The 115,343-nt window shown below is 57.5% G+C and carries 96 protein-coding genes and 1 pseudogene (2 of these 97 only partly in view); 29 read left to right on the forward strand and 68 right to left on the reverse strand.

Annotated elements, in window-relative coordinates; all coding sequences use genetic code 11:
* A protein-coding gene (gene gltA / locus MTP43_RS08165; protein WP_097783643.1) for an NADPH-dependent glutamate synthase crosses the window boundary here: on the forward strand, nt 1-248 show its 3' portion. It extends 1,147 nt beyond the left edge of the window; only the last 248 of its 1,395 coding nucleotides appear in the window; its start codon lies beyond the left edge, outside the window; its stop codon occupies nt 246-248.
* A gap of 59 nt (nt 249-307) precedes the next feature.
* Here the strand turns inward: gltA and MTP43_RS08170 are convergent, their stop codons facing one another.
* Nucleotides 308-763 (reverse strand): CBS domain-containing protein, encoded by a 456-nt coding sequence (locus MTP43_RS08170; protein ID WP_097783642.1) that lies wholly within the window; start codon nt 761-763, stop codon nt 308-310.
* 511 nt (nt 764-1,274) lie between these two features.
* Here MTP43_RS08170 and MTP43_RS08175 point away from each other — a divergent pair.
* Together MTP43_RS08175 and MTP43_RS08180 are read left to right on the forward strand one after the other, a co-directional pair.
* On the forward strand, nt 1,275-1,625 hold the full coding sequence (locus MTP43_RS08175; protein ID WP_005923940.1) for an Asp23/Gls24 family envelope stress response protein: 351 nt from the start codon (nt 1,275-1,277) through the stop codon (nt 1,623-1,625).
* Nucleotides 1,626-1,680: 55 nt separating this feature from the next.
* Entirely contained in the window at nt 1,681-3,375 is a 1,695-nt protein-coding gene (locus MTP43_RS08180; RefSeq protein ID WP_015538104.1) for a DAK2 domain-containing protein, read from the forward strand.
* 241 nt (nt 3,376-3,616) lie between these two features.
* Here MTP43_RS08180 and MTP43_RS08185 read toward each other — a convergent pair whose 3' ends face one another.
* From MTP43_RS08185 to MTP43_RS08235, 11 genes are all read right to left on the reverse strand, one after another.
* A complete protein-coding gene (locus MTP43_RS08185; protein WP_113621667.1) occupies nt 3,617-7,870 on the reverse strand; it encodes a PolC-type DNA polymerase III in 4,254 nt (1,417 codons plus the stop codon).
* Between the two features lie 120 nt (nt 7,871-7,990).
* On the reverse strand, nt 7,991-9,037 hold the full coding sequence (gene ispG, locus MTP43_RS08190; protein WP_005923929.1) for a flavodoxin-dependent (E)-4-hydroxy-3-methylbut-2-enyl-diphosphate synthase: 1,047 nt from the start codon (nt 9,035-9,037) through the stop codon (nt 7,991-7,993).
* 15 nt (nt 9,038-9,052) lie between these two features.
* Nucleotides 9,053-10,165: a M50 family metallopeptidase gene (locus tag MTP43_RS08195; protein WP_015538103.1), complete on the reverse strand. Its 1,113-nt coding sequence runs from the start codon at nt 10,163-10,165 to the stop codon at nt 9,053-9,055.
* Between the two features lie 67 nt (nt 10,166-10,232).
* Complete coding sequence (gene dxr, locus MTP43_RS08200) at nt 10,233-11,384, reverse strand: 1-deoxy-D-xylulose-5-phosphate reductoisomerase (RefSeq protein WP_015538102.1); 1,152 nt, start codon at nt 11,382-11,384, stop codon at nt 10,233-10,235.
* Nucleotides 11,385-11,403: 19 nt separating this feature from the next.
* Nucleotides 11,404-12,264, reverse strand: coding sequence for a phosphatidate cytidylyltransferase (locus MTP43_RS08205; protein WP_005923921.1), 861 nt, complete (start codon nt 12,262-12,264; stop codon nt 11,404-11,406).
* 128 nt (nt 12,265-12,392) lie between these two features.
* Nucleotides 12,393-13,106: a polyprenyl diphosphate synthase gene (gene uppS, locus MTP43_RS08210; RefSeq protein WP_015538101.1), complete on the reverse strand. Its 714-nt coding sequence runs from the start codon at nt 13,104-13,106 to the stop codon at nt 12,393-12,395.
* A 93-nt stretch (nt 13,107-13,199) separates the two neighbouring features.
* On the reverse strand, nt 13,200-13,754 hold the full coding sequence (frr, locus tag MTP43_RS08215; protein ID WP_005923915.1) for a ribosome recycling factor: 555 nt from the start codon (nt 13,752-13,754) through the stop codon (nt 13,200-13,202).
* 103 nt (nt 13,755-13,857) lie between these two features.
* Entirely contained in the window at nt 13,858-14,568 is a 711-nt protein-coding gene (pyrH, locus tag MTP43_RS08220) for a UMP kinase (RefSeq protein WP_005923912.1), read from the reverse strand.
* Between the two features lie 92 nt (nt 14,569-14,660).
* On the reverse strand, nt 14,661-15,380 hold the full coding sequence (locus MTP43_RS08225) for a DNA alkylation repair protein (RefSeq protein WP_113621111.1): 720 nt from the start codon (nt 15,378-15,380) through the stop codon (nt 14,661-14,663).
* Between the two features lie 113 nt (nt 15,381-15,493).
* On the reverse strand, nt 15,494-16,312 hold the full coding sequence (locus MTP43_RS08230; protein WP_238057107.1) for an Ltp family lipoprotein: 819 nt from the start codon (nt 16,310-16,312) through the stop codon (nt 15,494-15,496).
* A 27-nt stretch (nt 16,313-16,339) separates the two neighbouring features.
* A complete protein-coding gene (locus MTP43_RS08235; RefSeq protein ID WP_117526266.1) occupies nt 16,340-16,612 on the reverse strand; it encodes a hypothetical protein in 273 nt (90 codons plus the stop codon).
* Between the two features lie 122 nt (nt 16,613-16,734).
* On the opposite strand from MTP43_RS08235, the gene MTP43_RS08240 reads away from it, so the two are divergent.
* Nucleotides 16,735-16,908, forward strand: a complete 174-nt coding sequence (locus tag MTP43_RS08240; protein WP_097777894.1) for a ribbon-helix-helix domain-containing protein — start codon at nt 16,735-16,737, stop codon at nt 16,906-16,908.
* Between the two features lie 130 nt (nt 16,909-17,038).
* Here MTP43_RS08240 and spo0A read toward each other — a convergent pair whose 3' ends face one another.
* The 3 genes from spo0A to prfB all read right to left on the reverse strand — a co-directional run bounded on the left by spo0A (nt 17,039) and on the right by prfB (nt 20,378).
* Nucleotides 17,039-17,797 carry a sporulation transcription factor Spo0A gene (gene spo0A / locus MTP43_RS08245; RefSeq protein WP_015538099.1) on the reverse strand — a complete coding sequence of 253 codons (759 nt, stop codon included), beginning with the start codon at nt 17,795-17,797 and terminating at the stop codon, nt 17,039-17,041.
* A gap of 119 nt (nt 17,798-17,916) precedes the next feature.
* Nucleotides 17,917-19,140, reverse strand: coding sequence for a SpoIVB peptidase (gene spoIVB, locus MTP43_RS08250; protein WP_117526267.1), 1,224 nt, complete (start codon nt 19,138-19,140; stop codon nt 17,917-17,919).
* A 116-nt stretch (nt 19,141-19,256) separates the two neighbouring features.
* Entirely contained in the window at nt 19,257-20,378 is a 1,122-nt protein-coding gene (prfB, locus tag MTP43_RS08255; RefSeq protein ID WP_117526268.1) for a peptide chain release factor 2, read from the reverse strand.
* A gap of 258 nt (nt 20,379-20,636) precedes the next feature.
* Here prfB and MTP43_RS08260 point away from each other — a divergent pair, with 258 nt between their 5' ends.
* Together MTP43_RS08260 and MTP43_RS08265 are read left to right on the forward strand one after the other, a co-directional pair.
* Nucleotides 20,637-21,626 carry an RING finger protein gene (locus MTP43_RS08260; RefSeq protein ID WP_117526269.1) on the forward strand — a complete coding sequence of 330 codons (990 nt, stop codon included), beginning with the start codon at nt 20,637-20,639 and terminating at the stop codon, nt 21,624-21,626.
* A gap of 78 nt (nt 21,627-21,704) precedes the next feature.
* The gene (locus MTP43_RS08265) at nt 21,705-22,580 is read left to right on the forward strand and encodes a UTP--glucose-1-phosphate uridylyltransferase (protein ID WP_005923887.1); all 876 of its coding nucleotides are present in this window, start codon (nt 21,705-21,707) and stop codon (nt 22,578-22,580) included.
* Nucleotides 22,581-22,728: 148 nt separating this feature from the next.
* On the opposite strand, the gene MTP43_RS08270 is transcribed toward MTP43_RS08265, so the two are convergent.
* Nucleotides 22,729-23,922: a cation:proton antiporter gene (locus tag MTP43_RS08270; RefSeq protein WP_249234729.1), complete on the reverse strand. Its 1,194-nt coding sequence runs from the start codon at nt 23,920-23,922 to the stop codon at nt 22,729-22,731.
* A gap of 281 nt (nt 23,923-24,203) precedes the next feature.
* Between MTP43_RS08270 and rpsF the strand changes: the two genes are divergently transcribed.
* The 3 genes from rpsF to rpsR are packed head-to-tail and all read left to right on the forward strand — an operon-like array spanning nt 24,204 to nt 25,302.
* Nucleotides 24,204-24,488, forward strand: a complete 285-nt coding sequence (gene rpsF, locus MTP43_RS08275; protein ID WP_005923879.1) for a 30S ribosomal protein S6 — start codon at nt 24,204-24,206, stop codon at nt 24,486-24,488.
* A gap of 30 nt (nt 24,489-24,518) precedes the next feature.
* Entirely contained in the window at nt 24,519-24,998 is a 480-nt protein-coding gene (locus MTP43_RS08280; protein ID WP_005923877.1) for a single-stranded DNA-binding protein, read from the forward strand.
* A 46-nt stretch (nt 24,999-25,044) separates the two neighbouring features.
* On the forward strand, nt 25,045-25,302 hold the full coding sequence (gene rpsR / locus MTP43_RS08285; protein WP_015538096.1) for a 30S ribosomal protein S18: 258 nt from the start codon (nt 25,045-25,047) through the stop codon (nt 25,300-25,302).
* Between the two features lie 87 nt (nt 25,303-25,389).
* On the opposite strand, the gene MTP43_RS08290 is transcribed toward rpsR, so the two are convergent.
* Nucleotides 25,390-25,983, reverse strand: a complete 594-nt coding sequence (locus MTP43_RS08290; RefSeq protein ID WP_005923871.1) for a hypothetical protein — start codon at nt 25,981-25,983, stop codon at nt 25,390-25,392.
* A 318-nt stretch (nt 25,984-26,301) separates the two neighbouring features.
* Here MTP43_RS08290 and MTP43_RS08295 point away from each other — a divergent pair, with 318 nt between their 5' ends.
* From MTP43_RS08295 to MTP43_RS08325, 7 genes are all read left to right on the forward strand, one after another.
* The gene (locus MTP43_RS08295; RefSeq protein ID WP_015538095.1) at nt 26,302-27,309 is read left to right on the forward strand and encodes a LacI family DNA-binding transcriptional regulator; all 1,008 of its coding nucleotides are present in this window, start codon (nt 26,302-26,304) and stop codon (nt 27,307-27,309) included.
* A 74-nt stretch (nt 27,310-27,383) separates the two neighbouring features.
* Nucleotides 27,384-28,724 (forward strand): ABC transporter substrate-binding protein, encoded by a 1,341-nt coding sequence (locus MTP43_RS08300; protein ID WP_005923867.1) that lies wholly within the window; start codon nt 27,384-27,386, stop codon nt 28,722-28,724.
* 103 nt (nt 28,725-28,827) lie between these two features.
* Nucleotides 28,828-29,679, forward strand: coding sequence for a carbohydrate ABC transporter permease (locus MTP43_RS08305; protein ID WP_055185145.1), 852 nt, complete (start codon nt 28,828-28,830; stop codon nt 29,677-29,679).
* On the forward strand, nt 29,679-30,521 hold the full coding sequence (locus MTP43_RS08310; RefSeq protein ID WP_005923863.1) for a carbohydrate ABC transporter permease: 843 nt from the start codon (nt 29,679-29,681) through the stop codon (nt 30,519-30,521). The genes MTP43_RS08305 and MTP43_RS08310 overlap by 1 nt, the downstream gene beginning before the upstream one ends.
* A 13-nt stretch (nt 30,522-30,534) precedes the next feature.
* Entirely contained in the window at nt 30,535-32,007 is a 1,473-nt protein-coding gene (malQ, locus tag MTP43_RS08315) for a 4-alpha-glucanotransferase (protein WP_005923861.1), read from the forward strand.
* 339 nt (nt 32,008-32,346) lie between these two features.
* Nucleotides 32,347-32,817, forward strand: a complete 471-nt coding sequence (locus tag MTP43_RS08320) for a hypothetical protein (RefSeq protein ID WP_044960295.1) — start codon at nt 32,347-32,349, stop codon at nt 32,815-32,817.
* A 34-nt stretch (nt 32,818-32,851) separates the two neighbouring features.
* Nucleotides 32,852-33,211: a hypothetical protein gene (locus tag MTP43_RS08325; protein ID WP_005923851.1), complete on the forward strand. Its 360-nt coding sequence runs from the start codon at nt 32,852-32,854 to the stop codon at nt 33,209-33,211.
* A gap of 61 nt (nt 33,212-33,272) precedes the next feature.
* Here MTP43_RS08325 and MTP43_RS08330 read toward each other — a convergent pair whose 3' ends face one another.
* Nucleotides 33,273-34,565 carry a galactokinase gene (locus MTP43_RS08330; RefSeq protein WP_015538091.1) on the reverse strand — a complete coding sequence of 431 codons (1,293 nt, stop codon included), beginning with the start codon at nt 34,563-34,565 and terminating at the stop codon, nt 33,273-33,275.
* Between the two features lie 200 nt (nt 34,566-34,765).
* Here MTP43_RS08330 and MTP43_RS08335 point away from each other — a divergent pair, with 200 nt between their 5' ends.
* Nucleotides 34,766-35,626, forward strand: coding sequence for an AraC family transcriptional regulator (locus tag MTP43_RS08335; RefSeq protein ID WP_005923845.1), 861 nt, complete (start codon nt 34,766-34,768; stop codon nt 35,624-35,626).
* Between the two features lie 27 nt (nt 35,627-35,653).
* Nucleotides 35,654-37,027, forward strand: a complete 1,374-nt coding sequence (gene rlmD, locus MTP43_RS08340) for a 23S rRNA (uracil(1939)-C(5))-methyltransferase RlmD (RefSeq protein ID WP_097783635.1) — start codon at nt 35,654-35,656, stop codon at nt 37,025-37,027.
* 411 nt (nt 37,028-37,438) lie between these two features.
* Here rlmD and MTP43_RS08345 read toward each other — a convergent pair whose 3' ends face one another.
* The 4 genes from MTP43_RS08345 to MTP43_RS08360 are packed head-to-tail and all read right to left on the reverse strand — an operon-like array spanning nt 37,439 to nt 43,359.
* Nucleotides 37,439-39,049, reverse strand: a complete 1,611-nt coding sequence (locus tag MTP43_RS08345) for a glycoside hydrolase family 36 protein (RefSeq protein ID WP_005923618.1) — start codon at nt 39,047-39,049, stop codon at nt 37,439-37,441.
* Complete coding sequence (locus tag MTP43_RS08350; RefSeq protein WP_097783634.1) at nt 39,042-40,427, reverse strand: glycoside-pentoside-hexuronide (GPH):cation symporter; 1,386 nt, start codon at nt 40,425-40,427, stop codon at nt 39,042-39,044. Before MTP43_RS08350 ends, MTP43_RS08345 begins: the two co-directional genes overlap by 8 nt.
* Nucleotides 40,418-42,799 carry a glycoside hydrolase family 2 protein gene (locus MTP43_RS08355; RefSeq protein WP_113621117.1) on the reverse strand — a complete coding sequence of 794 codons (2,382 nt, stop codon included), beginning with the start codon at nt 42,797-42,799 and terminating at the stop codon, nt 40,418-40,420. Before MTP43_RS08355 ends, MTP43_RS08350 begins: the two co-directional genes overlap by 10 nt.
* The gene (locus MTP43_RS08360; protein ID WP_015538072.1) at nt 42,796-43,359 is read right to left on the reverse strand and encodes a TetR/AcrR family transcriptional regulator; all 564 of its coding nucleotides are present in this window, start codon (nt 43,357-43,359) and stop codon (nt 42,796-42,798) included. Before MTP43_RS08360 ends, MTP43_RS08355 begins: the two co-directional genes overlap by 4 nt.
* Nucleotides 43,360-43,631: 272 nt before the next feature.
* Here MTP43_RS08360 and MTP43_RS08365 point away from each other — a divergent pair, with 272 nt between their 5' ends.
* On the forward strand, nt 43,632-43,790 hold the full coding sequence (locus MTP43_RS08365) for an N-6 DNA methylase (RefSeq protein ID WP_015538071.1): 159 nt from the start codon (nt 43,632-43,634) through the stop codon (nt 43,788-43,790).
* Nucleotides 43,791-43,907: 117 nt separating this feature from the next.
* Here MTP43_RS08365 and rnr read toward each other — a convergent pair whose 3' ends face one another.
* The 8 genes and pseudogenes from rnr to MTP43_RS08405 form a co-directional block, all read right to left on the reverse strand.
* Nucleotides 43,908-46,031, reverse strand: a complete 2,124-nt coding sequence (gene rnr, locus MTP43_RS08370; RefSeq protein WP_117529455.1) for a ribonuclease R — start codon at nt 46,029-46,031, stop codon at nt 43,908-43,910.
* A 172-nt stretch (nt 46,032-46,203) separates the two neighbouring features.
* Nucleotides 46,204-46,455, reverse strand: a complete 252-nt coding sequence (gene secG / locus MTP43_RS08375; RefSeq protein WP_005923602.1) for a preprotein translocase subunit SecG — start codon at nt 46,453-46,455, stop codon at nt 46,204-46,206.
* A 101-nt stretch (nt 46,456-46,556) separates the two neighbouring features.
* On the reverse strand, nt 46,557-48,152 hold the full coding sequence (locus MTP43_RS08380; protein WP_005923599.1) for a peptidoglycan D,D-transpeptidase FtsI family protein: 1,596 nt from the start codon (nt 48,150-48,152) through the stop codon (nt 46,557-46,559).
* Between the two features lie 352 nt (nt 48,153-48,504).
* The gene (locus tag MTP43_RS08385; RefSeq protein ID WP_097783630.1) at nt 48,505-49,659 is read right to left on the reverse strand and encodes a site-specific integrase; all 1,155 of its coding nucleotides are present in this window, start codon (nt 49,657-49,659) and stop codon (nt 48,505-48,507) included.
* A 127-nt stretch (nt 49,660-49,786) separates the two neighbouring features.
* A complete protein-coding gene (locus MTP43_RS08390; protein ID WP_015538067.1) occupies nt 49,787-50,074 on the reverse strand; it encodes an excisionase in 288 nt (95 codons plus the stop codon).
* Between the two features lie 212 nt (nt 50,075-50,286).
* Nucleotides 50,287-51,650, reverse strand: a pseudogene (locus MTP43_RS08395) (VapE domain-containing protein).
* Nucleotides 51,651-51,729: 79 nt separating this feature from the next.
* Nucleotides 51,730-53,073, reverse strand: a complete 1,344-nt coding sequence (locus MTP43_RS08400; protein WP_015538066.1) for a hypothetical protein — start codon at nt 53,071-53,073, stop codon at nt 51,730-51,732.
* A 446-nt stretch (nt 53,074-53,519) separates the two neighbouring features.
* Nucleotides 53,520-53,855, reverse strand: coding sequence for a CGNR zinc finger (locus MTP43_RS08405; protein WP_015538065.1), 336 nt, complete (start codon nt 53,853-53,855; stop codon nt 53,520-53,522).
* Between the two features lie 1,389 nt (nt 53,856-55,244).
* Between MTP43_RS08405 and MTP43_RS08410 the strand changes: the two genes are divergently transcribed.
* Nucleotides 55,245-57,101, forward strand: coding sequence for a DUF262 domain-containing protein (locus tag MTP43_RS08410; protein WP_097783629.1), 1,857 nt, complete (start codon nt 55,245-55,247; stop codon nt 57,099-57,101).
* 75 nt (nt 57,102-57,176) lie between these two features.
* On the opposite strand, the gene MTP43_RS08415 is transcribed toward MTP43_RS08410, so the two are convergent.
* From MTP43_RS08415 to MTP43_RS08440, 6 genes are all read right to left on the reverse strand, one after another.
* On the reverse strand, nt 57,177-60,485 hold the full coding sequence (locus MTP43_RS08415; protein WP_113621121.1) for a DEAD/DEAH box helicase family protein: 3,309 nt from the start codon (nt 60,483-60,485) through the stop codon (nt 57,177-57,179).
* The gene (locus MTP43_RS08420; protein ID WP_249234730.1) at nt 60,485-61,084 is read right to left on the reverse strand and encodes a hypothetical protein; all 600 of its coding nucleotides are present in this window, start codon (nt 61,082-61,084) and stop codon (nt 60,485-60,487) included. The genes MTP43_RS08415 and MTP43_RS08420 overlap by 1 nt, the downstream gene beginning before the upstream one ends.
* Complete coding sequence (locus MTP43_RS08425) at nt 61,077-62,435, reverse strand: P-loop NTPase fold protein (RefSeq protein ID WP_249234731.1); 1,359 nt, start codon at nt 62,433-62,435, stop codon at nt 61,077-61,079. Before MTP43_RS08425 ends, MTP43_RS08420 begins: the two co-directional genes overlap by 8 nt.
* A 67-nt stretch (nt 62,436-62,502) precedes the next feature.
* Nucleotides 62,503-62,718 carry a hypothetical protein gene (locus MTP43_RS08430; protein ID WP_192918718.1) on the reverse strand — a complete coding sequence of 72 codons (216 nt, stop codon included), beginning with the start codon at nt 62,716-62,718 and terminating at the stop codon, nt 62,503-62,505.
* A gap of 288 nt (nt 62,719-63,006) precedes the next feature.
* Nucleotides 63,007-64,641, reverse strand: a complete 1,635-nt coding sequence (gene groL / locus MTP43_RS08435; protein ID WP_005923596.1) for a chaperonin GroEL — start codon at nt 64,639-64,641, stop codon at nt 63,007-63,009.
* A 52-nt stretch (nt 64,642-64,693) separates the two neighbouring features.
* Complete coding sequence (locus MTP43_RS08440) at nt 64,694-64,981, reverse strand: co-chaperone GroES (RefSeq protein WP_005923585.1); 288 nt, start codon at nt 64,979-64,981, stop codon at nt 64,694-64,696.
* Nucleotides 64,982-65,285: 304 nt separating this feature from the next.
* On the opposite strand from MTP43_RS08440, the gene MTP43_RS08445 reads away from it, so the two are divergent.
* Nucleotides 65,286-66,362, forward strand: coding sequence for an acyltransferase family protein (locus MTP43_RS08445; RefSeq protein ID WP_181967312.1), 1,077 nt, complete (start codon nt 65,286-65,288; stop codon nt 66,360-66,362).
* A gap of 67 nt (nt 66,363-66,429) precedes the next feature.
* On the opposite strand, the gene MTP43_RS08450 is transcribed toward MTP43_RS08445, so the two are convergent.
* The 9 genes from MTP43_RS08450 to MTP43_RS08490 form a co-directional block, all read right to left on the reverse strand.
* Nucleotides 66,430-67,413 carry a diacylglycerol/lipid kinase family protein gene (locus MTP43_RS08450; RefSeq protein WP_112121160.1) on the reverse strand — a complete coding sequence of 328 codons (984 nt, stop codon included), beginning with the start codon at nt 67,411-67,413 and terminating at the stop codon, nt 66,430-66,432.
* A gap of 87 nt (nt 67,414-67,500) precedes the next feature.
* Nucleotides 67,501-69,798 carry an ATP-dependent Clp protease ATP-binding subunit gene (locus MTP43_RS08455; RefSeq protein WP_249234732.1) on the reverse strand — a complete coding sequence of 766 codons (2,298 nt, stop codon included), beginning with the start codon at nt 69,796-69,798 and terminating at the stop codon, nt 67,501-67,503.
* Between the two features lie 185 nt (nt 69,799-69,983).
* Nucleotides 69,984-70,829 carry a TPM domain-containing protein gene (locus MTP43_RS08460; RefSeq protein WP_249234733.1) on the reverse strand — a complete coding sequence of 282 codons (846 nt, stop codon included), beginning with the start codon at nt 70,827-70,829 and terminating at the stop codon, nt 69,984-69,986.
* Between the two features lie 14 nt (nt 70,830-70,843).
* On the reverse strand, nt 70,844-71,935 hold the full coding sequence (locus tag MTP43_RS08465; protein ID WP_249234734.1) for a hypothetical protein: 1,092 nt from the start codon (nt 71,933-71,935) through the stop codon (nt 70,844-70,846).
* A gap of 79 nt (nt 71,936-72,014) precedes the next feature.
* Nucleotides 72,015-73,415 carry an SPFH domain-containing protein gene (locus MTP43_RS08470; RefSeq protein WP_249234735.1) on the reverse strand — a complete coding sequence of 467 codons (1,401 nt, stop codon included), beginning with the start codon at nt 73,413-73,415 and terminating at the stop codon, nt 72,015-72,017.
* 270 nt (nt 73,416-73,685) lie between these two features.
* Nucleotides 73,686-75,128 carry a TrkH family potassium uptake protein gene (locus MTP43_RS08475; RefSeq protein ID WP_249234736.1) on the reverse strand — a complete coding sequence of 481 codons (1,443 nt, stop codon included), beginning with the start codon at nt 75,126-75,128 and terminating at the stop codon, nt 73,686-73,688.
* 12 nt (nt 75,129-75,140) lie between these two features.
* On the reverse strand, nt 75,141-76,493 hold the full coding sequence (gene trkA, locus MTP43_RS08480; RefSeq protein WP_044960269.1) for a Trk system potassium transporter TrkA: 1,353 nt from the start codon (nt 76,491-76,493) through the stop codon (nt 75,141-75,143).
* A 354-nt stretch (nt 76,494-76,847) separates the two neighbouring features.
* Nucleotides 76,848-78,167, reverse strand: coding sequence for a thymidine phosphorylase (locus MTP43_RS08485; RefSeq protein ID WP_005923565.1), 1,320 nt, complete (start codon nt 78,165-78,167; stop codon nt 76,848-76,850).
* A gap of 37 nt (nt 78,168-78,204) precedes the next feature.
* Nucleotides 78,205-79,383, reverse strand: a complete 1,179-nt coding sequence (locus MTP43_RS08490; RefSeq protein WP_005923562.1) for a phosphopentomutase — start codon at nt 79,381-79,383, stop codon at nt 78,205-78,207.
* Nucleotides 79,384-79,804: 421 nt separating this feature from the next.
* On the opposite strand from MTP43_RS08490, the gene pyk reads away from it, so the two are divergent.
* A complete protein-coding gene (gene pyk / locus MTP43_RS08495) occupies nt 79,805-81,556 on the forward strand; it encodes a pyruvate kinase (protein WP_113621131.1) in 1,752 nt (583 codons plus the stop codon).
* Nucleotides 81,557-81,573: 17 nt separating this feature from the next.
* Nucleotides 81,574-82,026, forward strand: coding sequence for an S-ribosylhomocysteine lyase (locus MTP43_RS08500; RefSeq protein ID WP_112121164.1), 453 nt, complete (start codon nt 81,574-81,576; stop codon nt 82,024-82,026).
* Nucleotides 82,027-82,167: 141 nt separating this feature from the next.
* Here MTP43_RS08500 and MTP43_RS08505 read toward each other — a convergent pair whose 3' ends face one another.
* The 12 genes from MTP43_RS08505 to MTP43_RS08560 form a co-directional block, all read right to left on the reverse strand.
* Nucleotides 82,168-83,010, reverse strand: a complete 843-nt coding sequence (locus tag MTP43_RS08505) for an HAD family hydrolase (protein WP_113621132.1) — start codon at nt 83,008-83,010, stop codon at nt 82,168-82,170.
* A gap of 14 nt (nt 83,011-83,024) precedes the next feature.
* On the reverse strand, nt 83,025-84,017 hold the full coding sequence (locus MTP43_RS08510; protein ID WP_113621133.1) for a LacI family DNA-binding transcriptional regulator: 993 nt from the start codon (nt 84,015-84,017) through the stop codon (nt 83,025-83,027).
* Between the two features lie 197 nt (nt 84,018-84,214).
* Nucleotides 84,215-84,994, reverse strand: a complete 780-nt coding sequence (locus MTP43_RS08515; RefSeq protein WP_113621134.1) for a hypothetical protein — start codon at nt 84,992-84,994, stop codon at nt 84,215-84,217.
* Nucleotides 84,995-85,072: 78 nt separating this feature from the next.
* Nucleotides 85,073-86,116 (reverse strand): hypothetical protein, encoded by a 1,044-nt coding sequence (locus tag MTP43_RS08520; protein WP_113621135.1) that lies wholly within the window; start codon nt 86,114-86,116, stop codon nt 85,073-85,075.
* Between the two features lie 27 nt (nt 86,117-86,143).
* A complete protein-coding gene (gene ftsH, locus MTP43_RS08525; RefSeq protein ID WP_249234737.1) occupies nt 86,144-88,288 on the reverse strand; it encodes an ATP-dependent zinc metalloprotease FtsH in 2,145 nt (714 codons plus the stop codon).
* 30 nt (nt 88,289-88,318) lie between these two features.
* A complete protein-coding gene (gene hpt, locus MTP43_RS08530) occupies nt 88,319-88,867 on the reverse strand; it encodes a hypoxanthine phosphoribosyltransferase (protein ID WP_015537883.1) in 549 nt (182 codons plus the stop codon).
* Nucleotides 88,851-90,287 carry a tRNA lysidine(34) synthetase TilS gene (gene tilS, locus MTP43_RS08535; protein ID WP_249234738.1) on the reverse strand — a complete coding sequence of 479 codons (1,437 nt, stop codon included), beginning with the start codon at nt 90,285-90,287 and terminating at the stop codon, nt 88,851-88,853. Before tilS ends, hpt begins: the two co-directional genes overlap by 17 nt.
* Nucleotides 90,287-91,687 carry a replicative DNA helicase gene (gene dnaB, locus MTP43_RS08540; RefSeq protein WP_055185048.1) on the reverse strand — a complete coding sequence of 467 codons (1,401 nt, stop codon included), beginning with the start codon at nt 91,685-91,687 and terminating at the stop codon, nt 90,287-90,289. Before dnaB ends, tilS begins: the two co-directional genes overlap by 1 nt.
* A gap of 86 nt (nt 91,688-91,773) precedes the next feature.
* Complete coding sequence (gene rplI, locus MTP43_RS08545) at nt 91,774-92,229, reverse strand: 50S ribosomal protein L9 (RefSeq protein ID WP_005923531.1); 456 nt, start codon at nt 92,227-92,229, stop codon at nt 91,774-91,776.
* A 94-nt stretch (nt 92,230-92,323) separates the two neighbouring features.
* On the reverse strand, nt 92,324-93,427 hold the full coding sequence (glf, locus tag MTP43_RS08550; RefSeq protein WP_249234739.1) for a UDP-galactopyranose mutase: 1,104 nt from the start codon (nt 93,425-93,427) through the stop codon (nt 92,324-92,326).
* 3 nt (nt 93,428-93,430) lie between these two features.
* Nucleotides 93,431-95,428 carry a DHH family phosphoesterase gene (locus tag MTP43_RS08555; RefSeq protein ID WP_215676034.1) on the reverse strand — a complete coding sequence of 666 codons (1,998 nt, stop codon included), beginning with the start codon at nt 95,426-95,428 and terminating at the stop codon, nt 93,431-93,433.
* Between the two features lie 48 nt (nt 95,429-95,476).
* On the reverse strand, nt 95,477-97,306 hold the full coding sequence (locus MTP43_RS08560) for a ribonuclease J (protein WP_005923523.1): 1,830 nt from the start codon (nt 97,304-97,306) through the stop codon (nt 95,477-95,479).
* A 403-nt stretch (nt 97,307-97,709) separates the two neighbouring features.
* On the opposite strand from MTP43_RS08560, the gene rnhA reads away from it, so the two are divergent.
* Both rnhA and MTP43_RS08570 read left to right on the forward strand, forming a co-directional pair.
* Nucleotides 97,710-98,174 carry a ribonuclease HI gene (gene rnhA / locus MTP43_RS08565; RefSeq protein WP_249234740.1) on the forward strand — a complete coding sequence of 155 codons (465 nt, stop codon included), beginning with the start codon at nt 97,710-97,712 and terminating at the stop codon, nt 98,172-98,174.
* Nucleotides 98,171-98,713 (forward strand): hypothetical protein, encoded by a 543-nt coding sequence (locus MTP43_RS08570; protein ID WP_005923513.1) that lies wholly within the window; start codon nt 98,171-98,173, stop codon nt 98,711-98,713. The genes rnhA and MTP43_RS08570 overlap by 4 nt, the downstream gene beginning before the upstream one ends.
* A gap of 67 nt (nt 98,714-98,780) precedes the next feature.
* On the opposite strand, the gene mgsA is transcribed toward MTP43_RS08570, so the two are convergent.
* The 9 genes from mgsA to MTP43_RS08615 all read right to left on the reverse strand — a co-directional run bounded on the left by mgsA (nt 98,781) and on the right by MTP43_RS08615 (nt 108,116).
* Nucleotides 98,781-99,185, reverse strand: a complete 405-nt coding sequence (gene mgsA, locus MTP43_RS08575) for a methylglyoxal synthase (RefSeq protein WP_005923510.1) — start codon at nt 99,183-99,185, stop codon at nt 98,781-98,783.
* A gap of 157 nt (nt 99,186-99,342) precedes the next feature.
* Nucleotides 99,343-101,580, reverse strand: a complete 2,238-nt coding sequence (locus MTP43_RS08580; RefSeq protein WP_005923507.1) for a peptidoglycan D,D-transpeptidase FtsI family protein — start codon at nt 101,578-101,580, stop codon at nt 99,343-99,345.
* A gap of 19 nt (nt 101,581-101,599) precedes the next feature.
* Entirely contained in the window at nt 101,600-102,133 is a 534-nt protein-coding gene (gene mreD, locus MTP43_RS08585) for a rod shape-determining protein MreD (protein ID WP_005923504.1), read from the reverse strand.
* A 15-nt stretch (nt 102,134-102,148) separates the two neighbouring features.
* The gene (gene mreC / locus MTP43_RS08590; protein WP_005923501.1) at nt 102,149-102,979 is read right to left on the reverse strand and encodes a rod shape-determining protein MreC; all 831 of its coding nucleotides are present in this window, start codon (nt 102,977-102,979) and stop codon (nt 102,149-102,151) included.
* Nucleotides 102,980-103,153: 174 nt separating this feature from the next.
* A complete protein-coding gene (locus MTP43_RS08595; protein WP_005923497.1) occupies nt 103,154-104,176 on the reverse strand; it encodes a rod shape-determining protein in 1,023 nt (340 codons plus the stop codon).
* Between the two features lie 162 nt (nt 104,177-104,338).
* Nucleotides 104,339-104,896: a Maf family protein gene (locus tag MTP43_RS08600; RefSeq protein WP_117526294.1), complete on the reverse strand. Its 558-nt coding sequence runs from the start codon at nt 104,894-104,896 to the stop codon at nt 104,339-104,341.
* 121 nt (nt 104,897-105,017) lie between these two features.
* Nucleotides 105,018-105,464, reverse strand: a complete 447-nt coding sequence (gene dut / locus MTP43_RS08605; RefSeq protein ID WP_005923491.1) for a dUTP diphosphatase — start codon at nt 105,462-105,464, stop codon at nt 105,018-105,020.
* Nucleotides 105,465-105,527: 63 nt separating this feature from the next.
* On the reverse strand, nt 105,528-107,597 hold the full coding sequence (locus MTP43_RS08610; RefSeq protein ID WP_117526295.1) for a U32 family peptidase: 2,070 nt from the start codon (nt 107,595-107,597) through the stop codon (nt 105,528-105,530).
* A 54-nt stretch (nt 107,598-107,651) separates the two neighbouring features.
* Nucleotides 107,652-108,116 carry a cell division protein ZapA gene (locus MTP43_RS08615; protein ID WP_097783605.1) on the reverse strand — a complete coding sequence of 155 codons (465 nt, stop codon included), beginning with the start codon at nt 108,114-108,116 and terminating at the stop codon, nt 107,652-107,654.
* A 424-nt stretch (nt 108,117-108,540) separates the two neighbouring features.
* On the opposite strand from MTP43_RS08615, the gene MTP43_RS08620 reads away from it, so the two are divergent.
* The 4 genes from MTP43_RS08620 (at nt 108,541) to MTP43_RS08635 (ending at nt 114,521) form a co-directional block, all read left to right on the forward strand.
* Entirely contained in the window at nt 108,541-110,946 is a 2,406-nt protein-coding gene (locus MTP43_RS08620; protein WP_015537872.1) for a glycogen/starch/alpha-glucan phosphorylase, read from the forward strand.
* Nucleotides 110,947-111,020: 74 nt separating this feature from the next.
* Nucleotides 111,021-112,877: a glycoside hydrolase family 13 protein gene (locus MTP43_RS08625; protein ID WP_249234741.1), complete on the forward strand. Its 1,857-nt coding sequence runs from the start codon at nt 111,021-111,023 to the stop codon at nt 112,875-112,877.
* 261 nt (nt 112,878-113,138) lie between these two features.
* Nucleotides 113,139-113,600: an NfeD family protein gene (locus MTP43_RS08630; RefSeq protein ID WP_005923474.1), complete on the forward strand. Its 462-nt coding sequence runs from the start codon at nt 113,139-113,141 to the stop codon at nt 113,598-113,600.
* Nucleotides 113,601-113,615: 15 nt separating this feature from the next.
* The gene (locus tag MTP43_RS08635) at nt 113,616-114,521 is read left to right on the forward strand and encodes an SPFH domain-containing protein (protein ID WP_005923470.1); all 906 of its coding nucleotides are present in this window, start codon (nt 113,616-113,618) and stop codon (nt 114,519-114,521) included.
* A 98-nt stretch (nt 114,522-114,619) separates the two neighbouring features.
* Here the strand turns inward: MTP43_RS08635 and MTP43_RS08640 are convergent, their stop codons facing one another.
* Entirely contained in the window at nt 114,620-115,018 is a 399-nt protein-coding gene (locus MTP43_RS08640) for a hypothetical protein (RefSeq protein WP_005923466.1), read from the reverse strand.
* Nucleotides 115,019-115,057: 39 nt separating this feature from the next.
* A protein-coding gene (locus MTP43_RS08645) for a diaminopimelate decarboxylase (RefSeq protein WP_005923463.1) crosses the window boundary here: on the reverse strand, nt 115,058-115,343 show its 3' portion. It continues 1,001 nt past the right edge of the window; 286 of the gene's 1,287 nt are visible here — the last part of the coding sequence; the start codon falls outside the window, past its right edge; its stop codon occupies nt 115,058-115,060.

A 115,343-nucleotide genomic window follows, 5' to 3' on the forward strand; every position in this document is an offset into this window, starting at 1 on the left:
AGCTGGAAGTGGATACCGTGATCATGAGCCTAGGCACCAGCCCCAACCCGCTGATCCGCTCTACCACTCCGGGTTTGGAGACCAATAAGCACGGCTGCATCGTGACCGAGGGCGACGAGGGCAAGACCAGCCGTGACGGCGTGTACGCCGGTGGTGACGCTGTGACCGGCGCTGCTACCGTCATCAAGGCCATGGGTGCCGGTAAGGCAGCTGCAAAGGCCATGGACGAGTACATCCGTAATAAGTAATAATAAATACAAAATGAGGGCGCTGCACTTTTACTGTGCAGCGCCCTCGTTTTGTATTTTTAATGTACGCCAGCCAGCTCCTTTATAGGGCGGCCGGTGCGGGTCATTTCAATCTTGCGGGATTTATCGTAGCAGTAACGGATGATGGCCTGCCGCCGCACAATGCCGATGAAAATGCCCCGGTCATCCACCACCGGGACGAAGTTCTGGCTCATGGCAGCTTCTACCAGTTCATCCATGCTGGTGGTCACCGTGACGGCCTTGTAGTCCCGCTTATGCGCAAACTCTGAGATGGGAATGTCCTCGGCGGCTTCCAGATCCAGACCATGGTATTTTTTCAGTCCCCACAGGATATCGCCTTCGGTCAACGTGCCCACATATTCGCCCTTGCGGTTCAGCACCGGAATGGAGGCGTAGCGGTTGTTTTCCCACTTTTCCAGTGTCTGCCGGAGGGTGAAGTCATCGTAAACGTACATCAGATCCTGCTTTGGGGAAAGAAAAAAGAGAATGTTCATGCCAACAGCTCCTATCGCATTTTTTGCAGGCAATGCCCGTTGGAACGGTCTGCCTGCGCTATGTAATGTGCCGTGCGTCCGGCGTATTCCGGGAAGTATCATGGAAAAAGGGGGCTGACCGCCCCTTTTCCTTTTCATTTATATTTTAGCACTTTTCCATAGGCAAAGAAAGCCAGACAAGGAAGCTTTTATAATTTATTCACAGATTGTTTTTCTTTATTTGTCATACTTTCCGTTTTGATGGGTTCCGCACAGCCTGCCTTCAGCATACCACGCCCGCTGCGCAAAGCGGCGCGAGGGCTGTCGAAGGAATTTGCTCTTTTTTCTTTACAAAAACCATGCAAAAAGAGCGCAAAAAGCAGTAAATCCAACAATTTGAACTGTACAACCACGGTGCAAAGTTGTATAATAGGGTGGGTGTTTATCTGAGGCAAGTTTCGTTTTGCACAGCCAATGCCCCCGACCCTTGCGTGTATTTTTATAAAAAATAACATAAAGGAGCAGAGCGACTATGATCACTTCCCGTTTCCCGCTTGGGAATGTCAGCTTTACTGATGGGTATTTTTCCACCCTGGTGGGTGAAGCCACCAAACAGTGCTACGGCGTTGCTGCCATGGCTCCCCGTGATATGACTGACGCTGTGAAAAGCATGGTATACGGTTCCGATTACCCGGAAAAGGGTGTGCGCGTGACCCAGCAGAATGGGCGTCTGGTGATCGAGCTGCACATTGCCGTCAGCTACGGTCTGAACATTTCCACCGCCGCCCGCAGCATCTCCCACCGTGTCAAGGACGAGGTAGAACAGGCCACCGGGCTGAAGGTCGCCCGCGTGGTGGTGTCCGTGGATGACGTCATCGCCTGATTTGTCTGCAAACCCGAGCCGGGATTTTCCGGCCAGCTACTAAGGAGTAAGAACAATGATTTCTGGTAAGATCCTGCGCGACGCCATCATTTCCGGCGCCAACAACATCAACAACCAGCGTTCCCGCGTGGACGAGCTGAACGTTTTCCCTGTGCCGGATGGCGACACCGGCACCAACATGGGCATGACCGTGGGCGCTGCCGTGCGTGAGCTGGAGGCTCTGGACGACAGCTGCACCGTGGGCGAGTCCGCCAAAACTGCTGCTTCCGCCATGCTGCGCGGTGCGCGCGGCAACTCCGGCGTTATCACCAGCCTGCTGTTCCGCGGCTTCTCCAAGGCTTTGGAGGGCAAAAAAGAGGCTGACGTTGCCGATATCGTGGCTGCCCTGCAGAAGGGTGTCGAGGGCGCTTACAAGGCCGTGATGAAGCCCACCGAGGGCACCATTCTGACCGTTGCCCGCGTTGCTTCTGAGGAAGCCGCTGCCAGTGATGCCGCCGATGTTCCCGCCCTGTGGGACGTGGTGCTGACTGCCGGCCAGAAGGCACTGGAGGACACCCCCAACCTGCTGCCCGTGCTGAAGAAAGCCGGTGTTGTGGACGCAGGCGGTCAGGGCATCATGGTCATCTTTGAGGGCATGGGCAAGGTGTTCCACGGCGAGGGCATTATTGCTGGTGGTGAGGCTGCCCCCAACAAGGCAAAGCTGTCCACTGAAAATGCCGGTAAGGGCGTGTTCACCGACGACCTGATGAAGGTGGAAGACATTACCAACGGCTACTGCACCCAGTTCCTCATCAATAAGTACGAGGGTGCCAGCGCCGCCAAGATGCGTGCCTTTGCAGAGTCCAACGGCGACAGCGTGGTCTGCATTGAGGATGACGATGTCATCAACCTGCACGTTCACACTGCCGACCCCGGCAAGATCCTGAGCGAGGCCATCAAGTACGGCTACCTGACCAACTTCAAGATCGAGAATATGCACGAGCAGTTCCTCGCCCGCCAGAAGCAGGGCAAGAGCCTTGAAAAGCAGGCTTCTGCCGAGAAGGCTCCCTCTCAGGCCAGTGAGTTCATCTATGCTGCCGTGGACCCCAGCCGTGACTACGGCTTTGTGGCCGTTGCCGCCGGTGAGGGTCTGAAGGCTGTGTTCACCGATCTGGCAGCAGACGCTGTGGTGTCCGGCGGCCAGACCATGAACCCCTCCACCGAGGACATTCTGGCAGCCATCCAGAGTGTTCCCGCCAAGACCGTGTTCGTGCTGCCCAACAACAAGAACATCATCATGGCTGCCGAGCAGGCACAGAAGCTGGCGGACCGTCAGGTGGTGGTGCTGCCCACCCGCACCGTGCCCATGGGCATTACCGCACTGCTGAACTTTGACCCCTCTGTGAATGCCGAGACCAACACCATCAACATGATGGCTGCTGCCGACAAGGTGTCCACCGGTCTGATTACCTACGCCGCCCGCGACAGCGAGTACGATGGCAAGCGCATCCGCAAGGGCGAGATCATGGCACTGGAGAACGGCAAGATCGTTTCCACCTCCACCGATATCACCAAGGCCACCTACCGTCTGGCACGCAATATGTGCAAGAAGGATTCCAGCTTTGTCACCATCATTTCCGGTTGTGACGTGAGCGACGAGGACGCCGAAAAGGTTACCGAGATCGTAAAGGCAAAGTGCCCCAACCATGTGGAAGTAAGCCACATCCGCGGCGGCCAGCCCGTTTACTACTATATGATCAGCGTGGAGTAAGCACTTCCCTGCTCTGATCTGATATTATCGCAAAATATAAAGAGGCTGTTGCATGGTATTCCGTGCGGCAGCCTCTTTTTCTGGTGAAAAAGCAAGTCTGGAAGTTCCGCAGAACTTCCAGACTTGGAAATTATAAAAACCTTTCCGCTGAAAATGCCCAAAGCACACGCGGCGGGTATTCAAAATCGTCCAGACCTGATAAAAGGCCGCTGCACAAAATCTGTGCAACGGCCTTTGTTTCTCAGAAAAAGCTTACCTGACTGCTCTCGGGCAGGTCGCCCAGTGCGCCCACCTGACGCAGACGGTCCAGAATGCTGCTGCCCACACCGGAGGCCTGCTGCAGCTCCTCCACCGAGATATATTCCTCTCCGTGGATAGTCACCCGCTCCAGTGCCTCGGCGGCGGCACCGCCCAATCCTTTCAGGGCGCTGAAGGGCAGACGCACCTTGTCGTCCTCTACCACATACTTGGAACCGCGGCTCTTGCCCAGCTCGATGGGCAAAAACTCGTACCCACGGCTCAGCATCTCGTTGACCAGCTGCAAGCTGACCAGCACGTCCTCATCCTTGGCGTTCTTTTCCTCCTTCAGACGGCGCTTGACCGCCTCCATGTGGGCACGCGCCACGGCAGCACCGCCGATGGCGGCTTCGTAGTCGATATCGTCGCCGCGCACGGTAAAGTACACCGCATAGAAGGCCTGCGGCTTGTAGATCTTGTACCACATCAGCCGGATGGCGCTCATCAAATAGGCCACAGCATGGGCCTTGGGGAACATATACTTGATTTTGCGGCAGCTCTCGATGTACCAGTCCGGTACCTCGTGCTCCCGCATGGCTTCCTCCCAGCCCGGCTGGAAGCCGCCCTTAGCCACCTTGCCCTTACGCACGGCCTCCATGATATCAAAGGCCATCTTGGGTTCCAGCCCCTTGCGCAGCAGGTACAGCATGATACTGTCACGGCAGCCGATGACCTCTGCAATGGTGCAGGTGCCGCTGCGGATCAGCTCGTCCGCGTTGCCCGTCCACACGTCCGTGCCGTGGGACAGACCGGAGATCTGGATCAGCTCGGAGAAATTCTTAGGCCGTGCCTCCACCAACATTCCGCGCACGAAGTTCGTGCCCATCTCCGGGATGCCGAAGGTGCCGGTCTGGCTGTCGATCTGTTCCGGGGTCACACCAAGCGCTTCCGGACTGGTCAGCAGACTGTACACCTTGGGGTCGTTCATGGGGATGCTGTCCACCGGGATGCCGGTGTATTCCTCAAAATACTTGTAGAAAGTGGGCATATCGTGGCCCAGTTCGTCCAGCTTGAGCAGGGTGTCGTGTAGGTACTTAAACTCGAAGTGGGTGGTCAACAGACCGCCCGCCACGTCATCCGCCGGGTGCTGGATGGGACAAAAATCGTAGATCTCGTAGGTGTCCGGCACGACCACCATGCCGCCGGGGTGCTGGCCGGTGGTGCGCTTGACACCGGTGCAGCCCAGCGTCAGGCGGTTTTCCTCGGCGTGGTTCACGGTGCGCTGCCGCTCGTCCAGATATTTTTTAACGTAGCCGTAGGCCGTTTTATCCTGAATACCGGACACCGTGCCGGCCTTGAACACGTTGGCCTTGCCGAACAGCTCCTCGGTATAGCGGTGCACGTTGGACTGGTACTCGCCGGAGAAGTTCAGGTCGATATCCGGTTCCTTATCGCCGTAGAAGCCCAGGAAGGTCTCGAAGGGGATGTCGTGTCCATCCACCAGCATCCGGGTGCCGCACTGGGGGCAGTTTTTGTCCGGCAGGTCAAAGCCATCATCCACGCTGCCGTCGGTGATAAACTCGCTGTGCTTGCACTTGGGGCAGCGGTAGTGGGGCGGCAGGCTGTTTACCTCCGAAATGCCGGAGAAGTGCGCCACAGCGGAGGAGCCGACAGAGCCACGGCTGCCCACTTGATAGCCGCCCGCATTGGAGTAGGCCACCAGCTTGACCGCAATGACGTACAGAACCGCGTAGCCGTGGCCGCAGATGGAGTCCAGTTCCTTTTGCAGCCGCTTTTCCACGATCTCGGGCAAGGGGTCTCCGTAATCCCGCTTGGCGTGCTCCCACGTGGCATCGCGGAGCTGCTGCTCTGCGCCCTCGATGCTGGGCGGGTAGGTGCCCCGGGGGATGGCGCGCACGTTGTTGTCGATCATGGCGGCGATCTTGCGGGGGTTCTTTACTACCACCTCGTAGGCCTTTTCCTTGGGCAGATAGTAGAACTGCGCCAGCATATCCTGCGTGGTGCGGAAGAACAGCGGCGGCTGATTGTCGGCATCCTTAAAGCCGTTGCCCGCCTGTAATACAGCGCGATAGATCGCATCCTCCGGCTCGGTAAAGTGCACGTCGCCGGTGGCAATGACCGGTTTGTGCAGATCATCACCCAGCTTGATAACGGTGCGGTTGAACTCCTTGATCCGTTCCTCGCTGTCCACCTTGCCGTCCCGCACCATATAGGCGTTGTTGCCCAGCGGCTGGATCTCAAGAATATCGTAGTAGGCGGCGATTTTTTTCAGTTCCTCGTAGCTGGTGCCGTCCACGATGGCGCGGTACAGCTCGCCTGCCTCACAGGCACTGGTGAGCAGCAGGCCGTCCCGGTACTTGTTCAGCAGACTGCGGGGCACGCGGGGCTTTTTGAAGAAGTAGTTGACGTGTGCCTCGCTGACGATTTTGTACAGGTTCTTCAGACCCATCTGGTTTTTGACCAGAATGATCAGGTGGTAGTATTTCTTTTTCAGCACCTCACGGTTGCCGCCAAGACCGGTGTTGATTTCGCTGACCTTCGTTACCTCTTTTTCCGCTAAGTCGTTCAGCATCACGCAGAAGATGCGTCCCAGTGCAGCGGAGTCCTCGCAGGCGCGGTGCGCTTCGTAGGCAGGCAGTTCCAGATGCTTATTGATAGTTCCCTGTTTATAGTTGTGCAGACCCGGGTACATGGTCTGTGCCATGGTCAGAGTGTCGATATAGGTAGGCTCCAGCTTGATGCCGCTGCGCTTGGCAGCTGCCCGCAGAAAGCGCATATCAAAGGCGTGGACGTTGTGTCCCACCAGAATGCGGTCGCCCGCAAAGGCAAGAAAAGCTTCCAGCGCTTCCTTTTCGCTGGGGGCGTCCGCTACCATCTCGTTGGTGATGCCGGTCAGCTCGGTGATCTTGGGGGTGATGGGCTTGCCGGGCTTGACGAAGGTATCGAACTCCTCCACCACCTCGCCGTTGCGGATGATGACCGCGCCAATCTCGGTAAGGTACTCTACCCCGGGGTCAAGACCGGTGGTCTCGGTGTCAAACACGCAGAACTCGCCGTCCAGCGGCTGATCCTTTACGCCGTAAACGCAGGGCACCATGTCGTCCACAAAATAGGCCTCGCAGCCGTAGATGAGCTTGAAATCCGGGTCTTTTTTGTGGATGTCATCGGCTGCCAGCATGGCTTCCGGATAGCCCTGACACACGCCGTGGTCGGTGATGGCAATGGCGGGGTGTCCCATGCGGTGCGCCAGCTTGACGATGCCGCCGGGGTCGCAGAAGCCGTCCATGCTGGAAAGCTTGGTGTGCAGATGCAGCTCCACCCGCTTTTCCGGGGCAGTATCCTCCCGCTTTTTGCGCTCCACGATCAGCACATCGTAGGGGTACACGATGTAGTCGTGCTCGTATTTATCGTAGGAGCAGTCGCCCCGCACAATGACCGTGCTGCCCTTGCCAATGCCCTCCCACTTGGAGCAGTCCTCCCCTTCCTGTGCACGGACTTTCAGGTTGATCGAGCCGGTATAGTCGGTGATAGACACGGTGTAGATCTTGCGGTAGTTGCCCTTGACCTCGGTAAAGAACACATCGCCCCAGATCATGCACTTGCCGCCCTCGCCGCCCAGATCCTTGAGGGGAGTAAGGTTTTTGGGGGTAAACATTTTGCCGTGGAAGATGGTAACCGGCTTGTCGGTAAGGTTGAGCCCCTCCACCTTGATAGACGGTGCGGTGTTCTTTTTCTCGAATTTGACCACCGGCGGTGCGATCTTGCGCTCCAGCTTTTCCTCCATCTGCTGCTGCTCCGCCGCAGTCACTGCGCTTTGCAGCGTCACCTTGGGGGTAACGCCGGTATGCTCGGCAACGCGCTTTGCAAGCAGTTCTTCAAAGCCCATCTCCTGCAAAAACTTTGTACCGTGGCACACCCCCACCGTGATGTTCTGCCCGGTGATGGTAATGCTGCTCCTGTCCAGAAAGCCGTTGATGGGCACACCGTCCCGCTTCATGTCCTCCAGCAGGATGCGCAAAGCGTGCTCGTCCAGCATGGCATAGCCGAACAGGTTCTTGATCTTCAGTTCAAAGCCCTCGTAGTCCGGCTGCAGGGAAGCCAGTAGCCGGGCGCAGAGGTTCTGATCCAGCGGGGCGGCGCTGCGCAGAGTAAACTCGACCTGCCGGTCCTGCCGCAGCATCCGGGCGTGCTCCACGATCACCTGCCCGAAGCAGGCCGCAAAATCCGGGTCCGCCATAAACTGCGGCCACAGCTGGGAAACAAGTGGTTTCACAAATGGTACTCCTTTTTGGTGGGTTCTTTACAGCACAAACTGCCGCACCCGTTTTTGCGGGTGTGGCAGTAGCGAAAAGAATGCTTACAATTTATAGATCTCGTCCATGAACTGATCCAGAATGTTATCGCCGGTCAGCTTTTTGATGGGCTTGCCATGGATGAACAGCACAGCCTCGCCCTTGCCGCCCGCAATGCCGATATCAGCTTCGCGGGCTTCGCCGGGGCCATTGACAACGCAGCCCATCACGGCCACCTTGATGGACTTTTTGTAGCCCTGCAGCCGCTTTTCCACCTCGTTGGCGATCTCGGTGCAGGGGTACTGGGTGCGTCCGCAGGTGGGGCAGGTGATGACCTCCGGTCCGGTGACCGGGAAGCCCACGGCGCGCAGGATGTTGAAGCCTGCCTCCACCTCTTTTTCCGGCTCGGCAGCCAGCGACACGCGGATGGTATCGCCGATGCCCTCCAGCAGCATCCCGCCGATGCCCATGCCGCTTTTCAGCAGACCCATCTGGTAGGTACCGGCCTCGGTGACGCCCACATGGAGCGGGTAGTCGGTGACGGCGCTGAGCTGGCGGTAGGCTTCCATCATGCGGGGCACGTTGGAGTTTTTGATGGAGATAACGATGTTGTTAAAATCGAACTTTTCCAGCAGCCGCACATGGTACAAAGCGCTTTCCACCATAGCTTCCGGGGTGGGTGCGCCGTAGCGGGCCAGAATGTGCTTTTCCAGACTGCCGCCGTTGACGCCGATGCGGATGGGGATATTCTTCTGCTGGCAGGCATCCACCACTGCCTTTACCCGGTCATCATCGCCGATATTGCCCGGGTTGATGCGGATCTTATCTACGCCTACGTCCGCGCAGGCCAGCGCAGCCTTATAGTCAAAGTGGATATCTGCCACGATGGGGATGTTCACTGCGTTTTTGACGGCCTCGATGCACTTTGCATCTGCCGGGCTGGGACAGGTCACCCGCAAAATCTGACAGCCAGCGGCTTCGCACCGCTTAGCCTGTGCCACATTGCCCTCGATGTCCTCCACCGGCACATTGAGCATGGTCTGCACCGCAATAGGGTTGCTGCCGCCAATGGTCACATTGCCGATCTTCACTTCACGTTTTTTCTGCCGCATAAGGGTTCCCCTTTCTTATACTGTCCCGGTAATAAGCCGGAGAATATCGTTGTAGGTTGCAAAGATCATCAGCCCGAACAGCAGCCCGAAGGTTGCAAGGGTGAGCACGCTTTGCAGCTTTTCCGGCACTGCATGGCCGGTAACGCCTTCAATGATCAAAAATACTACCTTGCCGCCGTCCAGCGCCGGGAAGGGCAGCAGGTTGAGGATGCCAAGGTTGACGGTAATCAGTGCCAGCAGTTCCAGCAAGTCCTGCCAGCCATAGCTGGCGGCCTGCCCGATGGCCGACACGATGCCCACCGGGCCGGAGAGGTTGTTGATGCTCTCCCGCCCGCGCAGCAGGTCAATAAGAGAGGTGAACACGATGCGGCCGTAATACAGCACGCTGTTGCTCGCCTCCCGCAGCACGTTACCAAGGGTCTTTTCCAGCCCGTAGACGGAAAAACCGATGCTCATGTGGGTCTCGCCCTGTTCGTCCTGCCATGTGTCGAACTGCACCCCCGGCAGCTGCACCTTTTGGCCATCCCGCAGTACGGTGAAATCCGCACTGTAAGACTGGGTGCGCACCAGCTCGTACAGGATATCATTGGCCACAAAGCAGCGGCGGCCGTTCACCGCCAGAACCTTGTCCCCCGCCTGCAGGCCGGTCTGCCCGCAGAGGGCACCGTCCTGAATGGCGTAGATGGTCTTGCTGGTGATGGGCTCATTCTGGGCGGCGATCAAAACCACCAGCACCACAAAGCCCAGCACAAAATTCATGACCGCACCGGCTACCATGACCAGTGCCCGCTGCCAAACCGGCGCCTCGTTCAAGGGGACGCCGGTGGGCTGCACAGACGCTTCCGTCTCCGGGGCGGGCTGCTCCTGCACAGTATGGGCAGCTTCTGCCTGCTGGCTTTCGGGGCTTTCCTCCCCTTCCAGCGCTACAAAGCCACCCACAGGCAGGGCGCGCAGACTGTACTGGGTGCCTTTATGATTCTTTTTCCAGAGCACCGGCCCCATGCCGATGGAAAACTCATTGACCTGAATGCCGCAGAGCTTTGCCACAGTAAAATGCCCGAACTCGTGGATGGCGATCACCGCACTGAACACGAGCAGCGCGGCAAGGATGGTGATAATAAATGACATTCGTTCTCCTATACCGCCCCGGAACCGTTACAAAAACAGCGCCGGGGCGTATATTTCTGATAAAGCGTTACAGGTGTGCCTGCACGAATGCGCGCGCCATGCGGTCGCACTCGTACACGTCTGCCAGCGTATAGTCGCCGCCAAAGCTGTCGCTGTCCACAACAGCCTCCACCAAGCGGCCGATATCCAAAAAGCCGATCTTGTCCTCAAGGAACAGCTTAACGGCTTCCTCGTTGGCACCGTTGGCGGCGCAGGGGCCAAGACCGCCCTTGCGAATGGCCTTTTTGCAGGCGGCAAGGCAACGGAAGGTCTCTTCGTCGGCCACATCGAAGGTGAGCAGCTTCAGGGTGGTAAAGTCCAACTCCGGCACTACGCCCGGCACACGCTTGGGGTAGGTCAAGGCGTACTGGATGGGGATACGCATATCCGGCACACCCAGCTGCGCGATGATCGAATTATCGCTGAACTGCACCGCAGAGTGGACGATACTCTGGCGCTGCACCACGATTTGGATTTTTTCCGGGGGCAGACCGAAGAGCCATACAGCCTCGATCAGTTCCAGACCCTTGTTCATCAGGGTGGCGGAGTCGATGGTGATCTTTGCGCCCATATTCCAGTTTGGGTGCTTGAGGGCGTCTGCACGGGTCTTGCCGCGCAGCTGCTCGGTGGTCATGCCGAAAAAGGGGCCGCCGGAGGCCGTGAGCAGAATTTTGGTCAGACTGGGGGCGCTTTCCTTATCCTGCAGACACTGGAAGATGGCGGAGTGCTCGCTGTCTACTGGAAGCAGCTGTACGCCGTGCTTTTCCACAGCTTGCGTGACCAGATGACCGCCGGTGACAAGGCTCTCCTTGTTGGCCAGTGCCAGGTCATGGCCGCTTTCGATGGCGCACAGGCTGGCACCAAGGCCGGCAATGCCCACCACACTGTTCAGCACCACATCCGGGCCGTCCAGCGCAGCCAGCTCTTTCAGCCCCTCCGGGCCGGTGAGCAGCTTGGGCGCATTTGCCCGGCCTGCCAGCGCAGCGTCCAGCTTTGCGGCGGCGTCCGGGTCGGTCATGCAGACGTATTTCGGGTGGAACTCTTCGATCTGCTGCAAAATTTTTTCTACATGGCTGTGGGCAGAAAGGCCGTAGACCTCGTACCCTTGAGCGCGGATGACATCCAGACTCTGGGTGCCGATGGAGCCGGTAGAACCCAGCAGCGTAATTTTTTTAGACATAATAGTTTCCTCCCCTGTATCAGGCGTAGAACACGGCGGTAATGACCATGGTCACGAAGGGCGCGATGAACATCACGCTGTCAAAGCGGTCCAGAATGCCGCCGTGCCCCGGGAAGATGGTGCCGTAGTCCTTGATGCCGCACTGGCGCTTGACCACGCTGGCAAACAGGTCGCCGTAGATGCCCAGCACAGCGGCGATACAGCCCAGCAGCGCAATGATAACATACATGGAAACGCCGATATTAGAGCGGGTAAAGGCCTCCATGCGGTTTGCCGCTATGGAGTAGATGAGGGTGGCGACCACGCCGAACACCATGGTGCCCAGCACGCCGCCGATGGCACCCTCCACCGTCTTTTTGGGGCTGACCACCGGGCACAGCTTATGCTTGCCGAAGGCGCGGCCTGCAAAATAGGCACAGGTATCGCCGCCCCATGCAAAGCAGAGGATGAGCAGGATGAAGAAAACCGCGTCATAGCCGAATTTTTCCACTGGCAGACGCTCCTTGAGCAGAACGAAGGAGTAGAAGCAGAAGATCACGATGCCCGAAAACACCAAAAGACCGCTGGCCTTCTGGTAGCTGATGGTGCCGTTGCGCACCACCAGATAGATGGCAAAAAAGGTGACCAGCACAAAGGACATCGGCATGACCAGCTTGCGCATGGCGCTATAGCTGGAAAGCATGACCAGCAATGTATAGGGTACCAGCACTGCGTACATGAGCCAGTCTTTTTTTTCAAAGCCGAGGGCGCTGTAAATCTCGTGGATGGCGATCAGGGTAATGGCTGCGATCACCAGATTGAACACCATGGTGTTGAAGGTAAACATCACGCCGATGAGTACCAGAATGCCCACGATCGCAGTAATAATGCGTGTTTTCATAGGTTTCGATCTCCTTTGTTCTTCCGGCAGCAGCCCCTTGCAGGGCAACGCATTCCGACCCGAGGAAGTACCGGGTCTGTCGGGTCTGCACCATAGGTGCAGGGTTTGCAATACGGACAGATTGCCGCTCAGATGCCGCCGAACCGGCGGCTGCGGTGGTTGAACTCCTCAATGGCGGTATCCAGATCGGCGCGGGTAAAGTCCGGCCAGAGCACATCCATCTCCACCAGTTCCGAATAGGCGGCCTGCCAGAGCATAAAGTTGGACAGCCGCTTTTCGCCGCTGGGACGCAGGATAAAGTCCGGGTCCTTCTGTCCGGCGGTGTACATGGCATCGCTCATCATCTGCTCGTTGATGTCCTCGGGGCGGATCTCGCCTGCCACAGCCTTTGCGGCCAGCTGCTGCGCCGCCCGCACGATCTCCGGGCGGCCGCCGTAGTTGATGGCGATGTTCAGGGTCATGCCGGTCTTGCAGGCAGAGTCCCCTTCCAGTTCATTCATCATCTTTTGCAGCTTGGGGTCCAGCGCGGTGCGGTCGCCCAAGAACTTGATGCGGATATTGCGGTTCTTGTAATCAAAGCCCTCGATGAGGTACTGGGCGAACAGCTTCATGATGGCACCCACCTCTTCCAGCGGGCGCTTCCAGTTCTCGGTAGAGAAAGCATAGAAATACACCGATGCTACGCCAAGTTCATCGCAGTAGTTGGCAATATCCTTGAACACCGCCGCACCTTTTTTGTGTCCTGCGGTGCGGGGCAGGCCGCGGTTTTTCGCCCAGCGGCCATTGCCGTCCATGATGATGCCGATGGAAAGCCCCTCGGCAAATTCTTTGGGGTGTGCCATTTATACCTCCCGGCAGCAGGGCTGCCCTGCAAAAAGTGCCGCGCACCTTTCACCAGCGCACGGCACCTCCCAGTTGTTATTGTGTGCTGCGGATCAGACGGCCATGATCTCCTTCTGCTTTTCTTCCACGGCAGCATCAATGTTCTTGATATACTTATCGGTCAGCTTCTGGACATCCTCTTCCATGGTCTTCTGGGTGTCCTCGGTCAGCTCGCCGGCCTTCTTCATGGCCTTAGCCTTATCCATAGCGTCGCGGCGCACGTTACGCACGGCAACCTTGGCGTCCTCACCCAGCTTGGAGACCTCCTTGGCCAGCTGCTTGCGGCGCTCCTCGTTGGGTGCGGGGAAGTTCAGGCGGATGGTAACGCCGTCATCAATGGGGGTGATGCCCACATCGCTGGCCATGATTGCCTTGCTGATGGGGCGCAGCAGGGTGCGGTCCCAAGGGGTGATGGTGAGGGTGCGTGCCTCAGAGACGGCCACAGCGGCCAACTGCTGGATGGGGGTGGGAGCACCGTAGTAGTCCACGACCACCTTATCCAGCACGGCGGGGTTCGCACGGCCTGCGCGCACAGCGGCCAGCTCGCGGCTGAGGTGCTCCACAGAGCTCTTCATCTTATCTTCGTAAACCTTGGTGTTGCTGCTCATTGTCGTTGTTCTCCTGTTTCTTTATTCTATTGATCCATGCAGGCAGCGCACTGCGCCGCTGCTGCTCTATCCAATCGTATGCAGTTGCACCGGGGCGCTATGCTCAGCCCTCGTAGACCAGCGTGCCCACGTTCTCGCCCTGCACAGCCCGTGCGATGTTGTCCGGGTCGGCCAGATCAAACACCAGAATGGGCAGCTTGTTGTCGCGGCACAGGGTAGCTGCGGTACCGTCCATAACGGCCAGCTGATCCTCCAGCACCTTGGTAAAGGTAAGGGTATCGTACTTTTTGGCATCCGGGTACTTGTGGGGATCCTTATCGTAAACGCCGTCCACCATGGTCGCCTTGAACATCACGTCGGCGCTCACCTCCACGGCGCGCAGGGCAGTAGCCGTATCGGTAGAGAAGAAGGGGTTGCCAGTGCCGCCGCCGAACACAGCGATCTTGCCCTCATCCATGGCGCGCAGAGCGTCCTTGCGGGTAAAGGCAGGGGCCACCTGCGGCATGGTGATCGAGGTAAACACCTCGGTGGGCACACCCAGCTGCTCCAGCTTATCGGAGACAGCCAGTGCGTTCATCACCGTAGCCAGCATACCGATCTTATCGGCCAGCGTGCGCTCCATCTTACCGCTGGAGCGGCCGCGCCAGAAGTTGCCGCCGCCTACCACGATGCCGATCTGCACGCCCAGCTCATGAGCTTTCTTCACGCCGCCGCAAATGGCGTCCATGGTGGGCTCGTCAAAGCCCATGCCCTTTTCGCCGCCCAGCGCCTCGCCGCTGATCTTCAGAAGGATACGCTTATATTTCAATGCCATAATCCAAACACCACCTATTTTATCTTTCGCCGGATAGACCCGGCATTTTTGCTATATTCTATTTTACAATAAATTCGCCACATTGTAAACAGTCAAACGCGTCGTTCTTCGCAAAGCTTTTGTGAACGAATGCGCAGCGCCCGCAAAGCCTGCTTTTGCTCCGGGGGGATGCGGCGGCTTTCTACTGCTTTCTGGATGGTCTTGTTGTGCGTCCACACGTCCAGCCGCTTTTCGGTCAGCCACGGCAGTGCCGCTGCGGGCTGCTTTGCCAGTGCAGTGGCAAAATACCACGCCCGCATCATATTGACATAGTATTCCTCGCTGTGCACCGCCGCCACCCAAGCCAGATATTCCGGCCGGAAGGCATCGTCCAGATAATACCGCATCAGCATCCCGATCCCGTAGCGCACGGTATACACTTGGTCAGAGCCCAGCCAGCGCCGGATAGCACACAGCAGTTCCGGCTTATGCTGCGCAAAGACCTTGGGGCTGAAGCTATCGCAGACTGCCCAATTATCCACATAGGGCAAAAAGCGCTCCGTTGCCGCCAGCGCTGTGCCGTAATCCCGGACAGACTCCAGCAGAAAGGCGTGGAGGGCGTTTTCTTCATAATAAAAATGCGGCAGGCACTGCAGAAACGCCTCCGCTTCCGGGGTATCCGCCAGCTGTTTTGCCAGCCTGCGCAGCAGCGGCACCCGCACCCCGATCACCGTTTCCGGTGGTAAGGTGGGCATCAGGCGGCTGTAAAAGACCTGATATTCTTTATCTTGCAGCGCAAACAGCTGCGCACGGATCACATCCACTTCCGGCATGTTGTCACTTCCCTTCTGCACCATTGTACCAGATGGGAAGGAAAATGCAAAGAGAAAGACCGCAAACGGCTTTTGTTCCGTCTGCGGTCTTTCTCTTATTCGGCTATTGTATCTCAATCCAGATGGTCAATTGCATACTGTGCCTGAGACGCAGTAAACTGTTCACCATATTCCGAAGTAAGCTGGTCATAAACTGCGCTTTTGGACATCGACATATTATAATAATATTGCTTTGCCTTTTCGAGGGCATTCGCATTCCAGTCTACGCCCGTCATATTATCAATAGCATATTGTGCAGCATCCGCCGGGAAGCCTTCTCCATAAGAAGATGTCAGTTGGTCATATACTGCTTTCTTTGACATATGAAGCTGGTTTGCGTATTGTAAGCCTTTCGTTAAAGCATTTTGATATTCTTGATTAGAAGATTTACCAGAGACCTTTCCCGTAGAGCCAGCACCGGGACCGCCTGTAATCCAACCGGGTCTCGAACTGTATGTCAAACTATTTTCATCGTTTGAACTGTTATACGATGAAGTTGAAGTTTTCTTAGCCTTGCTTTTGACGTTTACAGTCATAGACGCGCTTATATTACCATCAATCGTTGCAGTTATTTGCGCCGTTCCCTCTTTTCCAGCATATAACATTCCATTTTCAACTTTCGCAACAGATTCATCCGTTGTTGTCCATACAATCTTATCTGCATTGATGTTTGTAGGGTATACGGTGTATTCTGGACAATTATAGATTGTATCTGTTCTTTTCGTGGTTTCTGTTTCTTCAAACTCAATTCGAGGTTCGTTATCCACGCTGCCTTTTTGCGACGAAGTAATTTCACTATCGGCTGTTTTTTCGCTGTCGGCTAATTCTCTACTATTATTCGCATACCAACCGAGGCCACCACCGCATACCAGCAAAAAGATCACTGCCGTCATGCCTATAATTTTCCAATTTAGTAAATATTATCCTTTTCGTTTCTTTATGTAGCATGCCTCAATATCAGCTACTGCTTTTTTAAGGCTTTCCTCGTCCTTTGGGGCAACAGAATAGCAGTATTCAACTTTTGTATCATTCTCTTCTGCTGTAATCATCAATACCGATTCATTTCCTTTTCGCTTTACCTTTATGCTCTTAATTGCTGGATAAGGAATAACCTTTCCGCTTCCATCAATGATGCCGTCTGCAATAAAGGTAACGTCCAGTGAATCACCTGTCCCTGTAAAATGATACTCCATTGTACAATCCTCCTTGTTTTGGCTTCTTTATTCCATTATATCATTTTATGTTTAATTGTAAACATAATTGCAACATTTCTTTCTATCGTTCTGTGCATCATAATAGAATCAGGGTGATAATTATGGACGAACTCAAGATAACAAAGCGCACAGAACCTGTTATGTTCACGATTCGGGTAGACAAATCCATTGTTGACTTTTACGACGATTTAGCGCAAAAGACGAACCGTTCTCGAAACGAGCTTATTGGCCTTGCGTTGGAATATGCCAAAGATAAAATCAAAATCGAGCCGTAATACGTTTATTCATATCAAAAGAGCCGCAGCTGGGAAGAAAATCCCCAACTGCGGCTCTTCTGTTAATTTAGTTTTTATCACGCTTTTCAAAAGCAGCGCTCAAATCAGCCGTATTTTCAATTTGCAGATGTTACCCCACCCTCTGCCGCTTATCCAGCCGCATCTTATCAGCTATCATCGCGATGAACTCGCTGTTCGTAGGCTTGCCGCGCAGGTTATGGATGGTATAGCCAAAGTAGCTGTTGAGGGTATCCACGTCTCCCCGGTCCCATGCAACCTCGATGGCGTGGCGGATGGCGCGCTCCACGCGGCTGGCGGTGGTACCGTTTTTCTTGGCGATTTCCGGGTACAGGCGCTTGGTCACGGCGTTGATGTACTCCGGTTCGTTCATGGTGAGCAGGATGGCATCCCGCAGGAACTGGTAGCCCTTGATGTGCGCAGGCACGCCAATTTGGTGCAATATTTCGGTGACGGTCAGCTCATCACTGTCCACGCTGGTGTGGAGCAGGTGCTTTTCCTGTCCGCTGGCTGCTTTGAGCACCCGGGCGGCAAGGACACTTTCATCAAAGGGCTTGACGAAATAGTAGGCAAAGCCTTCGTCCAGCAGCTCCTGCACCATCTCCTCGCTCTGGAACGCGCCGGTGACGAAAAACGAGGTGTGGCGCTCGCCTGCGGCGTTGTAGCGCTGCTTGACCGCCAGCGCGTCCAGCCCAGGCATAAAGGCGTCCAACAGCACTACCTGCGGGCGAACGGCCAGCATCTTCTGTAAAACCTTGTTTCCATCCTTTTCCACAACGGTCACTTCCACGCCCTTTTGCTCCAGCGCCTCACGACAGGCTTCTGTGATCTGAGCACCGGTATCCGACATCAAGAATCTCACTTTATCCATGGTTGTTTCCTCCAATGTGTGCAGTTCCCTTAACACCATGGATTTTACCATAATTTTCCAGATAGTTCAACGGTTTATTTTGGGAAATTATGGAAATTCTGCTCGAATGTCATACTTTTTTATGCTGCTGCGTCCGTTCCGGGCACGGAATGCGCCTGTTCCAGCATGGTTTGTGCAAAAATACCGTAGCCTCGTGTCGGGTCATTGACCAGCACATGGGTCACTGCACCCACCAGCCGTCCGTTTTGCAGGATGGGACTGCCGCTCATCCCCTGCACGATGCCGCCGGTCTGCGCCAGCAGTGCCGGGTCGGTGACGCGCAGCACCATGTTGCGGCGCGGGTCGGCGTCGTTCACCTTTTCAATATAGACACGGTAGCTGCGGGGCTTTTCGCCGCTGGTGGTGGTCAGGATCTCTGCCGCGCCGGGCAGCACCTCCTGCGCAAAGGCAAGCTCTGTCTGCTGCCCGGCAATGGCGGTGCTTACCGTGCCGTAAACACCATTTTCGCCGTTGATGCAGATCCTTCCAAGGGCGTGGTCGCTGAGGAATTTGCCTTTCAGCTCTCCGGGGCTGCCGGCGGTACCGCCGGTGCAGCCCACGATCTGGCAGGCCACGATCTCGCCGCTGCGCAGGGCAACCCGCTCGCCGGTGTCGCTGTCGCTGATAGGGTGCCCCAACCCGGCAAACACCCCGGCCTGCGCATCTACAAAGGTCAGAGTGCCCACCCCGGCGGAGGAATCCCGCACCCACATCCCTGCCCGCCACTGGGCGTTCTGCGTATCCCACACCGGCAAAAGGATGGTCTGCCGCTGCTCCCCCTTGCGGACGTAGACCACCTCCACCGCCGCACCGGCGGCGGCTTCCAGTGCAGCATGGACCTGCTCGTTGGTCTCGGTGACCGTGTTTCCCATGCGGATGACCCGGTCGCCCAGCCGCAGCCCCGCCTGCTTTGCGGGGTTCACTGTACCGGCGGCGGTGTGCACCTCGGAAAAGCCCACCACAAGCGCTCCCTCTGAAAACATCTTCACCCCAAAGGGCGTGCCGCACACCGTGACCGTGGGGCGCTGCATCACGGTGGCACGGATGGTCTTGACCGGCAGCCAGCCGCCCAGCGCCAGCGTGGTCTGATAGCTGCCCGCTGCCCGGGTGCTGGCCACGTTGCGGCTGCCGTGTCCGCGCAGCGGTTCCACCCAGCCAAAGCGGGGCAGCGCAAGGGGCTGCTCCGGTTCCAGATAGACTTCCTCCGGCAGGACGCACCACAGCCAGCCCAGCGCCGCCACGGCGGCCACCAGCAGATAAACCCCTATCATCTTTATCCACCTGACGATGCTGTGCTTGGACATTTTACGGCCTCCCTGCGCATTTTTCGGGGTTAGTATGCGCAGACAAGCACGAAAAAACCGCACCTGCATCCAAAAAGGGACACAGGTGCGGTTATGATTTTTACAGAGACAGGCGCTTATGCGTCCTGCAGCTCGCCGCGGCTGGCGGCCTTGAGGTAGGCAAAGATGAACTCATCGATATCGCCATCCATCACGGCATCCACATTGCCGGTCTCGTAGTTGGTGCGGTGATCCTTGACCATGGTGTAGGGCATGAACACATAGCTGCGGATCTGGTGACCCCATGCGATCTCGTTCTGTACGCCCTTGATGTCGTCGATCTTATCCATATGCTGCTGCTTGGCGATCTGGTAGAGCTTCGCCTTCAGCATTTCCATAGCGTAGTCGCGGTTCTGGAACTGGCTGCGCTGGGTCTGGCAGTTGACCACGATGCCGGTGGGCTTGTGGATCAGACGGACAGCAGAGGAGGTCTTATTGATGTGCTGGCCGCCGGCACCGGAGGAGCGGTACACCTGCATCTCGATATCCTCGGGGCGGATGTCCACCTGAATGGTGTTGTCCAGTTCCGGCATGACCTCCAGAGAGGCAAAGCTGGTCTGGCGGCGGGCGTTGGCGTCAAAGGGAGAGACACGCACCAGACGGTGCACGCCGTTCTCGCTCTTGAGCAGACCGTAGGCGTTGGCCCCCTTGACCATCATGGAAGCGCTCTTCAGACCGGCTTCGTCGCCGTCCTGATAATCCAGCACCTCCACGGTCATGCCGTGTGCCTGTGCCCACTTGTTATACATACGATACAGCATCTCGGCCCAGTCCTGTGCCTCGGTGCCGCCGGTGCCTGCGTGGAAGGTAAGGATGGCGTTGCTGTGGTCGTACTCGCCGTTCAGCATAGTCATCAGCTGCAGTTCCTCCACAGCCTTGCCCACGGTGTTCACGGCCTCCTCGGCCTCGGGGATCATGGCGGGGTCGTACTCCTCGTCCAGCATCTCCAGCATGGTCTCAGCGTCATCGTACAGACCCTGCAGCTTTTCAAAGCGGTTCAGCTTACCCTTCAGGTCGCCGACTTCGTCAAAGACCTTCTTGCTCAGTTCTGTATCATCATAAAAGCCGGGGCGGGACATGGTGTGCTCCAGCTCCTGCACGCGCTTGCGGCTTGCTTCAATGGCCAGTGCTTCCTCCAGGTCCTTAACGGCCTTGGCGTGCTCGGCCAACTGCACTTTCAGTTCATCAGTCGTGATCATTTTCTAAGTTCCTCTCGTTCAAGGGTTTACATCATAACAATAATGTCCCCGGCAGGGTGCAAAACGCACGCGCAGCGCGCATTTTCTGCTCCGCCAAAAGACACAGTTTATACACAGATACTTCATTAGTATACCGAGAATCTGTGATAAAGTAAAGAGGAAAAATACTATCTTGCCGGATTTTTAAAGATTTTCACCTTTTCTTTTCATACCCGGGGGAGTATAATACCAGTATAATCGATTTCACAGGAGGATATCATGCCGAAATATTATGGCTGTCCCTGTGAGGGCTGCGGCAAGCCGCTGACCCTTCAGGACGACATCGTGGTCTGCCCGGACTGCGGTGCACCCTATCACCGCACCTGTTACGAGAAAATGGGTCTGTGCATCCACGCCCCTGCCCATGGCGCAGGCTATGAATGGAAGTTTCCTTATCAGGATGCGCAGCTGCGCACCTGTCCCACCTGCGGGGAGCGCACCCTGCGCAGCGAGAATGTCTGCCGCTGCTGCGGCGCTGCCCTGCCCCCTGAGAGCGCAGAACAGCCCAACGACCGTGCTGCCGCCAGCGCCGAGCAGAACCGGGATTTTGATTACAGCAGGATGTACCGGGACGAAATGTACCGTAATTTTACCGAGAAGGTCGTTGACCCGGTGCACCGCAATGTGCGCGCCGCCTTTGGCAAGGATGAACTGATCGACGGCGTCCCCTATCAGGACTGGGTGGATTTTATCGGCACAGCCGCGCCGGTCTACCTGAACGATTACAGCCAGATGCAGCTGCGTCACTCCAAGATCTCCATGAGTTTTTCAGCGCTGCTGTTCGGCCCGTTCTACTTTTTCTACCGCAAGGCGTGGAAGCCTGCCTTCGGCTTTCTGGCCGCAGAACTGCTGCTGTTCATTCCCACCTTAATCAGTATGATGCAGACCACCGGCAGCCCCCTGACCGCCGGGATCAGCGCCTCTATGCTGGTAGTGTTGAGCCGCGTCATGTCCCTTCTCAGTTTTGCACTGATGCTGGTGCGGGGGCTGTATGGCAAGTGGCTCTACCGCCGCAGCGCAGCGGCACGCATCCGCCGCATCCGTGCCGAGTTCCCGGACCCGGAGCAGCGCCGCGCCGTGCTGAACGCACAGGGCGGTGTCAGCTTTGCAGCCTGCATCGGAGCGTTCATCCTGCTGATGCTAGTAGGCAGCCTTTGCTCCATGCTGCTGGGGCCGGACCTGAACGCACTGGTAGGCACCTTTATCTGATAACGGTTCATGCAGGATGGGGATCCTGCTGAAAAGCGCGGTTCACCGTGCATAAAATGAGAACATGGGAGAATCATTATGAAAAAAGTCACCAAAGCCGTTATTCCGGCTGCGGGTCTTGGCACCCGCGTACTGCCCGCTACCAAGGCAATGCCCAAGGGAATGCTGCCCATCGTGGATAAGCCCGCCATCCAGTATCTGGTGGAGGAGGCCGTCCGCTCCGGCATTACCGATATCCTGATCATTCTGGGCCGCAACCAGAGCATTATTGAGGATCATTTTGACCGCAGCCCCGAGCTGGAGGAAAAGCTGGCAAAGCCCGGCAAGGAAAAGATGCTGGAGGAGTGTCTGGGCATCGCCAATATGGCCAACATCCTGTTTGTGCGCCAGAAGGAGACGCTGGGTCTGGGCCACGCAGTCAACACCGCCAAGGCCTTTACCGGCGATGATCCCTTTGTGGTCATTTATGGCGATGACGTGATCTGGGGCGAGGATCCGGTCTGCGCCCAGCTGATCCGCGCCTACGAGGAGTTCGGCCGTCCGGTTGCCGGCGTGTCCGCTGTGCCTTGGGAGGACGTGAGCCGCTATTGCAGCTTAAAGACCACCCCTATCCACGACAACTACTTCTTTGTGGACGATATGATCGAGAAGCCCAAGAAGGGGCAGGAGTTCAGCAACTATTCCATTCTGGGTCGTGTGCTGCTGACCCCGGAGATCTACGAGATCCTTGCCCACACCAAGCCCGGTGCCGGTGGCGAGATCCAGCTGACCGATGCCATGGCAGAGTATGCCCGTACCCGCGGCGGCATGACCGCCGTGGAATTCACCGGCAAGCACTACGATATGGGCAACAAGCTCAAGGTCGTGGAGGCTCAGGTGGAACTGGCCTTGCAGCACCCTGAGATCGGCGAGGAGTTCCGCGCCTACCTGAAGGAGTTCTGCAAGACGCTGTAAATTATATACTGCGTAAACAATAAAAACGGGGCTGTTGCACGAAACTATGTGCAGCGGCCCCGTTTTTTTGCCTATATTCAGATAAAAAGGGGTTCAGAAACGCCCGCAGGCCTTTCTGAACCCTAAACATGAAAATTAAATTCCTGATTTAGTTTGCCTGACTGGGATGCGGCACGGGCGGGCGCTTGGTGAACATGGCCTTGAGTGCCAGCGGGGTAGCCACGCTGGACACCACGATCAGCAGGATCACAGCGGTAAAGTAGACCGGGTCTACCACACCGATGGCCAAGCCCTTCTGTGCCACGATCAGTGCCACCTCGCCGCGGGTCATCATACCGACGCCGACCTTCAGGGAATCGTCCCAGTTGAAGCGGCAGATCTTTGCTGCCAGACCGCAGCCGATGATCTTGGTGATCAGTGCCACAACCACGAAGCAGACGCAGAAGAGTAAAATCTCCGGGGTCAGGCCGCTGATATCGGTCTTGAGGCCGATGGAGGCAAAGAAGATCGGCGCAAAGATAACGTAGTTGCTGATATCCACCCGGCGCTCTACATAGGGTGCGTCATCCATGGTGCACAGCACGATACCTGCAATGTAAGCGCCGGTGATATCGGCGATGCCGAAGTATTCCTCTGCGATGTAGGCCATGGCAAAGCAGAAGGCCATGCTCACGATGGTGATACGCTGGGTATGGGGGTTGCGCTGATCCAGCCATTTCATGGCGTAGTGTACCACAAGGCCAACGCCCAGTGCGGTGGCAAAGAACAGCAGAGTGTTGAACAGCACCTTGCCCAGACCCGTACCGGTGCCGCTGCTGGCGCCCAGCACACAGGTGAGCACCACGATGCCGATGACATCATCAATGACAGCGGCACTGACGATAGTCGTGCCCAAAAAACTCTTCAGGTGCCCAAGCTCCTGCAAGGACGCCACCGTGATGGACACACTGGTAGCGGTCATAATGGTGCCGATGAACAGCGCCCGGTAGAACTCCGGGCTGCCAACTGCGGCAAAGCCGTAGAACGCACCATATAATAAGGTGCCGCCCACCAGAGGCACAGCCACGCCAACGGTAGCGATCAGGGTGGCGATGGGGCCTGCCTTGATCAGCTCTTTCAGGTTGGTGCCGAGGCCGGTGGTGAACATGAGCATCACAACGCCGATCTCTGCAAAGATGGAGATGGAGTCGCTGATCTGCACCAGGTTCAGCACACAGGGGCCGATGAGCAGGCCGGCGATGATCTCACCCACCACCTGCGGAGCCTTGCACTTGCGCGCCACCAGTCCGAAGAATTTCGCGCTCAGGATTATGATTGCCAGATCTCGAAACAACGAATACATGGATTATCCTCCTTTAATTTTTCCCGCTTCCCTGCCACTGCCGGAGCCCCGGCCCTGCCATATTGCAGGGAAAGCGTTTACATTATAGTCCTTTTTACCAAAAAATGCAAAACATTTTTTATCGTTCTTTTTGTCAAAAAAGCTTGACAGAAGTAAAGAAGCTTGCTATAATAAATTGCTGTCTGAACAGACACACCACACAGGCCGCGATACCGCAGCCTGTGTACCCTTGGCCTTGCAGATCCGCAGGGCCCTCAAGTCCAAAAGGAGGTGCTACAAAAATGGCAAAGTACGAAACCATGCTGATTACCAGCGCCGCTCTCGATGAGGAGGCTTCCGCCGCTCTGGTGGGTAAGTTCAAGTCCCTGATCGAGGCTAACGGTACGATCGATTCTATCGACGAGTGGGGCAAGCGCCGTCTGGCCTACCCCATCAACGACGAGGAAGAGGGCGTCTACACCGTGATCAACTTCACCAGCGAGCCCAGCTTCCCCGCTGAGCTGGACCGTGTGTACAAGATCACTGAAGGCGTTATGCGCAGCCTGATCATTGCTCACGAGGAGTAATTCTTCTGTGACAGAAAGGGAAACCGTACTATGTTGAATGTTGTTGCTATCATGGGTCGCCTTGCGCGTGACCCTGAAATGCGTCAGACCACTACCGGCAAGAATGTCGCTTCGTTCCGCATTGCCTGCGACCGCGGGCGCCGCGATGCCAATGGGCAGAGCGTGGCGGACTGGATCGATGTGGTTGCATGGGATCGGCAGGCCGAATTCGTCTGCCGCTATTTCCAGAAAGGTTCCCTGATCGTTGTGGACGGCCGTTTGCAGTCCCGTCAGTATCAGGATAAGACCGGCGCAAACCGCACTGCCGTTGAAGTGGTTGCCAACAACATCAACTTTGCAGGCCCCAAGAGCAGCAATGCAGGTGACGGAAACGGCTATCAGAATGCCGCTCCGTCCTACCAGAACGCAGCGCCTGCCCGTCCGGCTGCTGTGGAGGCAGCTCCCAGCTACTCTGCCGGCAATGCCGACGACTTCGCCGTCATTGATGACAGCGATGACCTGCCGTTCTGACACGAAACGGTCTATCCGTTAAAAATCCAATAGGAGGTAATAAGCAATGGCTTTTGAAAGAACCGAAGGCTCTCGCCCCGCACGCCCCATGCGTCGCGGCCGCAAGAAGGTTTGCAGCTTCTGTGTCGATCGCATCGACACCATCGATTACAAGGACGTGCCCCGTCTGCGTAAGTACGTCTCTGAGCGTGCTAAGATCATTCCCCGCCGTGTGACCGGCACCTGCGCTTACCATCAGCGCGCACTGACCATCGCCATCAAGCGTGCTCGTCACGTTGCTCTGATGCCCTACGTCAGCGACTAATCTTTAAAAAACCAACCCGATCAAAATAATCAGCAATCAGCAAAGCGCTCTCACCGATGACAAGGTGAGAGCGCTTTTTTGCTTGCGTTAGATATACTGTTCACACCAATGTTTTACCTTCTCCCCCACCTGCCGAGCGGTCAGCCCGTCGGTAGAAAGAAATGTTACGTTTTTCTTTTCCCGGAACCATTCCCGTTTCAGCGGCAGAAGGTGGTTCAGGTAATACGCAAAGAATTCCCGGGAACGGGTGGTATCTCCCGCTTTACGGGCACGCAGGACGGCTTCGGAAGCGTCCAGAAACAGAATGTGCTCCGGCATACAAGCCTGCACCGCTGCAAGCTCCGGGGCCAAAGCCTGCCGGATCGCTTCGATCTTCCACTCCAGCCCCCTGCTTTTGGGGTAGTTCAAGGTGTAGAACTCAATCTCCTCCGCGCCGAAATCCATCACGGCGTGGGGGTATTTTTTTGCTTTCTGCCCGCGGCGCAGCTCATTGCGCAAAAAAAGCCGTTGGATCTCCAGATAGTCCGCATAGCTGTTCTTATTCAACCCACGCTGCTTTATCTCTGCAAGGACGGCAGCGTTGTCCTCAAAACAAACCTGTACCTGTTGGCAGTGCTGTTCCAGATAGCGGGCTGCCGTGGTCTTTCCCACTGCCATGCAACCCTGTAAGGATAAGATCATAACATTTTGCCCCCTCTCCTTTTTTCACATAGTATAGCACATTCAGCTGTGTACCGGGAAGCGTTTTTCGCGCAAAAAGTTACAAACCGGTACGATTGTCCCGGTTGTTTATGACTTGTACCGGGAATTATCGGTATTTTCAGATTTGCTGCTTTGCGCGCAAATCAAACTGCACAAATGCGAGGGTCGGCATTGCACACCTTGTACAAAGTTGTATCACACTTATTGATTTTTTATACAGAATGTGCCATACTAATGTCGCTGGGAACGTTCCCGACAACGTTCCCGAAACACTTTCAGAAAGTGAGGCCCGCCGACATGGCAAACCTGACCATCAAGGACATCGCACGGATCAGCGGTTGCTCTGTCAGCACCATCTCCCGTGTGATCAACGACAGGCCGGATGTCCGCCCGGAGACCAAGGAGCACGTTCTGAAGGTGATGCGGGAGGCCGGGTTTGTGCCCAACACCAACGCCCGACAGCTGAAGATTCAGCAGTCCCGCAGCCTTGTGTTTGTGGTAAAGGGCACCCGGAACATCTTCTTTTCTGATTTTCTGGTGCAGCTCCAGCGCGCCGCCACCCTGTACGGATACAACGGCATCGTCTCTTACTTGGACGAGAACGCCAACGAGATCGACGCCGCCGAAAAGATCCTGCGGGAGATCAAGCCCAAAGGCATCATCTTCTTGGGCGGCAGCGTAGCCAACTTCCAGCGGGGCTTTGACCGTATCAATGTTCCCTCGGTGCTCACCACGCTGGTCACGGACGAGCTGGACTTCCCCAACCTTTCCATGGTGGGCGTAGATGACCGGGCAGCGGCCTATACCGCTGTGGACTACCTGATCCGGCAGGGGCACCGCAAGATCGCCGTTTTAGGCGGTCCGGTGACCAGCTACCCCAGTCTGATGCGCCGTCAGGGCGCACAGCAGGCCATGGAGGATGCGGGCATTGTGTTCAACGACAAGCTGTACGGCCTGTCCAACTACGATTTCGAATCCGCCTACCACGCCATGAACAGTCTGCTGGCCCGACGGGCAGAGTTCACCGCCCTCTTCGCCATGAGCGATGTCATCGCCTTTGGCGCCATCCGGGCGCTGGTAAGCGCCGGGTTGCGGGTACCGGAGGATGTTTCGGTGATCGGCTTTGACGGTATCACGATGTCCCGCTACTGTGTACCGGTGATGACCACCATCGTCCAGCCCAGCGAGCAGATCGCACTGCAAAGCATCGAGCTGCTGGTGCGGCAGATCGAGCATGGCTCCCCCGCCCAGACCGTGACCCTGCAGCCGGAGTTGCAGCAGGGCGAAAGCGTAAGGGCAATTTAAATTTTGTATTCCCTCCGTCGAAGGACGGAGAGTATATAGTTGATCTGTAATTTTAATAAGAAGGAGAACTTATTATGAAAAAGATGATCACTCGTCGTAACTTCCTGAAGGCCGCTGGCGTTTCTGCCGCTGCTCTGGGTCTGGCTGCCTGCGGCGGCTCTTCCAGCAGCACCGCTTCCTCTGCTGCCAGTTCTACCGCTGCTTCCAGCACCGCTGCAAAGGCAGACGGCAAGGTCTACTACCTGAACTTCAAGCCCGAGCAGGATCAGGATTGGCAGGATCTGGCCGCTGAGTACACCAAGGAGACCGGCGTGCCTGTGACCGTTGTCACCGCTGCTTCCGGCCAGTACGAGACCACCCTGATGAGCGAGATGGAGAAGAGCGAGGCTCCCACCCTGTTCCAGGTGAACGGCCCTGTTGGTCTGGCAAACTGGAAGGATTACTGCTACGACCTGTCCGGCAGCCAGCTGTACGGCGAGCTGACCAGCGATTCCTTTGCACTGAAGGACGGCGATGCTGTTACCAGCATTGCATACGTCATTGAGACCTACGGCATCATCTACAACAAGGAACTGCTGACCGCTGCCGGTTACAAGCAGGAGGACATCAAGGGCTTTGCCGACCTGAAGAAGGTCGCTGATGACATTCAGGCTCGTAAGGCTGAGCTGGGCGTGGACGGTGCTTTCACCTCCGCTGGCATGGACGGTTCTTCTGACTGGCGCTTCAAGACCCATCTGGCAAACCTGCCCATCTACTACGAGTACAAGGCAGACGGCATCGGCTCTACCGACGCCATCAAGGGCACCTATCTGGATAACTACAAGCAGATCTGGGATCTGTACATCACCGATTCCACCTGCGATCCCAAGCTGCTGGCTTCCAAGACCGGCAACGATGCTGTTGCTGAGTTTGTGGGCAAGAAGGCTGTGTTCTACCAGAACGGCACTTGGGCTTACAATGACGTGAAGGATCTGGGCGACGACAATCTGGGTATGCTGCCCATCTACATCGGCGTGGACGGCGAGGAGAATCAGGGCCTGTGCACCGGTTCCGAGAACTTCTGGTGTGTCAATAACACCGCTTCCGAGGCCGACATTCAGGCTACTCTGGACTTCCTGTACTGGTGTGTCACCTCTGAGACCGGCACCAGCGCAATGGCTGACAAGATGGGCTTCGTCATCCCCTTCAAGAAGGCTAAGGACTCCACCAACCCCCTGATCACCATTGCAAACCAGTATGTGGCCGACGGCAAGACCAGTGTTGACTGGTGCTTCTCCACCATGCCTTCCGAGGAGTGGAAGAACGGCGTGGGCAGCGCTCTGACTGCATACGCAGCAGGCACCGGCAAGTGGGACGACGTTGTCACCGCATTTGTGGATGGCTGGGCCAAGGAGTACAAGCTGGCCAACGGCTAAGCCTTTGACTGGAGATCTCCCTAGGAATTAAAAAGGGAGGCGGGCGAAAAGTTCGCCCGCCTCCTTTCCTTTTTTATCAGACAGCTCCCTCAGGAGGTATATCATGCAAAAAGCCATTAGTAAATACTGGCCGATATTTGTGCTGCCTACTCTGGTCGCCTTTATTATCGGCTTCATCTGGCCCTTTATCTGGGGCGTTTATCTGTCCTTCCAGCGGTTCACCACCGTGTCCAAGACTACATTTGTGGGCATCCAGAACTACCTCTCGGTATTTCAGGATTCCACCTTCCTGCACGCTTTCGGCTTTACGGCAGCCTTTACCGTGGTGAGCACTGTGCTCATCAACGTGTGCGCCTTTGCCATTGCGCTGGTGCTGACCCGCGGCATCAAAGGCACCAACATCTTCCGTACCGTGTTCTTTATGCCCAACCTGATCGGCGGCATTCTGCTGGGCTATATCTGGCAGATCCTGCTCAACGGCGTGCTGGCGAACCTGCAGAAGCCTCTGCTGGCTCTGGATGCCAAGGCCGGTTTTGTCGGTCTGGTCATCCTGATGTGCTGGCAGCAGATCGGCTACATGATGATCATCTATGTGGCTGGCCTGCAGAGCGTGCCCGGCGACCTGATCGAGGCCGCTAAGATCGACGGTGCCAACGACCGCGAGATTCTGTTCAAGATCAAGATTCCCATGGTCATGCCCAGCGTGACCATCTGCACCTTCCTGACCCTGACCAACAGCTTCAAGCTGTTCGACCAGAACGTGGCTCTGACCGCAGGCGAACCCGCCAACGCCAGTGAAATGCTGGCACTGAACATCTACAACACCTTCTACGGCCGCTCCGGTGCGCAGTGGAAGGGCATTGGTCAGGCAAAGGCTGTTGTGTTCTTCCTGATCGTGGTGGTCATCTCGCTGATCCAGCTCCACTTTACCCGCTCTAAGGAGGTGCAGCAGTAATGTCGAAACAGAAAAGAACCTGGGATGTCATCCTTGTTGTTGTAATGGTTCTCCTCTGCCTGCTGTGGATCTACCCCATCGTGCTGATCCTGCTGAACAGCTTGAAAACCGAGGGCAGCTTTACCACCTCTACGGTGTTCCGTCTGCCCACCGCCGAAACCTTTGCCGGACTGCGCAACTACGTTTACGGCGTGACCAAGATGGACTTTCTCTCCAGCATGGGCTACAGCCTTCTGATTACTATCACCAGCGTGGTGCTGATCCTGCTGTGCTGCTCCATGACTGGTTGGTACCTGACCCGCGTAAACAACAAGCTGAGCAAGTTCATGAACCTGCTGATCGTGTTCTCCATGGTCGTTCCCTTCCAGATGGTCATGTTCACCCTGTCCAAAACTGCTGACCGTCTGAACCTGAACAACCCTTGGAACATCTGCATCATCTATCTGGGCTTCGGCGCCGGTCTGGCCGTGTTCATGTTTACCGGCTTTATGAAGAGCGTGCCCATGGAGATCGAGGAAGCAGCCATGATCGACGGCTGCAACCCCATCCAGATCTTCTTCAAGGTCGTGTTCCCCATCCTGAAGCCTACCATGATCTCCACTGCTATTCTGGAGACCATGTGGGTGTGGAACGACTACCTGCTGCCCACGCTGGTGCTGGATATCAAGAAGTACCGCACCATCCCCATGGCGATCCAGTATTTCCGCGGCGGCTACGGCCGTGTGGAGCTGGCTCCCATGATGGCCTGCATCATCATTGCTATCATCCCCATTATTATCCTCTACATGACCTGCCAGAAGTACATCATCGAGGGTGTCGTGGCCGGTGCTGTAAAGGGCTAAGGAGGTGCACGTTATGCGTGCAAGCGGCATTTTGATGCCGGTGTTCAGCCTGCCGGGGCCTTTTGGTATCGGTACGCTGGGCAGTGAAGCGACCGCATTCGTTGATTTTCTGGCCGAGGCAAAGCAGACTTATTGGCAGATCCTGCCCATCGGCCCTACCGGCTATGGCGACAGTCCCTACCAGAGCTTTTCCGCCTTTGCCGGAAACCCCTACTTTATCGATTTCCGTCTGCTGGCGGCAGATGGCTATCTGACTGCCGAAGAGATTCCCGCCGCGCAGCCGGTAAGCACCGTTGACTACGGTGCGCTGTACAACCAGCGCCCGGTGCTGCTGAAAAAGGCTGCTGACCGGCTGCTGGCAGCCCCCTCCCCTGCTTACGAGGCCTTCTGCACCGCGCAGAGCTTCTGGCTGGAGGACTACGCCCTGTTCATGGCCGTAAAGGCAGAGCAGGGGCAGGCAGGCCTTGCCGACTGGCCGGACGCCCTGCGCTGCCGGGAGCCGGAGGTCATTGCCGCCGCAAAGGTACGGTTGGCAGACCAGATTAGCTACCACAAGGCGGTGCAGTTCTTCTTCTACACCCAGTGGAACGCGCTGAAGGCCTATGCCAACCGCAAAGGTGTCCTGCTGGTGGGCGATATCCCCATCTACGTCAGCCCGGATTCCAGTGACCTGTGGACCCAACCGGAGCTGTTCCAGACTGATGGACAGATGCACCTGACCCATGTAGCCGGCTGCCCGCCGGATTCCTTTGCGGCAGACGGACAGCTGTGGGGCAACCCGCTGTACGATTGGCCTACCCACAAGGCCACCGGCTTTGGCTGGTGGAAGCGGCGCATGAAGCACGCCACCTCTATCTACGATGTGGTGCGCATTGACCACTTCCGCGGTTTCGAGAGTTACTACTCTATCCCTGCCGAAAACACAACGGCTGCAGGCGGTCACTGGGAAAAAGGCCCCGACCGGGACTTTATCCACGCCATGCAGCAGGCGCTGGGCGGCGGCAATATCATCGCCGAGGATCTGGGCTACTTGACCCCGGAGGTGAAGGCGATGCTGGCCGAAAGCGGCTACCCGGGCATGAAGATCATGCAGTTTGCCTTCGACAGCCGGGAGTCGGGCAACTACCTGCCCCACACCTATCCCCGCAACAGTGTGGTGTATACAGGCACCCACGATAACGTGACCACCGAGGGTTGGCGCAGCAACGCCAGCGCCGAGGACGTAGCCTACGCCTGCCGGTATCTGCGCTGCACACCGGAGACCCTGACTGAAGGCATGATCTGCGCATGCCTTGCCAGTGTTTCGGACACCGCCATCATCCCGCTGGCAGACTGGCTGCATCTGGGCAGCGAGGCCCGCATCAACACCCCCAGCACACAGGGCGCAAACTGGCGCTGGCGGCTGGCACAGCCCCTGCCCGCTGCATTGGCCGGGCACATCGCCGCGCTGACCACGCTGTATGAGCGCGTGCCGAAAGCACTTTGACCTCGTTTTCCTTTCGTTTGGCAACCTGTAAAACACACAAGGCATCTGCTTTGCCCGCTGCTGCGTTCTGCGCAGCGGGTACGGGCAGATGCCTTTGTTGTTGATCGGCTTTTTCAGCACATTTTTGCTACAACATTTTTTCGCCGTAAAAAAGCAGGAGTTTTGCGCGTTTATGGCGTATTCAGGTCAGTTTTACAACGCATCGTCACAATATATTCACAAATGTATCATGATTTTCAAACCCGCGCTCTCTTGTCATTTTTGTGCAGATATGCTACAATTCAGTTACTAGATGAACTGCCCCTTGGGGAGTTCTGTGTGCGAAAGGAGTTTTCCATCATGGATCATACATATCAGCGCCCGCTGCAGCTGCCCGCCTGCTGCTCTGTGCTCTCTGCCGAGGAGATGACCTATACCGAGGGCGGTGCCCTTTCTATCAACATCACTCCGGAGCAGGTGATGGCCTTTGGCATCAATGCCACGGTAAACCTGCTGGGCATGATGGGCCGCTATGCGTTCCAGGCTGCAGTTTCCGGTATGCAGAATGCCCTGAACGATGGTTTGGGTGTTGGTGATGCAATTGGGCACTACTGGGGCAAGCTGAACACATGGAGCAAGGTTGCCACGATCGGTATGGCTGGTCTGGGCGGTTATTATGCCTATTGTCAGGCACGCAGCATCTATCTCTCCATCAAAAATCTTGTGGACGCCTTTAAGAATACGTACAACGAAATTCAGGCCAAAAAGAAGGCAGAACAGGAGGCCGCCGAGCAGCAGAATTGTCTGCCTACTCTGGTAGCTCTGTGCTGATCTTTCATCGACCCGGAAAGGAGTGTTTTTATTTATGAAAAAGCTTCAGCTGCCCTCTTCCTACGCAGCCCTCTCCCCCGAGGAGCAGTGCGCTGCCTTTGGCGGCAGCGAATTCGGCGATGCTGTCGGCAGCTTTTTTGACAATCTGCACTTCAATGATTTCTTCTGGAACGGTGGGCTGATCTCGTTTTCCTTCACCTTTGTGCCCATGCTACTTTTCCGCGTGATCAAGACAGGTGTGCAGACCGGGATCAAGCTCTCTCAGCAGATCGGCCGCCTGCTTGGCATCACCCGCGAGGCTACCGTCACTGCCGTCCAGTACTTGGATAATACGCAGCAGCGAAATGACCAGCCGGTCGAAAATTCTCTCCCCCAGCTTTTTTCTCTTCAGTAATAAGCTATAAGAAAGCCGTGCATCCCGGAGCATTCCGGCTATGCACGGCTTTTTGTTTTGTTCAGATCACCCGGACTGCACCCTGCTCCCGCAGGCGCAGCACATAGCAGCTGCCCTGCCCGAATACCTGCTCGATGGCTGTATGGTACCGCTCCAGCAGCTGCCCGGGCACATAAGCCTGAATGGTGCCTGCAAAGCCGCCGCCCTGCATCCGCCATGCGCCCTCACTGCCCTGCAGAATGCTCTGGCTCAGAGCCAGCGCTATGGACAGTCCCTGATGCCGCACATCCGCTGTGCAGTACACATTCTGACACAGCGCAAAGGAAGCCTGTCCGCTCTGCTTCACCAGACCTGCAAACACCGGGAACTGCTTTGCATAAAGCGCATCCCGCTGCGCCAGCGTGCGGGCATTCTCCTCAAAATAATGGATCGCCCGCAGCACTGCACGGTCTCCGCAGCAGCTGCGCAGGACAGGCAGTGCCATCCAGAACGCGTTCTCTTCCACCTGACCCAGCAGCGGCTTTCCGAAGCAGGCGGCCACCTGCTCCATCTCCTGCCGAATCGCCGCAAACTCGCTCGTCAGTTCGCTGTGGCTGCCCCGGGTATCGGTGACGCAGAGGAACATTCCTTCCGGCAGCAGACCGTCTGCATGGAGCTTTTCGATCTTTGGGGTGCGCGGATCGGCAAAATCCGCAAAGATAATGCCGCCCACCGCACTGGTCAGCTGATCCAAAAGACCGCTGGGCTTGCCGAAATAGGTGTTTTCCGCATACTGGCAGATGCCCGCCAGCTCTGCCAGGGTCAGCCCGGTGCTGTATTCCTCGTTCCAGATAGAGGCCATGCCCATCTCAAAGGCCGCCGAGCTGGACAGACCGGAGCCCCGCAGCACATCGCTGGCGGTGTAGGCATCAAAGCCTCCGATCTGCTTGCCCACCGCGCGGAAACCCTCAGCAATGCCGCGGATCAGGCTGGCCGAATGGGTGCTCTCCCCTGCCTGCGGCTCTGCGGTGGCCAGATCAATGACATCCAGCTTGTTGAACCCCCGGGACTTGACCCGCACATAGCCATCCGTATTGCGGGCCGCCACTGCCACCATATCCAGCGTGACCGCCGCCGCAAGGCCGTAGCCCCCCTGATGATCCGTGTGGTTGCCGCCCAGCTCTGCGCGCCCGGGTGCAGAGTACACCTGCACCTGCCGCCCAGGGCCGAAATACAGCTCGAACTGCTCCAGCGCAGCCGCATAGCGCCCGCGCTGCCGTTGTAGCACCGCCGGATTCGCCCCATAAAGTGCAGCAAGTACGGCGTCCCAGCTGCCCTGCAGGATCTGTTTTCTGAGTTGTGCACTGGTGGCCATGACAGCTCCTCCCCTCCGGAATAAACGATTCTGCTCTTTTTGCCTATTGTAAAGCATTTCGGGCGTTTTTTCAATTTATTTGACCTAAAAATCCAAAATTTGGCGTCAGGTGCAAAGAATAAGATGTACTTTTGTTGAATTTGCAGGGCATTCTATGGTATACTGGGTGCAGAATGTGACAGGACGGAGGTAAAGCTGCCATGCCAGACGTTTATAAGCAATCCTTTAAGCAGAATTACACCAACAACATCGAATTGTCCATCTTCAACTGCGGCTTGGAGCGGTGCGCTCCGGGCCAGACATGGGGACCCGGCATCCGTGACCACTACCTGATCCATCTGGTGGTATCCGGCAAGGGCATCTTCGAGGTGGGCGGCCGCACTTGGGAGGTAAGCGAGGGCGACCTGTTCTTTGCCCGCCCCAGCCAGCTGATCCGCTACACCGCCGACGAGCAGCAGCCGTGGGAGTACAGCTGGGTGGGCTTTAACGGTGCCTGTGCCCACAAGCTGGCCGCGCAGCTGCCCTTTACGGACGATGCCCCCGTGCACCACACCAGCGACCCGGACGGGATGCGGGCAGCGCTGACCAACATTTATTCCTCCCGCGGGCTGCAGCCACAGGACGAGGCAGCCATGGTGGGGTATCTGTACCTGTTTATCGCTGCCTTGATGCGGGAGACCAGCGCAGGCAAGCCCCACACGGCCTCCTCCTCCAGCCAGTATGTGCTGAACGCCATCAAGTACATCCAGTTCAACTACTCCCACGACATCTCCATTGACGATGTAGCCAAGAGCGTGGGGGTTTCCCGCAGCCATCTGTACCGGGTGTTCATGTTGAACGTGGGCAAGAGCCCCATCGACTACCTGACCGAGTACCGCATCAACGAGGCCTGCAAGCTGCTGCGCGCCGGCAACCTTTCCATTGCGGAGGTTGCGGTGTCGGTAGGCTTCTTTGACCAGTTCTACTTCTCACGGGTGTTCAAGCGCGCCAAGGGCGTGCCGCCCAGCAAGTATTTTGCCGCCCAGCAGGACGCCGACCCGGCAAGCCCTGCCCAACTGTAACCTGAGCCCATCACACAAGGAGAAACCATGCCTTTACAGAAAAACCAGATCCTGACCCTGCGCATCGAACGTCTTTCCAGCGACGGCAGCGGTGTGGCCCACAGTGCCGATGGCGAGGCCGTATTTGTCCCCGGCACCGCCCCCGGGGACGAAGCACGGGTGCGCATCGTGAAGGACTGCGGCCGGTACGCCTTTGGCATTTTGGACGAGCTGCTCACCCCCTCGCCGGACCGCATTCCGGTGGACTGCCCGGTGGCAGGCCCCTGCGGCGGGTGCAGCCTGCGGCATCTGGATTATGCCGCAGAGCTGCGCGCCAAGCAGGAAAGCGTGCTGGATGCCTTCCGCCGCATCGGCGGGCTGGAGGTGCCGGTGCTGGATATTCTGCCTTCTCCAGACGTAGACCGCTACCGCAACAAGGTGCAGTTCCCTGTGGGCATAGACAAGAACGGCGTGCCCTGCATCGGCTTTTACGCAGGGCGCACCCACCGCATCGTCCCCTGCCCGGACTGCAAGCTGCAGCCCAGCGTGCTGAACGAGATTGGCAACGCGCTGTGCGCCTTTTTTGCACAGCAGGTCATCCGCCCCTACGATGAGCAGAGCGGCAAGGGGCTGGTGCGACATATCTTCCTGCGGCGCGGCGCGCACAGCGGGCAGATCATGGTGTGTCTGGTATGCACCCGGGCAAAGCTGCCCCACGCAGAGCAGCTTTGCACCGCACTGCGGGGGCAGTTCCCGGCCATCAGCACCATTCTGCTCAACGTCAACGCCAAAAACACCAACGTCATTTTGGGCAGTGAAAATCACATCCTGTACGGCCCGGGCTACATTGAGGACACGCTTTGCGGCGTGCCGGTGCGGTTGGGACCACTGTCCTTCTATCAGGTCAACACGCTTGCCGCCGAGCGGCTGTACGGCGTTGCTGCGCAGTACGCGCAGCTGACCCCGGACGACACGCTGCTGGATCTCTACTGCGGCATGGGCACCATTGGTCTTTCCATGGCAGGTCAATGCCGGGAGCTGATCGGCGTAGAGATCGTGCCGGAGGCCATCGAGAGCGCCAAGGCCAACGCTGCCCGCATGGGCGAAGCCGTGGCTGCCAAGAGCCGCTTTTTCTGTGCCGATGCCGGACAGGCTGCCACCCAGCTGGCTGCCGAGGGTCTGCACCCGGACATCGTAATGCTGGACCCGCCCCGCAAGGGCTGCGATGAGGCCACCCTCTCCGCAGTGGTGCGCATGGCACCCCGCCGGGTGGTGTATGTCAGCTGCAACCCCGCCACCGCCGCCCGAGATGCCGCATGGCTGGAGCAGAATGGGTATCACGCAGAAAAGGTGCAGCCGGTGGATCTGTTCCCGAGGACGAAACATTGCGAATGCGTGCTCTTGATGTCAAAAGTCCAGTAATATAGTGCGGTGATTCGTTTAATATCGTTTGGACATCATTTCACAGTCTGAGCCGTTCTTGTCCTTGGAAACAGGTCGAGGGCGGTTTTCGAGAATTTGAGCAATATCTAAATCGTAGCCACAGGGGTAGTGGATAATTGAGTTTCTGGATTAGATGTTTGGGCTAACAGCGAATCCACTAACTCAGGTATCTGGGGGTATCCAGTGTAGGATTTAGATGTCATCCCCCTATAACGCAAAAACGCCGCCAGCGTAGCATGTGAAATCATCACACGGTACGCTGGCGGCTATGCTTTTATTGTTTATACAGCTTTCGGCGTGAGCCACTTTTCTGAGGAAGACGTCCGTTGCGTTTCACATAAAGAAACATCTGGCTAACAAAAAAGAATAAAGCTGATTTTTATGCCCTCATTATTCTCTATAAATAGCACTGCACCGCAGCTCTTGACGTTTCTCATCCAGAGAATACCGGATCGTAATCACACCATTTTCTGTCTCTACTTCTACCTGTTTTGCATGTTCAAACAACCTGCGCAGGCGGCGGTACTCGTCCCGCTGCGCATCCGTGTAGTGAGACGGCATATCCGAGGTAAGGAACACATTGCCCAGCAGTGCGTTGACTGTGGCAAGGGTGCGTTTTTGCTCTGCCGTCAGCTTGCAGTTTTCCTCCCGGAGGAAGAACACATCCGGGTCGCTGCCATAGGCACGGCCATTGAGCTGCCGCCGGAACACTGTGTTGTTCAGCGCCTGCTTTGTGGACACCCGCTCCCGGTGGAACAGGCGCATATACCACACATCGTCCCAGTCCAGCCCTACGTCACAGCTGACACGGCAGTAGTCCACCAGCCCGAAGGCAGGCATCACCGGCACGCCGCAGCCGAGGATGGCTTTTTGTCCGCACCAACTACGCAGCAGCTCCATGGCACGGCGCATCCGGGCGGCACGACTCTCGCGAGCATTGCCAAAGGGAGCAGCGCCGTACAGAAAATCCAGCTTGACAAGGTCGAAACCCCAATCGTTCAGCACCCGGTCAAATACCCGGCGCAGATAGTCCAACACGGCCGGGTTGTCGATATCCAGTGCATAAAAGCTGCTCCAGTTGCTGCCGCAGCACCACGGTTTGCCGTCCACTTTCAGCAGCCAGTCCGGGTGCTGCCGGAAAAGGGCAGAGTCCTTTTCGCACACAAAGGGTGCAAGCCAGAGCCCGGCCTGAAAGCCAGAGGCGTGGATTTCCTGCACCATGCCTTTCAGCCCGTGGGGGAATTTCTGTGCATCCGTTTCCAGCCAGTCGCCCACCTTCGGCTCCCAGCCATCATCGATCTGGAACAGGTCTCCCGGGCAAAGCAGGCTGCGGCAGCCGGTCAGGTCCTCCCGGATGGTGTCCTCGGTGATTTCCTGATAGCGGTTGTACCAGCTGGAATAGCCTGCCAGCTTCTTCTCTGTCCGGGGCTTGATGCCCATAGCCTGAAACCAGCCGTCGAACACCTCGGCCTCGCTGCCCTCGGCAAAAAACAGGTCGAACAGGGCAAAGCTGCCGCCGGGATGCTCCACCCCGGCGCAGTCCCGCTCCAGTGTCAGCAGGGCTTTGCCACTGTCGTAGCGGAGGATGGTGTAGCCCGGGGTCTCGTCCAGCGATGCCACCAGCTGGAACTGCCCGCCCTTGCGGAAATAGCAGTAGGAAAAGCCGTGGCTCTGACCGTTATGATGTCCGTAGGGCACAAAATGATAATCGCCGTAGCGGTCAAAGGCATATTTCTTCAGTAGAAATCCCGGAATGTGATCGGTGCCGCGCAGCTTGCCGTTCCGGCTTAGCTCCGGGCTGTATGTCCATGTCTGGTAGCCGTTCATGAACAGGCGCTCGTCTGCTTCCATCGTCCACGGCAGCTCGGCACGCACGGCTTTCAGCGTCCCGGCAGGCAGGTCAGCGGAAAGATGCACCGCACCGCAGCCCGAGTGCACCGGGGCATCGCCCTGCCGCACACCGCCGGAAGTTTCCGCGTACCAGTGCAGCGTTTCAGTCATGGTGCGTTTCCTCCCCGTGAAGCTGTGCGCTGATCTCGACAGCGCGGGCGTCGGTCAGAACAAATTTGCGGCGGAACAGCACCAGCGCACCTGCCAGCACCAGCATGGGCAGGACCGTCATCATCAGGCGCAGACCCAGCAGCGTTCCGGCGCTCTGTACTGCTACGGGGCCGGTCTCCTCCGTGTTGCCCACAAGACCGATGAGATCCAGCCCGATGCCGGTGAGGAACACCGCCACACCGGAGGCTGCCTTGACCACAAAGGTCTGCATGGAAAAGATGACGCTCTCCTCCCGGCGGCCGGTCTTGAGCTGGCCGTAGTCTACACTGTTGGAAAGGAACAGGGTGGTCAGCACGGTCAGCATCCCGTTGCAGGCAAACACTACCACGCCCGGGATGCACAGCAGGGCAAGGCTATGGGAAAGCCCGGTCAGGCAGAACACCAGCAGCGTGCCGTAGCCGCACAGTGCCAGCACAAGGCTCAGGTGAAATACCTGCGTGCTGCTGAACTTTTTGCGCAGCAAGGGGTAAAGCACCATCATGCCAAGGATCTGCGCCGCACCGCCCACGGTGGAAAACAGGGTGTAGGTGGCTTTCCAGCCTGCACCGCCAAGGTCGTACTTGAAAAAATAGATGATGAAGTTGGAGGTAAGGTACAGCGCCGAGTTGATCAGCACGATGCTGCCTACCACCACCATAGCCTGATCGTTGCGGAACAGGGCGGAGAACATCTCCTTTACGGTGGCGGTCTTCATCTCACTGGGGGTGGTCTCCCGCATGGCGGCGCAGCAGACCAATTCCGTCACCACAAAGAGCACCGATACGATCAGCGCCACCCAGCGGAAGCCAGCGCGCTCGCTGTCGCCGCCAAGGGCTCCCACCAGCAGCATGGTGAACATGGCAATGAGTGCCGAACCAACGCCTGCACAGGTACGTCCCACCATGGAAAGATTCTCCCGGTCTTTGGGCGTGCGGGTCACGGCGGGGATCATGGACCAGTAAGGAATATCCATCATGGTGTAGGTGACACCCCACAGGATGTACACCACGCTGAAGTAGACCATCAATGCCGCTTCGTCCAGCACCGGGGCGGCAAACAGGGCGTAGAGCACCAACGCATTGAGCAGCGTGCCGGAAAAGATCCACGGACGGAAACGTCCCCAGCGGGTGCGGGTCTTTGCCACCAGAACCCCCATAAAGGGGTCGTTGAAGGCATCGAAGAACCGGGCTGCCATGAGCACCAGCCCCACAAAGCTTGCCGAAAGTCCCAGCACATCCTGATAATAATACATGACGTAGGAAGCCGACAAGGCATACACCATATCCTTGCCCACGGCACCAATGCCGAACGCAGTTTTCTGTTTCAGGGTCAGTTCCATACAGCATCCTCCTTTTCAATGGTGAACCGCAGCACAACGGGCTGGGTCTGCGGTGCAGAAACGGTCAACACGGCTTCTCCGGCAGTGCCCACAGTGCGCAGATAGGTGCCGGTCATGCCGCCTTCTGCCACGGCGGTCTGCGGGCCCACAAGGGCGGCGCTGCCATCTACCGTAAACTGCACCGGGAACTGTGCGTAGGGGGCAGGAGCGCCGTTCTCGTCCAGAATGCGCACCCGGACAGCCGCCATATCGTAGGTGTCCTGCTCCCGCAGGGTCGTCCGGCTGACTTTGACTTCCAAGTGCAGCTTTGCACTGGGGCAGAGGGTCACGCTGCGCACCACGTTGCCGTCCTGTACGGCATCGAACCGCCAGCGGGTGGCTTCGCCGCCCCAGTTGCCCACATATTTGCCGTAAAGGGCCACGCCGTCCTTAAAGGCCATTTTGTAGCGCAGCATACACCAGCCGAATTTGACCTTGTAGGCCAGCGGCAGCCCTGCCAAGCCATATTTCCCGGCAGCCAGCAGGCAGTCCCGCACAGCGGCTGCCTTGGAGGGAGAAAAGTGTTCCTGCGTTTCCAGCAGCTCGCCGATGGTATCGTCCATCACAAAGGGCGGGTGGGGCAGCGCCGTCCACTCGCTGCGGCGCAGGGCGGTGACGAACACATCGTTTTTGTAAAGCTTTACTTGCTGGGCATTGCTGAAAACATAGGCTGTGCCCAGCTGCCCGGCGGGGTTATCTCCGATGTCCATGGAGGAGCTGACTGCCAGCACCGGGTCAGTATCGCCCTGACTGGCATAGACCGCAGCCGCCAGCTTCGGGTTGCGGAAGCTGTCCAGAACGCCGTGGTAGCAGATGCGGTCGCCGGAGCCGAAGTCCTTGTGGGTCTGGTAGTCGAACATACACCAGCCAAAGCACCCGGCGTGCTCCTTGCTGGCATAGGCGGCGTTCTGCACCCGGACGTGCCGCAAGGCGTGCTCCTGCCGGTGCGGGCCATCGTCAAAGGGCTTGGTGGGGTACATGTGGCCGTTGCACTCCGAGATGAGCAGCGCCTTGCCCATATCGGGGGTCACGTTCTTTTTAGGCTTAGCACCGGGCGTTACGCCGTTGTGAGAAAAATCGTTGTAGGCATAGACATCCTCCAGCAGATGGCTTTTTTCCAGATAGCGCACGCCGGAGGTAGCACGGCTGGGGTCCAGCTGATGGGCGATTTTGTTGGTGCGGGTATAGAAGGCATCGTCGTCCACGCTCTCGTTGATGCGCACACCCCACAGGATGATGCTGGGGTGATTGCGGTTCTGCAAGAGCATCTCCTGCAGCATCTCGCAGGCGGCGTCCTTCCAGTTGTCGTCCCCGATGTGCTGCCAGCCCGGCAATTCAGTGAACACCAGCAGACCCCGCCGGTCGCACTCGTCCAGAAAATACTGGCTTTGGGGGTAGTGGCTGGTGCGCACGGCGGTGCAATGCAGCTCCTCCTGCAAAATGCGGGCATCCTCCCGCTGCAGGCTTTCCGGTGCGGCGTAACCGATGTAAGGGTAGCTCTGGTGTCGGTTCAGACCCCGCAGAAAGGTCTTTTTGCCGTTGAGGTAGAAACCATCCGCCCGGAACTCTGCGGTGCGGAAGCCAAACGTCACCTGTTTGCGGTCGATGGGCTGTCCGGCTGCGTTCAAAAGCTCTGCCACGGCATGATGCAGCACCGGGTGCTCTGTATCCCACGGCTGTGCATCCGGCACAGAAAGCTGCATCTTCCCGGTTTCTGCCGCCTGTGCGGTCTGCTCGGCCAGCAGGGTGCCGTCTGCGGTCTCCAGCCGGATGCGAACCGCCGCGGCTGCGGGCGTAAGCTCTGCCGTCCACTGCACCACAGCCTCCTGCAGGGTGGGCGTGTAGACGAACAGATCGGTCAGGCGGCTTTCTGCCGTAGCTTCCAGCCAGACCTCCCGGTACAACCCGCCGTAGGTCAGGTAATCAATGACAAAACCAAAGGGTGGAATCGTTGGGTCTTCCCGGGTGTCCAGCTGCACGGTCAGCAGGTTTTCACCCTCCCGGTCCACAAGGTCGGTGATCTCCACCGCAAAGCCGGTATAGCCACCCCGGTGCTGCCCGGCAACCCTGCCGTTGACCCGCACCACCGCCTGATGGGCAGCGCCGTCAAAGCGGACAAACAGTCGGGGCGCAGCCTGCACCGGTGGCACTCGGAACCGCTTCCGGTAGCCGCAGACCATCTCGTAATCAGCGGGGGTGGCATAGTGCAGCGGCACCTCCCGGCAGGTATGGGGCAAGCGGACGGCTTGTTGTTTTGGCACCGGCAGCCCCTTGCCAAAGGCCTCTGTCCAGTGTCGTGTGAACTCCCAGTCCTCACAAAAACTGTGTTTCATCGCGGCAGCACTCCTTCCAGTAAAATCGAGATCATTTCTTCCAGCACAGCCACATACTGCACCCCGCTTTCTGCCAGACTGCGGTCTGCCAGAAAGCTTTCGATGGATGCGGTGATCATCTGCCGCAGCACCGGCAGGGATACCGGACGCATGACCCCTTCTGCCACCGCCTGCTCCAGCAGCGCCATGGTGGGCTCCCACCCGTTTTCCAACTGGCTGCGCACCCGCGCCGCCACCACCGGGTATTTTTCGTCCAGCTCCTTCATCTGCCGCAGGTCCAGCGCAGCATATTCTGCCGGCATGGCAATAATGACCGCCCGCAGCCTTTCCTGCAAAGTACCACCGCCCGCCAGAATTTCCTGCTTGCAGCGGTGGATCTCTGCAAAGGCGTGGTCTACCATATCCAGCAAAAGCGCCTCCTTGGAGGGGTAAACGGTGTAGATGGTCTTTTTGCTGATGTGCAGCGGCTCTGCCACCTGCTGCATGGTGAAATGCAGCCCCTGTTGACGGAATAGCTGCATCGCCTGCGTGCGCATCAGCGCATCGAGCTTTTCCTGCATGAGCGTCCTCCTTGTGGAAACTGTATTTGCCTTTCCAGTTTCCATTCTAGTACGGAAACCAAGTTAAATCAAGCAGTTTCCGCATTTTCTGCGTTCTGACGAAGAACCCGAGAAGAATCACAGCAGAATGCCATATCTCAAAACGCAGCAGCCGGAATGGTATCCGTAAAGTTGCGCATAGTACTGTTTATGATCCGATAACAAAATTGATATTTCTACCTGCCAATGATAAGATCGCGACAAGACCATATTTCACTCGGAGGAACTTTACAATGGCAAAAAAGAAAGCTGCTGCCTACCGCCTTGCAAAACTGAGCCTTACACTGCGCGGCATCAGCCATAATCTTGGCGAGACCAACGATTCCCGCTTTGCCCACGCTCTGCACAAGGGACTGTATTTCGACTACATGATGGCAAACCCGCCTGTCTGATTTTCAGGTGGGCATTTTACTTTGCCAGGATTTTGAGAACTACGATAAACTGCCCCCGAAACAGCACGGTCTAACGCGCTGCTTCGGGGGCAGTCTGTTGTTTATTCAATTATAAAGTTACTGCTTTGCACTTTCCGGGGCGACCTCAAAGTCGATCTTGCCCAGATTGACGTCCGCACGCACGATGGTGATCATCATGGTATCGCCCAGATTCCAGTTCTTGCCGGAAACGGGATCAGAAAGGCGCACGCCCTCGGTGAGCATGGTACCGGTAGCGGTCAGGCTGGAAGCAGGTACAAAGCCTTCCACGCCGTTTTCCAACTCGATGAACAGGCCGCGCTGGGTCACGCCGGAGATGCGGCCCTCATAGCACTCGCCCAGATGGCGGCGGGCATACTCTGCCTTGTAGCAGTCCTCGGCCTTGCGCTCGATCTGCATGGCGATAACTTCGCGCTCGCTGGCCTGCTTGCTGACGTCCTCGGCAAACTCGCTGTAACGCAGGATCATGGTGTCCTTGTCCGTGCCCTTGAGCTGAGCCGTCATGATACGGTGGATAGCCAAGTCCGGGTAGCGGCGGATGGGGCTGGTGAAGTGGGCATAGTCCTGCAGCACCAGACCGTAGTGTCCCTTGGGTTTTTCCTCGTACACAGCCTTGGACATGCAGCGCAGCATACCAACATTGATGATCTGCTCGTAGGCAGTGCCGCGCACACCTTCCAGAATGGCGCTCAGCTCCTTGGGGGTGGGCACGTCCTTGGCAAAGTGGTCGTTGACGCCGCAGGCCTGCAGCAGGCCGTGCAGACGCTCCAGCTTTTCGGCGTTGGGCTCCTCGTGCACGCGGTACACAAAGGGGATCTGCTTCACCCGGGCAAAGTGGGCGGCGCACTGGTTGGCCAGCAGCATGAACTCCTCGATCATGGCCTCGCTCTCGCCGGAGGTGCGCTTTTTCACGTCGATGCAGTGGCCATCCTCGTCCAGGATCAGCTTCACCTCGCCGCTCTCGATATCCATGCAGCCGCGCTCCTTGCGCAGGCGGGCACGGTGGCCATACAGCTCCTTCATAGCAGGCAGCTGCGCCAGTACTTCATGGTACTTGCCGGTCAGTTCGTCATCGGTGCTGCCGGCCAGCAGGGCGTTGATCTCGGAGTACACGCCCTTGACCCGGCTGCGGATGACGGACTTGACAAAGCGGTAGTCGGTCAGATTGCCGTCTTTATCCAGCCGCATCAGGCAGGAGAAAGCCAGCCGCAGCACGCCCTCGTTCAGGCTGCAGATGCCGTTGGACAGCTGCTTGGGCAGCATGGGCACCACCTGATCGGCGTAGTAGACGCTGGTAGCGCGGTTAAAGGCCTCGTTGTCCAGCTCGGAGCCGGGCTTGACGTAGTTAGAAACATCCGCAATGTGCACGCCCAGCTCAAAGCCTCCGTCCGGAGTCTTGGTCAGGCTGATGGCATCGTCGATATCCTTGGTCTCGGCGCTGTCGATGGTAAAGATGGGCAGGGCGCGCAGATCCATGCGGCCCTCGCAGTCCGCAGCAGACACCTCGGCGTTGTCCAGCTTTTTGGCCTCGTCCCGCACCTTGTCCGGGAAGCGGTTGCGGATATCCTGCGCGTAGAGCAGTGCCTTTGCGCAGCGCTTGGCCTCATCGCAGCTGCCAAAGCGCATGGCAACGCCTACACGGTGATCCTCCTGACGGTTGCCGCGCAGCAGGATCTCCACTGCCACCTTGTCGCCGTCCTTGGCGCTGCCTTCGCAGTCCCGCATGACCTGCATGGAGATGGCGGGGCAATCGTCCGGCACGAACTTCAGGCGGCCCTCCACGCGGTGCATGGTGCCCACCAGAGAATTTTTCTCTTCCAGAACAGCAAGGATCTCGCCCTCATCGCTGCCCTCTACCCGGGGGTGTGCAAACTTTTCCACCAGCACCTTGTCGCCGGGCATTGCGCCGCGGGTGAACCGGCCGGGGATAAAGATATCGCTGGTGCCGTCCTCCAGCATGACAAAGGCAAAGTTTTTGCCCAGCTTTACCACCTTACACAGCAGTGCCTTATCGGCACGGCCGCTGCGCACGGTGAAGAACACGCCTTGGCGCTGGCAGATGACAGCCTCGTGCACCAGCTGATCCACAGCCTCCATCACCTTGCGGTCTGCGCCGCGATCCCCGCCGAACTTATTCTTCAGATCTTTTACGGTGCACGGCTGATTCTGGATCGCGTGCTCAATTTTATCGCGCATTGCCATAAAATATTTTCTCCTTCACTTCCGTGGCCGTGCATCTCCTGCGGAGCACAGCCCTGCCTTGGGACGGGCACTTTCCCCTGTCCCCTCTTTGCGGCAGCCCGCAGAACCGGCTGCCCACACTTTTTCTGCACAGAAAAACAGCCCCGTCCGTTCACGGGGCTGCAACGCCTTCTCAGCCTGCCAGACGGCCTGCAAACAGGCAGGCCAGAATAGCAACCACAAAGAACACCACGCCTGCAATGCGGGTGACCTTAGCCAGCATCTGATCTGCCGGGGTCAGACGTGCATTGTTGGCACCGCCCACACTGCCGTTGATGGCACCGGACAGGCCCTGACCGTGGGTGTGCTGCATGAGGGTGAGGAAAACGATGACCAGCGAAGCCACCAGCAGAATGGCACCGCCAACAATTTCGATAACAGACATGAATCGTAACGCTCCTTTTATTTGTAAATACGGAAAACTACGCAAAAATACAACTATATAGTAGCATAACAAAGCCAAAATTGCAAGTAGAATCCGCGCATTTAACCCGCTGCTTCCAGCGCGGTGCAGACCTGCGCAAAGATGGCTGCACCGGAGTACGCCGTGTGCACCGCACCGTCCTGCAATACCACAATGGTGTAGCGGGGCTTTTCTGCCGGCCAGAACCCCGCAAACCACAGGTTGCAGCGCTCGGTGCCCTCCGGGGTGAACTGCCCGGTCTGAGCAGTGCCGGTCTTGCCGCCCGCCCCGCCGGAAAGCCCGGCGGCATCCTGCGCGGTGCCCTGCTGCACCACCTGTACCAGCATAGCGCGCAAAAGCGCTGCGTTCTGTGCTGAGATCACCCGCCGTCCCCGGGGGTGGCTGAGGGTCTCCACCGGTTGGCCGGTGGCCTCGTCCAGCGTGGCTTGCAGCACATAGGGGGCGCGGTATACGCCGTCCGCCGCAAGGGTGTTGAACAGTGCCGCCACCTGCATGGGTGTCGCCAGCAGGCTGCCCTGCCCAAAGCTGAAATTAGCCAGCTGCCCGCTTTGCGCCAGCTCCTGCGGGGTGGGCAGCTGCCCGGCCTCGGCGGCAAACCCCTCTGCCAGCAGCAGGCTCTGCCCAAAGCCAAAGGCTTTAGCGGCGTCCAGCAAGCTTTCCGCACCCAGCTGCTGTCCCAGACGGATAAAATAGCCGTTACAGCTTTTTTCCAGCGCGGCGGCAAGGTCCACCTGTCCATGCGGCACCCCGCCCGCGCAGCGGAAGATCTGCCCATCCACTACCACCGCGCCGGTGCACTCGAAAACCGGCTGCAAGCCCGCTTCCAGTGCAGTCGCCGCCAGCACCGGCTTGAACACCGAGCCCACCGCGTAGCTTTGCAGTGCCCGGTTCAGAAAGGGACTATTCTCTGCCTGCAGGCTGTCGGCAAGGTGCTCCGGGTCGTAGCACGGCACACTGACGCTGGCGCGCACCGCCGCTGTGGCGGTATCCAGCACCAGAATGCAGCCGCTCGTCATGGTACTTGCCGCCACTGCTTCCACTGCCCGCTGCACCGGGCGGGAGATGGTCAGCTGCACGCCCAGCGCCCCGCTGTCGGCTTGCAAAAGCCTAGCCGTTTCTCCGGTGCGCAGCGTACCCTGCGCCGTCACGGCGCAGACAAGACTACTGTTCTCCCCTGTGCCGGAAAGCACGGCGTCCAGCGCCTTTTCCAGCCCGGCAGCGCCATGACCCGTGCTATCCAGATAGCCCAGCAAATGCTGACACAGCGGCACCGCCGCATACCGCCGGGCGGTAGGATAACCGGTCAGCCCAAGGCGGGCGGGGTCGCAGCTTACCTCCAGTAAAAACGGCGCAGCACGGCTGCGGCTGCGGTACAAAAGCGCCTGCCCGGCGGCATCGGTGCAGGCATACAGGCGGTCGTAGTTTCCCTGCCCGGGAAAGCATACCACCTGCCAGCGCTCCTCAAGGCCGGTGAGCAGCCGCCCCTGCGCATCGTAAAAGTTGCCCCGTCGGGCGGGCAACTGCAGGGTGACCGTGCTCTGCGCCGCAGCCCGCGCAGCATAGGCGGGGTGCAGCGCCAGCAGATACAACCGGCACAGCACCACCGCAAATCCCAGCAGCAAGGCGGCATACACCGCCAATACCCGTTTGCCAGACATCCCCGCGCCCCCTTTCCCTGTGGTTAGGGTGGGCAGCCGGGGCGCGGGGTATACATAAAAAGAGGCGGAACCTCTCCGAAGAAAAGTTCCGCCTCTTTGGCGTTTCTTTTTAAGAAAGACTGGTACGGCTTAGTACATGCCGCCCTTCCAAACCACACTTTTGGAGCCGTATCACGAATATCGAGAAACGTAGACTTTTGTAGAATTATCAAGGCCACAAGCCGATTTTTCCAGATTCTCCGTTTTTGCACGATCCACGCTTTTCTACGCAAATCTACGCCACTTACCGGGTGATTGGCGTAAGTTTTGGCGTAAGTTTCGGCGTAAGCAATTCCGCTTCATGCGTCGAAAATCACAGGTTGCCGGCGATCTGTTCAAAGGCTCTTTCAACCGATTCAAAGCTGCTGTGCGTGTAGACATCCAACGTCACACTGGCATTGGAGTGTCCCATCAGGTATTGCAGGCTTTTTACATCCAGCCCGGCTTGTTGAACATTGGTGCAGAAGGTGTGTCGCAGCACATGAGGTGTAACGCGCGGAACAGGTTTGCCGTACGCCTTCTCAAACTTTCCCTGCACGCCACGCATATAGTTTTCCAAGTGCATTGCCACCTTCGGCATTCCGGACTTGTCCAGAAAGAGAAATCCGCTGCAGCCATCCACCAGTGCTTCTACCTTTGTGGATGCTCTGGCTTTTACTACACGCCGCAACGCTGCACAAACAGTATCTGTCATGGGAACATTGCGGATACCGCTTTTTGTTTTCGGCGGTGTGACAAAGTAGGGCTTTTCAGCCGTCCGGCAAAGCTGCCGCCGGACATGGATACAGTGCCGTTCAAAGTCGATATCTGCTCGTGTCAGGCCATACAACTCACTCACACGCAAGCCGGTTCCCATAAGAATGACGATATCATCATAATAGTTGCCGCCATAGTCTTGAACGAATTGCAGATATTTCTCCTGCTGTTCTCTGGTCAGGGCATTGCGCACATAAGCGTCCTTCGGCACAACGTCCGACAGCTTGAACTTAAATGGATTTTTGCGGATAATGTCATCCTCTACCGCCATCTCAAACGCCGGTCTGATAACACTTTGCAGAATTCCAATGGTGTTTTGCTTGAAACCGCTGTCATGCAGAAACACGAACCAGCCTTTCGCATCGGACAATTTTACCGTTTTGATGGCTTTTTGCCCGAAAGGGTCAGCATGAATCCGCTTGACCGCTGTGTTGTACGACCGAAGTGAATTGGGTTTCAACCCACGCTTCAGGTTCATATAGCGGTCAACCAGATCAGCCACCGTCATCTCTCCGGCGGCGTAGTCGATGCCGTCTGCCAGATCGCGCCACAGTTCTTCCTCTTTTTTCCGCAGCTCTGTCAGGGATTTAGCGTAAATACAACGCCGTTTCTTGTGGATATCGGTATAACGATAGTCGTAGGTGCCGTTTGCTCTTTGGCTTTCGCCATCCTTCAAAACACGGCCCTTGCTATCTTTGCGCTTTTCAGGCATTCAGAAGCTCCTTTCTGTGAAAAGCGCATCTATAAGGTCAGTGTCAGTATAACACATCAACCATGCGATTTCCACCCGCAGCGAATGAGAAAAGGACGGTTTCACATTTGCAGCCTTTGGCAGCCTCTCAAATAGAATATGCTTGCTCGACAAAGCAATCGAACAGGCGACGTTTGATCAGACGCTTGTTTCCCACCCAAAGGACGAATTTGCATTTATCTTCATTCGTAATTTCACGCAGTTTGTTGATGCCAATGCCAGAGTAAGCCGCAGCTTCCTCCAGCGTTAAATTGCTCTTTTCCCAAATCGGAACTTGTCGGGACTTGGTCCCTCCATCTTGCTGATGCAAGACCGTTCCGTCGCTTAAAGTCCCCACTGGGGACTTCATTGCTTCGCAAACGCGAACTTCCTTCATAGGCAGACCTCCACTTCCTTGTAACCGAACGCCTGTAACCGTGCAGGAAAACTCTCTTTTTCTGCACACAGGGCATCCGGTGGGCTTTATACTTTTTCTTCTCTTTTTAAGGTTACATGGTTACAGAAAGAGAAAAACACAGCAGTCATGCGGTTTTTCCGCCGTAACTGAGGTGTAACCGAACCTGTAACCAGACGTGTAACCGCTGCTCGTCAGAAGGGAAAGCCCAGCTGCTTGGCTTCCGCATCCGTTATTTCGGAGAAATCTTCAGCCCCGGTTTCGGGGCTGGTTACGCGCTCCCAGCCTTTCTGAACGCCGTACTTCGGGTAACGCTTGGCGGTTTTATGAGCCTGCCAGCCTTGAATATCGCCGCGCGAAATTCCGGTGTTCATGATCTCGCAGATAGCACGGGTCTCCCACTCTGCCGGGATGTTCGTGTTGCCCAGCGCTTCCGCATAAAGCTGCTTGGAACACACCCGGTCACCCGTGTAGTCCTCCAGAAAGGCATAGATCATGCCAGCCTGCGCGTCCTCCTGCATGAAGTCCTGCTGATGGACTTGCAGCGTTTCCTGCATGGCGGGGCTGAATGCCAGCTTGTAATTACCGCTGTTGTAAATCGTCATGGCTTCTGCCCAGAGCTGGTCGATATAGGTGCGAGATTCCTCCTCATTGTCCAGAATGTAAACTTCGGCCAGTTCCGCATCCACCGGGATGGGGATGAAGCGGCGGTTGCCCGTGCGGTCACGGGGCAAAAAATCCTGCCGATTGGTCGTACCAGCAAAGACGCACTGGCGCAGACGGTCGGCAGGATGAGTCTCGTAGGGGACTTTATAGGTCTCCTTCTGTTTGCTGAGAAAACTCTTGATCTCCTCGATACTCTTGGCATTGGCGGTGGCAATCATCTCCGACATTTCAATGATCCAGTGACCTTGCAGCTTGCGGTACACGTTGTCGTCGTCCAGCCGCCGCAGGTCATCCGAGAACCATTCATCCTTGACTGCCAGCAACCGGAAGAAAGTGGACTTTCCTGGGTCTCGCCTGTCGGCTCGGTCGGTGCTTCAAAATGCCTGCAGCATTTTGAGGTCGCCACTGGCGACCCGCACCCTTGCCCGCCCACCAGACAGAGCATGGTTTCAAATTTGCATCCCGGCTGGAACACCCGTTTGATGGCTCCCAGCAAGAAAATCTTCATGGCTTCGCAAGTGTATTCGTCCTCCGCAGCACCGAGGAAGTGGTGCAGGACGTGGGCTATCCGCTCTATTCCATCCCATTACAGGCCGTTCAGATAGTCCCGGATGGGATGATAACGGTTCTCGTTGGCAACGATGCGGATAGCAGATTCGATTTTCTTTTCGCTGGAAATGCCGTACTTCTCCATTCTCCGCAGGATATACTTCATGTCAGTGTCGTTCAGCGTCTTGCCGGAGCGGGGCCAGCCCACAGGCTTTACAATGTCAATGCGTTCACTCAAAAGGTTCAGCCGGATGGCATCGGCCAGCACATGGTCGTTCTGCAAAATCGTGATGCAGTTCTGGATCGTCCGCTGGATCTCGCCGTTGGAGTGCTTGGTCAGCATTTCTTTCACATCGGCAACGGTTCGGGGAGCACGTTCTTCTTGATTGACTTCTTTGCTCAATAAACATCACCTCGTACTATTATTGAAAACGACTTTTTGACTTCTCGGCGGTAGGCGGTGCAGATGGATTCCGCTGCGCCTGTTCTGCCTGCAAACGGCTCAACAGTTGCAGAACGGAATCCCGTGCTTTCTCCTTGACCTGATCCCTGCCTTTCTGCCGGACATCCGGTCTCGGGAGCTTTTCCTGCAAGCGAGTAGCAGTGGTCTGCATGGTCTTGAGGAACTTGTCCAGCACGGTGTCCAAACGGTGAGCGGCGTACTCTCTCGTGGCCTGCGGAGCATTGCGTTCAGGGGACAGCAACCACTTCTTCGTGTCCTCGATCATCCGCATATCCTCTTTCCGGGTCTCGGTGCGCACCACGTCCGTCACGACCTCCACCGCCTTGTCGTAAGCCGCAGCCGATACCTCGTCGATCAGTGTTTCCATGTCCGAAACTTTCAGGGTCAGCTTGTCCAGCTTGTTCTGCTGGGCGGCAAGCTGCTCCTTCTGCTTTGCAAGGATGAAGTCCTGCTTTTCCAAATACTTGCGGTTGCCGTACTCCGCTTCTTCCTCCAATTCCAGCCCATGCCGCTTGGCGATCTCGAATAGCATCTTTCGACAGGCGGCATCGAAAGTGATCTTGCGGTTGTTTCGGCGGCTGAGGGGCTTATCCGGGTCGGGCAACTCAAAGCCCAACGCTTCCAACGTCTTTTCCTGCTGGGGTGCCACCTCACCGTATTTGTTCTCACAGTCGAACACATGACGCTCGTGGATGTGGGGTGTGCTTTCGTCCAAATGCAGCGCCCAGTCCAGCACATGAACGTGGTCGCCAAACTTTGCCTTGAACTCCTCGATGAACTCTGTGACGACGCTCAGCAAGTCCTCTGCCGAAGCGTGTTCATCCAACGTTCCGAGCTGATAGATGGTTTCTTCTGGGCAGGTCTTGCGGCTGGACAACAGGTCGGGAATGGAGCGGTTGCGCTCTGTGTGCCGGATCTTGGCGTTGCGCTCGTTCTGGCTTTCAACGAAGGCCGTGTAGTGGGTTTCGTAGAACTGCCGTTCCACATCCGAGAAGGTTACCGCCAGATCGTCCGGGTCTTGTGGGTCAAGAGCCGAACGGAAACCGTGAAAGCAGTCCCAGTAGATGTTGCCCTTGGCTCGTTCCGGGTCGATGTGCTCACTGTTGGCAAGGTTGAAACTGCGGTCATTGTGTTTTGGGTTATAGGTGCCGTGGGTTCCGGCTCGTCCGTTGTGTCGCGTTAATTTCAGATAGACATCCCTCCGTTTCAACAGCTTGGCGGGGAAAGCGCAGCAGCGAAGCTGCTGGATCTGCCGCCATTTTGCGCCAGATAATACCCAGTAGGATATGACGCACAGCATCATATCACTGGGCAAGGCGTTCCCCCTTGACTCCCTTCAACGGGCCATTTTGGCCCGTTGATTTTGGCAAGCTGGCGGTCAAAGATTTGCGAATCCCTGTCCACCAACTTGTCCGGCTTTTTCAGTTGGCCAAAATGACCAACTGATTCTGTTACGGGTAGAATCAAGTGCCGGGTGGCGGCACCTGATTTTCAATAGGCCTTGCAGCGTTACAGGTGGAATCAGGTGGTCATCTTGACCACCTGATTTTTACGAGTGGGAGTGACGTGTTACAGGTAAAACCGAAGTTATCAAAATGAGAACTCCGGTGGCTCTGCCACGGATGAAATCAAGTTACCATTTTGATAATTTGATTTCAGATGACAGCCCCAATTCCCACTTTGGGGATTTGGGAGTGAGCGATTAGGCGTTACGGTAAAGTGGTACTTCCCAAAATGGGAAGCACCACTTTACAGGATAGAAGCAGCATTCGCTTTGCGCTGGCGGTAGTCTTTCTGCCGACAGGCATTGCTGCAATATCTGGCATCTGCCCGAATCGGTAAGAACTGCTCCCCGCAGCAAGCGCAGGTATACTTTCCTCGCTCAACGCGCTTTTTAAGGCTTTTCCGCAGATTCAGCATCTTGTGACCGCAGGTTTGGAAGCTGCAATACTTGCGGTTCCGGGTCTGGGTGTAGATGACCTTGCGGCAGTATTCACATTGGATTCTGCGCACACTGGGGTCGCCATCAATGAAATATTCCATCAGGGTGTCCTGATTTTCACGTTCCCATTGTTCTGTTGTCATAGGCATCCTCCTTTGGCTGTTACGGGTGTGTGGTGGATAATGAAAAGCATTATTTGCCCCAAATGTTACGGGTATATGGTGATTACCAAAATGGTAACCATCACTTTTACATAATAAAGCGTTACGATTGTCTGGTTGGTGATCAAAATGATCACCAACTAAAATCTGTGCGTTATGGCTGGGTGGTAAGTGGACATTTTGTCCATTTACCACTTCCAAGTGGTGAGTTGCGGTTTTCGTAACCCGCCACAGAACGATCGTGTTACAGTAATCTGGTAAGTACCGGAAATCAGCACTTACCAGATTTCACCGTGGCTTGACAAAATGTCGAGTCGAGGTCAAACGTAACACGAACGGAGTCAATGTGGACAAATTGTCTACATTGATTCAAGCTGCGGCCAATTTACCTCATGTAGACAATTTGTCCACATGAGGTAAGCCGTAACACATAAGGTTTTTCTGGTGAATGACACAAAGCGTCATTCACCAGATCAACTGGCCATTTTGACCAATTGATATTGGGTGTGCCGTTCTCCCTGCATGGATTTCCTGCCCCCTTCCGGCGGCGTTTTCCGGCTCTCCCTTGCGGGGTCATCGCCGGGTATCCCATGCAGACGGTCATGCGGTTTTCAAGGTGCGGTGCTGGATTTGGCAATAAAAAATCGCCACACAACAACCTGAACCTGACCATCCCTTCAGGGATGGCCTTGATTCGGGTTCGTTATGTAGCGATAAGAAAGTCAAAAACTTGCTCCGGCTCCTTCGGGAGCCGAGCTGGAACTCTAAGTAAATATGTTATATTAAATTGTTGGGATAGACTACCACAAAAATCGAGCCATGTCAACAAAAAGTTTTGAAAATACGATACTTTCGGCAGCTTGCAAGAAAATGTAAGGGGAACTTTGGCAAAAAGATAGAGAACAAGGTAGCCTATCCTGTTTGATATGGTGTTGTGAACTCGAAAATCATCTAGGTTATGAAATAACCGCCAGTTTCAAGTCAAAGTTGAAAGCTGACGGTCTGGTTTACAAAATGGCTTTGAAATTTGGAAAGCCCCCTAGGAGTCTCCGTAGCGTAAGCCAACAATTCGTCAGCATATAAACGGCATTTCGTTTTGCGGAATGTTTATTGGGAACACCTAAACCCGTAAACCGCATCCGTTAGATGAAGCCTGCACTAGCATACTGTCGCATAACTGTCGCTTGCGATTATGTAGAAGTCAGTATTGGTTTTTCTATATTATTAGCTTTTCAGTCCATTCCGTTTTTTCATCGGTAAACCGCAACTTCCAAATCATAGCGTTAATGTTGATTTTCTGGCTCTTATGGGTTAAAATGAACTTAATTAGCAAATGGTCAAATCCATCCACTGAAAAAGAGGTGACTTTCATTGAGTTTTGAAGCAGATGACAAACACGTCTACGACCTTTTCACCAAGCGTTGTTATGGAACGCCCCGAAACCAGCGACAGTATGTATGGAACAAAAGAAACTGGCAAGAGTTATTTGATGATGTCTTGCTCGTTGCTACCGGAAAAGAAGCAACCCACTTCATCGGAAGTATCGTTCTTTACAAAGAGAACGACCGCAAAAACGGCATCTCATATTTTACAATTGTAGATGGTCAACAACGAATTATTTCCCTAACAATTTTTCTTGCAAGTGTAGCCTTTTGCCTTCATTGCTATGAATTTGACGACGAATTTCGAGGAACAAAGCAGTATTTGTTCACTCGTGACGATTTAAATCAGGAAGCCATGGTCATCAAGTCTGAGCAATATATTGCACTAGAGCGAATTATTACTGGACTCTTTTCAATTTCTCCAAATATGGCAAAGCGTTTTGAAACCGCAGCACTTGTAAAGCAGTTTTCTCAAAACAACAAGAATCTCGCAGCTGCCTTTGTGTTTTTCATAAACAGCATCTATAAACATATTGAAGAATCTACTCTTTCCCCAATTCAAGTCCTACTCAATTTACGAACCGCCATAACGGACAATCTGCTATATGTTGATATTACCGCATCTTCCGAGGAAGATGCGTACACGATTTTTGAGATTTTAAACGCTCGCGGCTCAGCATTGGAAGGGCATGAACTATTAAAGAACTTTATTCTAAGAGGCATTAGACCCGATGGAGATGTCGACACTGCGAAAACCACTTGGTCGGAGATCGAATCGCTTTTAGGTAACAACATCGAACGCTTTGTAAAACATTATGCAACCCACAAATATAGAACCTCTGTTCAGGAAGGTATCAGCGATTATAAACTCATTCGTGATTCCAACAAAGGCATTCCAACTGTTCCGCTTCTTGACGATATTTATCAGAAGTCCATCTACTACAACCGCCTTCTTTCTCCTTCTCAATCTGAGGAATCTGCAAACTGTTCGAATGTTGAATTTAAAGTGTATGCTTTTTTCAAAAAGCATCGGCAAGAACAAATTCGTCCTATCCTTTTAAGTCTAATTCATCAATATGAACTCGGTCACCTCAGCCAAGAGAAGTACGAGGAGACCCTTCTGTTTCTCTATGATTTTTTCATCTGCTATACCATTATTGGACAAGAAAATTCGAACAAAATAACAAATGCGATTTACAAAAATTCCAGTATTCTCGAAAACCACTACTCCGACTCCGCATTGGAATGCTTTATCTCAGAGTTAAAGAATAAACTTCCCAGCAAAGAAGTCTTTCTCAAAGCATTCTCCAATTTAGGGTGGTCACATCACGCTGGGTATTACGACGATGACCGAAACAAGGAACGTGTGCAAGTTGTTTTGGAAGTCCTTGAACGATACAAATGTGCCAGTAAGCAGTGTGCTGCCTTCACGATCGAACATATCTTGGATGATACAAATTCCCCTGAAAATGGCATTATTGGGAATTTGATTCCTCTTGAAGACAGCCTAAATTCACGGTGCAATGGAAAAGATTTCGCCAGCAAACTTAAAATTTATGAAACATCAATGTTTTATACCGCACGGAATATCGCTCAGCGATATGCTGGAAAGTCCACGATTGATATAAATGAGCGGACGAATATCATGGCAATGGACTTCTACAATCGTATCTTGAAATCCAGTATCTGCTCGGTTCAAAAAAACACCAATGATACAAAGATGCGCAAGCAAGGGATCGAAACCAAGTCCACCATCAAAAAAACCATTGGAAACATGATGAAAAAAGCCAATCATTCCACACCTGAAAACGATTTGCCGGACGTTCAACAGCTTTCATTTTTGTAACAGGCATAGCACAAAAAGGCGGCCATCTGCACCCATGCAGACAGCCGCCTTTGTTTTTATGCTGTATTCTATTTGTCAGTCTCTGAAAATCTTATCCAGTTCCCTTTCCATGGTGCCCGCCTTGGCAAATTCCAGCGTATCCGCCTGACGGATATGGTGGGCGGTGATGCCGTGATCCTTTGCAAAACCCAGAATGTAGCTGATGGCAATGCGGTAAATGATCTCTGTCGGGGCAAGCCCATAGACCTGCTTGGCAAAGATATGTTCCAGCCGGGCGTTATCGTCCGGGAAAGCCTGCCGCATCTTCTCGCTGCGGTAAAGGCGCTTGACGATTTCCGTAATGTACAGACCGGACTTCATGTAGGGGTCCAGGAAGGTCTTGCCGGGGTCATCGAAGCAGCCGGGGTTTTCCTGCTCCAGCAGGTCCACCATCTTTTTCACCACCCACTTGGGGGTAAAGATCTGGTTGGTTTTCTGGGGCGGGATGTAATCGAAGATATCCTCGGTGCGGCTCTCGTCAAAGTAATCCGCCAGTTTGACCTTCAGGTTCAAAAACTCCTTCACCGAATCGTCAAACACCACCGGGTCGAACAGGTGGCCTGCAAAATGCTCCTCCTGTCCAGTGGTCTGGTTGATGTACGGCCCGCCGTCCCGCAAAAAACGGAACTGCTCCAGCGTGATGCTGGTGACCTCCTGAAAGACCTTGTCCGGGATGATCCGGTCAAAATTCGCCAGTGTCACGGTCTCGTCGCCGTAGGCCATGAGGAAGGACGGGATGGTGCGGGAAAAGCCCCGGAGATGGTCACGGACGGTGTCCTCGTAGCCCTTTTTCTCCTGCTCCTTCTGGTTGGTCTCCACGGTGCGCACGATGGTCTGCTGCATTTCCTGCGCCGTCTGCTGGATGGTGGATTGCAGGTTTTCCATCAGGGCGGCGGTGCTCTGCTGCTGCTTTGCGTCAAACTCCCGGTTCACCTGCTTGCGCTGCTGGGCGGTGGCGCAGCTTTGCAGCTGCTGGGTGCGCTGGGTCTCCAGCTGGCTCTGGTCGATGCGGTAGTTGTCCACCACCTTGTTCACCGCCACGTCCATCTTGGCTTTGGCGGTGCTCTCGAACCGCTTCTGGTCGGACAGCTTCAGGTCCCGACCATACTCCTGCTTTGCCTGTTCCACCATAGGGGTGATGATTTCCTTGGTGATGCTCTTTTTCAGTGGTTCCAGATACTCTTCTTTGGCAGGAGCCGGGGCATCGGTCAGGTCTTGCAGGGCGGTGTCCAGTGCCGGGGTGCTTTCGTAGATCTTCTCCCCGAACACATCCGCTGCCTTGCCGATGACGTAGCCCTCGTCCAAATCCACCTCGCCCTTGTCGTTCAGGGAGAGGTCTGCGCCGGTCTCCGGGGTGATCTGGATGGGCTTTGCCTTTGCCTCGCTGATGGGCTGGAAGTTTTGCAGAATGTCCAGCACCTCCTGCGGGGCACTGAACACGTTGGAAATGTTCTGGAACAGGAAGTTGCTCTGGAAGCCCATCCGCACCACTTCCTTGGACTTGATCTTCCGGGGAATGCTGAGGACTTTTTCTGCATCCAGCGGGATCATCTCCCCTTCCTCGTCCTCGCCGATGACCGGGAAGAAGTTGAGCAGATTCTGAATGTGCGCCTTGCGCTCCTCGGCGTCGCCCTTGCCGCTGGCGGTGTCCTGTGAAAGGTCGTTGGCGAACTGCTCGTAGATCAGCAGAGTGCGGGCAGGGTCAAAATCGAACACATAGGCGTTCTCTTTGCGGCGGAAAGTGCCGTTTTCGTGGAAAAGGCAGGGGTTCTGGGCACGGAACGCTGCCTGCATATACAGCGCCGGGCTTTTCAGGTTGGAGAGCATCAGCACCGCTGACCACTCCGGGATGGTGACACCGGTAGTCAGCTGCCCCACCGACAGGGTAATGGTCTTTTCGTGGTGGGCGATGGCGGCTTTCACCCGATCAAAACTCTTCTGGTTCTCGTCCGTGTCGTCCAGCTTGCCGTCACCGGCGGCAAGGATCACCTCATAGTCCCGGAATACCGGGTGCGCCTGCAGCTTTTTCGCCAGCGCTCTGGCACTGTCCACCCGGTTCAGCAGCCAGAAGGTGTGCTTCAGTTCGGCACGCAGTTCCGGGGTGGAAAACGGAAATTTGTTCTGGGTGGTCATGGCATCCAGAAAGCGGTCCACCTCGGCGTCGTGCTCAAAGCTGCCGCTGGGCTTTACCTTGAAGAACTCGTTCAGATCAAAGGCAAATTCCTGCGTTTCGCCGTCGATCTCCACCCCCTGCTGAATTTCGTCCCGGATGATCTCGGACATCTGGTAGGTGTAGAGGTTGAGCATGGGAAGGTTTGCGTAGGGGTTCTGCTGCCCCGGTGCGCCCTGCCAGTTCCGCTTGGCGGCTTGCTCGTCGGCGTAGGTCCAGTTGAAGATGGCATCCCCGGCAAACTTATCGTTCGCCAGCGCCTTGAAGGGCGTGCCGGACAGGTGCAGCGTGAACTTGCGGCGAATACGGTCAAAGGCAAGGTCGGTCTTGTAGGTGTCCACGCCCTCGTGGGCTTCGTCGATGACCAGCACATCCCAGTTCAGCTCGGTCAGGTGTTGCAGCTTGTCGTACTCGCCGCCGAAATACTTGGAGCCTTTCATGTCCTGCAAGCTGACGAACTCAATGCGTTTATACAGCTCCTCGCCCTGTGCGGCGGCATCCAGATAGCCCTGCTCGTCCAGCACATGGGGCTGCCCGGCAAGGGCATCCACATGGCTGACAAACAGATAGCCGGACTCCCTGCCCAGAAAGCGCACATAGTCGCTGTACCAGCTATTGGCGATGGCAGGGCGGTTGGTGACGATAAGCACCGTCTGTGCATCGACCTGCTTGCAGAAATCGTAGACGGAAAGGGTCTTGCCAAAGCGGGGCTTGGCGTTCCAGAGGTATTCTCCGCCGGGGTGGCTCTGGTAATAGATTTTGGTGTCGTGGACAGCCCTTGCCTGTTCTTCCCGCAGGGTGTAGGCGATGGCGGCATCCAGCTGCACCCGGCCCCGGTTCATGCGGAAATCCTGAAAATACCGCCGGGACTGCTGCCCATCCAGATGGAACCACTCGTTTTTGCGGTCGTTCTCCACGTTCAGCTTGCGGAGGTAAGCGTGGAAATCGTGGTCGGTGAACACCTCGCCGCTGCCGTCATCGTAGACGGCATTGCCCCGCCACTCCTCATGGTACAGCACATCGGCGGTGTGGGTCTGCTGTTTCAGGCGTTTGTCTACCGACTGCTCGGTATAGCCGATCTTCGTCCAGCCGTTGTGCCGGGCAATTTCCGGGGTGGTATAGGCGTAGATCATGGGCACCACCTGCCGGGCAGTGCGCAGGGTTATGCCAGCCATTATGCCATCTCCTTTATCATTCCTTGAATATAGTTTACTTCTTTACTAGACAAATCATATCTTTCAAACAGTTGTTTGTCTGTCCATTTTCTTGTAAGATCCTGACAAGGAACAAATGCGAATGACGCTTTGCTTAACTGCTGCGTCATTGCAATTTGTAGGATAAGAAATCGAACAAATTGCGTCTTTAAGTAATCCATATAGTTGGTTGCTTCTTCTTTTGAATCAAATGCTCCCGCCACAAGATACGTTTCGGAACATATTTCACCCGGCTTCAAAAGCTCCATCGTCGAAAGAACACGGTACTTTCCATCCTTGGCTGGTTGTCCTGCGTGTTCTGCCGTAAGACGAGAAATGATAATTTTCCATTGGTCAATCATTTCTGTTCCTACCCTTATCTCGGTACTTTTATATGGGCCACGTCCTCCATTGTATCGTAGTGTAATGTCACCGGTTTTCATTGGCTTTGCTGTTGTTGCAAGTCCAAATGGTTTTCTGCTGGAAACCACTTTATCCAGTGTTAATTCTCCATCTTCTTTTACTTTTTTGACTATTTCGGATGCAACTGGATAGCGAATAAATGTTTGAAACTCATTCAAATCTCTGTATGCTGTTGTAGCTTTTCCATTTCGTATGTATAAGCACTTCATCATATATATTACGAATTTTTTCTGTTGCGCCATGGAATTCATTGCTATTGTAATAGTCCAATGGACTTCTTTTATCGCTTCTGTTCTCACATAAAAACATGTTTTTTAAAACATCTCTGTAATATTCAATAAGTTCGTCATCATCTTTTTCCAACACCTGAAACCAATAATCATATTCCCCTGCCAGCTGCGTCAATTCTACACTATTTGATGCTTCATGTAATTTTGCTTTCCAACTTTGAATGTAAGTTTCTATCTCCTCATCAGTTTTGTAATAATTTGCTTTATCACCGGCTTCCTTGAATTTTTGATAATGTTTTTGAAGGGTTTCTTCACTAAGCATCTTAGAGCTTTTAAAATAGTTATAGATATCATCCAATAATGCGCCACTAGATTGAAGACATACATAGTTTGCAAGTCGGACATTTAAATGATTGCTCAAGATATGCCCATCTTTCCGGTATCTGCTGTTAGTATTTTCTTTCTCTATTGAATCGTTTTTATAGTATAACTTATCTACATCTTCTACAACAACAGCAAAGCAGAGCATCTTTACTTCGTTCATAAATTGTTCGTTTTCTATTTTCAGGCAATACTGTTTCACATCATTATAAAAATTTTGAGCCTTTTGCAATGTTCTCAAATTTTTTGCTTTATGATGCATCAAAAAGACATCAATAAATTCTCCATCTATTCCATACACTCCCCACTTAATCGATGCCGAGTGTTCCGTTACCTCAAAGATACGATCAATAGTTTTTTCTTTATACTTATTGAACGTAGTTCTTTCATTTTCATGAATTTCATTTGAATTGGCAATAAGAATAACCTTAATATAGTTGGACTGCTTTAGTTCCTCAATCACTCCAAAGAGTTCCTCCAAATCCAATCCAGCCTTTCGGCGTTCCAAATCGTCAATGACGATAATTCTGTTCTTTTTAAATTTGCTTGCCGTAACTGCAAACAACTCTCGCTCAGATACCGTTTGTGCAAGTGCACTATTCAAGTTTGCAACTTCTGCGCAGAAATTACCGGCCGCTTTGGCAAATCCTTTTGCCCTGCTTGCGATTTTCCCTCCATGAGAAGTACGCAATGCCAACTGAAAAAATGCTTCATGGTATATTTTTTGAACGTCATCCATTCCAAAAAGTGAGATAAAGCACGTTCTGTCCTTCATATCCTCCAGCGCTTTTCTTACCATGTAGGACTTACCAATTCCCCAAGCGCCATCAACTAAGATACATTTATAAGATTGCTTATCAATATTCCTGATGATATTTTCAACATAGTCAGCATTCATTAATTCTACCTCACACGAAAAGAAACTACTTTTATATCATTGTTGCCGTATGCTTCTTTAGCCCATCTCACGTTCTGATGTTACGATACTGCTCGTCGATCTCCTTTATGTTATAGTCCATCAGGCCGGGAATCCCCATTTCGCCGCCACATTCGTTGCAGAAAGCAGCCGTGATTTCAAAAGTATACTCCTTTTCCCGGATGGTCCGGTTGATTTTGATTTTCTTCAAGGTGTAGCTCGTTTCTCTGCGGCATTCTGTGCAGAAGTCCTTTTGATTCTCCAAGGCGGCACACTCCCTTCCGTCTTTACATCCCTTTCTATTATTGTATTCCTATCTCTATTCTTCGTCAATAAAAAACCGCTGACAGTCTGCCGCTCGCAGAATCCATCAGTGGGTTTCATAAGTCTTCAAATCCCCTAGACGCAAAAAATCGGCACCCGCTTTTCAGCGAGTGCCGATTTTGTTACCCTATAGTGCGCTTTGATTTTTGGCGTAAGTGGCGTAAGTTTGGCGTAAATCCGCTTTTGCGCGCTCCAAAAATCAAGGATTCATGCGGTTTTTAGGCAGTTATTAGTACATGCCGCCCATGTCACCGCCGGCAGGTGCGGCGGGAGCCGGGGGTTCCGGCAGGTCAGCAACAAGGCTCTCGGTGGTCAGCACCATCTCAGCGACGGAAGCTGCGTTCTCCAGAGCGGAACGGGTGACCTTGGTCGGGTCCACGATGCCTGCAGCGATCATATCCTCGACAAAGACCTCGTTCTGGGCATCGAAGCCGTAGTTGGGCTTGTTGGCAGAGACGATCTTGTCGATGATGACGCTGCCCTCCAGACCGGCGTTCTTGGCGATCTGGCGCAGAGGAGCCTCCAGAGCCTTCAACACGATCTTGGCACCGGTGCGCTCGTCGCCCTCCAGCGTATCGCACAGGGCGCGCACAGCGGGGATGGCATTGATGGGAGCGGTACCGCCGCCGGCCACAACACCTTCCTGCACAGCTGCCTTGGTAGCGTTCAGTGCATCCTCAATGCGCAGCTTCTTGTCCTTCATCTCGACTTCGGTAGCAGCACCGACCTTGATGACAGCCACACCGCCGGCCAGCTTAGCCAGACGCTCCTGCAGCTTCTCGCGGTCAAAGTCGCTGGTAGCGGCCTCGATCTGGCTGCGAATCTGGGCAATGCGAGCTGCAATGGCGTCCTTGTCGCCTGCGCCGCCCACGATGGTGGTGTTCTCCTTGGTCACCTTCACCTGACGGGCATGACCCAGCATCTGGACGGTTGCGTCCTTCAGCTCGTAGCCCAGATCAGAGGAGATCACGGTGCCGCCGGTCAGGGTAGCGATATCCTGCAGCATCTCCTTGCGGCGGTCGCCGAAGCCGGGAGCCTTAACAGCCACGACATTCAGGGTGCCGCGCAGACGGTTGACAATCAGGGTGGACAGCGCCTCGCCCTCGATATCCTCAGCCACGATCAGCAGCTTCATGCCGTTCTGCATCACCTGCTCCAGCAGGGGAACCAGATCCTGAATGACGCTGATCTTCTTATCGGTGATCAGGATAGCAGCGTTGTCCAGATCGGCCACCATCTTGTCGGTATCGGTGACCATATAGGGAGTCAGATAGCCGCGGTCAAACTGCATACCTTCCACGATCTCGTTGTAGGTCTCTGCGGTGGTCTTGTTCTCCTCGATGGTGATAACGCCGTCAGAGGTGACCTTCTCCATAGCCTCGGCAATCAGACGGCCGATCTCGGGGTCGCCGGCAGAGATGGTGCCGACGCGGGCGATATCGTTGCTGTCCTTCACCTTCTGGCTGTGTGCCTTGATGGTCTCCACAGCGGTGGTAACGGCCTTGCTCATGCCGCGGCGGATATCCATGGGATTTGCGCCGGCGGTAACGTTCTTCATGCCCTCGTTGACCATGGCCTGTGCCAGCACGGTAGCAGTGGTGGTGCCATCGCCTGCGGCATCGTTGGTCTTGGTTGCGACTTCACGCACCAACTGTGCGCCCATGTTCTCGAACTCATCCTTCAGCTCGATCTCTTTTGCAATGGTCACGCCATCGTTGGTGATGACCGGTGCGCCGAACTTTTTGCCCAGCACCACGTTGCGGCCCTTGGGGCCGAGGGTAATCTTAACGGTGTTAGCCAGGGTATCAATACCGGCACACAGTGCCTTGCGGGCGTCCTCGCCCTGCTTGATCTGCTTTGCCATAATACATCGCTCCTTTATAATACAAGCTCAATTGAAAAGGGAAAATTCAGTTTCAGTCTTCCACAACAGCCAGAATATCACTCTGACGCACGATGGTGCACTCTTCGCCGTCCACCTTGACCTCAGTGCCAGAGTACTTGCTGGTGAGGACCTTGTCGCCGACCTTGACGGTCATCTTGACTTCCTTGCCGTCCACGACACCGCCGGGGCCAACTGCGATGACCTGTGCGACCTGCGGCTTCTCTTTTGCGCTGCCGGTCAGGATCAGGCCGCCCTTGGTGGTCTCCTCAACTTCAACAGTCTTGATGACAACACGGTCTGCAAGAGGAATGATTTTCATAATTCTTGCCCTCCAATTATATTGAATTTATTTGAAACTTTGTTGTGTCCTGCGGGGGCTTCGTGTGTGCTCCGCAGCGGTTTAGCACTCCTTTTCTCTGAGTGCTAATTGTATTGTACTCATCTTGCTCTGAAAAATCAAGGGGTTTTGCAATTTTTCTTTGTTAAGAATTTATGACGCCCAAAAATCGCACCCTACTACGCAAAAAAGCGGTGTGTCCTTGACAGGACGCGCCGTCTTTTTTATACTTATAGCGCATTACAAAAACACAGCTGACGCGCTTTGCGGCAGAACGGAGGATACTTTGACAGACAAAAAGCTGATCTCATCTTTGCAGGGGCTGCGGGCAGTCGCATTTCTGAGCGTAGTCCTCTCCCATTGCGGGGCACCATGGCTGGGGCCGTGGGCGATCACGGTATTCGTGGCGCTGTCCGGTTTTCTGATGACCTGCAACTATTACGACCGCCCGCGCACAGCACCGGGACTGCGGTCCGCCATAGCCTTTTCTCTGCAAAAAATACGCAAGCTGTACCCGCTGCACCTTATAATGATGGCTGCCGCGTTGTTATTTGTGCTGAAGTGGCTTCTGGCGCAGCCCTCTGCCTGCGGGGTGCTCTCCTGTGCGGCGCAGCTTGTGGTGAGCATTTTCCTGCTGCAAACATGGATCCCCTCCAGCCGTTTCTGGTTCTGCCTGAACGGAGTGGCGTGGTATCTTTCGGTACAGGCTTTTCTGTATGCCATCTTTCCCCCGCTTCTCGCCGTACTGAAAAAGGCCGATGTCCGCAGGCTGCGTTGCATTGCCGTCGTGATCTTCTGCGCACAGTGCCTTGCGTCCTTTGTTTTCTGGAAAGCCGGGCTCAGCGGAAAGGCCGCCTTTTACCTGACCTATCTGTGCCCTGTGTTCCGGGCGGGAGATTTTACCATCAGCTGCTGTGCAGGCTGCCTTTACCGCAGCCGCAAGCAGGAGAGTACACTGCCGCGCGGTGTTTTCTCCCTATCGGAATTGGCCGCTGTACTGCTTACGGGCGGCTGCCTGTTTATCGCCGCCAAGCAGGTGGGGGTTCTGGGCGCGGTGGCCTTCCGGTACAACGTGCTGTTCACACCCTCTGCGGTGCTGCTGGTCTGGCTGCTTGCCGTGGGCAAGGGAATCATTTCCCGGCTGCTTTCCGCAAAGCCGTTTTTGTGGCTGGCCGGGCTGTCCCCTTACGGTTTTCTGATCCATCAGGTGCTGATCCGGTATATGGAGTGGACTGCGGACAAGTTCAGCCTTACGGTACATCCTGTGGTCTGGACCCTGACCGTATATCTGCTCACGCTCTGCCTGAGCAGCTTTTACAAGGCGCTGGAGCACAGGGTACGGCAGCGCCTTGCAAAACAATAAGCAAAACACAAGGCCGCTGCACGGAACAATGTGCAGCGGCCTTGTTTGGGTCTGATGGTTTATTTCTTTACTTCACAGCCGCTTTTTTGGCGGTAAAGCGCTGGTAGGCGGGCAGCGGCAGCAGCACGCGGCCTGCCAGCGGCTGCACCTGCACCGACACCTGCTTGCAGGGGGCGCACTCGCCGTCCACTGTGGCAATGATGGGTCCGCGGCCATCTGCTGCCCGCAGACTGACCGATTTTGCGCGGCGGTAGATAAAGTAGGGCTTTGCGGCCTCGGTCAGCTGGCCGTTTTGAAAGTGCTGGCCGTTTTTGTACAACATCAGCAGTTTTGCAATGACCCGGCGGCTGACCTTGCGCACGATGAACACATCCAGCCAGCCGTCATCCGGCTGTGCCTCCGGCCCGGCCATAAAACCGCCGCCGTAGGCGCGGCCATTGCACACTGCGCACATCAGGCAGTCCACGGTCAGCACCTCGCCGTCAATGACGTACTCCACCCTGCGGCCGATATGCCCGCACAGCTGCTGAACAATGGACAGCGCATAGGCTGCCTCGCCGCCGCACAGCGGGATGCGCCGGAACTTGGGGATGCCGTAGGCCACCTGTGCGTCCAGACCGGCGGCACAGATGGTAGCAGAAAGCCCCAGACTGGTGCGCATCAGGTCGATGGGCACCACCCCGCCGGCCAACTGGGCGTCCAGATCCAGAAACTCCTCCTTTGTACCGTAGGTGCGCAGAAAGTCGTTGCCGCTGCCATAGGGCAGGCAGCCCACGGCGGTCTTGTCAAAGCCGTGAGCGCCGGTGAGCGCCTCGTTGAAGGTGCCGTCACCACCGGCGGTAAAAATGTGAAGCTCCACCCCGGCCTTCTGGGCGGCAGCGGCGGCTGCGCGGGACAGTTCCCGGGCGTGGCCTGCGTGGGTGGTGACGCGGATGGTGTAGTCCTCCGGGGCAAGCCCGGCACCGGCAGCAGCTGCCGCGATCTGCTGCGGCAGGGTGCGGGTACAGTCGGCCTTTCCGGCTGCGGGGTTCAGAAGAAACAGCGTGTGCATCGGGGTCCTCCCTGTTGTAACTCTATTTCCTCTATAATAGTCGAAAACCGTGCCGGTTGCAAGCAAAAACGCTATTTTGCTATTTTCTTATAGAGTTATGGTTTCATCCTCCCGCAAAACGATGCTGCCATCGGCGGCGCAGTCTGCTGTCCAGTGCTGCCCTACGCAGGCAGTTCCGGCAGCAATGCGGTTTGCAAGTGCCTGCTCCACCGCCCTGTCCACCTGACGGCGCAGTTCCCGCGCACCATAGGCCGATTGCGCCCGGGCAGCCAGTGCCGCCCCCACCTGCGGGGTGTGGCGCAGCCGGTAGCCGCTGCGGGCGGCGCGCTGCTCCAGCTGACAGAGCATTTTTTCTGCAATGGCGCAAAGGTTTTCCTCTGCCAGCGGGCGGAACACGATCACCTCGTCCAGCCGCCCCAGCAGCTCCGGCCGGAACCACTTTTTAGCTTCCTCCACAGCCTGCGCGGACTGCTTTTCAAACACGGCTTCTGCCCCGGCGGCAAAGCCCAGCGGCGCGTTCTGCCCCGCCAGGAACCGTGCGCCCAAGTTGGAGGTGAGCAGCACGATGGTGTTGCGGAAATCTGCCTTGCGGCCCATGGCATCGGTCAGCTGACCGTCCTCCAAGATCTGCAACAAGATATTCTGGATATCCGGGTGTGCCTTTTCGATCTCGTCAAACAGCACCACGCTGTACGGGCGGCGGCGCACGGCTTCGGTCAGCTGCCCGCCCTCGTCATGGCCGAGGTAGCCCGGCGGCGCACCCAGAAGCCGGGCGGCGGTGTGCTGCTCCTGATACTCTGACATATCAAATTTGAGCAGCGCTTTCTCGCTGCCAAACCAGCTGACCGCAAGCGCACGCGCCAGTGCGGTCTTGCCCACGCCGGTAGGCCCTAAAAACAGCATAGCACCGATGGGACGTCCCGGCTCTCCCAGACCGGTGCGGCTGCGCCGGATGGCTCCAGCCACGGCCGCCACCGCACGCTGCTGGCCAACAATTTCCGCATTCAGGCGGCTTTCCAGCTTGTCCAGACGCTCCCGCTCCTGCTCGCCCACCCGCTGGGCGGGCACGCCGCTGGCGGCCGCCACCACCCGGGCGATATCCTCCGGGGTGAGCACCGGCTGGGTGCGCTGCTCCTTTTCGGCAAGGATGCGCGCCGCCGCACAGGCTTCGTCCACAAGGTCAATGGCCTTATCCGGCAGACAGCGCCCGGGCAGGTACCGCACCGAAAGCTCCACCGCCGCCTGCAAGGTCTGGGGCGGCAGGCGCACGCCATGATACCGCTCGTAGCGGGGCGCAAGGCCGTTGAGGATCTCCACCGCCTGCGCAGGGGTGGGTTCTTCCACCTGCACCCGGCCAAAGCGGCGCTCCAGCGCGGCGTCCTTCTGGATGTGGGTGCGAAACTCCTGATTGGTAGTCGCGCCGATAAGCTGCAACTCGCCCCGGGCAAGCACCGGTTTCAGGATGCTGGCAGCGTCAATAGCGCCCTCGGCGGCACCGGCACCCACGATGGTGTGGAACTCGTCAATGAACAGGATGGCGGTGCCGTCCCGCACCAGCTCTTCCAGCAGGTTTTTCAGCCGCTCCTCAAAATCGCCCCGGTACTTGGTGCCCGCCACCAGACTTGCCATGTCCAGCGCCAGCAGCCGTCGCCCCTGCAGCGCTCTAGGCACCTGCCCGGCGGCAATGCGCAGCGCCAGACCCTCGGCCAGCGCCGTTTTGCCCACGCCCGGCTCGCCAATCAGACAGGGGTCGTTTTTCTGGCGGCGGCACAAGATCTCCACCATGCGGTCAAGCTCGGCTTCCCGGCAGAACACCGGGTCCAGCTCCCCTTCGGCGGCACGGCGGGTCAAATCGCGGCAGTATTTATCGCTGGCGCGGCTGCCCCGGGGGATGCTGGCCGACACCCGGGGCTGGGCGGGCAGCACAAACTGTCCGCTCAGCTGGCGGCACTCCCGCACCGCCTCGGTGAGCGAAAGCCCCATCTCCGCCAGCAGCAGCCCGGCGGCGCAGCCGTCATCTTCCAGCATGGCACAGAGCAGATGCTCCGGCTCTGCCCGGCTGACGTGGGCGTTCTGCGCCCCAATGAGCGCATAGTCCATGGTGCGGCGCAGGTCCGGTGCCATGGACTGCCGGTCCAGCCGCTGTGCCGGGCCGCTGCGCTGCTGCGCCAGCTGGCGGCGCACCTCTGGCTCGGTAATGTTTTTCCGGGTGAGGAACTGCGCCGCAGCGCCCTGCTGCTGCAGCATTGCCAGCAAAAGATGGCTGGTATCCGCCTGTTCACAGCCCAGATCTCCTGCCAGCTGCACCGCCTGCTGCAACAGCCGCGCCGCCGGGCGCGAAAAGCCCCGGTAACCGCCCATGCCCAGATTTTCCCAAATGCCCATGTGTCTGCTCCTTGCTGCATATAAAATCGTCTGCACTGGAAGTATAGCCCTAAAGGCGCAGAAAAAATCAGTCGTTTGTGTCGGGCGGCAGAAAAGTAAAAACCGATCCGCAGCGGTTGCCGGGACGCGGGTGCGACCGGCTGCTGCGGATCGGTTTTTGAGATTTTATCTTGCGGGGAACGTTTTCAGAACGAACCGCCTCCGCCGCCGTGGGTGGAGCCGCTGGAGGAGGTATGGGTGGAGCTGCCGCCGGAACTGCCGGAGTCAGTCTCCTTCGGCCGCTCGGTGCGGTGGATCTCACGGTACAGATACAGATCCCGCTGGTTGGTCAGCTTCATGCTGCCCTGCCGCACATAGCTGGTTGCGTCCCGCTGCGGTGCCACGCTCTTGAGCCGGCTCTTCATCACGCCGGTCGCGATCAGTGCCGTGATCAGGCCAATGACCAGCGCCACGCCCAGATACACGATCGAGAACGGCTCCTTGGGCATGTTGTCCACATCGTAGGGGTGGCCTTCGCGGGCGGCGGTAACATACGCGTCCGTCCACTGGATAAAGGTGTGGAAGGCGGCGGCGTAATCGCCGTCTGCCATATCGGGGGTCATCTGCTCGCCAAGGTACTGGATGCCGGCATCCGTAAAGGCGGTAATGCCGTAGCCGCAGGTGGAGATATGCCATTTGCGGTCGCCTATGCTCACCAGCAGCAGCACGCCGTCCCGGTTTTCACCGTAGCCGAACTGGCAGTAATCATACAGGTCATCGGCATATTCCTCCATGCTGGTGCAGCCCTCGCTTTCCAGCGAGTCGATGGTAGCAATGATCACATCAAAGCTCTGGCGGACGCTCAGTTCCTCCAGTGAAGCTTCCAGCTCGCCGTCCTCGTCCTCGGTCAGGACCTGTGCATTGTCGTTCATGCGGTAATACAGGTCGGCAAAGCCGTCTGCGGCAAAGGCCGGTGCGGCCAGCGCGACCAGCAGCACCAGTGCTGCCAGCGCGGCACAGAGGGAGCGCAGCGGGGTAACAGTCTTTTTCATCTTCCGTCCCTCCCTTACAGAATCCCGGCCAGCCACAGCAGCCACATCACCGCATAGGATGCAGCACCAACAGCTGCCGTAAGTCCCAGCGTCCACTTGCGGGCGGCGGCCTTATCCACCGGCAGATTGCCCACAAACTTGCCGGTCTGGCCGTTCATGGCAAAAATGTAGTTGTTGCCCTGCCAGCTGGTGCTCAGCACCCACACCGGGAACAGGGCATACTTTGCCTTGCCGCCGTGCAGCTGGATGCTGCTGTTTTCCATTTTCACGGAGTCGTAGCCGGTAACGGTCTGGGTAAAGGCGTCCTCGGTGGACTGACGGACGCGCTCATTGGCGCGCTGGATGCCCTTTTGGGCGTCCACATCGTACTTATCGGCCACATAGCCCGCCAGATACGCGGTCTTGAAGGGCACGGCATCACTCATGGCAAAGGGCTCGATGGATTCCATCAGGTCGTCCTCCATCTTGGAGGAGCCGTCCACCGGAACCGCGTCAAAGCCCAGCACGCCGTCCCGGCGCACGGAGTAGTAGCTGGTCTCGGTATAATCGTAGTCGTCATCCGACCAAAAGCGGGTGCGGGTAGCGGTAAAGCGCAGCTGGGCATCGGCGTCGCTGTCGTACAGCCAGAAGGGCACATACACGCCCTTGATCTCGTCGATGTGGTTCTGGCTGCGGAACACCTTGGGCAGCAGGGTCTTGCCTTTGAGGTGCTCCTGCAGCTTTTCCTTCGCCGCTTTTTTATCCAGCTTGAAGGGGATGATGAGGTCGGGGCGTAGGTCTCCGGCAAACTGTCCGGTCAGAACGATGGGGTTGCCGCAGAAGGGGCAGGCCGAGGCTGCCATGGTGTCGTCGCCCACGATCTCGCCGCCGCAGCTCTTGCAGACATAAGTATGCAGACCGGCGGTCTCGCCCTCTGCCCAGCTGCCGCCGGGGGTGGCCCAGTTCATCTCGCTGGGCTTTTGGTCTTTCAGGTCCTCATCGTAGCCCTTCAGTGCGTCCACCTCAAACTCGGTGTCGCAGTAAGGGCATTTCATCTTCTGGGTGGTGCTGTCGAACCGGATCGCACCATCGCAGCAGGGGCACTTATATTCCAGCATTCCTGCCATAGCGTTTCCTCCTATTATAATCTGCGGGGCAGGGGCTTTTCCCCTGCCCCGCAGTGTGATCGGTCATTATGCGCCGGGCTTAGCTGCGGTCGTTGTCGTCAAAGGGGTCGCCGCACTCCGGGCAGAACTTGGGCGGGTGTGCAGGATCTGCCGGTTCCCAGCCGCACTTGTCGCACTTATACTTGGGCGTACCGGTGGGCTTGGGTTTGCCGCACTCGGAGCAGAACTTGCCCTTGTTCACCGCGCCGCAGCTGCAAGTCCAACCCTCTGCTGCCGCCGGGCGGGGCTTGCCGCACTCCGGGCAGAATTTGCCGGTGACGGTGGCACCGCAGCTGCAAGTCCAGCTGTCAGCAGCGGGCTTCGGCTCCGGCTTTTTGCTGCCGCATTCCGGGCAGAACTTGCCGGTAACGGTAGCGCCGCAGCTGCACTTCCAGCTGTCGGCGGCAGAAGTCTGCTGCTGGGGTGCTGCGGGCTGCTGCCCCATGGCGAACAGGCTCTGGGCGTTCATGCCGTTTGCACCAGTTGCCATGCCCATGCCCATAAAGCCGGTCATAGCACCGGCGGTGTTCCCAGCAGCAGTCTTCATGGCATCGATCTGACCGCCCACCAGACGGGCTGCGGCGGTGGTGGGGTCGGTGGTCATGGCGTTTTCTTCCCACTCGGTGATCTTCTTCTGCTGCTCCTCCGGGATGGACAGGGAGTTGATGTTGAAGGAGAACACCTCGATGCCGCGCTTCTTGCGCCAGATATTGGACAGCTGCTCGTTCAGGGCGTCCGAGATCTCCAGCGTGTGGGCGGGGATCTCGTAATACTGCACCTTGTTGGCAGAAAGGGTGGCCAGCGCAGGCTGCAAAGCGTTCATCAGCTCGCTCTTCAGGCGAGGAGCCAGCTCCGAGGCATCGTACTGGGTGGAGACGTTGCTGCACACGTTGGTGTAGAACAGCAGCGGGTCGCAGATGCGGTAAGTAAAGCTGCCGTTGCAGCGGATGTTCACCGAGAGCTTGTAGCCTCGCTCCTCGCTGACCACTACGCGGAAGGGGATGGGCGTTGCGGTGCCGTACAGGATCTCGCCCAGCTCCTTGGTGTTGATGTAGTACACCCGCTGATCCTTGCCGGTGTCGCCGCCGTAGGTAAAGCGCTTGGCTACGGTTTGGAAAGTGGCTGCCAGACTGTCGCCGAAGTTGCCGGTGAACACGCTGGGCTCGGTGGAGGAATTGAAGGTATACTCGCCCGGTTCGGCGCACACCTCCACCACCTTGCCCTGCTCCACGATGAGCATGCACTGTCCGTCTGCCACAGCAATGCCGCTGCCGTTGGTGATGATGTTGTCCTCGCCGTTGTTGGAGCTGCGGCGGGAGGTGCGCTTCTGGCCCTTGACCATCAGCACATCCTTATCCAGCGCATCGCAATAGAAAAATTCTTTCCACTGATCTGCAAGAGTTCCGCCCAGTGCGCCCATACCTGCTTTGATCAAACCCATAATAATTTCCTCCTGTATGTTTTATTGTTTTTGCTCTCTTCTTTATCATGCAGAACGATTTCGTTTGTAAAAAAGGTTCTGCCTGCTCAGGGGTAAGGGTCAGATAATTGATATTATAATCATACTGCAATGCGGCGCTGAACGCAAGGAATTTCTAACCGTTGCCACCTGCCTTTGCAGCTTCTTTCACAAAAAAGAACACCGGAGCGTCCATAGAGACTCCGGTGTTCCGAAATACTATTTTTATGCTTGTCCCGTACCCAAAAAGGCTTAGAACCGCCGCCATGTATCCGGCATAAACAGCACCAGCATGGGGAAGATCTCCAAACGGCCGGCCAGCATATCGAAGATGAGCACCAGCTTTGCGGGGTCTGCAAAGCAGCCGAAGTTCTGCATTGGGCCTGCCATTTCCAAGCCCGGGCCGATGTTGTTCAGGGTAGCAGCCACGGCGGTAAAGTTTGTCACCATATCAAAGCCGTTCAGGCTGATGAGGAAGAAGGAGGCCGCAAAAATAAAGATATAGGCCGCAATGAACACGTTGGTGGTGCGGATGGTCTCGTGGTTGATGAGTTTGCCGTCCATGCGGGCGGGCGCTACCACCTGCGGGTGCAGGGCGGTTTTGAGCTCCTTGGCCAGGGTCTTACCCAGAATGAGGAAACGGCTCACCTTGATGCCGCCGCCGGTGCTGCCCGCGCAGGCGCCAATGAACATGAGCATGACCAGAATCTCTTTAGAGAGGGTCGGCCACAGGTCAAAATCGCAGCTGGAAAAGCCGGTGGTGGTGATGATGGAGCCCACCTGAAAAGCGGCCTGCCGCAACGCCTCGCCAAAGCTGTTGTACATACTATAAATATTGGCAGTGATGATACCCACTGCCACTGCGATGACCACAAAGTAGCCCCGCACCTCCTCGCTGGCAGCAGCGCGGCGGAACTTGCGCATGAGCAGCAGGAAGTAGGCGTTGAAGTTGACGCCGAACAGGATCATGAAGATGGTCACGACCCACTGGATGTAGGGCGAAAAGCTGGCAAAGCTGTCGTTGCGGAAGCCGAAGCCGCCGGTGCCCGCCGTACCAAAGGCGGTGAGCATGGCTTCGAACAGGGGCATTCTGCCAATCAGCAGGAACACCAGCTCCAGCATGGTAAGGGCAAAGTAGATGCCGTACAGGATCTTAGCGGTGGACTGTACCTTAGGCACCAGCTTATCCACCTGCGGGCCGGGGCTTTCCGCCTTCATCAGGTTGACGTGGGAGCCGCCGGTCAGCGGCAGCAGCGAGAGCAGAAACACCAGAACACCCATGCCGCCGATCCAGTGGGTGAAGCTGCGCCAGAACAGAATACCGTTGGGCAGCCCCTCCACGGCGGGCAGGATGCTGGCACCGGTGGTGGTAAAGCCGGAGACTGTCTCAAACAGAGCATCCACAGGGTTCGGGATGCAGCCGGTGAGCACAAAGGGCACCGCGCCAATCACCGAGATGAACACCCAGCACAGCGAGGTAGCCGCAAAGCCCTCGCGCATGTAGAACACCTTACTGCGGGGTTTGATGGTGTGCAGGGCGTAGCCGATGCCGGCGCTGACGGCAGCTGTGAGCAGAAACACGCCCAGCACCATCCACTCGCCATACACTAAGCTGGCGGCGGCGGGCAGCAACAGCAGTGCGCCCTCGATCATCAGCACATAGCCCAGCAGACGGAAAACGATCGCATAATTCATAGTCCGCCTCCGTCAGTGCTCCACGATATCGCGCAGATCGTGCAGACCATGCTCCAGCGTGACCACGATGACGTTATCGCCCACCTGGATCTGGTCGCCGCCGCGGGGGATCAAAATCTTGCTGCCGCGGGTAATGCAGCACAGCAGCAGGTTCTTTTTCAGGTGCAGCTGGCTCAGGGGCACACCGGTAGCGGCGCTCTCCTCGTGCACTGTAAACTCCAGTGCCTCCACGCGGTCATCCAGTATGCGGTACAGAGTCTTGATGTTGTTGCCTGCCTCGTTTTGCAGGGCGCGGACGTACTGCACGATGTAGTCACAGGTCATGTACTTGGGGTAGACCACGCTGCCCAGATCCAGCCCGGCCAGAATATCGTCAAATTCCAGACGGTTGACCTTGGTCACCAGCTTGCCGTTGGAGTGCTTTTTGGCAAACAGGGTCAGCAGCACATTCTCCTCGTCGATGTTGGTCAGTGCCACGAAAGCCTCGGTGGATTCCAGACCCTCGGAAAGCAGAAACTCGCGGTTGGAGCCGTCCTCGTTCAGGATCTGTGCGCCGGGCAGCTGCTCGGCCAGTTCTACGCAGCGGGCAGCGTCCCGCTCCACGATACGCACCCGCACGTGGTTTTCCAGCAGTTCCTGACTGAGGTAGTAGGCAATGGCACCGCCGCCCACGATGAGGGCGTTGCGTACCGGCTGCACCGGCAGATGCAGCTGCTGGAAGAAGGCGTGAGCTTTTTCCTGCGTAGCAAGGAAGGTGACCTGATCGCCCTTTTGCAGCATAAAGTTACCGTTGGGGATGATGACCCCGCCCTCACGCTCCACCGCGCACACCAGAATATCGCTCTTGAGCCGGGTAGGGATCTCGCGGATGGCCACGCCGTTCAGCGCATCGGGCAGCGCAAACTTGATCAGCCGCACACGGCCGTCCGCAAAGGTATCGATCTTGCTGGCACCGGGGAAACGCAGCAGATGAGAGATCTCCTTTGCCGCTGCCATTTCCGGGTTGATGATGGCGGAAATGCCGATCTGCTTTTTGATAAAGTCCAGCTCGTGGCTGTAGGATGGGTTGCGCACGCGGGCAATGCCGTGGCAGTGGCCCGCCTTTTTGGCAAACATGCAGCAAAGCAGGTTCAGTTCGTCCGAGCCGGTGACCGCAATGAACACGTCCGCATCCTCAATGCCCGCCTCAGACAGGGTGGTGATGGACGAGCCATTGCCTACAATGCCCAGCACGTCGTAGCTTTCGGTCAGGTGCTCCACGCGCGCTTTGTTGGTGTCCACCACAGTCACGTTGTGGCCTTCCTCGCTGAGCTGGCGCGCCAGAGCCGTGCCGACCTTGCCGCCGCCCACCAGAATGATCTTCATAACAAGTCCTTTCTCCTTTGGCAGCCCCTTTTTCCGGGGCATACAAGTACAGTGTAGTATACCATATCCCGATGCAAAGTTCTACCGTTTGTCCCGCAAATACAGCGAATTGCTTAAAAAGCGACAGTTCTTTTGTGCAAGATGGCCTGTTCTCAGCGTGAAAGCGCAAAAAGGGACTGCCGCACAGCTTTGTGCAGCAGTCCCCTTGGGACGAAACGATTTAGAATGCCCACCGCGTACGCTCTGGGCATCCTCAGCGGAAAAAAAATTGTTATAAGAGCAAGGTCGGTCAGCCTGCGGGCTGCCCGACCTTGCATTTTCGCGGAAAACAGGGTTCTCCCTTGCTGTCCGGTCTCAGTACCGCTCTACGCCGTCTTTGGTGACAAGGGCGTACACCAGCGGGGCTTCCTCCGGCTTTTCAGCGCCGTACACAAGGCCGCTGCGGTACTCGGCTGCGGCAGCTTCAAACTTGTCCGCAACGCCGTAGAAGGTGGCAAGGCTTTCGCCCTTATGGACGTAGTCACCGCGCTTTTTGTGCAGGGTGATACCGGCGGCAAAGTCCAGCGGGTCGCCCTTTTTCTGGCGGCCTGCGCCCAGCAGCACGCTGGCAGAACCGATCTTTTCCGCATCGTTGGCCACAATGTAGCCGTCCTGCTCGGCCAGCAGTTCGTAGCTGGCGGCGGGCTGTGCAAACAGGCTGTAATCATCCAGCACCCGGATGTCGCCGCCCTGCGCGGCAAACATTTCCTTGCACTTGGCAAAGGCAGAGCCGTCCGCAATGACAGCCTCGGCCATAGCGCGGCAGTGGGCGGCATCGCCCTTGCCTGCCAGTACCAGCATGTTGGCCGCCAATTGCAGGCACACCTCGGTCAGGTCTGCCGGGCCGTGGCCTTTGAGCACGTCCATGCTCTCCATCACTTCCAGACTGTTGCCGATGTTGTGCCCCAGCGGGGTGTCCATATCGGTGATCATGGCAGCTACCCGGCGGCCATGGTGGGTGCCAATGGCGACCATCAGCTGTGCCAGCTCAATGCTCTGGTCAACAGTTTTCATAAAAGCACCGGTGCCGGTGGTGACGTCCAGCAGGATGGCGTCCGAACCGGAGGCCAGCTTTTTGGACATGATGCTGGACGCAATCAGCGGGATGCAGCTGACGGTAGCTGTAACGTCCCGCAGAGCGTACATCTTTTTATCCGCCACAGCGATACCCTCGCTCTGGCCGATGACCGACAGACCGATCTGGTTCACCTGTGCAAAAAACTCCTCCTGCGAGAGGGCGGTCTTTGTGCCGGGCACGCTCTCCATCTTGTCGATGGTACCGCCGGTGTGGCCGAGACCCCGGCCGCTCATTTTAGCGATCTTCACCCCGCAGGCCGCCACGATGGGTGCAATGACCAGCGTGGTCTTATCGCCCACACCGCCGGTAGAGTGCTTGTCCACTTTGATGCCCGGAATGGGCGAAAGGTCTACCATCACACCGCTGTGCGCCATCACATCGGTCAGCTCAGCGGTCTCCTCATTGGTCATGCCGCGCAGATACACCGCCATCATCCATGCGGCCATCTGGTAGTCAGCCACTTCCCCGCTGACAAAGCCGTTGACAATAGCTTCCAGCTCCTCCCGGGTGTGGGTGCCGCCATCCCGCTTTTTTGCGATCAGATCATAAATACGCATCGTTTCACGCTCCTGTTCTTATTGTTTTTGGGGCGTTTTATGCCCGGATCTCCTGCCATACGCTCTTGCCGTCCAGCGTGGAAGCGTCCACTTCCAGATATTCGCAGATGGTCTGGGCGATGGTGCCGAAGCACAGCTTGGTGCCCAGATCCGTCCCCGCCTTCACACCCTTGCCGCAGACCAGATACGGCACATACTCGCGGGTATGGTCGGTGGTCTTGGTGTAGGAGGGATCACAGCCGTGGTCGGCAGTGATCATGAGCAGGTCGCCCTCCCGCATCCCCGGCAGGAAATCGGCCAGAAAACGGTCGAACTCCGTAGCGGCGGCAGCGTAGCCTGCCACATCGCGGCGGTGGCCGTAGAGCATATCAAAGTCTACCAGATTCACGAAGGCAAGGCCTTCAAAATCCCGGGTCTGCAGAGCCTTGGTAAAGGCGATGCCGTTGGTGTTACCGGTGGTCTTGATCTTTTCGGTCACGCCCTCGCCGTCAAAGATATCGTAGATCTTGCCCACGGCGATCACGTCCTTACCGGCATCCTTCAGCAGATCCAGCATGGTGGCGCGGGGCGGCTTCAGGCTCAGGTCGTGGCGGTTGGTGGTGCGGTAGAAGGTATCCGCGCTGTTGCCCAGGAAGGGGCGGGCGATCACACGACCTACGCCGTACTTGCCCTTGAGCATTTCCCGGGCGATCTCGCAGTAGCGGTACAGTTCCTGCACCGGCACAAGCTCCTCGTTGGCGGCCACCTGAAAAACGCTGTCGGCGCTGGTATAGACGATGAGGGCGTTTTCCCGCATGGCCTGCTCGCCGTAGTCCTTCAGCACCTGCGTGCCGGAATAGGGCTTGTTGCACAGTACCTTGTGGCCGGTCTTTTGCTCATACTCCCGGATCAGCTCCTCCGGGAAGCCCTCGGGGAAGGTGGGCAGCGGCTCCGGGCTGACCACACCGGCGATTTCCCAGTGGCCGATGGTGGTATCCTTGCCCATGCTCTGCTCCTGCAGGCGGGCAAAGGCAGCCGCCGGGGCATCCGTCTTTTCCCCTGCGGTCACGCCGTCAATGTTGAACAAGCCCAGCTTGCGCAGGTTGGGGCAATTGAAATTGGGGTGGTTCGCAATGGCACCCAGGGTGTTGGTGCCTGCATCGCCAAAGGCAGCGGCGTCCGGCTCTGCGCCGATGCCAAAGCTGTCCAGCACGATCAGAAAAACGCGTTTTTCCATAATGGTCACTCCATTCTCCGGGCGTTCCCCGGAACAGTACTACTTTATTACCCCTATTATAAGCAAAAACCCCCTCCGATGCAAGAGGAAGCAGTCTTGTATGTTCTTATCAGTTTTCACGTTTTGCAGCAGTTTTCCCCTGTCAGACAGCACGCAGAAAGCTGCGGCGCATCGTTAAAAGTTTTGCAATCTTTCCTTTGGGCATCAACAGATGCAAAAACTTGTATTCAAGCAAAAATTCCTCTTGCTCTCTTGCGCCGGAATGATTATAATAATAGGTGGTAGAGTTTTGGGTTTTCCCGCTCTGCCATATAAACCGACCCGCTGTACCGGGAGCTTTTACTCCCATTGGTCATACACAGCAGCCTGCAGGGATGCTGTGCCGGATATAGGTAAGAGAGAGTTGACGGAGGTATATTGCATGAGAAAGACGAAAATTATTTGCACCCTTGGCCCTTCCACCGATAAGGAAGGCGTTCTGCGCGAGCTGATCGCCAACGGCATGAACGTAGCTCGTTTCAATTTTTCCCACGGTTCCCACGAGGAGCATCTGGGACGCCTTGAAAAGCTGAAGGCTCTGCGCGAGGAGCTGGGCAAGCCCGTGGCCGCACTGCTGGACACCAAGGGCCCCGAGATCCGCCTGAAGGACTTCAAGAACGGCGTTGAGAATCTGGTTGCAGGCCAGACCTTTACCCTGACCACCCGCGATGTGGAGGGCACCAACGAGATCTGCTCCATCACCTATAAGGATCTGCCCATGGACGTGGAGCCGAACGGCACCATCATGCTGGACGACGGCCTGATCAAGCTGCAGATCCAGACCGTGAACGACACCGACATCGTCTGCACCGTGCTGAACAACGGCAAGATCAAGAACAAGAAGGGCGTCAACGTGCCCGGCGTACACCTGTCCATGCCGTATATGAGCCAGCGCGATAAGGACGATATCATCTTCGGCATCCAGCAGGGCTATGATTTCATCGCCGCTTCCTTTGTGCGCACCGCACAGGACGTGTACGATATCCGCAACCTGCTGAACCAGTACGATTCCAACATCCGCATCATTGCAAAGATCGAGAACCGCGAGGGCGTGAACAACATTGACAGCATTCTGGCTGCTGCCGATGCCGTGATGGTGGCCCGTGGCGATCTGGGCGTGGAGATCGACTTCACCGAACTGCCCGGCATCCAGAAGACCATCATCGACCGCTCCTTCTCCTTCGGCAAGCCCATCGTCACCGCTACCCAGATGCTGGACAGCATGATCGTGAACCCCCGCCCCACCCGCGCCGAGATCTCGGACGTGGCAAACGCCATCTACGACGGCACCTCTGCCATTATGCTGTCCGGTGAGACCGCTGCCGGTGCCTACCCTGTGGAGGCGCTCAAGACCATGTCCGCCATTGCCGAGCGCACTGAGCAGGAGGGTTTCCATCTGCGCGGCCGCATGATGGATTCCAACCCCGGCAAGATCAGCGTCTCTGACGCTACCGCCCATGCCGCCTGCCTGACCGCACGGGATGTGAACGCCGCCGCCATCGTGACCGTGTCTGAGTCCGGCACCACTGCCCGCCTGCTGAGCAAGTACCGCCCGCAGCAGCCCATCATTGCCTGCGTCATGCGCGAGCAGGTGCAGCGTCAGCTGTCCCTGAGTTGGGGCATCACCCCGCTGATGATGTCTCTGGCACACAGCACCGATGAGCTGATCGAGATGTCCACCGCTCTGGCCAAGGAGAACGGCTACCTGCACAACGGCGAGCTGGCTGTTGTGACCGCAGGCGTGCCCGTGGGCGTTTCCGGCACCACCAACATGATCAAGATCCACATGGTGGGCAACTGTCTGGCTACCGGCGTGGGTGTCGGCCCTGAGAACAACGATGTTGCCAGCGGCAAGGCCTGCGTCTGCCGCACCATGGACGAGGTGCGCGCCAAGTTCAAGCCCGGCATGGTGCTGGTAGTTCCTTCCACCAGCAATGAGATGCTGAGCTTTGTGCGCGACGCTGCCGCTCTGGTGGTAGAGGAGCCCGGCCTGAACAGCCACGCCGCCATTGCCGGCAAGGCACTGCTGAAGCCCACCGTTGTTGGTGCCGCCGGTGCTACCAGCCACATCCGCGATGGCCTGATGGTGGCTGTGGACTGCGCACACGGCAGTGTGCAGCGCCTGCAGGGCTGATAAAGGAGAACCGTAGTATGGAACGTATCGCAAGCTTTTGCGTGGATCACACACGGCTGGAGCGCGGGATGTATCTGAGCCGTCAGGACGGCGATGTGCTCACCTGGGACATCCGCATGAAAAAGCCCAATCAGGGCGATTACCTGACCACTGCTGCCGCCCACACGCTGGAGCATCTGTTTGCCACCTACGCGCGCAACAGCGCCGTGAAGAATGGGGTGATCTATGTTGGCCCCATGGGCTGTCGCACCGGCTTTTACCTGCTCACCCGAGGGCTGACCCCGGCACAGGCGCTGCAGCTGACGGTGGATGCCTACCGCTTTATGGCCGATTTTGAGGGTGCCGTGCCCGGTGCCAGCGAGGTGGAGTGCGGCAACTACCGCGATATGGATCTGCCTGCCGCCAAGGCTGAAGCCGCTGCCATGCTGCCCGTGCTGGAAGCGCTGACCGCAGAGGATCTGCACTACTGATCTGTCAATATAAAGAGAGCGCCGCACAAAATACCGTGCAGCGCTTTTTTGTTACAAAATGATGCGAAAGTATTATTTATAATTTTAGGGCAGGGGAACGTCTGCGGATGTTCCCCTGCCCTGTTTTTACTAAAAGAAATCTCAAATCAGCCCCAAGGCTGCAAATTCCTTAGAAATGCCGTCCTCGTACACCGAGGGGGCAATGCGGTCGCAGCGCTGCTTCAAGCTTGCAGAGCCGTCGGCCATACAGACACTGATGCCGACCACATCGGTCATCTGCAGGTCGTTGTCGCTGTCGCCAAAGCCGATGCTGTTCTGCAGGGGCACGCCGAGATAGTCACATACGGCCTTGATGCCGCGCCCCTTATCAAACTTGCGGTTGATGAGCTCGCCGTTCACATAGCCGCCGTTCAGACCGTCCAGCTTGCTCTCGCAGAACACGAATCTGTCCTCGTACAGGCGCTTGGCATCGTTCAAGTCCTCGCTGCGCTCTGCGATATATACGATCTTATACAGCGGCTCGCCCTTGTACTCGGCCAGCGGGCTCATGGTCATGCCGTCCTCCATGGCCTTGCGCCAGCGGGCGGCTTCGCTGTTCAGGGGGCCTGCATCCCGGTGGGTGAAGCTCCAGCGCTCGATCATCTTCAGGCTGCCGTAGGTGGCATCCCGCGCTTCCAGCGTGCACTCCACGCCGTGGCGCTCCATGGCGCTGCGCACGCCCTGTGCCAGCTGCGGCTCCATAGGCAGGTCTACCAGCACCTTATCCCCGCAGAACACATAACCGCCGGCGCTGCATACCGCGCCGTCAAAGCCATAGTCCAGCAGCGGCTGGGTCATGCGCAGGTTGCGCCCGGTGCACAGAAACAGCTTGTGGCCATTGGCATGTGCTTTGTGCAGCGCTTCCACCGTGCTTTGGGGGATCAGCATCTCGCCCGGGGGCAGCAGAGTGCCATCAATGTCTAAAAAAATCAGTTTTTGTTTCATTCGTTCCTCTTTTTTTACAGTGAGCCTCGCTCTACCAGCGTATAGCCCAGCGTGGTCTGGCGTACCGGTGCAGCGTCCGGCCCGGTATGCTCTAAGCTTTGCAGCAGCATCCGGGCAGCCTCCTGCCCGACCTGCCGCTGATAAAAGCGGATGGTGGTCAGGCCGGGTTCCACCACCTTGCCTGCCCAGTTGTCTCCGATGCCTGCAAGGCCGACATCCTGCCCTACTTTGCGCCCGGCAGCGCGCAGCACCTGCAAAGCGCCAAAGGCCACGGTGTCTGTCACGCAGACCACACCGTCCAACTGCGGGCAGCGTGCCAGCAGCTCTTCCATGCAGCGGTGCCCTTCTTCCATGGAAAAGGCGGCGCAGTAAGCGCGGGGCAGACCATCTGCGTTCAGTCCGGCCTCCCGCAGTGCATCCTGCACACCCTGACGGCGGGCTATGCCGGTGGCGGCGTCCTGCTCGCTGCCGCCGATGTACACGATATTTTTGCGGCCATGCTCCAGCATCTTCCGGGTCAGGTCGCGGGCAGCAGAGCGGTCGTCGTTATAAACGCAGGGCAGGTCTGCAAAACGCTGCCCCGTTACCACCACAGGCACACGGCAGTCCTTCAGCGCCTTGCACAGCTGCGGGCTGGAATCATAGCCCAGCAGGATGATACCGGCCACATGGTTGCGCTGCAGCGCTGTAAGATATTCCAGCTCCATCTGCCCGTCCAGCTCGGTGTCTGCCAGCAGCATCAGGTAGCGGCTGGCCCCCAGCTCGGCTGCAATGCCGCTGGTGATCTGCCCCACCGACTGGGAGCTGATGCTGGGCACAATGACCCCCACCTGACGCACCTTGCCGGTGCGCAGGGTCTGCGCCGCAGTATCCGGGCTGTAGCCGGTCTTTTCCACTACGGCTTGTATCACGGCGCGCTTCTGCTCGCTGAGGGGGCCGCCGTTCAAATAGCGGCTGACCGCAGCGCTGGAAACGCCTGCCATCTTTGCAATATCACTGATGGTCATGAGGTTCTTTTCTCCGTTCCCTCTCCGGTGGTAATGTGTAAACGTTTTCATGCTTATTATAAATCCGTTTCATATTTCCCGCAAGAGGTGCAATGACCGTTTTTCTGTGGGGCTGCCCGCTGCTTTTTTGGTGATTTTACACAATCCAAACAATCTTGCTTTCTGATTTACCGCCAGAATTGCGAAAACCGTAGCGCTTATACAAGTCCCATGCTGATGGCGCGTGCGATAAGTCCCAGCACCAGCGCTGCCAGAATAATGCCAAGTGCCACCCTGCTCTCGCCGCCGGTCTGCTGCTTTTTGCTGCGGGAGGCTGTGCTGCGGCTCTGCTTTGTACCGGTGCTGCGGCTGCGGGCGGCAGTGTTTTTGGTGCTGCGGGTCTGCTGTGCACTGCGGGGCTTGCTGCGGGCAGCAGCTTTCCCCTGCTGTGTGTTCTGCGGGCTGCTCTGGCGCGCTTTAAGAGGTTTGCCCTCGCTGCACCGGTTCAGGTAGTCCTCTGCCTCGCGGTAATACTGCGCCAGTTCGTTTTCCTTAAAGGCAGTACCGGCGTAGCCCTCCTCCAGCGCCTCAATGGCTTCGTTGAACAGCAGGGCTGCCTGTGCGCCGTCCGCTGCAACTGCCGCGTGAGCAGCTTCGTTGCGGGCGGTGCGGATGGCGTTGCAGGCATGGCGGGCGGCAGAGGGGTGCGCCGTGTTGCCCAGCAGGTCCAGCGGGCGGGCGGCATCGTTCTCCGGGTCCAGCAGCACCCGCATACAAAGGGTAGTGTCCAGCTGCTGCCAGCTGGTCTTGCCGGTAAGATCCGGCATACGGTCATAATAATCCGGGCTTTCCTGCTTGCGGGCAGCAATATGCTCCAGCAGTGCATCCAGACTGTGCGCCCCGGGCTTGCGCTCCCAGTGCCAGCGCAGCAGGCGGCGGCTGATCTCATCGCAGGCGGTCTTGATCTCAAAAGCCACCTGTAAGGCTTGTTCCGGCATGGTATTTCCTCTTTCTGTGCAGTGCACACAAAAGGCGGAGAAGGCACGCTGCCCCCTCCGCCGGGATGATCTCTTATTTTACAGCACGAACTGGTAGTACACAAAGCCGCACAGCGCGATGGCTGCACACAGGATGGCCGTAATAGGCGGCACCCAGCGGATCAGCGCTTCTGCCACGCTGTCCCGGTTATCCTCGTACTCTTCGTCCTCCTCCACAGGCGCGGGCTGACGCACCGGAGCCGGACGGCGGGTGGGGATCACGCGGGTACCCTCGTCTGCCGCAGCAGCGCCGGAATGCGGTGCGCGGACAGAGGCATCCAGCACCCGGGTAGGCTCCGAGACAGGCTGGATGGGGTCAGCCTTTGGCTCGTAGACCGGTGCTCCCACGACCCGGGTGGGCTCTTCTACGGGAGCCGCCGGAGCAGCAGGGGCTGCGCCCACGATGCGGGTAGGCTCCTCCACCGCAGCGGGCGCTGCGGGAGCAGCCGGGGCGTTAAGGGGCATTTCCATCTCGTCTGCCGGGGCAGCGGGCTGCAGCAGAGTGTTCAGCGCGTTCTGCAACAGGATACGGTCGCAGCCGCACTCCGAGCAGTAAACCGTGTCCTCCTCGGTGGGGTGGAAGGCGCCACAGGCGCAGTACCAGCCGTTCTCGAACACCTGCGGCTGATACTTGAGCCCGGTGCGGTTCATGCGGGCCTCCAGCGCCTTTTGCAGCTCCGGAGCCAGACGGCGGGGTGCGGGCAGACGCACACGCTTGATTCCGTCCAAATGCACCACGCGCTTGCCGTTGTACACATTGCACAGGGTAACATCCACGCTGGTGATGGCCTTGGCCGTGATGAACACGGCATCATCCTGCCCAAACAGCTCGCCGGGTTTTACCTGCAGATCCCGGTACTCGAACTTATCCTCGCACAGGATCACGCCATCCACGCCCTTGCACTTGAAGTGGATCTCCAGTGCGGTCAGGGTCACGCGGGAAATATTCTTAAAGGTCAGGCAGACAGCGTGCTCGCCGCTGACGTCTCCCTTGAGCAGCTCCACGCAGACAAACTGCACCGGACTGCCGGGGGTATAGTAGTTTGCGCGGGTCTGTGCGACCGGGTTAAAATTTTCCTCCACGATGCTCGCTCCTTTCCTAAAAAAAGCTTAGTCCTGCTGCTCCGGTGCATCCGGCTGCGGCATTTCCGGCTGGGCAGGCTCGGCCTGCTCGGCGGGTTCTGCACGCTCGGCAGTCTCCGCAGGCTCTGCAGGCTGCACCGGGGCGGGCTGCATGGTCTGGTCGGGCTGTGCCTGCTCGGGCTTTGCATCCTCGCAGGGAGGCAGGGTGCCGCCGGCCATAATGGTGTTGAACTGCTCCTCGTTGAGCTTTTCGCGCTCCATCAGAGCCTTGGCCAGCGCATGGAGCTGGTCGATGTGCTCGGTCAGGGTGCGGCGGCAGGTCTCGTAGGCCTCGTCAATGATATCGCGGGTCTCGCTGTCAATCTCGGCAGCGGTGGTCTCGCTGTAACCCTTGCCCTGACCAAAGTCGCGGCCAAGGAAGGTCTCCTCCTGCGAGGTGCCGTAAACCACGGGGCCCAGACGCTCGGAGAAGCCGTAGCGGGTGATCATCTGGCGGGCGATATTGGTGGCCTGCTGCAGGTCGTTGGAAGCACCGGTGGAGATGTCCTCCAAGATCAGCTGCTCGGCCACGCGGCCGCCCAAGCTGGACACGATGTCCTCAAACATTTCACCCTTGGTCACATAGCTGCGATCCTTCTCGGGCAGATACATGGTGTAGCCGCCGGCCTGACCGCGCGGGATGATGGTGATCTCGTGCACGCGGGGATGATGCTTGCAGTAGAAGCCTGCCACTGCGTGACCGGCCTCGTGGTAGGCGGTGAGTTTTTTCTCCTCCGGGGTGACCACGCGGCTCTTCTTCTCGGGGCCAGCCATCACCTTCATGGAGGCTTCCTCGATATCCTCCATGGTAATGGCCTTGCGGTTGCGGCGGGCTGCCAGCAGCGCGGCCTCGTTGACAAGGTTCTCAAGGTCTGCACCGGCAAAACCGGCGGTGCGCTGGGCAATAACCTTCAGGGAGACGTCCGGTGCAAGGGGCTTGTTGCGGGTATGAACCTTCAGGATCTCCTCGCGTCCCTTGACATCCGGCAGACCCACATAGACCTGACGGTCAAAACGGCCGGGACGCAGCAGCGCCTTATCCAGAATGTCGGCACGGTTGGTGGCCGCCATGACGATGATGCCGTCGTTGGCCTCAAAGCCGTCCATCTCCACCAGCAGCTGGTTCAAGGTCTGCTCGCGCTCATCGTGACCGCCGCCCAGACCTGCGCCGCGCTGACGACCCACAGCATCGATCTCGTCGATGAAAATGATGCAGGGCATGGTCTTTTTGGCCTTATCGAACAGGTCACGCACGCGGGATGCGCCCACGCCGACATACATCTCCACAAAGTCAGAGCCGGAGATGGAGTAGAAGGGCACCCCCGCCTCGCCTGCACAGGCACGCGCCAGCAAGGTCTTACCGGTACCCGGAGGGCCCACCAACAGCACACCATGCGGGATGCGGGCACCCAGCGTATTGAACTTGTCGGGGCTCTTGAGGAACTCCACAACTTCCTTGAGCTCCTCCTTTTCCTCGTCCTCACCGGCCACATCGGCAAAGGTGGCAGTCTTTTTGTTCTCGTGCTCGTCCTTTACCTTGGCCTTGCCCACGTTCATGATGCCGCCGCCACCGGCGCCGCCACGCATCATGGAGAACAGCAAAAAGCCGGTGCAGCCCAACATAGCCAGATAGAACAGGATCTCCATCCAAGGGATGGTCTCCTTGGCGGGCACATAGTCGTACACCATGGGCGCATCGGGGTTGGCTGCATCGTACTGGGCGATGTAGTCCGACACATGGTCCACGAACATCCGGGCGTAGGGCAGCTTATAGCTGACCGTCTCGGTGCCGTCCTCGTTCTTCTTCACCCCGGTGGGGGCAGCGGAAGAGGAGGACAGCAGGCCGGAAAGCAGTCCGCCCGTGGACTGGGTGGTGCTCTGCTCGGCAGCGTTGGGCAGCTCCTGTGCGCCCTCCTTCAGGGTCATGGTGATCACGCCGGTATTCAGATCCAGCGAGAATTTGGTGACCTGATTGCTCTCAAAATAGTGTACCACCGTGGAATAAGCCATGGAGGAGCCGTTGGCGTTGCCGCCGGTGCCGCCCAGCACCGACCACACCATCAGCACGGCTGCCAGCACAATGGCGATCACCAGCGGATTGAAACGGGGTTTCTTCGGTTGCAAAAAAATCAACTCCAGTTCTGGATTTTTATAATGGACACGTTACTTCGTGTAGACCTCGGGCTTCAGCACACCGACATAGGGCAGGTTGCGGTATTTTTCATCGTAGTCCAGACCATAGCCCACCACGAACTCGTCAGGCACCTGAAAGCCCTCGTAATCAGGCTGGATGTTGGCCTTGCGGCGGCTGGGCTTATCAAGGATGGTGCAGATCTTAACGGAGTTCGGGTTGCGCATCTTGAGCATGGGCACAAGGTTGGACAGGGTGACGCCGGTGTCCAGAATGTCCTCCACGATCAGCACATCCTTGCCAGACAGATCACCGTCCAGATCTTTGATGATCTTGACCAGACCGCTGGTGGTGGTGTTGCTGCCGCCGTAGCTGGAGACCACCATAAAGTCGATATTGCAGGGGATGCTCACAGCCCGCATCAGATCGGCCATAAAGACCACCGAGCCCTTGAGGATGGACACCAGCACCAGATTTTTACCGGCATAATCCCGGCTGATCTGAGCGCCCAGCTCTGCCACCTTGGCCTTCAGCTGCTCTTCGCTGACCAGAACGGTCTTGATATCATCGTGCATACTCATTTGTTTTTTCCTCCTGTGTTTCGATCTCTGCATCCAAGTGCAGGATCCATCTGCTTTCCGTGTCCGGTGCAAGGCCATCGGCAAAGCCTTCTCCACACACCCATAAAATTTCGCTTCCGCTGGCAAGCAGCGGCAGCGTATCTCGCAGTTCGTTCGGGACGCCGGCCTCGTTCATCCACTTTCGCAGCGGTTTGCTCAAGCCCCGCCCCGCAGGCCGGAAGCGGTCTCCCGGCTGTCGGGCACGCAGCACAAGGCCAGTGTACAACGTAGTTATTCTAGCATAATCCGCCCGATTTTTTAAGTCTTTTTTATGAACGACTTGTATTTTTTCTTCAAAATCGGCTGTTAACAGCTCCGCTTTCCCCTTCCAGCCCCCGCGCAGCCGGAATTCCGGCTGTTTTTCGGGCAAAAGGGGCACTTGCTGCGGTGCGCTCTCCAGCTGCCGGGGCAGCGCTTGCGGCAGCGTTTCCTGCCGCAGGCAGCCGTTTCCGGCGCAAAAACGCACCTGTCCGGTCAGCTGTACTGCACCGCTGCCCTGCCGCACCACGGCGCACAGCAGCTGCACATATTTTTCCTCTGCATCCCGCACCGGAGCCACAAGACTGTGCAGCGCAGTTTCCAGCAGCAGGGGGTCTGCCGCCTGCAAGGGCGCCAGCTGCCACGCCGGTTCTGCGCCGGGCAGGCGTGCCGCCGCCAGAAGCCTTGCAGCCTCAGCGGCAAAGTAGACATCTGCCCGCGCGGCCTTTTCACAGAACCGCGCCAGATTCTGCACCGCCGCCGCGTTGGTGCTTTCCAGCGCAGGCAGGGCGCTGTGGCGCAGACGGTTGCGGGCGTAGGCGTCGGTGTCGTTGGTCTCGTCGGTGACCCACGGCTGTCCTGCTGCCCGGCAGACGGCCTCGGTCTCGGCGCGGCTCAGGCAGAGCAGCGGGCGCAGGTAGCATCCGCGCCTTGGCCGGATGCCGCCTGCACCGTGCAGACCGGTGCCGCGCGCCAGCCGCAGCAGCAGCGTTTCGGCTTGGTCATTTGCAGTATGGGCCGTAGCGATGGCATCTATCCCCTGCCCTTGCAGCTGCGCAAAGGCCGTGTAACGCAGACGGCGCGCCCAGTCCTCCCCGGCGTGTGCCGGGGGCACTGCCAGCTCTGCCGCATGGAACACCCGCAGCGGCACGCCCAGGCGGGCGCATTCCGCCCGCACAAAGGCCTCGTCCCGGTCGGCGCTCTGCCCGCGCAGACCGTGGTTCACATGGCAGGCAGAAAGCGTATAGCCGAACCTCGGCCGCAATTGCCGCAGCAAAAGCAGCAGCGCCATGCTGTCCGCGCCGCCGGAGACTGCCGCCGCCAGATGCTGCGGTGCGCCGGGCTGCAAAAGCCCCTCCCGGATGCAGAAATCCTCCACCCGGGCAAGAATCGCGGTATCCATCAGCGTTTGAAGTCCACATCCATAAAGCGGGTGTGGGCACCATCCCAGCCCAGCGGCACGGTGCTGGTCTCGCCGTGACGGTTCTTTGCCACGATGCACTCGGCGGTATCGGCATCCACCTCGGCGCCATCCGGGTTCTGGCTGGCGTAGTAGGAGTCGCGGTACAAGAACAGAACGCAGTCTGCGTCCTGCTCGATGGAACCGGAGTCGCGCAGGTCCGAAAGCTGCGGGCGGTGGCTGGAGTTGTTGCCCTGCTTTTCCACTGCACGGGACAGCTGGCTCAGCGCGATGATGGGCACGTTCAGCTCCTTAGCCATGATCTTCAGGTTTCGGGTGATGGAGCTGATCTCCTGCACACGGTTCTCGCTGCGCTGGCCGGTTGTCATCAGCTGCAGATAGTCGATGACGATCAGGCCCACGTTGGGGCGGGCAGGGTCCTGATTCACCCGGCGGATCTTGGCCTTCATCTCGGTGATGGTGATACCGGAGGTATCGTCCATATAGATCGGTGCATCGTGCAGTTTTTCAGTTGCCAGCGCCAGATACTCCCAGTCCTCGGCGCGCAGCGCACCGGTACGGAAGGCCTGACTGTCGATACCGGCCTCCGACGAGAGGATACGGTTGGTCAGCTGCTCCTTGGTCATTTCCAGACTGAAGATGGCCACCGGCACCTTTTGCTGCATGGCCACGCGGGTGGCGATGTTCAGTGCAAAACTGGTTTTGCCCATACCGGGACGAGCTGCCAGAATGACCAGATCGCCGCGGCCAAGGCCGGTAAGCACGGTGTCCAGCAGACGGAAACCGGTGGGGATGCCCTTGTACTTATCCGCATCCGGGCCGCTGATCTTTTGCAGGTTGGTCAGCGTTTCCACCATGCTGGACGAAAGCGGGGTCAGGGCGCTGGAATCGCGGCCGGAGCGGATCTCGTAGATGCGCTGCTCTGCGTTTTCCAGCAGAAGGTCGGCGTCCGGCTCGTCTCCGGCGTCCTGCAAAATGTCCTTGGCAACGCCCATCAGCTGGCGCACCAGATATTTTTCCTGCACGATCTGGGCGTAGGCCTTTACATTGGAGATGCTGGGCACCGTTTCCGCCAGACCGGTCAGATAGATCTTGGCCTCGTCTGCGCTGGGGAACACACCATCGGACACCACTGCATCCAGCAGGGTGACAAAATCGATGGTCTGGTCGTTGGTGAACAGGCGCAGCATCTCGGTCCAGATCTGGGCGTTCTGCCGGGTGTAGAACATTTCCGGCTTGAGGATCTCCACAAGATCGGTCAGGGTGTCGGGCTTGAGCAGCACCGCGCCCAGCACGCTCTGCTCTGCCTGCATATTGTAGGGCAGATTGATGCCCACGCTCTCCAGATTCAGTTCATTGGAATAACGTCGTTCGTTCGGCATAGTAGTTTGTCCTTATCCAAAATCCAAAGCATCCTGTAAAGCCAAAAAGCGCCCCCTGCTGTGAGGGGGCGCAAACGGCACACAGATCAGGCCTGTTCCACTTCCACCTGGATCTTGAAGGAAGCCACGACGCCAACGTACAGACGGACCTTGCCGTTGAACACGCCGGCATCCTTGATGTCCTTGGTCTCCAGCTCGATCTTCTTTTTGTCGATGGGTGCACCTGCCAGCGCAGCCAGTGCCTCGGCAACTTCCTTGCCGGTCACCTTGCCGTGCAGACGGCCGGATGCGCCGCCCTTGGCCTTGATGGTCACAGTCTTGCCCTCGATCTTGGCAGCCAGAGCCTTGGCGGCTGCCACGTTCTCAGCCTCGTGGAAATCGGCTGCGGCCTCCTTGCCGCGGGCCATGTTCACAGCGCTGGCATCCGCCACAGCGGCCAGCTTGCGCGGGAACAGGTAGTTGCGGGCGTAGCCGTCGGAGACCTCGTGGATCTCGTCCTTCTTGCCAATGCCCTTGATATCCTGCTTCAGAATCACTTTCATGATAGTATCCCTCACTTCTCACCGGAAAACCGGTGCAGTCTTATGGTAATAGTATAGCGCATTTGTCGTTTTTGGGCAAGAGGAAGCGGGGCATTTACGCCAGCTCCTTTGCGGCCACGTCCAGCGCTACCTCAATGACCTTGTCCATATCGTAGTACTTATACTCGCCCAGACGGCCGCCGAAGATCACGCCCGGCTCGGCATCGGCCAGTGCCTTATACTGCGCATACAGGGCGCCGTTCTTCTCATCGTTGACAGGATAGTAGGGCTCGTCGCCTTTTTTCCACTCGGCGCTGTACTCCCGGCTGATGACGGTCTTGGGCTGGGTGCCGAACTCGAAGTGCTTGTGCTCGATGATGCGGGTATAAGGGGTCTCGGCGTCGGTGTAGTTGACCACCGCGTTGCCCTGATAGTTGTCGGTGTCCAGTACCTCGGTCTCGAAGCGGACGCTGCGGTACTGCAGCGCACCCAGACGGTAGCCGAAGTAGGCGTCCACCGGGCCGGTGTAGACCACCTTCTCAGCCAGTGCGTCCAGCGCAGCCTTGTCGGCCAGATAATCCACGTTCAGGTGCACTTCGGTACCGGCCAGCATCTTTTCCACCATAGCGGTGTAACCGCCATTGGGGATGCCCTGATACAGGGCGTTAAAGTAGTTGTCATCGTAGGTAAAGCGCACCGGCAGGCGCTTGATGATAAAGGCGGGCAGCTCGGTGCAGGGGCGTCCCCACTGCTTGCCGGTGTAGCCCTTGATGAGCTTTTCGTAGATATCGGTGCCCACAAGGCTGATGGCCTGCTCTTCCAGGTTCTGCGGGTCGGTAATGCCCGCAGCGGCCTTCTGCTCCTCGATCTTGGCCTTGGCTTCGGCAGGAGTCACAACGCCCCACATCTTGTTGAAGGTATTCATGTTGAAGGGCAGGTTGTAGATCTGGCCGTGGTAGTTGGCCACCGGGCTGTTGGTGTAGCGGTTGAACTCTGCAAACTGGTTCACATACTGCCACACAGCCTTATTGTTGGTGTGGAAGATATGCGCACCGTAGCGGTGCACGTTGATGCCCTCCACATTCTCGGTGTAGATGTTGCCCGCGATATGGTCGCGCTTATCGATGACCAGACACTTTTTGCCCGCCTTTTTGGCTTCGTGGGCAAACACGGCACCGAACAAACCGGCACCAACGATGAGATAATCGTACTGTTTCATGTTTTATTCCCCTTTTGCCGGTCGTGCTTCCGGCGTAGTCTTTTTCTGGGAGAGATAATATTGGTCGATGGCATCCTGAATGCGGCTGCGTGCCGCCTGCGGGGTGATGTGCTTCAGCTGCGCTGCTGCCATGGTCTGATGGCCGCCGCCGCCCAGCGACTCCATGATCACCTGCACATTCACGGCACCCATGCTGCGGGCAGAGACGTTGACCCCGTTGCCCACCTGCACTGCCACAAAGCTGGCGTCCACGCCCTGAATGCGCAATAGGTCGTTGGCAGCCTGCGCAATGGCGACCCGGGCTTCCGGGGCGACCTCGCCGCCAATGGAGATGGCACAGTTTTTGTACATCTGCGCCTTTTCCACCAAATCGGCCTTGGCGTTGTATTCCACCATGGTCACATCGAACAATCGGCGCACCCGCTCGGTCTCTGCGCCGTAGCGGCGCAGGGCAGCAGCGGCTTCAAAAGTACGCACACCGGTGTGCAGGGTAAAGTCCTGCGTATCCAGCAAAATGCCGGCAAGCAGACCTTCGGCCTCCACGCGGTTGGGCTTGTCGTCCCGCTCGCCCACATACTGCAACAGCTCGGTGACCAGCTCGCTGGCCGAGGAGGAATAGGGCTCGTGACAGACCAGTGCCGGGTTTTCGATGTAGCCCACGCCCTTGCGGTGGTGGTCGATGACGGCCACCTTGCCGCATTTTTCCAGAATGTCCTTGCTTTCCACAAGGCCAGCCTGATATGTATCCACCACAATGCACAGGGTGCGCTTGGAGATGATGGGCAGGGCGTCCTTGGGGTCGATGAAGTCATCCTTCTGCCCCGCCTTGCACAGCGCATCGATCAGACTGGCCGCCAGCGTAGCGTCTCGCCGGACGGCGATGACCGCCGGCACATCGCAGATCTTACAAATGCGCAGCACACCCTCGGCTGCGCCGATGGCATCCAGATCGCTCATGCGGTGACCCATGATGACCACATGGTCGGCCTCCTTGATCAGCTTGACCAGCTGGTCAGCCACAAGGCGGCTGCGCACCTTACTGCGCTTTTCCACGCCGTGGCTCACGCCGCCATAGAAGGTAAAGCCGTCCAGCGTCATCTCAGCGGCCTGATCGCCGCCGCGTCCCTGCGCCATATCCAGTGCGTGCTCGGCCATATCCTGCGCCTCCCGCAGGGTGCGCGCGCCGCGTCCGATACCAATGGACATTGAAAGGCTCACACTGGGGTCCAGTGCGCGGATCTTATCCAGCACGTCGTAGCCGCGGTTGGCGAACTGCTCCAGCTGGCGCTCCTCCACCACTGCGATGTAGCGGCCGCCGCTGCCTACCCGGCGCAGAAAGCCGCTGCCGCGCCCGATCATATCCTCCAGAATGCGGTTGACGCCCTCCAGCAGGCGGGCGCGCTCGCTGTCCATCAGATCCCCGAACACATCATCGTAGCCGTCCAGCTGGAAGGCAAGATACCCCGGACGGCTGGCCTTGTACTCTGCCTCAATGCGGCGCAACTCGGTCTCCTCGTTCAGCACCAGCAGGGTCACGCTTTCGGCTTCGCCGGGCACGGTGGAGCTGTGCACGCTCCAGTAGCCGTCGGCAAGGGTCAGCAGCTGTCCCTCGCGCTTGCGGCACAGCTGCAGATCCAGCCCGGGCAGCAGCTTCTGCACCCGGCTGGCCAGCACATCCTGCCCGCCCAGCAGGCGGGTGCGGAACTGGCTGTTGTACCACAGCACCGTCTCGCCGGAGAGCAGCGCCGCAGGCTGGGAAAGGGGCTCCAGACTGAACTGCACCTTGGATTTTTCAAACGTGGTGCCGCTTGTCCAGCGCACCACCCAGCGGCGCAGCTTGCAGCGGAACAAGGTTGCCCCTATGCCCCACAGCACCACCAGCACGGCCAGCAGCAGCCATGCCGTGGGGCGCTGCACCAGCAGTACCAGCAGCAAAAGGCCGCACAGCACCGCCAGACTGGCCGTAAGCATTTCCAGTGTCCATCTCGGTTTACGTTTCATTGGTTTTTTGCCTCCTCAGACGCTGCACCGCCTTGCGGTGCGCCCGGATCAGACCTCCATCAGGATGGGCAGGATCATCGGGCTGCGCTTGGTGCGCCGGTAGATATAGCTGCTCAGTGCCTCACGCACACGGGTCTTTACGCTGTTCCAGTCCCGGACGTGCTCGTCCACACAGCGCTCCAGTGCATTTTCCACAATGCTCTGGGCACCGTCCATCAGGCTCTCGTTCTCGCGCACATACACGAAGCCCCGGCTTACCAGATCCGGCCCGGCCAGCACCTTGCCGGTCTTGCTGTCCACGGTAGCCACGATGATGACAAGACCGTCCTCGGAGAGGTGCTTGCGGTCCCGCAGCACCACGTTGCCCACATCGCCCACGCCAAGGCCGTCCACCATGACGGCACCGGCGGTCACCGGCTCGCCCAGCTTCATCTCGTCCTGCGAGAGGATAACGTTGGAGCCGTTTTCCGCAATGAGGATGTTGCTGGTGGGAATGCCCAGACTTGCAGCGGTGAGGGCGTGCTTTTTCAGCTGCTTATACTCGCCGTGCACGGGCAGGAAGTACTTGGGCTTGGTCAGGGTGAGCATCAGCTTCTGCTCCTCCTGACAGGCGTGGCCGGAAACGTGCACATCGTACATGCTCTCGTAGATGACCTCTGCGCCCAGCAGCAGCAGACCGTTGACGATCTTGGTCACGCTCTTTTCGTTGCCGGGGATGGGGTTTGCGGAGATGATGATGAAGTCGCCGGGGCCTACCCGTACCTGACGGTGGCTGCAGGAGGCCATACGGCTCAGCGCGCTCAGAGGCTCGCCCTGACTGCCGGTGGTCACCAGCACCACCTGCTCCGGCGGGTACTGGTTCAGCTCGTCTACGCTGATCAGGGTGCCCTCCGGGATGTGCATATAGCCCAGTTCCTGCGCCATGGCGGTGTTGTTGACCATGCTGCGGCCGCTGAAGGCCACCTTGCGGCCATCCTCCACAGCCAGATCGATGATCTGCTGCACGCGGTAGATGTTGGAGGCAAAAGTCGCAATGATAATGCGCTTATTGCGGGCGCGGGCAAACAGGCTGCGCACACCGGCAGCCACCTTCTGCTCGGTAGCAGTAAAGCCCGGGCGCTCCGCGTTGGTGGAGTCGCTCAGCAGAGCCAGCACACCGCGCTGTCCGTACTCGGACAGAGTGGACAGGTCGGTCACGCCGCAGGCCAGCGGGGTGTAATCAATTTTAAAGTCGCCGGTCTGGATGATGGTACCGGCGGGGCTGTCGATAGCAAAAGCCACAGCATCCGGGATGGAGTGGTTCACATGGATAGGCTCCACGGTAAAGCAGCCCAGTTTGATCTTCTGACGGGGCACGATCTCCACAAACTTGGTCTTGCCGGCAAGGCCGAACTCCTCCAGCTTGTTCTTGATCAGGCCGCAGGTCAGGCGGGTGCCGTACACCGGCAGGCTGATCTTTTGCAGCAGATAGGGAATGCTGCCAATGTGATCCTCGTGGCCGTGGGTGATGAGCAGACCCTTGATCTTATCCTTGTTCTGCACCACAAAGGTGAAGTCCGGGATGACCATGTCCACGCCGAACATCTCGCTGTCCGGGAACACCAGACCGCAGTCCACGATGATCATATCGCCGTTGCACTCGTAGACGGTCATGTTCTTGCCGACCTCGCCCAGACCGCCCAGCGGGTAGATATGGATGGGGGTCGCTGCCTCCTTGGGCTGCTGCGCACGGCGCGGGCGGCGGTTATAGTAGGGGCGGCGGGTGGTGGGACGGGTGCGCTTTTCCCCTGCGGGAGCAGTGCCATTTGCGGCGGCTGCCTTGGGCGCTGCCGGGGCTTTTGCACGGGGTGTAGGATTATTTTCTTTTGCTTGAGCCATTCTTTACCTCCAGATTCAATTGCAGGCCAGGCCGCGCCCCCACCGGGGAGAGCAGCCGCACCTTGCACAGGGGAAGCACCTGAAACTGCATCGGCTTCCGGTTGATGCATCGTATAGAATTTATCGTTCAGCGTGCTTTTTGCAGCAGCGCTGTTGGTTCCGCAAGAGATTCTTGGCCAGGTAAGTCCATCTGTTCGATGCGACCGTGGCGTTTCTGCCGGAACAGCCGGGCGCACGCCTTTGGTGCACCCCTATACGCATTTTGTTACGCTAAGTATAGTATCTCGCACCGGTTTTGTCAATTCCAAGGTTTGGCAAAACTGGGTCGGCGTATACATTGGCTCTTGACATCCCGGGCAAAATAGCGCTAAATAAAGATATTCTATTCTATAAGGAGAACCCCATGAAACAGGTAGAGGTGTACACAGACGGCGCTTGCAGCGGCAACCCCGGCCCGGGCGGCTGGGGTGCGGTGCTGCGCTACCGCTTTGACGGCAAGGTGTACGAAAAGGAACTGAGCGGCGGCGACGCCAGCACCACCAACAACCGCATGGAGCTGACGGCCTTTATCGAGGCGCTGCGCCAGCTCAAGGAGCCCTGCGAGGTGCGGCTGTGCTCCGATAGCCAGTACGTCATCAACGGGCTGGAAAAGGGCTGGGCCAAGGGCTGGAAGCGCCGGGGCTGGAAAAAAGCCGACGGCTCCCCTGCCCTGAACCCGGACTTATGGGCACAGGCACTGGAGCAGGAGGCACGGCACAAGATCACCTACGTCTGGGTAAAGGGCCACGCAGGCCACCCGGGAAACGAACGCTGCGACCAGCTGGCCGTAGCACAAAGCAAAGCACATGGCGGGAGGCAAGGAACATGAGCGACGCATTTTTGCCCGGCAACGGGTTTGACACCTACGAAACACAGGACAAGGTGCTTGTCAGCATGGACGGCTCCGTAGATTGCGGCGTTGTGGTGCGCATTTTGCAGCAGCAGGGCTTCGGCGTGGCCGGGGCTGTGGTGCAGCTGGCCGCTGACCAAAGCGCGTGGGCCGCAGCCGCACGGCAGGCTGCCGAGGCTCTTGGCATTGAGTGCATCGTGCTCAAGGCAGAAGCACTGGCAGACCAGCCCGCCGAGGTGCTGGGCAGCGGCAACGACGCCCGGTTTGCCGCCCTGCTGACCGCTGCCGACAAGCTGGGCATCCAGTACATTGCCACCGGGCACCACGCCCGAGTGGAGCTGGGCAGCGATGGTGTGCACACCGTCTGCCCTGCTGTGGACGCTGCACTGGACGAGAGCGCCGCACTGGCAGCGCTGCCGCAGGATACCCTTGCCCGGCTGCTGCTGCCCTTGGGCGAGTTTACCGCCGCTGATGTGCAGGAGATGGCACAGGATTTTAAAGTGAACGGAACAGTCTGAGCCAACCGCTTTCTACGCAAAAAGAAGCGCCGCATCTGTACGATGCAGCGCTTCTTTTTTACATACTTTAGTTCTGGGGGTGCACGATATCGCGCCAGTCCAGATCTCCGCGCTCGAGGCCGTGGATCAGCACCTCGGCGGTGGCGATGTTGGTGGCCATGGGGATGTTGTGCACATCGCACAGGCGCAGCAGAGTCATCTCATTCGGCTCGCTGGGCTTTGCATTGATGGGGTCGCGGAAGAACAGCAGCAGGTCGATCTCGTTGCAGGCAATGCGGGACGCGATCTGCTGGTCACCGCCCTGCACACCGGCCAGAAAACGCTGTACCTGCAGGCCGGTGGCCTCGGAAATCAGTTTACCGGTAGTGCCGGTCGCCACCAATTTATGCTGGCTCAGAATGCGGCAGTACGCCGTGCAGAACTGAACCATCAGCTCCTTTTTGGAGTCATGCGCGATCAGGGCAATCGTCATCTGTAGATCTCTCCTCTATTGAAACATTTGTATATAAAACACTTGCTAAATTTCCTTTGCTATACATGATATCACAAACGCAACTCATTTACAACAGGTTTTTGGACACAATATTCAAATTTTCGTTCAAATTCACTGCTTTGCACGCAGCTGCGCCTTACTGCGCAAGCAGTGCATCGTTATTTTCTTCCTCTATCACCCCTGCGGGGGCAGTTGCCTGCTGCGGCTCCGCGGCTGTGGTATCGGTCTGTGCATCATTTGCAGCATCCGGAGCGGTCTGGGCGGCGGTATCCGATGCTGCGGCGTCCTCCTGTGCCACGGTGCGCGGGTCCACATAGGGGTCTACCTCCAGCGTGCCGTCCTTCATGGCAAAGTAGGCGTTGGCGATATCCACCACCAGATCACCGGTGCGGGCACCGTAGCCGCCGTACTCCACCGTGATGCCGATGGCGATCTCCGGGTCATCTGCCGGGAGGTAAGCGATCATCATGGCGTTCAGGTAGTGCTTGCCCGAGGCATAAGTCTCGCTTCGCTGGGGGGTACCGGTCTTGCAGGCGATGGCAATGGGGTAGCTGGAGATCTTGCCGCTGATGGTGCTGGGCACCTGTTTCATGCCCTGCCGCACCAGCTCAAAGGTGTTGCCGTTGCCCTCGATGATATCCATCACCTCCGGCTGAGTCTCACTGAGCACCTCGCCGGTGTTGGTATCCAGAATGGCCTTGACGAAGTGGGTGCGGTAGCGCACGCCGTTGTTGGCCAGTGTAGCGGCGTAGGTAGCCAGCTGGATGGGGCTTACCACCGTGTTGCCCTGCCCGATAGCAGCCTGAATATCCAGCGAGGAGGTGTAGTTTTTATCCGTTTTTTTGGTCAGGCGTCCCAGAGCCTCGTTTACCTCCACGCCGGTGCGCTGACCAAGACCCAGCTTGTAGGCGTAGGCATCGTAAACGTCACTGGTCAGGCGGCGTCCCACATCGTAGAAGAAGATGTTGCAGCTCCACTTGATAGCGGTGACCACATCAATGTTGCCGCTGTGGCCGTGGCGGGTGCAGCGGGGGCGGTAGTCCTTATAATAGGTATACACGCCGGTGCAGTTGACGGTGGAGTACTGGTTGATGAGGCCGCTGTCCAGCGCCGCCACTGCCACCGAGGGTTTAAAGGTGGAGCCGGGGGTGTACAGGCCCTGCAGCGCCCGGTTGAACAGGGGCAGGCTGGGGTCGGCGCTGTACTCCGAATAGTTGGTGGCGTACAGGTTCTGGTCAAAGCTAGGATAGTTGGAGGCCGCCAGCACACTGCCGTCCTTCACATTCAGCACCACCGCAGCACCGGCAGCGGCTTTCATATCGCCGGTGTTGTACACCCGGTTGATCATATCGATGTTATTGGCAAGGGCCTTGTCCACCGCCCGCTGAAAGTCGCTGTTGATGGTCAACTGCACGGTATGCCCCGGCTCCGGCACGGTGGTGATCTTGGTGTCCACGATCACGCCGTCCGAATTACGGGTGATGGTCTCCACACCATCCTTGCCGCGCAGCTCATCCTCGTACACGGACTCAAGGCCGGAGATGCCGATCACATCGTTCATGTTATAGCCTTTTTCCTTAAGCGGATAGGTCACCTGACCGTTTTCGTCGGTCACCTTCCACTTTTCGGCGGTGATCTTGCCCACGCGCCCCAGCACAGCGGGCAGGATATCGCCCTGCTCATAGCTGCGGGTGCTGGTCTCCACGATCTCCACGCCCGGCAGCGTGAGGGAATGCTCCTTGATGGTAGCCACCGTCGCCTGACTGACGTTTTCAGCCATAACAAAGTTATTTACGTTGGAAAAGGCCTGTCGGTCCATCTCGTAATGGATGCCCGCCAGCACCCGCTGCCACGGCAGCGAGAAACTTTCCAGCTGGTTTTTCTCCACCAGCATCTCCATCACATCGTTGGCGGTGGCGTACTGCTGCAGACCCAGCGTCTCCTTCATGTCTGCCAGCGTTTTCTGGTCGCTGGCACTGTCGGCGCTGTCCGTAAAGGTATAGTTTCCGGCGGCATCCGGCTCGCTGATGAGCAGGGTGTCCAGCCATTTTTCATCGTTCTTGCGCAAAAGCTCCACGATCTGCTGCAGCATGGTGTCCAGATCCTGATCTCCCATCTGCAGCTTGTTCAGCACCACATTATAACCGGTGCTGGTGGTAGCGATGTGCTTGCCGGTGCTGTCCACGATATCGCCGCGCGCAGCGGTGACCGTAAACTTATAATCCGTGGTGTTGGTGGCTTTTGCCTTAAAGTCGTCCCCGTTGACCAGCTGCAAAAAGATCAGCCGGAAGGTGTACAGCCCCATGATGGTGCAGGCCACTGCGATGAGCAGCAGCATCCGCCGCACCACGACCTTGCGTTCATTTTCGTTCATCTGGTTCTCCTTTTACGGGCTAGACCACACCGTTGTCGATCCTGAACCCGTCATGGATGTGCTGCACCAGCCAGAAGGCCAGCAGCGCTGCCGGGATGGTCAGCACCGCGCCGGGCAGTACAAAGGTGACATACCGCAGCGCTGCGCCGGTATAACCCGGCATATAGTAGAAAAACAGCCAGTCCAGCGAGAGCACCACCAGCGCCGTTGCGGTGCTTACTGCGGCAAAATTGCCGGGGTTCACCTGCAGATACAACTGTACCAGCACCGATACCGCAAAGCAGAGCAGCAGCAGCTCCAGCGCCAGCATACCTACCGTGCGTCCGGCTGTGCAATCCCACAAAAGGCCGCCCACCGTGCCCAGCAGTGCTCCGGCAAATTCTCCTTCAAATACCGCCACCGCCAGACACAGCGGCAGCACCAGCAGCGGCTTTGCCTCCCCCAGCTGAAACAGCCCGGGCGTGGTCTGCAAAGCGGCGCACACAAACAGCGCCAGCACATAACAGCCCCACTTCAGCAGCTGGCTGCGGCTGCGCCTGCGGCGAGATTCCATAGCAGTGTGTCCTCCTTAGTACGCAGTAACGATAAAAACGTGCTTGGCGGTGCGGGGGTCGGCACCGGGGCGCACCACCGCAATGGAGGATTTGCCGCTGGTCTCCGGCACCACGTCCTGCACCGTACCCACCAGAAGATCCGGGGGGAACACCCCGCCCAGACCGGTGGTGATGACCTGATCCCCCGCATGGGTCTCGGTGCTGCGCTCCAGATTGGTCAGGGTGCACAGGCCGTCCGCTGCATAGGTGGTATTGCCGTTCAGAATGCCGTTTTCCCGGGTGCGGGATACCACGCCCGCCGCGTTGAAGCTGGGGTGCAGAATGGTCATCACCTTGCAGCTGGTCGGATCAGCCTCTACCACCATGCCCAGCAGATAGCCCCGGTCACTGATGACCGCATCGTTCACTGCTACGCCGTCTGCGGTGCCCTTGTCCAGCGTGAAGCCGCCGAACTCGTCCAGCGGGTCGCGGCCAATGACAAAGCCGGACACATAGGTGGCATTGCTGTTCTTTTCCTGAATGTTAGCCAGTGCCTTGTAGGCCTCGTTTTCAGCCTTGATGCGGTCATAATCCACCATCTGCTGGCGCAGCTCGGCGTTTTCCGCCGTCAGCTGCTCGTTCTGTTCCATAACCTTGTCGATGCTGGCATATTTTTCCCACATCGCGCCCACACCGCCGCTGACCACAGCCCCTGCCTTCTGGAAGGGGGTCAGGATCACGCCCAGCAGTTCCTGCGGGGCAGCGGTCAGGCGTCCGTTGGCACCGGCATAGGCCATGATGCCCACCAGAAACACCGCCACGGCCACAAGGATCTTGAATTTCCAGGTATCAAAAAAATCTTTCAAAGGGTGCTTCCCTCCTGTCGGGATGCCCGCGCCCTACCGCAGGCCTTTGCATGAAAAAAGCGCGGACAGCCGTGCCATCCGCGCAAGATGCAGTGTTTGCAGCGGAAAAACGCACAGCTGCTGTGTCTGAAACTTTTCCGCATTCTGAGCAACACTCTCCGCAGAGAGCCGCTCTTACATATGTCCTCCATCGGTGTCCAGCACGTCATGCAGCACATCCACATGATCCAGCACTGCACCGGCACCCTTGGCCACGCAGTCCAGCGGGTCCTCCGCAATATGCACATCAATGCCGGTCTCGCTCTGGATCAGCTGATCCAGGCCGCGCAGCAAAGCGCCGCCGCCGGTCAGGGTGATGCCGCGGTCGATGATATCTGCGCTCAGTTCCGGCGGGGTGCGCTCCAGCGTCTCCTTGATGGCGGTGGTGATCTTGACCAGACACTCCAGCAGCGCGCCGCGCACATCCTCAGAGTGCACCACGATGTTCTTGGGCAGACCGTCTACAAGGTTGCGGCCCTTGATCTCCATGGTCAGCTCCGGGTCCAGTGCATAGGCAGAGCCGATCTCGATTTTGATCTGCTCGGCAGTACGCTCACCGATGAGCAGGTTGTACTTGCGCTTGATGAAAGCGATGATGGCCTGATCGAACATATCACCGGCCATGCGCACGCTGCGGGAAGCCACAATACCGCCCAGAGAGATGACGGCGATCTCCGCCGTGCCGCCGCCGATATCCACGATCATGCTGCCGGTGGGCTCGCTGATGGGCAGGCCTGCACCGATGGCAGCTGCCATGGGCTCCTCAATGACAGACACCTGACGGGCACCAGCCTTCAGGGTAGCCTCGCGCACAGCGCGGCGCTCCACCTCGGTAACGCCGGAGGGAATGCAGATGACCACCCGGGGACGGGAGAACATACTGTTTCCGCAGGCCTTTTTGAGGAAGTTCTCCAGCATATTGGCCGTGATGTCGAAATCGGCGATGACGCCGTCCTTCAGGGGACGCACCGCCACGATGCTGCCGGGGGTACGGCCGATGACAGCCTTTGCCTCGCCGCCCACGCAGCGCACCTCGTCGGTCTTGGTGTCCACCGCCACGACCGAGGGCTCGCGCATGATGATGCCCTTGCCCTTCATGTAGACCAGAGTATTGGCAGTACCCAAATCAATGCCAACGTCCTTTGACAGAAAACTCATTGTTCCAAATCTCCTTACGATCGTTCCTTAAATCTATCCCAGAATGCCGGACGGCCTGCTGCAAACAGTCCCTCCTGCGCAGAATAACACAGTTCTATTATAGCCGCAAGTGCTCCATTTCTCAAGCGTTTCGGCAAGTTTTCTATCATTTTTCCATTTTTCTCACAAAAAATGCGCCAGCGTCTGTACGGTGCGGCTGACCGGCAGCCCCATAATGGTGTAATAGTCGCCCTCGATGCGGTCCAGCCACAGGGCCGCGCGCCCCTGAATGGCATAGGCACCGGCCTTATCGTAGGGCTCCGGGGTAGCAGCGTAGAACGCGATTTCTTCCTCCCCCAGCTGGAAAAAGGTCACCTTGCAGCTGTCCACAAAATGCTCTGCCCTGTCCCCTTTTGCAATGCACACGCCGGTGTGCACCTGATGGGTCTTGCCGGAGAGCGCACGCAGCATCCGCTTGGCATCCTCTGCGTCATGGGGCTTGCCGAACACAGCGCCGTCCACGTCCACCACGGTGTCGCAGCCGATGACCACGGCATCCGGGTGCTGTTTTGCCACCGCAAGGCACTTGCCGATGGCCAGTTGCTCCACCAGCTGCGCCGGAGTGGGGGCAGTGACGGCGCTCTCATCAAAATCGCTGACACAGACCGTGAAATCGGTGGTGTACAGGGAAAGCAGCTCCCGTCTGCGGGGGCTGCCAGAGGCTAAGATCAAATGATTCATAAAACCCTCTCAGTCACCTGCGGTGACCGCTCTCCCGAAGGGGAGAGCTTTTTTCATCAATCGGTTTACTCTTTTAAATTCTCCCCTCTCGGGTGTCAATGCGAAGCATTGACGAAGAGGGTTATTTTCCGGTAGAGCCAAAGCCGCCCACACCGCGCTGGGTGTCGCCCAGCTCCTCGGCGGGCACAAAGGCGGCGGTGTACACCGGGGCGATGCACAGCTGCGCTACCCGCTCGCCGGGCTGGATGGTATATGCCTCGGCACCCAGATTGACCATGGGCACCTTCAGCTCGCCGCGGTAGTCGCTGTCCACCACACCCACGCCGTTGGCCATGCACAGGCCGTGCTTGATGGACAAGCCGCTGCGGGCATACACCAGCGCCACACTATGGGCGCCGGGCAGCTCGATGGCAAGGCCGGTGGGCACCAGCACCCGCTGCATGGGGGCAACGGTCAGTGGTGCGTCCAGCACAGCGCACAGGTCAGCGGCAGCTGCGCCGGGGGTGGCATAGGCGGGCACTTTTGCCCGGGCATCCAGTACCTTATATTTTACAGTGATGGGTTCCATCGTATAACCTCGTTTCGTTTTTCTTTTTTCACAGGCAAAGCTTGGGGCACTTCCGGTGTTTTGTCAGTTTGTACCCTTAAAATACAGACCGCGGGTAAAATCGCCCTCAAAGGGGGCGTGGGTGCGGATGCTGTCCAAGATCTGCGCCGCTTCCTCGCGGGATTCCAGCGTAAAGTAGGCCACGCCATAGTCCACCGCCAGTGCGCCGGGCTTATCACCCATGTAGATGGGCACCGGGTTATAGATGGTGCGCACTCCAAGGCCGCACCGCACCGGGAACTTTTTGGCCTTGCGGTCGGTCAGCACGCCGGTCTTATCGCAGTGGGCACAGTCATGGATGTTTTGCAGCGGGCAGGCGCGGGTGAGCATCAGCGGCATATGACCGTAGATCATCACGCCGGTGGGCACAGGCTTACCGTTCCGGGTGGGCGCAATGGACGCAATATCGCTGTCTTTTACCTCCGGCAGGATGAGCAGGCTGGAAAGTCCCTGCTCTGCATAGAACTGTGCCGCCACATTGTTGGTGATGTTCAGTCCAAAGCCGCCGGTCATGGGCAGGCCGCGGCACAGCCGCAGATGGGCGATGTTACTGACCTCGTATCCGGCAAAGCCCGCGTCCTGCGTGGCAGCAATGCGGCGGGCAGTGTCCTGCTCCAGCGCACCGAACATGACCCGGGGCAGCTCCAGAAGGGTCTTTGCCCGCCACTCCAGGGGCACACGGTCGGCCTGCGCAATGGGCAGAATGAGATATTCCACCCCGTCAAGTGCCCGCTCCGGCACCTGTTCCCAGCGCTCGAACCGGGCACGCAGGGTGCGGCGGGGCGGCAGAGTGCGCTGCGGCAGGGCGGCGACGTGCTCCTCGGTGGTGGGCCAAGGACGCAGCGCCTCCCGCTTTTTGAGCAGGGCATCCAGCGCTTCGCGACGCAGCTCGTTTACGGCACTGCCGGGGATGAACCACGGCCCGCCGTCCATTTCCACAGTGATCTTCTCCGCCGTAAAGGGGGTGCCGCCGGTCTTTGCCAAACTGCGGTTCAGGCTCTCGGTAGGGTCGGTGCGGGCGGGCTGCGGCTCGGCATCCCCATAGGCAAAGGCTTTGTTGCCATCAGCATCGGTGACGGTCAGCTTTTCGCCGCCCTCCTCGATCTCCAGTTTCATCTGCACCGGCACACGGGAGCGCTCGCGGCGGTAAAGCTCACGCAGCATGGGCAGGGTCTTTTTGGTCAGCTCGGCGTCAGCTTCGCTGCGCACACCGAACATGGTACCGTCGATTTTTCCGTCTAGATAGCCGGAGGTGAAACCGGAGCGGCTGAAGGCGTTCTTCAGCAGGTCGCGGTCGTAGGCGCGGCCCTCGCGGCCTGCCAGACAGGCACTGACCGCCGCTGCCACATACTCCGGCGTGCGGAGACGGCCCTCGATTTTTGCCGATGCTACGCCAAGCGCCTGCAGCTTGTCCAGCTTGTCGATGGCGGAGTTATCCTTGAGGGAGAGGTGGTGCAGCCGTCCGGGCTTGCCTTCCGGCAGGGCATTGGCTTCAAAGGGCAGACGGCAGGGGCCCGCACAGGAACCGCGGTTGCCGCTGCGCCCGCCCAGAAAGGCGGACATATAGCACTGGCCGCTCACGCTCATGCACAGCGCACCGTGGATGAAGCACTCGGTCTCGATGCCGCAGTGCTTTGTGATGTGCTCCACCTCGGGCAGACTCAGCTCACGCGCCAGCACCACCCGGGTAAAGCCCAGCTCCTTCAGCTCCAGTGCACCCTGCAGGGTGTGGACGCTCATCTGGGTGGAGCCGTGCCGGGGCAGCTGCGGGGCGATTTTACCAATTAAAGTAGCCACTGCCAGATCCTGACAGATGACTGCATCCGCGCCGCTGGCTGCTACTGCGCGGATAGCCTGCTCCAGCGCAGGCAGCTCGGTGCCATACACGGTCGTATTCAGCGCAACGTGCACCGCCACGCCCCGGGCGTGGCAGAAGCGCACGGCTTCCTGCAGACTGTCTGCGTCAAAGTTGCCGGCACCCGTGCGGGCGTTGAAGCCCGAAAAGCCCAGATATACTGCGTCTGCGCCGCTGAACACCGCAGCGCGGAGCATTTCTTCACTGCCCACCGGGGCTAAGATCTCGATCCTTGCCATAGTTCTCCTTCTGACTTCTATTTATATTCTGACTTCTATTTATATAAGGTACGTTCAGTTGGTCTCGTCTGTCTGCGCACTGTCTGCCGCCGGGGCTTCCGGGGCGGGCTGCTCCTGTGCAGTCTCTGCCGCAGCCCGGGCGGCGCGCTCCTCCCGGCGGGTCTCGCGCTGGCGCTCCTTGGCCAGCTGCTCCCGCAGGGCGGCAGCTTCCCGGCGCAGCACGGCGTTTTCCGCCAGTGCCTTGTCCTCAGCCAGCTTTGCCCGGGCTGCATCTGCAATGTAGTCCTGAATCTGGCTGCGCATATTCTCGGCGCTGCCGGTGCTCTTGCGGTATTCGTCCAGATAATCCATCGCGCAGAACACCGCCGCCTTGGTCACCGAGAGGTTATCGTTGGTGTCCAGCAGCTTTGTGATGTCCTCGTCCAGCTTTTTGGCAAGACCCAGGATGTACTTTTCCGAATCTGTGGTGGCGATGGCATACGGTGTGCCTGCAATGTTGACCCTTACCTTGTTTACCATGGTGTTTTCCCCTTTTTTCCTGTATCTGTACGGCGCAAGGCCGTTTGTTCTGCATTTTACCGGGATTTGGTATCGTTCCCGGTAACGTTTCGGCTTCCGAAAACGTTTCGGCGGAGTTTCCTGTGCCATTACTGCCGGAATTACTCCCCGAAAAACGTTTCGCGGCTCAGTTCTGCCTTCTATTATAATATAAATACGCCGCAAGAAAAAGTGGAATTTTTGAAATTTCGGCATATTTGTCAGAAAGTGGCCTGAAAAAATAGCAGTTACGGAAAAAAAGCGCCTGTTTCCTTGCATTTATAAATCGTTCATATTATAATAACTTTGTTATGTTGGCAGCCGGGCGAAAGAGGGAACGTTTCTGCTGCTATTATCTACTCAATTATTTTAGCAAAGCAAACGCTTATGCGGATAGGAGCACACTATGACATCAAAAGAATTTGGCAAAATTCTTCAGGACAAGCTCACCAGTGAGTACGGTGTGGAGCTGAATGTTGCCTCCAACCAGCAGATCTACCGTTCTCTGGCTCTGATCTGCCGTCAGATGATGAGCGAGAACCACAAAAAGTTCCAGTCCAAGGCTATCGGCACCGGCACCAAGCAGGTCTACTACCTCTGCATGGAGTTTTTGATGGGCCGCAGCCTGAAGATGAGCCTGTTCAATCTGGGTCTGGACGAGGTTGCCAAGAAGGCACTGGCCGACGCCGACATCAATCTGGACAGCATTTTTGAGGAAGAGCCCGATGCAGGCCTGGGCAACGGCGGTCTGGGCCGTCTGGCTGCCTGCTATCTGGACGGCATGGCCACCACCGATATCTGCGGCACCGGCTACTCCATCCTGTACGAGTACGGCATCTTCAAGCAGAAGATCGTGGACGGCTGGCAGCAGGAGCGCGCCGACAACTGGCTGCCCGGCGGTCAGGTGTGGCTGAAGAGCCACCCGGATCAGGCTGTGGAGATCCGCTTTGACGGCGAGATCCATGAGAACTGGGACAACGGCTTCCATTACATCCAGCACACCAACTACAACAGCGTCATGGCCATTCCCTCCGATATGTATGTGCAGGGCTACGATGGAAAGGGCGTTGCAAAGCTGCGTCTGTGGCAGGCAAAGGCCCCGGACTTTGATATGTCCAGCTTCTCTCTGGGCAACTACAACACTGCTATGAGCAAGAACGCCAACGCTGAGCTCATCTCCAAGGTGCTGTACCCCAACGACAACCACGTTGAGGGCAAGATCCTGCGCCTGCGTCAGCAGTACTTCCTGTCCGCTGCTTCTATCGGCGATATCGTGCAGAACCACCTGTCCAGCTACGCTACGCTGGAGAACCTGCCCGACAAGGTCGCCATTCAGCTGAACGACACCCACCCCACCCTGGCCATCCCCGAGATGATGCGCATCCTGCTGGATGAGTGCGGCTTTGACTGGGACAAGGCCTTCAGCATCTGCCAGAAGGTGTTCTCCTACACCAACCACACCGTTATGGCCGAAGCTCTGGAGAAGTGGAACGTGGACATCTTCAAGATGACCCTGCCCCGCATCTACCAGATCGTGGTGGAGATGGACCGCCGCGCCCGCGAGGAGCTGGCAAAGGCCTTCCCCGGCGATCAGGGCAAGATCGACTACATGGCACTGATCGGCGACAATCAGGTGCGCATGGCCAATATCTGCGCCTACACCGCCAACAGCATCAACGGCGTTTCCAAGCTGCACAGTGAGATCATCAAGGAGAGCGTTTTCCACGATTACTACCTGTTCAAGCCCAACGCCTTTAAGAACGTGACCAACGGCATTGCATACCGCCGCTGGCTGCTGGCCTCTAACCCCGGCCTGTGCAAGCTGCTGGACGAGACCATCGGCGACGGCTACAAGCACGATGCTTCTGATCTGACCAAGCTGAACAAGTACGCCGACGACAAGACCGTGCTGAAGAAGCTGAACGAGATCAAGCTGGCCAACAAGAAGGACTTTGCAAGCTATCTGGCAAAGAGCACCGGTCAGGTCATCGACCCCAATTCCATCTTTGACTGCCAGGTCAAGCGTATGCACGAGTACAAGCGCCAGCACCTGAATGCGCTGAACATCGCTGCACAGTACCTGTACCTGAAGGAGAACCCCAACGCTGACTTTATCCCCAAGACCTACATCTTCGGCGCAAAGGCTGCTCCCGGCTACTACATGGCAAAACAGATGATCCGCATGATCTGCAAGCTGGGCGATCTGATCAACAACGACCCCGCCGTGCGCGACAAGCTGCGCGTGGTCTATCTGGAAGAGTACTGCGTCTCCCTGAGCGAGCACCTGATGCCCGCTGCCGAGGTTTCTGAGCAGATCTCTCTGGCAGGCACCGAGGCTTCCGGTACCGGCAACATGAAGTTCATGCTGAACGGTGCGATCACGCTGGGCACTCTGGACGGTGCAAATGTGGAGATCGCCGATGCTGCCGGCAAGGAGAACGAGCTGATCTTCGGTATGCTGACCCCTGAGGTGAACAACCTGAAGCGGGTGGGCTACCACCCCAACGCCTTTATCATGGGCGACGACGTTGCTAACAGCGCCCTGAACTTCCTGGAGCGCGGCTGGAACGGCGAGAACTTCCACGAGGTCACCGAGAACCTGCGCAGCAGCGACCCGTACATGGTCATGGCCGACTTCAAGGACTACCGCCGTGCACAGGCCGACCTGCAGAAGCTGTATGCTGACCGCGAGACCTGGGCGCGCATGAGCCTGAAGAACATTGCCAACAGCGGCATCTTCAGCGCAGACCGCGCCGTGCTGGATTACGCCCGCGATATCTGGTACGCTTCCCCCGTGCCCATGGGCAAGTAATTTTCCCCTGTAAAACCGCAAAGCCCCGGTGGCATTTCGCCCGCCGGGGCTTTTTTGAGAAAGGACGATCTTTTTTGTCTTGTCTGTTCAACAGCTACGACCCCTACTTTAAGCAGCCCTTTGGTGCCGTGCGCGCCGGGCAGACCGTGCACCTAGCCCTGTGCATCCCCGAGGAGCTGGGCTATGTGGACCCGCACCTTGTACTGCAAAAGGAGGGCAAATACGATGTGCCCGTGCACTACCGCATGAAATTTGACGGCCAGACCCCCCACCAGAACCACTTTTCGGTGGATGTCGTGCTGGGCGACCCGGGCCTATACTTCTATTACTTTGACCTGTATACTGACTTCCGCCGCATCGTGCGCGGGGCCGACAACTGCGGCGTAGTCAGCTGGCAGGAGGGCGAAAGCTGGCAGATCACGGTCTACGAGCCGGATTTCCAGACGCCGGAGTGCATCAAGGGCAAGGTGTTCTACCAGATCTTCCCGGACCGGTTCTGTGAGGGCATTGAGAACAAGCCCATGCCCTTCCCGGACCGGCTGTATCAGGCCGATAAGCACGCCGAGCCTTTCTGGCAGCCCAACGAGACCGGCGGCCACCTGAACGAGGACTACTTCGGCGGTGATCTGGAGGGCATCCGCATCAAGCTCCCCTACCTGCGGGAGATGGGCGTGGATTACCTGTACCTGAACCCCATCTTTGAGGCGCACTCCAACCACCGCTACAACACCGCCGACTACCTGAACGTGGACCCGCTGCTGGGCACCAACGAGGAGTTTGAGGTGCTTTGCCGCGAGGCCGCCAAGTACGGCATCGGCATCGTGCTGGACGGTGTGTTCAGCCACACCGGCTCCGACAGCCGGTACTTCAACCGCGAGGGACGCTACGGCGAGGGCGGCGCTTACCGCGACCCCAACTCCCCTTACCGCAGCTGGTATGATTTTGACCCCAAGTACAAGGGCGGCTACTGCAGCTGGTGGGGCTTTGAGACCCTGCCGGAGGTCAACGAGGAGACCCCCTCCTTTGTGGAGTTCATCACCGGCGAGGGCGGCGTGATCGACACATGGCTGCGCCGTGGTGCTGCCGGCTTCCGTCTGGATGTGGCCGATGAGCTGCCGGACGCGTTTATCGAGAAGATCCGCACCGCCGTCAAGCGGGTAAGCCCGGAGAAGTTCTTGCTGGGCGAGGTGTGGGAGGACGCCACCACCAAGTTCGGCTTTGACCACCGCCGCACCTACCTGTTGGGCAAGGGGCTGGACAGCGTGATGAACTACCCCTTCAAGAACTCCGTGCTGGATTTTGTAAAAGGCAAGCCTGCCCAGCAGGCCGCCAACGAGATCCTTTCCATCTGCGAGCACTACCCTGCCCCTGCCATCAACACGGCACTGAATTTCCTGTCCACCCACGACACTGAGCGTGCTTTGACCGTGATCGCGGACGAGCCCGCCAACGGACGCGGCCGGGAGTGGCAGAGCGGCCGCAGCGTGACCGGCGAAGCCTACGAGGAAGGGATGCTGCGCCTGCGCATGGCCTATGCCATCATCTACACTCTGCCCGGCGTGCCCTGCCTGTACTACGGCGACGAGATCGGGATGCAGGGCTACCGCGACCCCTTCAACCGCGCCTTCTTCTGCTGGGACAGCCACGAGGAGCGTCTGCGCCCGGTGCTGGCACAGCTGGCGCAGCTGCGCCACAGTTGCGAGGCCTTCCGCACCGGTGAGCTGCGGGTGCTGCGGGCCGAGGACGGCATTTTGCACTACCAGCGCATCGGTAAGACCGAGACTGCGGAAATCATTGTGAACCGCTCTGAGCACATCATCGTGGAGCCGCTGGCTTCCGGCAAGCACACTGAGGTAAACCCCATGGGCTTTACCATCGTGGTGGAGGAAAACGGCCACAACCCCAACCACAGCTACTACGATATCCAGTGATGCCTGCGAGGCTGTAACCATTTAAAATGCTCTCCGCTTACGCTCTGAGCATCCATAGCGGGATCCTATTCTTTATTTGTAAGTCGGGAGGCTCTGCGGAGCCTCCCGACTTACTTTTTTCACAGGGTGGGACGCAGTGATTTACGGGCTTTTTTCCCATTTTTGTCTATATTTTGTTTTCTGTGCAACGTTCCAGTAAAAAGCTCTTGACCTTCCCCCAAGGGGATGCCGTATAATAGCAGCATAAGGAGGTAACATACCATGCAGATCTCCCCCATTCTCTGGCTGGCTGCAGCCGTGGGCTTTCTGGCACTGGAGGCCAGTACCTTTAATATGACCTCCATCTGGTTTGCCATCGGCTCTGCCGCCGCATTGCTGTGCTGCGTGTTCACCGGGTCGTTCCGGGTGCAGGCAGTGGTCTTTCTGGTGGTAAGCATCCTGTGTCTGGCAGCCTTCCGCCCGCTGGCGGCAAAGCTGCGGCTCAAGCATACCGCCACCAACGGCGACCGCAATCTGGGACGGGAGGCCATCGTGCTTTCCCCTGTCACTGCCGAGGTCCCCGGCCGGGTACGGCTGGACGGCGTGGACTGGAACGCCCGCTGCGCCACCCCCGGCGACACCCTCACACCCGGTTCGCTTTGCCGCGTTACCGAGATCCACAGCACCCTGCTCATCGTAGAGCCTGTTTTGACCGAAAGCCGTAACCCCCACACAACCACCTGACAAAGGAGATGTATTATGGTTCTGTTTTTTGTCATCCTTGCGCTTGTTTTTGTTCTGGTGCTGGTCATTGTTTCCAACATCGTCATTGTGCCGCAGTCCAAGGTATATGTCATTGAGCGGCTGGGCAGCTACTCCGATACATGGACTGCCGGCCTGCACGTCAAGATCCCCTTTATTGAGCGCATTGCCAAAAAGGTAAGCCTGAAGGAGCAGGTTGCAGACTTTCCCCCTCAGCCTGTGATCACCCGCGATAACGTGACCATGCAGATCGACACGGTGGTGTTCTTTCAGGTCATGGACGCAAAGCTGTACACCTACGGCGTCAACCAGCCCATTGCCGCCATCGAGAGCCTTTCCGCCACCACCCTGCGCAACATCATTGGTGAGATGGAGCTGGATCACACCCTGACCAGCCGCGATGTCATCAACGGCAAGATCACCGCCATCCTTGACGAAGCCACCGACAAGTGGGGCATCAAGGTGAACCGCGTGGAGGTGAAGAACATCATCCCGCCGCGGGAGATTCAGGAAGCCATGGAAAAGCAGATGAAGGCTGAGCGCGAGAAGCGCGCCGTCATCCTGAAGGCAGACGGTGAAAAGCAGGCCGCCATTACCGCCGCCGAGGGCGAAAAGGAAGCCGCTATCCTGCGCGCCGATGCTGTGAAGCAGCAGCGCATTCTGGAGGCCGAGGGCGAGGCACAGGCCATTCTGGCTGTGCAGAAGGCCAACGCTGATGCCATCCGTCTGCTGAACGAGGCCATGCCCAGCGACAAGGTGCTGGCCATCCGCAGCCTTGAAGCGCTGGCGAAAGTTGCCAACGGCAAGGCCACCAAGATCATCATCCCCTCTGAGCTGCAGAATCTGGGCGGCGTTGTGCCCAGCATCAAGGAGCTGATGACCGACCCGAAGGACGCCGAGTAAGCGCCCACTTATCCAGCAGTAAGCTAAAACAGCTCCCGGTCACGTTAAGCAGCGTGACCGGGAGCTGTTCTTTTGCTATTTATGCTTTATCCGGGGGATCACTTCTCCCCTTTTTCCTCGTTCTCCTGTGCCTGCTGTTCGCGGCGCAGCTCTTTGATGCGCTTTTTCTCGCTCTGGACGTGGGGCCACGGCCAAGAGAAGCCCTCGTTCTGCTTGCACCAGCGGGTAAGGGGGTAGAAGGCAAAGGCCAAACCAAAAATGTACAGCAGAGCGTACAGCAGGGCATCCAGTGTAATCAGGGCATCCAGTGCACCGATCACCGCCACAACGCAGCCTGCCTTTAAAAAGAACTGGCCGTTCTGGCGGCAGTATTCCTCAAAGTTTTCGGCCTTGACCGCCCTGCGCCCCTGATCGCCCCACACGCGGGGATTTTTCATCACCGAAAAACCGTAAAAGGCCATCATCAGGCCAAGGGTAAGCTGAAAGCCAAAAAACATGGGTCACACCTCTTTTTTTATCAGGATACGAAAAGCGGATCAGTCCTCAAACAGGGGCTTCATAAAGGGCAAAAAGTCCAGCGTTGCAAAGTAATCCCGCGGGGTCTGGGCGCGGCGGATCAGCCGGTGAGAGCCGTCCTCGCACAGCAGCACCTCGGCGCAGTGCAGTTTGCCGTTGTAGTTGTAGCCCATAGCGGAGCCGTGGGCACCGGTATCGTGAATGTAAAGGATATCCCCGATGTCGATCTTGGGCAGCATCCGGTCAACGGCAAACTTGTCGTTGTTCTCGCACAGGCCACCCACCACATCGTACTTGTGGTCGCAG

It is taken from the genome of Faecalibacterium sp. IP-1-18, from assembly GCF_023347355.1.
GTDB classification, from domain to species: domain Bacteria; phylum Bacillota; class Clostridia; order Oscillospirales; family Ruminococcaceae; genus Faecalibacterium; species Faecalibacterium prausnitzii.

Bases quoted from the DNA above. Each gene is read 5' to 3' on its own strand.
- MTP43_RS08170 (WP_097783642.1), bottom strand. From the start codon at position 763: ATGAACATTCTCTTTTTTCTTTCCCCAAAGCAGGATCTGATGTACGTT.
- MTP43_RS08175 (WP_005923940.1), top strand. From the start codon at position 1,275: ATGATCACTTCCCGTTTCCCGCTTGGGAATGTCAGCTTTACTGATGGG.
- MTP43_RS08180 (WP_015538104.1), top strand. From the start codon at position 1,681: ATGATTTCTGGTAAGATCCTGCGCGACGCCATCATTTCCGGCGCCAAC.
- MTP43_RS08185 (WP_113621667.1), bottom strand. From the start codon at position 7,870: ATGGCGGACCCGGATTTTGCGGCCTGCTTCGGGCAGGTGATCGTGGAG.
- ispG (WP_005923929.1), bottom strand. From the start codon at position 9,037: ATGCGGCAGAAAAAACGTGAAGTGAAGATCGGCAATGTGACCATTGGC.
- MTP43_RS08195 (WP_015538103.1), bottom strand. From the start codon at position 10,165: ATGTCATTTATTATCACCATCCTTGCCGCGCTGCTCGTGTTCAGTGCG.
- dxr (WP_015538102.1), bottom strand. From the start codon at position 11,384: ATGTCTAAAAAAATTACGCTGCTGGGTTCTACCGGCTCCATCGGCACC.
- MTP43_RS08205 (WP_005923921.1), bottom strand. From the start codon at position 12,264: ATGAAAACACGCATTATTACTGCGATCGTGGGCATTCTGGTACTCATC.
- uppS (WP_015538101.1), bottom strand. From the start codon at position 13,106: ATGGCACACCCCAAAGAATTTGCCGAGGGGCTTTCCATCGGCATCATC.
- frr (WP_005923915.1), bottom strand. From the start codon at position 13,754: ATGAGCAGCAACACCAAGGTTTACGAAGATAAGATGAAGAGCTCTGTG.
- pyrH (WP_005923912.1), bottom strand. From the start codon at position 14,568: ATGGCATTGAAATATAAGCGTATCCTTCTGAAGATCAGCGGCGAGGCG.
- MTP43_RS08225 (WP_113621111.1), bottom strand. From the start codon at position 15,380: ATGCCGGAAGTGGATGTGATCCGTGCGCAGCTGTTTGCGCTGCAAGAT.
- MTP43_RS08230 (WP_238057107.1), bottom strand. From the start codon at position 16,312: ATGACGGCAGTGATCTTTTTGCTGGTATGCGGTGGTGGCCTCGGTTGG.
- MTP43_RS08235 (WP_117526266.1), bottom strand. From the start codon at position 16,612: ATGGAGTATCATTTTACAGGGACAGGTGATTCACTGGACGTTACCTTT.
- MTP43_RS08240 (WP_097777894.1), top strand. From the start codon at position 16,735: ATGGACGAACTCAAGATAACAAAGCGCACAGAACCTGTTATGTTCACG.
- spo0A (WP_015538099.1), bottom strand. From the start codon at position 17,797: ATGGATAAAGTGAGATTCTTGATGTCGGATACCGGTGCTCAGATCACA.
- spoIVB (WP_117526267.1), bottom strand. From the start codon at position 19,140: ATGTCCAAGCACAGCATCGTCAGGTGGATAAAGATGATAGGGGTTTAT.
- prfB (WP_117526268.1), bottom strand. From the start codon at position 20,378: ATGATCACGACTGATGAACTGAAAGTGCAGTTGGCCGAGCACGCCAAG.
- MTP43_RS08260 (WP_117526269.1), top strand. From the start codon at position 20,637: ATGCCGAAATATTATGGCTGTCCCTGTGAGGGCTGCGGCAAGCCGCTG.
- MTP43_RS08265 (WP_005923887.1), top strand. From the start codon at position 21,705: ATGAAAAAAGTCACCAAAGCCGTTATTCCGGCTGCGGGTCTTGGCACC.
- MTP43_RS08270 (WP_249234729.1), bottom strand. From the start codon at position 23,922: ATGTATTCGTTGTTTCGAGATCTGGCAATCATAATCCTGAGCGCGAAA.
- rpsF (WP_005923879.1), top strand. From the start codon at position 24,204: ATGGCAAAGTACGAAACCATGCTGATTACCAGCGCCGCTCTCGATGAG.
- MTP43_RS08280 (WP_005923877.1), top strand. From the start codon at position 24,519: ATGTTGAATGTTGTTGCTATCATGGGTCGCCTTGCGCGTGACCCTGAA.
- rpsR (WP_015538096.1), top strand. From the start codon at position 25,045: ATGGCTTTTGAAAGAACCGAAGGCTCTCGCCCCGCACGCCCCATGCGT.
- MTP43_RS08290 (WP_005923871.1), bottom strand. From the start codon at position 25,983: ATGATCTTATCCTTACAGGGTTGCATGGCAGTGGGAAAGACCACGGCA.
- MTP43_RS08295 (WP_015538095.1), top strand. From the start codon at position 26,302: ATGGCAAACCTGACCATCAAGGACATCGCACGGATCAGCGGTTGCTCT.
- MTP43_RS08300 (WP_005923867.1), top strand. From the start codon at position 27,384: ATGAAAAAGATGATCACTCGTCGTAACTTCCTGAAGGCCGCTGGCGTT.
- MTP43_RS08305 (WP_055185145.1), top strand. From the start codon at position 28,828: ATGCAAAAAGCCATTAGTAAATACTGGCCGATATTTGTGCTGCCTACT.
- MTP43_RS08310 (WP_005923863.1), top strand. From the start codon at position 29,679: ATGTCGAAACAGAAAAGAACCTGGGATGTCATCCTTGTTGTTGTAATG.
- malQ (WP_005923861.1), top strand. From the start codon at position 30,535: ATGCGTGCAAGCGGCATTTTGATGCCGGTGTTCAGCCTGCCGGGGCCT.
- MTP43_RS08320 (WP_044960295.1), top strand. From the start codon at position 32,347: ATGGATCATACATATCAGCGCCCGCTGCAGCTGCCCGCCTGCTGCTCT.
- MTP43_RS08325 (WP_005923851.1), top strand. From the start codon at position 32,852: ATGAAAAAGCTTCAGCTGCCCTCTTCCTACGCAGCCCTCTCCCCCGAG.
- MTP43_RS08330 (WP_015538091.1), bottom strand. From the start codon at position 34,565: ATGGCCACCAGTGCACAACTCAGAAAACAGATCCTGCAGGGCAGCTGG.
- MTP43_RS08335 (WP_005923845.1), top strand. From the start codon at position 34,766: ATGCCAGACGTTTATAAGCAATCCTTTAAGCAGAATTACACCAACAAC.
- rlmD (WP_097783635.1), top strand. From the start codon at position 35,654: ATGCCTTTACAGAAAAACCAGATCCTGACCCTGCGCATCGAACGTCTT.
- MTP43_RS08345 (WP_005923618.1), bottom strand. From the start codon at position 39,049: ATGACTGAAACGCTGCACTGGTACGCGGAAACTTCCGGCGGTGTGCGG.
- MTP43_RS08350 (WP_097783634.1), bottom strand. From the start codon at position 40,427: ATGGAACTGACCCTGAAACAGAAAACTGCGTTCGGCATTGGTGCCGTG.
- MTP43_RS08355 (WP_113621117.1), bottom strand. From the start codon at position 42,799: ATGAAACACAGTTTTTGTGAGGACTGGGAGTTCACACGACACTGGACA.
- MTP43_RS08360 (WP_015538072.1), bottom strand. From the start codon at position 43,359: ATGCAGGAAAAGCTCGATGCGCTGATGCGCACGCAGGCGATGCAGCTA.
- MTP43_RS08365 (WP_015538071.1), top strand. From the start codon at position 43,632: ATGGCAAAAAAGAAAGCTGCTGCCTACCGCCTTGCAAAACTGAGCCTT.
- rnr (WP_117529455.1), bottom strand. From the start codon at position 46,031: ATGGCAATGCGCGATAAAATTGAGCACGCGATCCAGAATCAGCCGTGC.
- secG (WP_005923602.1), bottom strand. From the start codon at position 46,455: ATGTCTGTTATCGAAATTGTTGGCGGTGCCATTCTGCTGGTGGCTTCG.
- MTP43_RS08380 (WP_005923599.1), bottom strand. From the start codon at position 48,152: ATGTCTGGCAAACGGGTATTGGCGGTGTATGCCGCCTTGCTGCTGGGA.
- MTP43_RS08385 (WP_097783630.1), bottom strand. From the start codon at position 49,659: ATGCCTGAAAAGCGCAAAGATAGCAAGGGCCGTGTTTTGAAGGATGGC.
- MTP43_RS08390 (WP_015538067.1), bottom strand. From the start codon at position 50,074: ATGAAGGAAGTTCGCGTTTGCGAAGCAATGAAGTCCCCAGTGGGGACT.
- MTP43_RS08400 (WP_015538066.1), bottom strand. From the start codon at position 53,073: ATGATGCTGTGCGTCATATCCTACTGGGTATTATCTGGCGCAAAATGG.
- MTP43_RS08405 (WP_015538065.1), bottom strand. From the start codon at position 53,855: ATGACAACAGAACAATGGGAACGTGAAAATCAGGACACCCTGATGGAA.
- MTP43_RS08415 (WP_113621121.1), bottom strand. From the start codon at position 60,485: ATGGCTGGCATAACCCTGCGCACTGCCCGGCAGGTGGTGCCCATGATC.
- MTP43_RS08425 (WP_249234731.1), bottom strand. From the start codon at position 62,435: ATGAATGCTGACTATGTTGAAAATATCATCAGGAATATTGATAAGCAA.
- groL (WP_005923596.1), bottom strand. From the start codon at position 64,641: ATGGCAAAGCAGATCAAGCAGGGCGAGGACGCCCGCAAGGCACTGTGT.
- MTP43_RS08440 (WP_005923585.1), bottom strand. From the start codon at position 64,981: ATGAAAATCATTCCTCTTGCAGACCGTGTTGTCATCAAGACTGTTGAA.
- MTP43_RS08450 (WP_112121160.1), bottom strand. From the start codon at position 67,413: ATGCACACGCTGTTTCTTCTGAACCCCGCAGCCGGAAAGGCCGACTGT.
- MTP43_RS08455 (WP_249234732.1), bottom strand. From the start codon at position 69,798: ATGGGCATTTGGGAAAATCTGGGCATGGGCGGTTACCGGGGCTTTTCG.
- MTP43_RS08460 (WP_249234733.1), bottom strand. From the start codon at position 70,829: ATGAAAAAGACTGTTACCCCGCTGCGCTCCCTCTGTGCCGCGCTGGCA.
- MTP43_RS08465 (WP_249234734.1), bottom strand. From the start codon at position 71,935: ATGGCAGGAATGCTGGAATATAAGTGCCCCTGCTGCGATGGTGCGATC.
- MTP43_RS08470 (WP_249234735.1), bottom strand. From the start codon at position 73,415: ATGGGTTTGATCAAAGCAGGTATGGGCGCACTGGGCGGAACTCTTGCA.
- MTP43_RS08475 (WP_249234736.1), bottom strand. From the start codon at position 75,128: ATGAATTATGCGATCGTTTTCCGTCTGCTGGGCTATGTGCTGATGATC.
- trkA (WP_044960269.1), bottom strand. From the start codon at position 76,493: ATGAAGATCATTCTGGTGGGCGGCGGCAAGGTCGGCACGGCTCTGGCG.
- MTP43_RS08485 (WP_005923565.1), bottom strand. From the start codon at position 78,167: ATGCGTATTTATGATCTGATCGCAAAAAAGCGGGATGGCGGCACCCAC.
- MTP43_RS08490 (WP_005923562.1), bottom strand. From the start codon at position 79,383: ATGGAAAAACGCGTTTTTCTGATCGTGCTGGACAGCTTTGGCATCGGC.
- pyk (WP_113621131.1), top strand. From the start codon at position 79,805: ATGAGAAAGACGAAAATTATTTGCACCCTTGGCCCTTCCACCGATAAG.
- MTP43_RS08500 (WP_112121164.1), top strand. From the start codon at position 81,574: ATGGAACGTATCGCAAGCTTTTGCGTGGATCACACACGGCTGGAGCGC.
- MTP43_RS08505 (WP_113621132.1), bottom strand. From the start codon at position 83,010: ATGAAACAAAAACTGATTTTTTTAGACATTGATGGCACTCTGCTGCCC.
- MTP43_RS08510 (WP_113621133.1), bottom strand. From the start codon at position 84,017: ATGACCATCAGTGATATTGCAAAGATGGCAGGCGTTTCCAGCGCTGCG.
- MTP43_RS08515 (WP_113621134.1), bottom strand. From the start codon at position 84,994: ATGCCGGAACAAGCCTTACAGGTGGCTTTTGAGATCAAGACCGCCTGC.
- hpt (WP_015537883.1), bottom strand. From the start codon at position 88,867: ATGAGTATGCACGATGATATCAAGACCGTTCTGGTCAGCGAAGAGCAG.
- tilS (WP_249234738.1), bottom strand. From the start codon at position 90,287: ATGGATACCGCGATTCTTGCCCGGGTGGAGGATTTCTGCATCCGGGAG.
- dnaB (WP_055185048.1), bottom strand. From the start codon at position 91,687: ATGCCGAACGAACGACGTTATTCCAATGAACTGAATCTGGAGAGCGTG.
- rplI (WP_005923531.1), bottom strand. From the start codon at position 92,229: ATGAAAGTGATTCTGAAGCAGGATATCAAGGGCATTGGCAAGAAGGAC.
- glf (WP_249234739.1), bottom strand. From the start codon at position 93,427: ATGAAACAGTACGATTATCTCATCGTTGGTGCCGGTTTGTTCGGTGCC.
- MTP43_RS08555 (WP_215676034.1), bottom strand. From the start codon at position 95,428: ATGAAACGTAAACCGAGATGGACACTGGAAATGCTTACGGCCAGTCTG.
- MTP43_RS08560 (WP_005923523.1), bottom strand. From the start codon at position 97,306: ATGGCTCAAGCAAAAGAAAATAATCCTACACCCCGTGCAAAAGCCCCG.
- rnhA (WP_249234740.1), top strand. From the start codon at position 97,710: ATGAAACAGGTAGAGGTGTACACAGACGGCGCTTGCAGCGGCAACCCC.
- MTP43_RS08570 (WP_005923513.1), top strand. From the start codon at position 98,171: ATGAGCGACGCATTTTTGCCCGGCAACGGGTTTGACACCTACGAAACA.
- mgsA (WP_005923510.1), bottom strand. From the start codon at position 99,185: ATGACGATTGCCCTGATCGCGCATGACTCCAAAAAGGAGCTGATGGTT.
- MTP43_RS08580 (WP_005923507.1), bottom strand. From the start codon at position 101,580: ATGAACGAAAATGAACGCAAGGTCGTGGTGCGGCGGATGCTGCTGCTC.
- mreD (WP_005923504.1), bottom strand. From the start codon at position 102,133: ATGGAATCTCGCCGCAGGCGCAGCCGCAGCCAGCTGCTGAAGTGGGGC.
- MTP43_RS08595 (WP_005923497.1), bottom strand. From the start codon at position 104,176: ATGAGTTTTCTGTCAAAGGACGTTGGCATTGATTTGGGTACTGCCAAT.
- MTP43_RS08600 (WP_117526294.1), bottom strand. From the start codon at position 104,896: ATGAATCATTTGATCTTAGCCTCTGGCAGCCCCCGCAGACGGGAGCTG.
- dut (WP_005923491.1), bottom strand. From the start codon at position 105,464: ATGGAACCCATCACTGTAAAATATAAGGTACTGGATGCCCGGGCAAAA.
- MTP43_RS08610 (WP_117526295.1), bottom strand. From the start codon at position 107,597: ATGGCAAGGATCGAGATCTTAGCCCCGGTGGGCAGTGAAGAAATGCTC.
- MTP43_RS08615 (WP_097783605.1), bottom strand. From the start codon at position 108,116: ATGGTAAACAAGGTAAGGGTCAACATTGCAGGCACACCGTATGCCATC.
- MTP43_RS08620 (WP_015537872.1), top strand. From the start codon at position 108,541: ATGACATCAAAAGAATTTGGCAAAATTCTTCAGGACAAGCTCACCAGT.
- MTP43_RS08630 (WP_005923474.1), top strand. From the start codon at position 113,139: ATGCAGATCTCCCCCATTCTCTGGCTGGCTGCAGCCGTGGGCTTTCTG.
- MTP43_RS08635 (WP_005923470.1), top strand. From the start codon at position 113,616: ATGGTTCTGTTTTTTGTCATCCTTGCGCTTGTTTTTGTTCTGGTGCTG.
- MTP43_RS08640 (WP_005923466.1), bottom strand. From the start codon at position 115,018: ATGTTTTTTGGCTTTCAGCTTACCCTTGGCCTGATGATGGCCTTTTAC.